Source organism: Candidatus Vicinibacter affinis, assembly GCA_016714365.1.
Lineage (GTDB): Bacteria > Bacteroidota > Bacteroidia > Chitinophagales > Saprospiraceae > Vicinibacter > Vicinibacter affinis.
Genome location: JADJNH010000005.1, coordinates 115,344 through 230,686, shown reverse-complemented (window position 1 = coordinate 230,686; position 115,343 = coordinate 115,344). Strand labels below are relative to the sequence as shown.

General features: G+C 35.4%; 90 protein-coding genes (2 of these 90 cut by a window edge). 42 read left to right on the top strand and 48 right to left on the bottom strand.

The genetic code is table 11. The features are described from left to right. The 3 genes in view from paaZ to IPJ53_01260 are tightly spaced (at most 35 nt apart) and all read left to right on the top strand, a layout consistent with a single transcriptional unit that may run on beyond the window. Positions 1–656, top strand: partial view of a phenylacetic acid degradation bifunctional protein PaaZ gene (gene paaZ / locus IPJ53_01270; protein MBK7797720.1) — the 3' portion only. The gene continues 1,390 nt to the left of window position 1, outside the view; 656 of the gene's 2,046 nt are visible here — the last part of the coding sequence; its start codon lies beyond the left edge, outside the window; it ends in the stop codon at positions 654–656. A gap of 21 nt (positions 657–677) precedes the next feature. After that, on the top strand, positions 678–1,685 hold the full coding sequence (gene nadA, locus IPJ53_01265) for a quinolinate synthase NadA (protein MBK7797719.1): 1,008 nt from the start codon (positions 678–680) through the stop codon (positions 1,683–1,685). 35 nt (positions 1,686–1,720) lie between these two features. Continuing rightward, entirely contained in the window at positions 1,721–2,218 is a 498-nt protein-coding gene (locus IPJ53_01260) for a histidine phosphatase family protein (GenBank protein ID MBK7797718.1), read from the top strand. 279 nt (positions 2,219–2,497) lie between these two features. Here IPJ53_01260 and fdhF read toward each other — a convergent pair whose 3' ends face one another. Continuing rightward, complete coding sequence (gene fdhF, locus IPJ53_01255) at positions 2,498–5,242, bottom strand: formate dehydrogenase subunit alpha (protein MBK7797717.1); 2,745 nt, start codon at positions 5,240–5,242, stop codon at positions 2,498–2,500. Between the two features lie 286 nt (positions 5,243–5,528). Continuing rightward, on the bottom strand, positions 5,529–7,181 hold the full coding sequence (locus tag IPJ53_01250) for an NAD(P)H-dependent oxidoreductase subunit E (protein ID MBK7797716.1): 1,653 nt from the start codon (positions 7,179–7,181) through the stop codon (positions 5,529–5,531). 399 nt (positions 7,182–7,580) lie between these two features. Between IPJ53_01250 and IPJ53_01245 the strand changes: the two genes are divergently transcribed. After that, positions 7,581–7,730 carry a hypothetical protein gene (locus IPJ53_01245; GenBank protein ID MBK7797715.1) on the top strand — a complete coding sequence of 50 codons (150 nt, stop codon included), beginning with the start codon at positions 7,581–7,583 and terminating at the stop codon, positions 7,728–7,730. A gap of 58 nt (positions 7,731–7,788) precedes the next feature. On the opposite strand, the gene IPJ53_01240 is transcribed toward IPJ53_01245, so the two are convergent. Continuing rightward, positions 7,789–9,345 (bottom strand): YifB family Mg chelatase-like AAA ATPase, encoded by a 1,557-nt coding sequence (locus IPJ53_01240; protein ID MBK7797714.1) that lies wholly within the window; start codon positions 9,343–9,345, stop codon positions 7,789–7,791. Positions 9,346–9,498: 153 nt separating this feature from the next. Between IPJ53_01240 and IPJ53_01235 the strand changes: the two genes are divergently transcribed. Continuing rightward, entirely contained in the window at positions 9,499–9,912 is a 414-nt protein-coding gene (locus IPJ53_01235) for a hypothetical protein (GenBank protein ID MBK7797713.1), read from the top strand. A 51-nt stretch (positions 9,913–9,963) separates the two neighbouring features. Here the strand turns inward: IPJ53_01235 and IPJ53_01230 are convergent, their stop codons facing one another. Next, entirely contained in the window at positions 9,964–10,539 is a 576-nt protein-coding gene (locus tag IPJ53_01230) for a nitroreductase (protein ID MBK7797712.1), read from the bottom strand. 49 nt (positions 10,540–10,588) lie between these two features. Here IPJ53_01230 and IPJ53_01225 point away from each other — a divergent pair, with 49 nt between their 5' ends. From IPJ53_01225 to IPJ53_01215, 3 genes are read left to right on the top strand one after another with little or no spacing between them, the layout of a single operon-like run. After that, positions 10,589–11,254, top strand: a complete 666-nt coding sequence (locus tag IPJ53_01225) for a metal-dependent transcriptional regulator (GenBank protein MBK7797711.1) — start codon at positions 10,589–10,591, stop codon at positions 11,252–11,254. Between the two features lies 1 nt (position 11,255). Further along, a complete protein-coding gene (locus IPJ53_01220) occupies positions 11,256–12,236 on the top strand; it encodes a zinc ABC transporter substrate-binding protein (protein ID MBK7797710.1) in 981 nt (326 codons plus the stop codon). Between the two features lie 2 nt (positions 12,237–12,238). Beyond that, entirely contained in the window at positions 12,239–13,000 is a 762-nt protein-coding gene (locus IPJ53_01215) for a metal ABC transporter ATP-binding protein (protein ID MBK7797709.1), read from the top strand. Here IPJ53_01215 and IPJ53_01210 read toward each other — a convergent pair. From IPJ53_01210 to IPJ53_01175, 8 genes are all read right to left on the bottom strand, one after another. Then, positions 12,997–14,637, bottom strand: coding sequence for an ATP-binding cassette domain-containing protein (locus tag IPJ53_01210; protein MBK7797708.1), 1,641 nt, complete (start codon positions 14,635–14,637; stop codon positions 12,997–12,999). The genes IPJ53_01215 and IPJ53_01210 overlap by 4 nt on opposite strands. Positions 14,638–14,779: 142 nt before the next feature. Continuing rightward, positions 14,780–15,526 carry a GLPGLI family protein gene (locus IPJ53_01205; GenBank protein MBK7797707.1) on the bottom strand — a complete coding sequence of 249 codons (747 nt, stop codon included), beginning with the start codon at positions 15,524–15,526 and terminating at the stop codon, positions 14,780–14,782. Between the two features lie 17 nt (positions 15,527–15,543). Beyond that, positions 15,544–18,375: an outer membrane beta-barrel protein gene (locus tag IPJ53_01200; GenBank protein ID MBK7797706.1), complete on the bottom strand. Its 2,832-nt coding sequence runs from the start codon at positions 18,373–18,375 to the stop codon at positions 15,544–15,546. 31 nt (positions 18,376–18,406) lie between these two features. Next, complete coding sequence (locus IPJ53_01195; protein ID MBK7797705.1) at positions 18,407–19,579, bottom strand: aminotransferase class I/II-fold pyridoxal phosphate-dependent enzyme; 1,173 nt, start codon at positions 19,577–19,579, stop codon at positions 18,407–18,409. Between the two features lie 66 nt (positions 19,580–19,645). After that, the gene (locus tag IPJ53_01190; GenBank protein ID MBK7797704.1) at positions 19,646–20,818 is read right to left on the bottom strand and encodes a glycosyltransferase; all 1,173 of its coding nucleotides are present in this window, start codon (positions 20,816–20,818) and stop codon (positions 19,646–19,648) included. Beyond that, the gene (locus IPJ53_01185; GenBank protein MBK7797703.1) at positions 20,799–21,950 is read right to left on the bottom strand and encodes a glycosyltransferase; all 1,152 of its coding nucleotides are present in this window, start codon (positions 21,948–21,950) and stop codon (positions 20,799–20,801) included. The genes IPJ53_01190 and IPJ53_01185 overlap by 20 nt, the downstream gene beginning before the upstream one ends. Beyond that, complete coding sequence (locus IPJ53_01180; GenBank protein MBK7797702.1) at positions 21,940–23,559, bottom strand: hypothetical protein; 1,620 nt, start codon at positions 23,557–23,559, stop codon at positions 21,940–21,942. Before IPJ53_01180 ends, IPJ53_01185 begins: the two co-directional genes overlap by 11 nt. Continuing rightward, positions 23,556–24,956 (bottom strand): oligosaccharide flippase family protein, encoded by a 1,401-nt coding sequence (locus IPJ53_01175; protein ID MBK7797701.1) that lies wholly within the window; start codon positions 24,954–24,956, stop codon positions 23,556–23,558. The genes IPJ53_01180 and IPJ53_01175 overlap by 4 nt, the downstream gene beginning before the upstream one ends. A 355-nt stretch (positions 24,957–25,311) precedes the next feature. Here IPJ53_01175 and IPJ53_01170 point away from each other — a divergent pair, with 355 nt between their 5' ends. Continuing rightward, positions 25,312–25,965 carry a hypothetical protein gene (locus IPJ53_01170; protein ID MBK7797700.1) on the top strand — a complete coding sequence of 218 codons (654 nt, stop codon included), beginning with the start codon at positions 25,312–25,314 and terminating at the stop codon, positions 25,963–25,965. An 8-nt stretch (positions 25,966–25,973) separates the two neighbouring features. After that, positions 25,974–27,050 (top strand): hypothetical protein, encoded by a 1,077-nt coding sequence (locus tag IPJ53_01165; protein MBK7797699.1) that lies wholly within the window; start codon positions 25,974–25,976, stop codon positions 27,048–27,050. Positions 27,051–27,121: 71 nt separating this feature from the next. Here the strand turns inward: IPJ53_01165 and IPJ53_01160 are convergent, their stop codons facing one another. After that, positions 27,122–32,119: a hypothetical protein gene (locus IPJ53_01160; GenBank protein ID MBK7797698.1), complete on the bottom strand. Its 4,998-nt coding sequence runs from the start codon at positions 32,117–32,119 to the stop codon at positions 27,122–27,124. Between the two features lie 233 nt (positions 32,120–32,352). Here IPJ53_01160 and IPJ53_01155 point away from each other — a divergent pair, with 233 nt between their 5' ends. From IPJ53_01155 to IPJ53_01135, 5 genes are all read left to right on the top strand, one after another. Further along, positions 32,353–33,306: a glycosyltransferase gene (locus IPJ53_01155; GenBank protein MBK7797697.1), complete on the top strand. Its 954-nt coding sequence runs from the start codon at positions 32,353–32,355 to the stop codon at positions 33,304–33,306. Next, the gene (gene rsmG / locus IPJ53_01150) at positions 33,306–33,929 is read left to right on the top strand and encodes a 16S rRNA (guanine(527)-N(7))-methyltransferase RsmG (protein MBK7797696.1); all 624 of its coding nucleotides are present in this window, start codon (positions 33,306–33,308) and stop codon (positions 33,927–33,929) included. The genes IPJ53_01155 and rsmG overlap by 1 nt, the downstream gene beginning before the upstream one ends. Next, positions 33,919–35,058, top strand: coding sequence for a T9SS type A sorting domain-containing protein (locus IPJ53_01145; protein ID MBK7797695.1), 1,140 nt, complete (start codon positions 33,919–33,921; stop codon positions 35,056–35,058). Before rsmG ends, IPJ53_01145 begins: the two co-directional genes overlap by 11 nt. A 133-nt stretch (positions 35,059–35,191) precedes the next feature. Continuing rightward, positions 35,192–37,339, top strand: a complete 2,148-nt coding sequence (metG, locus tag IPJ53_01140; GenBank protein ID MBK7797694.1) for a methionine--tRNA ligase — start codon at positions 35,192–35,194, stop codon at positions 37,337–37,339. Between the two features lie 99 nt (positions 37,340–37,438). Beyond that, on the top strand, positions 37,439–38,035 hold the full coding sequence (locus tag IPJ53_01135; protein ID MBK7797693.1) for a hypothetical protein: 597 nt from the start codon (positions 37,439–37,441) through the stop codon (positions 38,033–38,035). Here the strand turns inward: IPJ53_01135 and IPJ53_01130 are convergent. Genes IPJ53_01130 through IPJ53_01120 form a run of 3 tightly spaced genes read right to left on the bottom strand, consistent with a single transcriptional unit; the run spans position 38,022 to position 40,142 of the window. Continuing rightward, complete coding sequence (locus IPJ53_01130; protein ID MBK7797692.1) at positions 38,022–38,714, bottom strand: TIGR04283 family arsenosugar biosynthesis glycosyltransferase; 693 nt, start codon at positions 38,712–38,714, stop codon at positions 38,022–38,024. The two genes, IPJ53_01135 and IPJ53_01130, sit on opposite strands and share 14 nt — an antisense overlap. A gap of 29 nt (positions 38,715–38,743) precedes the next feature. Then, positions 38,744–39,805, bottom strand: a complete 1,062-nt coding sequence (gene arsS, locus IPJ53_01125; GenBank protein ID MBK7797691.1) for an arsenosugar biosynthesis radical SAM protein ArsS — start codon at positions 39,803–39,805, stop codon at positions 38,744–38,746. Positions 39,806–39,809: 4 nt separating this feature from the next. Beyond that, positions 39,810–40,142: a carboxymuconolactone decarboxylase family protein gene (locus IPJ53_01120; protein MBK7797690.1), complete on the bottom strand. Its 333-nt coding sequence runs from the start codon at positions 40,140–40,142 to the stop codon at positions 39,810–39,812. A 662-nt stretch (positions 40,143–40,804) separates the two neighbouring features. Here IPJ53_01120 and IPJ53_01115 point away from each other — a divergent pair. Further along, the gene (locus tag IPJ53_01115) at positions 40,805–41,536 is read left to right on the top strand and encodes a DUF547 domain-containing protein (GenBank protein ID MBK7797689.1); all 732 of its coding nucleotides are present in this window, start codon (positions 40,805–40,807) and stop codon (positions 41,534–41,536) included. A 152-nt stretch (positions 41,537–41,688) separates the two neighbouring features. On the opposite strand, the gene IPJ53_01110 is transcribed toward IPJ53_01115, so the two are convergent. Both IPJ53_01110 and hutH read right to left on the bottom strand, forming a co-directional pair. Continuing rightward, complete coding sequence (locus tag IPJ53_01110) at positions 41,689–42,813, bottom strand: acyloxyacyl hydrolase (GenBank protein ID MBK7797688.1); 1,125 nt, start codon at positions 42,811–42,813, stop codon at positions 41,689–41,691. Beyond that, positions 42,810–44,297 (bottom strand): histidine ammonia-lyase, encoded by a 1,488-nt coding sequence (hutH, locus tag IPJ53_01105; GenBank protein MBK7797687.1) that lies wholly within the window; start codon positions 44,295–44,297, stop codon positions 42,810–42,812. Before hutH ends, IPJ53_01110 begins: the two co-directional genes overlap by 4 nt. A 121-nt stretch (positions 44,298–44,418) precedes the next feature. Between hutH and recA the strand changes: the two genes are divergently transcribed. Beyond that, positions 44,419–45,462, top strand: a complete 1,044-nt coding sequence (gene recA / locus IPJ53_01100) for a recombinase RecA (protein MBK7797686.1) — start codon at positions 44,419–44,421, stop codon at positions 45,460–45,462. A 194-nt stretch (positions 45,463–45,656) separates the two neighbouring features. Here the strand turns inward: recA and IPJ53_01095 are convergent, their stop codons facing one another. The 6 genes from IPJ53_01095 to IPJ53_01070 form a co-directional block, all read right to left on the bottom strand. Then, complete coding sequence (locus IPJ53_01095) at positions 45,657–46,268, bottom strand: hypothetical protein (protein ID MBK7797685.1); 612 nt, start codon at positions 46,266–46,268, stop codon at positions 45,657–45,659. Between the two features lie 23 nt (positions 46,269–46,291). Further along, positions 46,292–47,698, bottom strand: a complete 1,407-nt coding sequence (gene gldE, locus IPJ53_01090) for a gliding motility-associated protein GldE (protein MBK7797684.1) — start codon at positions 47,696–47,698, stop codon at positions 46,292–46,294. Between the two features lie 29 nt (positions 47,699–47,727). Next, positions 47,728–48,171 (bottom strand): single-stranded DNA-binding protein, encoded by a 444-nt coding sequence (gene ssb, locus IPJ53_01085; protein ID MBK7797683.1) that lies wholly within the window; start codon positions 48,169–48,171, stop codon positions 47,728–47,730. Then, positions 48,161–49,252 (bottom strand): A/G-specific adenine glycosylase, encoded by a 1,092-nt coding sequence (gene mutY / locus IPJ53_01080; GenBank protein ID MBK7797682.1) that lies wholly within the window; start codon positions 49,250–49,252, stop codon positions 48,161–48,163. The genes ssb and mutY overlap by 11 nt, the downstream gene beginning before the upstream one ends. 29 nt (positions 49,253–49,281) lie before the next feature. Then, entirely contained in the window at positions 49,282–50,688 is a 1,407-nt protein-coding gene (locus IPJ53_01075) for a M28 family peptidase (GenBank protein ID MBK7797681.1), read from the bottom strand. A gap of 771 nt (positions 50,689–51,459) precedes the next feature. Further along, complete coding sequence (locus IPJ53_01070) at positions 51,460–52,464, bottom strand: IS30 family transposase (protein MBK7797680.1); 1,005 nt, start codon at positions 52,462–52,464, stop codon at positions 51,460–51,462. Between the two features lie 179 nt (positions 52,465–52,643). On the opposite strand from IPJ53_01070, the gene IPJ53_01065 reads away from it, so the two are divergent. Then, a complete protein-coding gene (locus tag IPJ53_01065) occupies positions 52,644–53,702 on the top strand; it encodes a DUF3078 domain-containing protein (protein MBK7797679.1) in 1,059 nt (352 codons plus the stop codon). A gap of 240 nt (positions 53,703–53,942) precedes the next feature. Here the strand turns inward: IPJ53_01065 and IPJ53_01060 are convergent, their stop codons facing one another. The 3 genes from IPJ53_01060 to IPJ53_01050 form a co-directional block, all read right to left on the bottom strand. Next, positions 53,943–54,704 carry an rRNA pseudouridine synthase gene (locus IPJ53_01060; GenBank protein ID MBK7797678.1) on the bottom strand — a complete coding sequence of 254 codons (762 nt, stop codon included), beginning with the start codon at positions 54,702–54,704 and terminating at the stop codon, positions 53,943–53,945. After that, positions 54,679–56,178, bottom strand: coding sequence for a replicative DNA helicase (dnaB, locus tag IPJ53_01055; protein MBK7797677.1), 1,500 nt, complete (start codon positions 56,176–56,178; stop codon positions 54,679–54,681). Before dnaB ends, IPJ53_01060 begins: the two co-directional genes overlap by 26 nt. A gap of 344 nt (positions 56,179–56,522) precedes the next feature. After that, a complete protein-coding gene (locus IPJ53_01050; GenBank protein MBK7797676.1) occupies positions 56,523–57,182 on the bottom strand; it encodes a hypothetical protein in 660 nt (219 codons plus the stop codon). Positions 57,183–57,468: 286 nt separating this feature from the next. On the opposite strand from IPJ53_01050, the gene IPJ53_01045 reads away from it, so the two are divergent. The 7 genes from IPJ53_01045 (at position 57,469) to porQ (ending at position 66,879) form a co-directional block, all read left to right on the top strand. Next, positions 57,469–58,377, top strand: a complete 909-nt coding sequence (locus IPJ53_01045; protein MBK7797675.1) for an ATP-binding cassette domain-containing protein — start codon at positions 57,469–57,471, stop codon at positions 58,375–58,377. Further along, complete coding sequence (locus tag IPJ53_01040) at positions 58,370–59,683, top strand: ABC transporter permease (protein ID MBK7797674.1); 1,314 nt, start codon at positions 58,370–58,372, stop codon at positions 59,681–59,683. Before IPJ53_01045 ends, IPJ53_01040 begins: the two co-directional genes overlap by 8 nt. Before the next feature lie 12 nt (positions 59,684–59,695). Then, on the top strand, positions 59,696–60,643 hold the full coding sequence (locus tag IPJ53_01035) for a hypothetical protein (GenBank protein ID MBK7797673.1): 948 nt from the start codon (positions 59,696–59,698) through the stop codon (positions 60,641–60,643). 35 nt (positions 60,644–60,678) lie between these two features. Further along, positions 60,679–62,505, top strand: coding sequence for an excinuclease ABC subunit C (locus IPJ53_01030; protein ID MBK7797672.1), 1,827 nt, complete (start codon positions 60,679–60,681; stop codon positions 62,503–62,505). Between the two features lie 391 nt (positions 62,506–62,896). Next, entirely contained in the window at positions 62,897–65,020 is a 2,124-nt protein-coding gene (locus tag IPJ53_01025) for a peptidylprolyl isomerase (protein MBK7797671.1), read from the top strand. A gap of 100 nt (positions 65,021–65,120) precedes the next feature. Beyond that, entirely contained in the window at positions 65,121–65,747 is a 627-nt protein-coding gene (locus tag IPJ53_01020) for a toxin-antitoxin system YwqK family antitoxin (GenBank protein MBK7797670.1), read from the top strand. Position 65,748: 1 nt separating this feature from the next. Beyond that, complete coding sequence (gene porQ, locus IPJ53_01015) at positions 65,749–66,879, top strand: type IX secretion system protein PorQ (GenBank protein MBK7797669.1); 1,131 nt, start codon at positions 65,749–65,751, stop codon at positions 66,877–66,879. 72 nt (positions 66,880–66,951) lie between these two features. Here porQ and IPJ53_01010 read toward each other — a convergent pair whose 3' ends face one another. Continuing rightward, positions 66,952–67,995: a hypothetical protein gene (locus IPJ53_01010; protein MBK7797668.1), complete on the bottom strand. Its 1,044-nt coding sequence runs from the start codon at positions 67,993–67,995 to the stop codon at positions 66,952–66,954. A gap of 61 nt (positions 67,996–68,056) precedes the next feature. Between IPJ53_01010 and IPJ53_01005 the strand changes: the two genes are divergently transcribed. The 4 genes from IPJ53_01005 to IPJ53_00990 all read left to right on the top strand — a co-directional run bounded on the left by IPJ53_01005 (position 68,057) and on the right by IPJ53_00990 (position 73,574). Continuing rightward, a complete protein-coding gene (locus IPJ53_01005) occupies positions 68,057–70,909 on the top strand; it encodes an FAD-binding protein (GenBank protein ID MBK7797667.1) in 2,853 nt (950 codons plus the stop codon). A gap of 20 nt (positions 70,910–70,929) precedes the next feature. Then, positions 70,930–72,207: a bifunctional folylpolyglutamate synthase/dihydrofolate synthase gene (locus IPJ53_01000; GenBank protein ID MBK7797666.1), complete on the top strand. Its 1,278-nt coding sequence runs from the start codon at positions 70,930–70,932 to the stop codon at positions 72,205–72,207. Between the two features lie 6 nt (positions 72,208–72,213). After that, on the top strand, positions 72,214–72,762 hold the full coding sequence (locus IPJ53_00995; GenBank protein MBK7797665.1) for a UbiX family flavin prenyltransferase: 549 nt from the start codon (positions 72,214–72,216) through the stop codon (positions 72,760–72,762). A 68-nt stretch (positions 72,763–72,830) separates the two neighbouring features. Beyond that, positions 72,831–73,574, top strand: coding sequence for an OmpA family protein (locus tag IPJ53_00990; protein ID MBK7797664.1), 744 nt, complete (start codon positions 72,831–72,833; stop codon positions 73,572–73,574). Positions 73,575–73,628: 54 nt separating this feature from the next. On the opposite strand, the gene IPJ53_00985 is transcribed toward IPJ53_00990, so the two are convergent. From IPJ53_00985 to IPJ53_00975, 3 genes are all read right to left on the bottom strand, one after another. After that, on the bottom strand, positions 73,629–74,588 hold the full coding sequence (locus IPJ53_00985; GenBank protein ID MBK7797663.1) for a glycosyltransferase family 2 protein: 960 nt from the start codon (positions 74,586–74,588) through the stop codon (positions 73,629–73,631). Positions 74,589–74,650: 62 nt separating this feature from the next. Continuing rightward, the gene (locus IPJ53_00980; GenBank protein ID MBK7797662.1) at positions 74,651–75,940 is read right to left on the bottom strand and encodes a methionine adenosyltransferase; all 1,290 of its coding nucleotides are present in this window, start codon (positions 75,938–75,940) and stop codon (positions 74,651–74,653) included. 133 nt (positions 75,941–76,073) lie between these two features. Next, a complete protein-coding gene (locus IPJ53_00975; protein ID MBK7797661.1) occupies positions 76,074–76,760 on the bottom strand; it encodes a hypothetical protein in 687 nt (228 codons plus the stop codon). Between the two features lie 81 nt (positions 76,761–76,841). Between IPJ53_00975 and IPJ53_00970 the strand changes: the two genes are divergently transcribed. Then, the gene (locus IPJ53_00970; protein MBK7797660.1) at positions 76,842–77,444 is read left to right on the top strand and encodes a DUF937 domain-containing protein; all 603 of its coding nucleotides are present in this window, start codon (positions 76,842–76,844) and stop codon (positions 77,442–77,444) included. Positions 77,445–77,635: 191 nt separating this feature from the next. Here IPJ53_00970 and IPJ53_00965 read toward each other — a convergent pair whose 3' ends face one another. Then, positions 77,636–78,298 carry an OmpA family protein gene (locus tag IPJ53_00965; GenBank protein ID MBK7797659.1) on the bottom strand — a complete coding sequence of 221 codons (663 nt, stop codon included), beginning with the start codon at positions 78,296–78,298 and terminating at the stop codon, positions 77,636–77,638. Between the two features lie 257 nt (positions 78,299–78,555). On the opposite strand from IPJ53_00965, the gene IPJ53_00960 reads away from it, so the two are divergent. Beyond that, positions 78,556–81,870, top strand: coding sequence for an AAA family ATPase (locus IPJ53_00960; protein ID MBK7797658.1), 3,315 nt, complete (start codon positions 78,556–78,558; stop codon positions 81,868–81,870). A gap of 24 nt (positions 81,871–81,894) precedes the next feature. Here the strand turns inward: IPJ53_00960 and queE are convergent, their stop codons facing one another. From queE to IPJ53_00930, 6 genes are all read right to left on the bottom strand, one after another. Further along, positions 81,895–82,533 carry a 7-carboxy-7-deazaguanine synthase gene (gene queE / locus IPJ53_00955; protein MBK7797657.1) on the bottom strand — a complete coding sequence of 213 codons (639 nt, stop codon included), beginning with the start codon at positions 82,531–82,533 and terminating at the stop codon, positions 81,895–81,897. A 74-nt stretch (positions 82,534–82,607) separates the two neighbouring features. Then, positions 82,608–83,858, bottom strand: coding sequence for an HAD-IIIA family hydrolase (locus IPJ53_00950; protein MBK7797656.1), 1,251 nt, complete (start codon positions 83,856–83,858; stop codon positions 82,608–82,610). 10 nt (positions 83,859–83,868) lie between these two features. Continuing rightward, the gene (locus IPJ53_00945) at positions 83,869–84,453 is read right to left on the bottom strand and encodes a D-sedoheptulose 7-phosphate isomerase (protein MBK7797655.1); all 585 of its coding nucleotides are present in this window, start codon (positions 84,451–84,453) and stop codon (positions 83,869–83,871) included. Beyond that, on the bottom strand, positions 84,449–85,474 hold the full coding sequence (locus tag IPJ53_00940) for a dehydrogenase (protein MBK7797654.1): 1,026 nt from the start codon (positions 85,472–85,474) through the stop codon (positions 84,449–84,451). The genes IPJ53_00945 and IPJ53_00940 overlap by 5 nt, the downstream gene beginning before the upstream one ends. Continuing rightward, positions 85,458–86,594 (bottom strand): glycosyltransferase, encoded by a 1,137-nt coding sequence (locus tag IPJ53_00935; protein MBK7797653.1) that lies wholly within the window; start codon positions 86,592–86,594, stop codon positions 85,458–85,460. The genes IPJ53_00940 and IPJ53_00935 overlap by 17 nt, the downstream gene beginning before the upstream one ends. A 1-nt stretch (position 86,595) precedes the next feature. Continuing rightward, a complete protein-coding gene (locus IPJ53_00930) occupies positions 86,596–87,537 on the bottom strand; it encodes a glycosyltransferase family 2 protein (GenBank protein ID MBK7797652.1) in 942 nt (313 codons plus the stop codon). A gap of 174 nt (positions 87,538–87,711) precedes the next feature. Here IPJ53_00930 and IPJ53_00925 point away from each other — a divergent pair, with 174 nt between their 5' ends. Next, the gene (locus IPJ53_00925) at positions 87,712–88,425 is read left to right on the top strand and encodes a DUF4197 domain-containing protein (protein MBK7797651.1); all 714 of its coding nucleotides are present in this window, start codon (positions 87,712–87,714) and stop codon (positions 88,423–88,425) included. Positions 88,426–88,482: 57 nt separating this feature from the next. Here the strand turns inward: IPJ53_00925 and IPJ53_00920 are convergent, their stop codons facing one another. Both IPJ53_00920 and IPJ53_00915 read right to left on the bottom strand, forming a co-directional pair. Then, positions 88,483–89,997: a right-handed parallel beta-helix repeat-containing protein gene (locus IPJ53_00920; protein MBK7797650.1), complete on the bottom strand. Its 1,515-nt coding sequence runs from the start codon at positions 89,995–89,997 to the stop codon at positions 88,483–88,485. Positions 89,998–90,132: 135 nt separating this feature from the next. Then, the gene (locus IPJ53_00915; GenBank protein MBK7797649.1) at positions 90,133–93,360 is read right to left on the bottom strand and encodes a hypothetical protein; all 3,228 of its coding nucleotides are present in this window, start codon (positions 93,358–93,360) and stop codon (positions 90,133–90,135) included. Positions 93,361–93,385: 25 nt separating this feature from the next. On the opposite strand from IPJ53_00915, the gene IPJ53_00910 reads away from it, so the two are divergent. The 4 genes from IPJ53_00910 (at position 93,386) to IPJ53_00895 (ending at position 99,671) form a co-directional block, all read left to right on the top strand. Next, positions 93,386–94,018 carry an MBL fold metallo-hydrolase gene (locus IPJ53_00910; GenBank protein MBK7797648.1) on the top strand — a complete coding sequence of 211 codons (633 nt, stop codon included), beginning with the start codon at positions 93,386–93,388 and terminating at the stop codon, positions 94,016–94,018. Positions 94,019–94,038: 20 nt separating this feature from the next. Continuing rightward, positions 94,039–95,064, top strand: coding sequence for a quinone-dependent dihydroorotate dehydrogenase (locus tag IPJ53_00905; protein ID MBK7797647.1), 1,026 nt, complete (start codon positions 94,039–94,041; stop codon positions 95,062–95,064). Positions 95,065–95,205: 141 nt separating this feature from the next. Continuing rightward, on the top strand, positions 95,206–96,690 hold the full coding sequence (locus IPJ53_00900; GenBank protein ID MBK7797646.1) for a S8 family serine peptidase: 1,485 nt from the start codon (positions 95,206–95,208) through the stop codon (positions 96,688–96,690). 74 nt (positions 96,691–96,764) lie between these two features. Beyond that, positions 96,765–99,671, top strand: a complete 2,907-nt coding sequence (locus IPJ53_00895; GenBank protein MBK7797645.1) for a CHAT domain-containing protein — start codon at positions 96,765–96,767, stop codon at positions 99,669–99,671. Between the two features lie 84 nt (positions 99,672–99,755). Here the strand turns inward: IPJ53_00895 and IPJ53_00890 are convergent, their stop codons facing one another. Next, on the bottom strand, positions 99,756–100,544 hold the full coding sequence (locus IPJ53_00890; GenBank protein ID MBK7797644.1) for a hypothetical protein: 789 nt from the start codon (positions 100,542–100,544) through the stop codon (positions 99,756–99,758). Positions 100,545–100,549: 5 nt separating this feature from the next. After that, positions 100,550–101,101 (bottom strand): sigma-70 family RNA polymerase sigma factor, encoded by a 552-nt coding sequence (locus IPJ53_00885; protein ID MBK7797643.1) that lies wholly within the window; start codon positions 101,099–101,101, stop codon positions 100,550–100,552. 460 nt (positions 101,102–101,561) lie between these two features. On the opposite strand from IPJ53_00885, the gene IPJ53_00880 reads away from it, so the two are divergent. Both IPJ53_00880 and IPJ53_00875 read left to right on the top strand, forming a co-directional pair. Further along, positions 101,562–101,897, top strand: a complete 336-nt coding sequence (locus IPJ53_00880; GenBank protein MBK7797642.1) for a hypothetical protein — start codon at positions 101,562–101,564, stop codon at positions 101,895–101,897. Positions 101,898–102,136: 239 nt separating this feature from the next. Then, a complete protein-coding gene (locus IPJ53_00875) occupies positions 102,137–102,823 on the top strand; it encodes a hypothetical protein (protein ID MBK7797641.1) in 687 nt (228 codons plus the stop codon). Between the two features lie 348 nt (positions 102,824–103,171). Here IPJ53_00875 and IPJ53_00870 read toward each other — a convergent pair whose 3' ends face one another. The 4 genes from IPJ53_00870 to IPJ53_00855 form a co-directional block, all read right to left on the bottom strand. Continuing rightward, positions 103,172–103,627 (bottom strand): cold shock domain-containing protein, encoded by a 456-nt coding sequence (locus IPJ53_00870; protein MBK7797640.1) that lies wholly within the window; start codon positions 103,625–103,627, stop codon positions 103,172–103,174. 475 nt (positions 103,628–104,102) lie between these two features. After that, complete coding sequence (locus tag IPJ53_00865) at positions 104,103–104,645, bottom strand: hypothetical protein (protein MBK7797639.1); 543 nt, start codon at positions 104,643–104,645, stop codon at positions 104,103–104,105. Positions 104,646–104,717: 72 nt separating this feature from the next. Then, entirely contained in the window at positions 104,718–105,047 is a 330-nt protein-coding gene (locus IPJ53_00860; GenBank protein ID MBK7797638.1) for a M23 family metallopeptidase, read from the bottom strand. A gap of 262 nt (positions 105,048–105,309) precedes the next feature. Then, on the bottom strand, positions 105,310–107,502 hold the full coding sequence (locus IPJ53_00855) for a glutamine synthetase III (protein MBK7797637.1): 2,193 nt from the start codon (positions 107,500–107,502) through the stop codon (positions 105,310–105,312). Positions 107,503–107,893: 391 nt separating this feature from the next. On the opposite strand from IPJ53_00855, the gene IPJ53_00850 reads away from it, so the two are divergent. The 4 genes from IPJ53_00850 to IPJ53_00835 all read left to right on the top strand — a co-directional run bounded on the left by IPJ53_00850 (position 107,894) and on the right by IPJ53_00835 (position 113,394). Further along, the gene (locus tag IPJ53_00850) at positions 107,894–110,149 is read left to right on the top strand and encodes a UvrD-helicase domain-containing protein (protein MBK7797636.1); all 2,256 of its coding nucleotides are present in this window, start codon (positions 107,894–107,896) and stop codon (positions 110,147–110,149) included. Between the two features lie 128 nt (positions 110,150–110,277). Further along, entirely contained in the window at positions 110,278–111,252 is a 975-nt protein-coding gene (gene arsM, locus IPJ53_00845) for an arsenosugar biosynthesis arsenite methyltransferase ArsM (protein MBK7797635.1), read from the top strand. Positions 111,253–111,295: 43 nt separating this feature from the next. Next, positions 111,296–112,171 carry a hypothetical protein gene (locus IPJ53_00840; GenBank protein MBK7797634.1) on the top strand — a complete coding sequence of 292 codons (876 nt, stop codon included), beginning with the start codon at positions 111,296–111,298 and terminating at the stop codon, positions 112,169–112,171. Positions 112,172–112,236: 65 nt separating this feature from the next. Next, positions 112,237–113,394 (top strand): HAMP domain-containing histidine kinase, encoded by a 1,158-nt coding sequence (locus tag IPJ53_00835; protein MBK7797633.1) that lies wholly within the window; start codon positions 112,237–112,239, stop codon positions 113,392–113,394. 541 nt (positions 113,395–113,935) lie between these two features. On the opposite strand, the gene IPJ53_00830 is transcribed toward IPJ53_00835, so the two are convergent. Then, positions 113,936–114,517, bottom strand: a complete 582-nt coding sequence (locus IPJ53_00830; GenBank protein ID MBK7797632.1) for a hypothetical protein — start codon at positions 114,515–114,517, stop codon at positions 113,936–113,938. Positions 114,518–114,866: 349 nt separating this feature from the next. Continuing rightward, a protein-coding gene (gene dinB, locus IPJ53_00825) for a DNA polymerase IV (GenBank protein ID MBK7797631.1) crosses the window boundary here: on the bottom strand, positions 114,867–115,343 show its final stretch. 669 nt of this gene lie beyond the right edge of the window; 477 of the gene's 1,146 nt are visible here — the last part of the coding sequence; its start codon lies beyond the right edge, outside the window; it ends in the stop codon at positions 114,867–114,869.

The following is a 115,343-nucleotide window of genomic DNA, read 5'->3' as shown; positions in this document are numbered from 1 at the left end:
CAGGTCATGGATCTCCTATGCCTTTGTTGGTTCATGGTGGACCGGGTCGTGCAGGAGGAGGAGAGGAGATGGGTGGACTACGTGGTATTAAGCATTATATGCAGAGAACAGCAATTCAGGGGTCTCCAAGTATGATTACCAAAATCAGCAAGACCTATCAGAATGGTGCTGATACCAATGAAAGTGAAATTCATCTGTTTAGAAAATATTTTGAAGAGCTTCAGGTTGGTGACCTTTGGATAACAGCAAAACATACGGTAACCGAAGCTGACATAACCAATTTTGCGAATTTAAGTGGAGATCACTTTTATGCTCATATGGATATTACCTCATTAGAGGGTACTATTTTTACAGGTAGGGTGGCTCATGGGTATTATATATTGTCAAAGGCTGCAGGGATGTTTGTGGATGCAAAGAAAGGACCTGTTTTACTCAATTACGGAATTGACGAATGTCGTTTTATAAAGCCGGTATATCCAGGAATGACCATTGGTGTAAAATTAATCGTAAAAGAAAAAATTGAACAAGAGAAAAAAAGCGAGGAAGATATTGCCAAGGGAATTGTAAAGTGGGTAGTTGATGTTTATGATGAAACAGGTGATTCAGTTGCCATAGCTTCTATTCTTACCATGGTGAAGAAAAAGGAGAATGTTTAACCTTGCAAAATTTAAGCAAACATGTTAAAATTAAATGTTGCCGAAAAGGATTTATATGTAAAGGGTTTTCTGGATTTAGATTTGGATCCAGAATTGGATTTATTTGAAGAAATCAGGAAGCTTAAGAAGGAGAAGAATGCTGTCATATTGGCACATTATTATCAAGACTCAGACATACAGGATATTGCAGATTTTGTTGGAGATAGTTTGCAATTGTCTCAAGAAGCTGCCAGAACAAAGGCAGATATGATTGTTTTTGCGGGCGTCCATTTTATGGCAGAAACGGCAAAAATTTTGTCACCGCAAAAAAAGGTTGTTATCCCGGATTTAAAAGCCGGATGCTCCTTATCAGATTCATGTCCAGCACCTGTTTTTGCAAAATTCAAGGAAAAATTTCCAGACCACATCGTTGTAAGTTATGTGAATTGTACTGCAGAACTAAAAACCCTGACAGACATCTGTTGTACATCTTCTAATGCAAAGCATATTATCAACAGCATTCCAAGGGATAAAGGAATCATTTTTGCACCGGATAAAAATCTTGGTGCCTATTTGGAGAAAGAGACTGGTCGAAAAATGATATTGTGGAATGGTGCGTGTATGGTTCATGAAATATTCTCACATGAGAAAATAGTAAAACTAAAACATCAGCATCCGGAAGCAAAGATTATAGCGCACCCGGAGTGTGAAGAAATTGTTTTAAAACTTGCTGATTATATTGGTTCAACCAGTGGGTTGTTGAAATTTGTACAACAAGATTCTTGTCAAACCTTCATTGTAGCAACTGAGGCAGGAATCCTTCATCAAATGCATAAGGTTTGCCCTGAGAAAGTTTTTATTCCTGCTCCGCCAAATAATCTTTGTGCATGTAACGAGTGTCCACATATGAAACGAAATACATTGGAAAAGCTCTATTTGTGTATGAAGTATGAACTTCCTGAAGTGACTTTATCTGAACAAGTTATCAGGGATGCAAGGTCATCAATAGACCGGATGCTAGAAATCAGTGCTCAGGTTGGATTAAAATAGAAAAGTATTATTCAATCTTAAATACTTTTTATAAAATGAAGATAATATCAGGTATCATTATCTTTCCGATATTTTTTTCTTGTGTTTCTAAAACAAATATTTATCTGGTAAGACACGCAGAAAAACTAAATAAAGAAGTCGAAAGTCCACTATCAGAAGATGGCAAATTGCGAGCACAGGAACTCACCTATATTATGCGATCAAAGAAAATTGATGACATATATTCCAGCGATTACATAAGGACCAAAGAAACCGTAAAACCATTGGGGAATATATTGCACAAGCAAATTGAATTATATAAAACTGATTCATCCAGTCTAATTTTGCTTTCCAATAAATTAATTTCCTCAAGAGGAAAAAACTTTCTGGTAGTTGGACATTCTAACACAATTCCTATCATGATAAAACAGCTAACCAACAAAACAGTAATTATAGAAGATGGTGAATATGACAAGTTATTTAAAATTACTATCAAATACAGAAAGAAACAAAAGGTCTTTTTGAAAATCAAAAAATTTGGAAATTCAAATTAAGGACAATGAGACATAGATTGGTAAATTGCCATCTATTAATTTTTGTTTAATAGATTGCTAAACCAATTTCATCATATTTTATATTGTAAGTTTTGCAATTAATTCGACCGATTTATAATCAACTCTTACAAGGCTGGTGCAACATTTTACTAAATAATATTAATACTAACATTCAAGGAATCCACGATACAACTTTCTGAAAGAGGACCTGATCATTTATTGGTTCAATAAATCAGACATTATTCAGGAAAACCTATATAGTATACTTTTGTAAATCGGTTATAATTTTTTTATTCTGCAAGAAACAACTTTATATTCCGGGCACATGGCTATTTCATCGCTCACATCAGATGTCACGACATTGAGCATAAGTTCTGGAAAGTGGAATGTTGTACTTAAAATACCAGGTTTGACTTCATCTGTGATGTGCGCCTTTATAGTTACATTTCCTCTGGCTGATTCCAAATAAACCATGTCTTCCTCCAGTATATTTAACCTTTTCGCATCATTGGGATTAACCATCAAAATGTCTTCTGTAATAATATTTGCATTTCCAGTTCTGCGAGTCATTGTTCCGGCGTTGTAATGTTCCAATACGCGGTTGGTAGTAAGTATAAATGGAAATTCATCAGCATGGTTTAATATTTCCGGACTTTCAACATAACCTTTGAAAACGAATTTTCCTTTACCTCGTTTGAATTCATCTTTGTGAAGAATTTTTGTATCCGAGCCATCCGGGAGTACAGGCCATTGTTTTCCATTGACTCCCAATTCATCCCACTTTACACCAGCAAAGAATGGAACGATCTGGCAAATTTCTTCTAGTAAATTTTTAGCTGAGTAATCTGGTTGTGAATAGCCCATCCGGTTCATGATGTCGACAACTATTTGGCCATCAACTTTTGCTTCACCAATTGGCTTTACCACTTGATTAACTCTTTGGATTCTTCGTTCCCCATTAGTGAAAGTTCCTTCTTTTTCTAAGAAAGATGCTCCTGGCAATACCACATGAGCATATTTAGCAGTTTCAGTCATAAAAAGTTCCTGAACAACTAATAGTTCCAAAGATTCAAGTGCTTTTATTACTTTGTGGGTATTCGGATCTGATTGCGCCATGTCTTCACCCATGACCCAAAGGGCTTTAAAATCCCCGGCAATTGCTGCATTGTACATTTCAGGAATTTTTAACCCAATTTCCTGAGGCATTTCGGCCCCATAAAATTTGGAATATTTCTCTCTTATTTCTGGTTGGGTGAGATCAAGATAGCCAGCTCCCTGATAAGGTTGCACGCCCATATCTGCCATACCCTGGACATTGTTCTGACCTCTCAGAGGGTTAACACCTACTCCTCTTCTTCCAATGTTTCCTGTTATCATGGCAAGATCAGCGATTAACATAACCGTGTAGGTTCCCTGATAATGTTCAGTTACTCCAAGACCATGGAAGGACATAGCATTACCTGCTGACGCGTAAGCGATGGCTGCTTCACGAGCTTGTTCTCTTGGCACCCCTGATACAGTCTCTAATTCATCCAAATTTAAGTTGAGGATGTTTTCTTTGAAATCTTCAAAGCCTTCAGTTCTGGTATCAATAAAATCTTTAGCAACTAAACCTTCCTTGATAATGTAATAAAGCATCATATTCAGTACCGCAACATTAGTCCCTGGCCTTAACTGAAGGTGATGAGTGGCCAATCTGGCAATCTCTGTTCTACGTGGATCTATGACGATGGTTGTTTTTCCTTTTAGGGCATGTTGTCTCAATTTGGAACCTGTAACAGGGTGTCCGTCTGTCGGATTGGCACCAATAACCATAATGGCATTGGTATATTTCAAATCTTCAATTGAGTTAGTGGCAGCGCCGGTTCCGAAAGTCCTTTGCATTCCAAGCGCCGTAGGAGAGTGGCACACTCTGGCGCAACCATCGATGTTGTTTGTTCCAATAACCGCTCTGATGAATTTCTGCATCAGATAGTTTTCTTCATTGGTACACCTGGCAGAAGAGATGCCCCCGATTGCATCTGGTCCATATTTACTTTTAACTTCATTTAATTTCTTGGCAATAAAATCGTAGGCTTCCTCCCAGCTAACTCTTTCCAGTATCCCATTTTTGCGAATCATTGGGAATTGGAGTCGTTCCGGATGTTTATAAAACTTAAAGGCATATCGACCCTTGAGGCAAGTGTGACCGCTGTTTACTTCGGCATTATATGGAGCTTGAATACTCAAGATTTCCCCATTTTTAACACTGACTTCCAGGTTACAACCCACTCCGCAATAAGTACAAATGGTCCTTATTTTATCCTGTCCTACAAGAGCCTTGGATTGAAAAACATCTGAAATAGCGGAAGTAGGGCAGGCTTGTGCACAGGCACCACAGCTCACACAATCTGAATCAAAGAAACTTTCATTTTTACCTTTTATAATCTGACTGTCAAAACCACGGCCCATAACGCTCAGGACAAGTTGACCCTGTACTTCGTCGCAAGCCCTGACGCATCTGTAACACATTATACATTTTGAAAGATCAGAAGTCATGTAGGGATGGCTTAAGTCTTTTTGGCGATCCAAGTGATTCTTGCCTTCGGGGTATCTTACTTTACGTATGCCTACTCTGGCAGCCGTGTCCTGCAGTTCACAATTTCCATTCACTTCACAAGTCAAGCAGTCCAAAGGGTGGTCTGTCAGAACCAATTCAATGATATTTTTTCGAAGCTTTTGTATGGATTCAGATTCAGTAATAATGATCATGTTTTCTTCAACCGGAGTATGGCAGGAGGCAACTGTTCTTAGTCCCCCATTTCCAGGACGTCCCACCTCCACACTACAAACCCTACAGGAACCAAAAGCTTCCAGATTAGGAGCATCGCAAAGGGTTGGTACATAATTCTTACCAAGGTGCCGTCGGATAAAAGAAAGCACAGTCTCTCCATCAGCTATAGAATATGGTTTGCCATTTATTTCAGCAGTTTTAGTCTTTATTTCAATGCTTTGAAATTCAGTTAATAAGCTTGCAATTTTCATAAGCTATCTTATTTGGAGTTAAAAATACATCAATCTCTGATTGTTCGACGAACAATTAAGTTAAATACTGCACAGGCTTCAAAAATTCTAAGTAAACAATTAATTCAGATAGAGTGCAAAACCAAGTTGGGATCTATAAAATGAATTTTCATATAGAGAATAATACAATACCATCATGCTGAATCTGACGAAAGATTTAATATCTGAAGTGGAAGTAAATTAATTTCTGATAAATACTGAAGGAATAATTTTGGAGGCTAATTGGATAAATGGAAAGTGTCCCAAATTATTTGAAATAAGGACTTAATTCATCTTTGAAGTATTTCATTGCATTCAAAAACGGAAGAGGTATTCCACCACCTAAAGCACAAAGTGACCCGCGTTTCATAGTATCTAACAGGTCATCCATTAATTTGAGATCAATTTTAAAGTTATGGTCATTTTGGGCTTTTTGCAACAATTCCTTACCTCTTGTTGATCCTAAACGACATGGAAAACATTTTCCACAACTTTCATGTGCAGTGAAAGAAAAAAGATGTTCCAAATACTCAATCATTGGATATTCTTCGGGAACGCTTACTACTGAAGCATGACCCATCATAAAACCATTCTGCGCAAAAGATTCAAAATCTAACGTAAGGTCAGGAATTTTGGATACTGGAACCAATCCTCCCAAAGGCCCTCCAATGTGCACTGCTTTTACGGCCCTTTTAAAACCTGATCCGAGTTGTTTAAAAACCAAGTCTAAAGGTGTTCCCATGTCAGCCTCAAAAATTCCAGGTGTAAAAAAAGCACTATCCAGAGATACAAGTTTTGTTCCTGTAGATTTAGGTGTACCAATAGCGGCATAAGCTTCTCCACCTTCACTGCAAATAAATAAGAGATTGGCAACAGTTTCTACATTATTTACAACGGTTGGTTTTCTAAATAGCCCTTCATGCACCGGAAAGGGTGGTCTTACTCTTACTTCAGGTCTTTGACCTTCAATCGAGGAAAGCAGGGCAGTTTCTTCTCCACAGATATATGCTCCTTGTGCTTTGATAATTTTAAAATCCAAATTAAAATTACTTCCTAAAATAGAGTTGCCAACGAATCCATGGTTTATAAAATCCTGTACTGCCTGATCCATGATTTTGACAGATTCCGGATATTCAGCCCGTATGTAAACTACGGCCTTATTAGCGCCGGTTATATAAGCTGAGATCCATAATCCGATCAAGACCAGATAAGGCTGATGTTCGAGTAAATATCGGTCAGAATAGGAGCCAGGATCTCCTTCATCCGCATTGCAAACGATAAATTTTTGGGTACCTGGAGCTTTTGCACATCCTTCTAATTTTATAGCCATTGGAAAGCCGGCACCTCCCCTTCCTCTGATACCGGAAATCTTTATTTTTTCAAGAAGGGCTTCAGGTTTTTGAGAAAGAAAACCTTTTAATCGATTTGAAATTTCATCTAATGAAAGTTGGGCCCCGGTTAAAATTTGATGACCAATATTCTTAACAAAATAATTGTCCGAGTAGGATTTTGCCTCATTTAATATGGAATCTAATTTATCTATTGATGGTCCCGAATAATTGTGACCTTGAAAATGAAATGCATTGTTTTCATGACATCGTCCAAGGCAACACATTTCTCCAATTTCATCTTTACTGAAGCTTTTTTCTAGAGTCGATTTTAAATTATGTTGGGTTCCGGCAGTAAGACATGCGGAGCCATTGCATACATAGATTTTCTTTCCTGCATTTTCTGTGCGTGTAAAATCATAAAAGCTGGTGGTGCCATAAATATTGGCAGTCCCCATGAGAAATTCTTCGGCAATAGAGCTTATTTCTTCTTTAGTAAGTTGACCATTTTCTTCCGCAACCCTGCCTATGTATTCGAACAGATTTTTGTCCAGTCCTTTTCTACGAGAAAGATGACTTAAGTTTTTTGACATACCGTAAATTGTCTTAATGACAAAGGGTGAAGTTAGCGATAATTTTACTTTTCCATTATCTTATCGAACTTAAGTATGGTTGGGTAAACCGTAAAATCATTTGTTTTGATTATTATAAAAGTTTCATTTTCAATAGTTTAATTTGAAAGATTTCTTTCATGAATCAAGGGCGGTGCTTTTTTAGAAATCATGAGCGCAAAATATGATTCAGAATAAAATTTAATTTTTCTATTATAATCCCACAAAAACATAAGTATTGCTACCCTATCTATGATAAATATTCTTTAATTATCAATGCTTACATAACATGGATGCAATTTTACCCTATTTGATTAACACCCAGGTTGTAGCATCCGGTGGGGGTGGCTTGGAAATATGCTTATAAAAATTGGACTTGGTATGGTTCGCAATTTAATTGCCGGAGTAGCCGGAGGAAATATTTTTCCTTTTATTTTGAATCAACTTATAAATTCAGGGGGAGCAGAAGGTGGATTTGATTGGATGGGTATTGTTGCTGCTCTCATTGGGGAACTGGAGTTTCTCTCCTAGAAGGTTTATTTATAAAGCTTAAATTTATGAAGACCACTTCAGAGGAGTGGTCTTCCTATTATCCTGCCCAACCTTCCTTGTCAAGACTTCGAAAATGGATGGCTTCTGCCAAATGTTCAATTTTGATATCCTCACTGTTTGCCAGATCAGCTATGGTACGAGAAACTTTTAATATTCTGTCATAAGCTCTTGCGGAAAGTTGCAATTTTTGCATGGCCGTTTTAAGTAGAGTAGAGCCAGCCGGACTTATGGGACATAATTCACTCACCATGCTTGAAGTGAGCTGTGCATTTGAGTGAATATCTTTAAAGTCTTTATATCGTTCGGCCTGTCTTTCTCTCGCATGAATTACTTTAAGTCGAATTTCTTCTGAATTTTCAGAAGGTTTTCCTCCATCCATCAATTCGTCAGAAGAAACCGGCGTTACCTCTACGTGCAAATCAATACGATCCAATAATGGGCCACTAATTCTAGCCAGATACTTTTTTACCATTCCGGGACCACAAACGCACTCCTTTTCAGGGTGGTTGTAAAATCCACAGGGACAAGGGTTCATGGAAGCAATCAACATAAAACTGGCTGGGTAATCCAAACTTATTTTGGCCCGGGAAATAGTCACTTTTCTTTCCTCCATTGGTTGTCTGAGGACTTCAAGCACAGTTCTTTTAAATTCTGGAAGTTCATCAAGAAAAAGAACGCCATTGTGGGCTAATGAAATTTCTCCTGGAGAAGGATGACTTCCACCACCTACCAGTGCGACATCACTAACAGTATGGTGGGGTGACCTAAACGGCCTGGTACTCACTAGTCCTGAGTGTCCGGGGAGGATGCCGGCGACAGAGTGTATTTTGGTAGTTTCCAGCGCCTCATGAAGTGACAGTGGGGGAAGAATGGTAGGTAATCTTTGAGCCAACATAGTTTTACCGGCACCTGGAGGTCCGATCAAAATCACATTGTGTCCACCCGCAGCTGCAATTTCCAAAGCCCTTTTAATGTTATTTTGACCTTTCACATCTGCAAAATCTCGGGCAAATTTTGTTTGCTGATAGGCAAATTCTTCACGCGTATCAAATTCTGTCGGCAGGATATCTTTTGTACCTGTTATAAACTCGACAGCCTCCACCAAACTGTTAACACCGATTATGTCTACCTGATTTACAATGGCCGCCTCGCGAGCATTTTCATAGGGAACAATTATTCCTTTGTATTTTTCTTTTCGTGCCTGAATGGCAATCGGCAGTGCACCCCTAATTGGCCTTAACCCGCCATCCAAGGACAATTCACCCAAAATCATGTAATCATTAAGTTTGGTACCATCAATTTGTTTAGTTGCGGCAAGTATGGCAAGGGCGATTGGCAAGTCATAGGAGGAGCCTTCTTTCCTTAGGTCAGCAGGAGCAAGATTTACTACTAATTTTAGTCTGGGAAATGAAAATCCTATATTTTTTATCGCTGCTTCAATGCGTTGATAACCTTCCTTAACAGCATTGTCTGGAAGTCCGACCATAAAGTAATTGATTTTGCCTGCCGCTACGGTACCACCCGCATTGACTTCAACGGTAATTGTTTTTGCATCTACCCCATGCACGGCAGCAGAATATGACTTAAAAAGCATTTTCAAAATTTGTATTAGTAAAATATTCCCAAACTAATGAGGGTGGGTGTCGTCACAAAAGTATTGAAAAATAGCAAAATGCTTGGCTTTAATTATGAAATGTTATAGATTTACTTATCAAACAAATTTTTTAAACTATTTAAACCAAATTTTATGAACACAAAAACAATTGTAGCCGGAATATTAGCCGGGGTGGCCTATTTCTTTTTAGGCTGGATTATGTATGCAACACTTTTGGAAAGCACTTTTGCCAGCATGCAAGGTTCAGCAACAGGCGTAATGAGAGCAGACTCTGACATGGTTTATTGGGCTTTGATATTGGGTAGTTTAGGCATGGGGTTTACACTTGCTTATGTCTTTGGAAACTGGGCTGGAATAAGTTCTGCCGCTGGTGGAATTAAAGCAGGTGCCACAATGGGTTTTTTAATTTCTTTAGGTTTTGACATGGTGGGTTATGCTACCTCTAACATTATGCAGTTGAATGGGGCAATTTTAGACATAGTGGTTTATACTATTAACAGTGCCATAGCTGGAGCAATAGCAGGTTGGTGGTTAGGGAGATCCTGATTGAAAATAATAATAACAAAAGCCCCTGTCTTCTAAAAAGATGGGGGTTTTTCATAACTCTCTAACGACTTTGTCTAAATCCCATCTTTCGGCCGGCAACACAATTTCTTTCTTCCAACCCATATAAAAGAGTCCGAGACACTCTTCATTTTTCTGTAACTTTAAAAAATCATTCATTTTGTAAATAGCCGAAGGTGTGCTCCAATAGGCCCCAATTCCCAAAGCACTTGCAGAAAGCCAGATATTCTGTGTGGCACATGAAAGGGCGGCAGTTTCCTCCCAGGCCGGTATGAGCTCTTCTGAACTTCTATGCAGGCACAAAGCAATAACGCATGCTGATTGAAGAGGCTTTTCAGAAGCTTTTATCATTTTTTGTTCTGAAAATGATTCTTCAGGAGTGATACTTTTATAATGTTCTGCCAAAAACTTAGAAAGATCCACTAGTTTTTCATCTTGAATAATGATAAACCTCCAGGGCTGTGTTTTTTTATGAGTTGGAGCCCAAATTCCATTCTCTAAAATGTTTAATAACAACGCTTTAGATATTTTTCCCGGCTTATAGAATTGAGGAAAAACAGCTCTTCTTTCGCGAATGATACGACTGAGAATAAGAAAGTCTGGGTTCATATTTTGATTGTATTAAAAATTAATTTAGATTTGTCTAAAATTTTGAAACATGTTAAGCTTTACGGAAGAAAATTATCTGAAGGCAATATACAAAATAGCCGAAAGAAATGGAGATCAAAACATTTCCACTAAGGCTATTGCGGAGGAATTAGGAACAACCTCGGCTTCGGTTACCGATATGATAAAGAGGCTGGCTGAAAAGCAATTGATCAGTTATGAAAAATATTATGGCGTCAATTTAAGTAAGGAGGGTCAAAAGCTTGCGCTGGACCTGGTACGAAAGCATCGTCTTTGGGAGGTATTTTTATTTGAAAAACTTGGTTTCAAATGGGATGAGATTCATGATGTTGCGGAGCAACTTGAGCATATTAAATCCAGTGCTTTGGTCCAAAAGCTTGATGAATTTCTTGACTATCCTAAATTTGATCCGCATGGAGATCCTATCCCAAATCAAAATGGCAGTTTTACATTCAGACACCAGACGCCATTAAGCAATATAAAGGTAAAGGGTACAAGGGTTCAAATATTAGGGGTGAAAACTTCAGAAGCTAATTTTCTAAAATACCTGGAAGAGATATTTATCTATCCTGGAAAGGAGTTAGCAATATTGGATTACACACATTTTGACAAATCCATGATCCTTCAGAATGAGGCCTTAAATACTATAACATTGAGCTATAATGTAAGTAAAGAAATACTTGTTAAAACTATATAAGATGAAAACTATTCAAAATATTACAGTATGCTTTTTGATTAGTACTTGTGTTTTTGGAAAGCCCAAAGTGATTGCCACTGCTTCTATGTGGGCTGATATGTGTGCTGTGATTGGTTCGGAAAGAATAGATCTTGACTTAATCGTACCCATTGGTTCGGACCCTCATTTATATGAACCCACCCCAGCTGATTTGGTTAAAGTGGGAAACGCGGATTTAATTTTAATAAATGGATTGACTTTTGAAGGTTGGTTAGGAAAATTGATTCAAAATTCCGGAACTAAAGCAAAGGTGGTTCTCATCACTGAAGGAATTCAAGCTATTGAAAGTAAGGATTTTCACAATGCTACTGATCCTCATGCCTGGATGGATGTAGAGAATGGAATAATTTATGCCTCAAACATTGCCAAAGCTTTATCCGAATTGGTTCCTTTATACGCAGACGAATTTGCGTATAATTTTGGAGTATACAAGAAAGAATTGGAGGAGCTTCACAGATTTGTACAAGAAAAAATTAATGCAATTCCTAAAGAAAGGAGAGTATTGATAACTTCTCATGATGCTTTTCACTATTTCGGAAAAAAGTATGGAATACAATTAGAACCACTGCAGGGAACTTCTACTGAAGCAGATGTTCAATCCGCCACATTAGTGCACATTCATAAGATTATAAAGGACCAAGGGGTTTCGGCTATTTTTGTAGAAAGCACTATCAATCCTAAAATGATGCAACAATTAAGAGCAGAAAACAAAATTGAGATAGGAGGAAAATTATATGCTGATTCACTTGGAGATCCATCAAGTCCAGCGTCTACTTATATAAAAATGTTGAAACACAATGCGACCGTAATCAGTGAGGCACTTTCTAAATCCGTCGAAGATTCGCAAACAAAGAAGAAGAGCACTGGCAGTTTGATCTTCCTCTGGATAACACTGTTTTATGTTTTCGCATTTGGATTGATTTATTTCATAAATAAAAATTGAAAATGGCAACAAATACAAGTTTAGATCAAATAAAATATCCTGTAGAGCTCAAAGGAGTTTCAGTGGCTTATGATCAAAAAAGGGTCTTGTCAAATATTTATTTACATATTGAGGCCCACCATATTTATGGACTCATTGGTCCAAACGGAGCCGGAAAATCAACTTTATTCAAATGCATTCTTAATCAAATTAAAGCCAATGCAGGCGAAATAAGACTATTTGGCCGACCCGTCGCAGAAAATATCACTCGTATTGCATATGTACCACAAAAAGATGAAGTGGATTGGCAATTTCCAGCAACAGTTATGGATATTGTTTTGATGGGAAGATATCCACACAAGGAATGGTATCAATGGATAAATAAAGAAGACAAGGCAAAAGCCGAGGCGGCACTGGCGCAATTGAATATGACCAATTATGCAAACAGACAAATTGGGGAGTTATCAGGAGGCCAACAACAAAGAGTATTTTTAGCAAGAGCATTGTGCCAAGAAGCAGATATTTTTCTGATGGATGAACCCTTTGTAGGGGTAGATGTAAGGACTGAGCAGAGAATGATTAAAATTCTTAAGGAACTGGCTGCTTGTGGAAAAACTATTTTAGTAGTACATCATGACCTGGATTCAGTCCAAAATTATTTTGACCGGGTCATCATGATAAATCAAAAACTAATAGCTTTTGGAGACACTTCAGAGGTATTTACTAAAGAAAATATTTCTGCTACTTATTCTAGCCAAACTCATTTGTTGGAAAAGAATTATTAATTAATCTGGTATGATTGCCATGCTTTACGACGCATTTCTTTGATCGTTTCGTCATGGTAGTAAACATCGAAATCAATAATTTTATCAATACAACCATCCGGTAATATTTCGATTACTCTATTGCAGACAGATTCCATAAAGGTGTGATCATGTGAACTGATCAACACGACTCCCTGAAATTCCATTACATTTTCATTAAAGGCTTGAATACTTTCTAAATCCAAATGATTAGTAGGTTCATCTAAAATTATAAGATTAGGTCCCTGGAGCATCATCATTGAAAGAAGACAACGAACTTTTTCACCGCCACTAAGCACCTTTACACTTTTATTAACTTCATCTCCACTGAACAGCATTCTACCCAAATAACCTCTTAAAAAAACTTCATCCACATCTTTGACACTGGCCGGAACAAAATTTCTTAGCCAATCCATCAAACTAAGTTGTTCTTGAAAATAACTGTTGTGTTCTATTGGCAGGTAGGCTTTTGTGATTGTTGAGCCAAATTCTATTTTTCCTTCTTCAGGTTTAGCTTTATCATTCAGAATATCAAATAAATAGTGAATTGCCATTTGGTCTTTACATAAAAAACCAATTTTATCTCCTTTATTGATTCTGAAATTAAGATTTTTAAACAAGGATCTGTCTTCTGTGCGAGCTGAAAGATTCTCAACATTCAGAATTTGATCTCCAACAGGTCTCTCTGGTTTAAAGATAATTCCAGGGTATTTTCTGGAGGATGGTGTGATGTCTTCAATTACCAGTTTTTCCAAAGCTTTTTTACGACTGGTTGCCTGTTTGCTCTTTGATGCATTGGCAGAAAAACGAGCGATAAAATCCAATAATTCTTTTTTGCGGTCTTCATTTTTCTTATTCTCATCTCTTAATTGCCTTGCCACCAATTGACTCGTTTCATACCAGAAGGTATAGTTTCCTGTGTAAATTTTTATTTTTTGACGATCTACATCTGCCACATGGGTACAAACAGCATCCAGAAAATGCCTATCATGACTCACTACTATTACTGTATTTTCATATTTACTCAAAAATTCCTCAAGCCATTCAACGGTTTCAATGTCGAGATCATTGGTAGGTTCATCCAATAGAAGTATATCAGGATTTCCAAATAAAGCCTGTGCTAATAAAATTTTTACTTTAAGTGTTCCCGGAATGTCAGACATCAACTGATAATGATAGTCTTCCATAACCCCAAGGGAGCTTAATAATGAGGCGGCTTCACTGTCTGCGGTATAACCGCCCATTTCCCCAAAATCCTCTTCGTATTTAGCTGCCAATAGACCATCTTCTTCAGAAAAATCACTTTTGGAATATAAAGCCTCTCTTTTATGAATTAAATCGTAAAGCGTATTGTGTCCTTTCATTACTGTATTTAATACAGTGTCATCATTATAGGCAGAATGATCTTGTCTTAAAATGCCTATACGTTCTCCCGGACTGAGTTCTACCCCACCTTTATTAGGAATAATGTCACCACTCAAAATTTTCAAAAAAGTACTTTTTCCTGTGCCATTTGCACCTATGATTCCATAGCAGTTACCTTTCGTAAAACTAATGTTCACTTCATCAAAAAGCATCCGGCCGCCAAAAGACAATGTAATATTTACCGCACTGATCATAGAATTCGTATAGATTTTAAAATAAGGTGCAAAGGTATATGATTGTCCACATGGGTGGATGCACATTTAATAAATAAAATTACTTTTTGAATATTCAGCTTCAGAAAAACTGAATTAATTTGACAAATAGTTCAAAGAAAATTCAATACCTAATAGACCAATATGGATTTCTCTGTGCCTCAATACTTTCTTTAATGTGTTTTTGTATCAATTCATTGAATTTCGCAGAAGTAATTTTTTTGCCTTTCATTCTGGGAATTTTAAGTGGGGTTGATTTTGGAGAAAAATTAACGGAGGTTGCTGAGATCACTACGTCTCCATCGTTTTTTATAAGTTCTAAAATTGTTCCCGGCAACCCTTCAAATTCTTCCGGTCCGGTACTAAGAGGCAAAGCATCAGTAAACCAGGCAATAATTTTATAATTTTTAATACTATCAGTAGTCTCAGCTTTCATGCATATATAACCTGCCACATCTTTAATCTCATTCAGAATTTTCCATTTTGGTCTCTGATATATTTCATCAATTAAATATGTCTTACCCAATTCCTCTATCAGCCTTACCTTACGTTTATTAGCAAAATCAGTATAAATCATGTAATCACCCTTACGCCAGGAGTATCCGTATTTAGATTCAGCTGCACTTTCTTCTTCATAAGTATAGAAACTCTGAGTAGAATCAAAAGCAAGTATGTACTTTGATTTGTAACCTTCATCCCGACCTCTGGTTAAAATAGAACGGTCTTTTTCTTCTTTACTTAAATATGGCAGACGCTGAACGATTTTCCCCCAATATTCTGTCCGTTCAAAATTGATTTCACCAACATTTTGTGCCTGGACATTTAACAAAAAAATCAAATTGATAAATAAACTCTTAAATATTTTTTTCATTTATTTTCTTTTTAAGACTAACCCATAAAATGTCCACGTCTGTTTTTTTCCAAGGCTGTTTTAATTCCACGCATATTATAAGTAAAACTCAACAGGAAGTATCTAGCTAAAGTAGAAGTAGTAGTTTGAGTTACAATATTTGACCAGGCAGACTGATTGATCCCTAAATTTTTATTAAACAAATCATAACCGGAAAGTCTGATTTCACCTTTATCACCCTTTAGAAAAACTTTATATAGTGAAACATTTAAAAGTGGAACTGATTCATTGAAACCACTTGAATTATTAATGAATTGACTGTAATTGAAACTTGTGTTTAAAAATAGTTTATAAGGGAATTTATAATTTAACTCCAAACCTGAAGTGTAATTCTGAAGCTTGGTAGATTCTAATGAGTTTAAGGAAGAATTTTGATCAGAAAACCTGGCACCACCGTTTAGAAAAAATGAAAATTGATCTATGGGAGTTAAATTTATCCGAAGGTTGAAACCATGCCCAAATGTAGTAATGTCATCTTGTAACGAATTAATCAAAGTAAACCCTTTGTTATAATTAAAATTATATCCGGTATTAATTGTGAATTTATTTTTTCTTATTGGGAAACCAAAATCTAAATTGGCCCAGATACTCTGTGTGCCGCTAATATTGGTTGGTGTGATACTTGTAATCCTTTTTGAATCAATATCCCGTGCATAAACAAATGCATTTTCAGTAAAAGTATAATTCATTCCAGCCCATAGGTTGGTAAAATTTAGTGGATTAAATTGTCTGAAACCTCCACCAAATCGATGTGTAAGTTCCGGCAGTAATCCAGGATTCCCAAGTCTGATAAATAATGGATTTGAATTGTCTATCACCGGTAATAAATCATTCACGGAAGGTTCTCTAAGATTTACTGAATATTCAAAGTTGACATTCCTATTTTTTTTGAGATCCATCTGTAAGCTAAAATTGGGAATAAAATTTTGATACACAACTTTAGTTTCTACATTATTTGACGAATCAAATCCTGTCTTAAAACGTCCTTGTAATAAAAGATCCTGAAAAGCTAAACCTATAGATAAGTTGGCACCTTTATAAGAGTATCGGAGCGAGGTTCCAATTCGGTGATATTCAATATTGTTTTCAAAGTTTCTACTCAGAAATTGATTTTTTAAAGAGCTGTCTTGAATTTGATCGAATACATCTCTTTGATAATCAGTGTTCCTGTTACTGTAATTGTAAAAGCTTTGTATAAAAAATCTTTTACCCAGTGGTTCAACATATTGTACGCTGCTTTTGATTTGAGATTTATCATTGTTGGTTTGTAAGATTTGGTTCAAAACTGCAACGGAATCAATAAATAAGCCTAATTTGTAAAAATTATTAAGGGATTCCTGTTCAGATTTTCGATCACTCACATTAAATATATATGCTGCACTTACTCCCAAGGACCTCCCTTTTCTTTTAAATTTTTTTCTAAAAATGACTGAACTTTGAGAATTAATTATATTATTGTCGTACTGAGAAAACATTGACAGATCTGACAACAAGGTTTCGGATGGAGAAAGTGTGGTAAAGAAACCATCAAGTTCATTTTGGACGCCACCAATATTAATACTGCTTTTAAATACAAGACTATGCAATGAGTCAAATTCTTGTTCAATTCGAACATCCATTTTATGGCTTTGTTTTGTATTCGTTCTGAATGCAGTATCTAAAGTGTTGTATGGATTATCCAGGTAAAGAAAGTTTTGGGACCTTTTGGCCTCAGAGAACAATTCATCAAAATTATAAAAATAGGTGCCGCTAAACTTGGTCTTTTTGTGATCGTAGTTATAGTTTAATCCTCCGTTATATTTTTTAGGAAAGCCATTGGAGCTGCTACCAAAAAAATTTGTTTCAATATTGTCTTCATCGTCTTCAGAAAAGTAATACCTAACTGAGCCACCACCACTAAATCCAAAATCACCATCATCATTCCAATTAAAAGAATTGCTTCCTTTAAAATCCTGGTAGTCATTCCAAGAAAGTCCATTTCTACCTGTATTGGTCACGGAGGCCAGAATTGAAAATTGTTCCTTTTGATTAAACTTATTGTAATTTCCTTTTAATTCTGCGCGATCTTCAGTTCCAATACCACCAGTAATTTTTCCGAAACCACCTTTTTTAAATTCATCTTTTAGGGTAATATTCATACTTTTATCTTGGGAGTTACCTTTGATTCCAGTTAATTTTTCCTCTTCGGTAACTTCGTTGAATACCTGTACTTTTGAAATACCTTCTGCAGGGAGATTTTTTGTTGCTGCTTTTGGATCACCACCAAAAAATTGTTTACCCTCCACTGTCATTCGAGTTACGTCTCTACCCTCTGATTTAATGGATCCATCCTGGTTTAATTCAATACCAGGAAGTTTGCGCAATAAATCTTCAAGGGTTGAACCGGCTGGAACTTTAAAAGTTGAAGCATCATATTCGATGGTGTCTCCTCGAATGCTCATTGGTGCTCTTGCAGCCTTAATAACTACCTCAAACAATTCTTTAGAAATTGGTTTAAGCATTATTTTACCTAAATTAACACTAGAGCCGGAAGCGTCCACTTGTATTTGTAAAGGCAAGTATCCAATATAATTAATTTTAAGTAAATATTTTTTAGGAGAAATATTTTTAAAACTAAAACTACCATTTTCCTCTGCCCTGGTGTAATCTATTAAACTGCTGTCCTCAGGCTCCAACAAATATATAGATGCAAAGGATAAGGGAACATTTGAACTGTCAATTACCATACCACTTAAGTCAAATTTATTGGTTTGGGAACAGATTGTAAAGGAATTTAGAATCAGAATTATATAAATTAATAGAAGTCGCATGGAGACATTTTTACAAAAGGAAATAACTGATTTATTTGTTTCTTATTGTAGCATGACCTGACTTTAACCTTTTTGCAGCCTCTAAAAGGGTTTCTTCTTTTTTGGCAAAACAAAAACGGATCAGTCTTGGATCATAATGGTCATGGTAAAAGGCTGAAATAGGGATAGCGGCTACTTTATATTCTCTGGCTAGCAATTGAGCCATTTCTTCATCAGGACAATTGAGCACTCGGGAATAATCTGCCAATGCAAAATAACTTCCTGCGGTAGGATAGATTCTGAATTGACTTCCATTTAGCAGCGATGTAAAGTAGTCTCGTTTATTTTGATAAAATGTGGCAAGTTCAGTAAAAAATTTAGGCTCATTTTTCATAAATCTAGCTATGGCCATTTGGGATGGTGTATTAACAGAGAATACTGTAAACTGGTGAAGTTTTCTAATTTCATTGGTGAGGTATTCGCGGGCAACTGTATAACCGATTTTCCAGCCTGTGTTGTGTAAAGTTTTACCCATTGAATAGACAACAATACTGCGCTCCATAAGAGAATCAAACATTAATGCACTGGTATGCTTAATTCCATCATAAACTAATAAGTCATACACTTCGTCCCATAATAGTAGCGTATTTAGTGGTTGAGTGAGCTTGTCAATTTTTATAAGGTCGTCTAAATTAAGTATGCTACCACAAGGATTGTGTGGGTTATTAAACAAAATAATTTTAAATTGATGTTCATTTAGTAAGTTTTCAAAATTCTCCCATGGAATATTGAAGTCCGGTTCTTGCAATCTTAGGTAAATTGGAATTCCACCATTGGCAATTATTGCAGGAGCATATGAATCATATGCTGGTTCAAATATTAAAACTTTATCACCAGTTCCAATAAATGCGCTTATAACAGTAAAGAGAGCTTGCGTGGCTCCAGCAGTTACAGTAATTTCTTTATCCACCGAGGCAATAAATGAATAATCATTCAGAAGTCTTTGCGCAATTTGCTCCCTTAATGCTACTAAACCGGGCATAGGGGCATATTGGTTAAGACCTTCTTTAGCTGAGGAATAAAGAAATTCAATTAATTCTTCGGGAGGATTAAAGTCAGGGAATCCTTGAGCAAGATTAATGGCATTATACTCCATTGCTAATGCAGTCATGCGGGCAAACACAGATACTCCTGATTGAGGAAGCTTAGATTCGTGATTCAGCATTTTTGTAAAAATTCAATATGAATGTAAAAATAGTGAAGAAATGTTTATTGAAAATTGTAGTATTAATTAATTGTCTTGAAGGGAGTTAATAAGTGAATTCCATTTTTCTTCAGGATTGTAATCAATATTTGGAATAGGGGACAGAGAGGCATGTTTATATTTTAAGATGAAGTTGATTAATTTTTCAGACTTATCTAATTCTAAATGATAAATCAATATTTTGGGATAATCTGAGAGAAATTCTATGGATGGATCCGGTGGTCCATATGTGAAGTGAATGATAGGTAATCCTGTCAAACGATACTCATATAATTTGCTAGGGAGTCCCTGGTAATTGTGATTAGCAAAGTTAATCAGAATGTTCGTTTTTTGATAAATTTCTATTAATTTATGTTCCTGAAGAGTAGACATAAAGTCAACCTCCGCTTTATTTTTGAATGCAGCATACAAACTTTTATCTTGCTTTCCTGCCAATATTATCCTGAAATTATTATTTTTTAAACTGTAAGAATTTATTGTATCTAATATTAACTGAAGTTCCAATCGACCTTCTCTTACTTTTTCGTAAGTATTGCCAATAAAACTCATGATGGTATTTTTACTAATTGTTGGATCCAAACCTCTAAAATCCAGTATGCTTCCATTGTAAATTATTCTTGTTTTTGACGGATCTAAGTCAAAGTTAGATTTGTAGAATTTAAAAATTTCATTAGAATTTAGTATAACATAATCAGATTTATTTAGCACAAGTCTTTCAAACCAATTTAATAGTGGAGAAATCCATTTAGGTAATTTTTGATTGGGGTTGTGTTGATAAAGATCTCCTATATCGCAAATCCATTTTCTTTTTGGCCAAAATATTTTACTCATTATTCCTGCAATGTGAGTTGAAAATGGGTTTGAAAAAGTAATTAACACATTTTCTCTATTTGAGTAGAAAATTAAATATTTTATTGTAACCCAAATATTATGCATTATATAAATATCAGGAAAGATAATTTTTTTGATGAATTTGGAAAAGAAAGAAGGTTTATTAAATATTTCTATTTTAAGTTTATATATTTCATTGTCTGTTCTTGAGTTTGTAACATCTTTATTAACAGAAATATTTTTTGTAAATTTCGAGCAAAGTACTTTTACTTTCCATTTGAGTGATAGAATTTTCCGAACATTCTCAATTCTAAGTGTTCTAGGGTTTCTTGTAGGAAGACAATGTGGGCTAAGCAAGTAAACTTTCATTCAAAATTAATTTATACGCATCGGTGATTTGTTGTCCTGTCAAGTTTGAATTTAGTTTAGCTTTTGTGGATTCAATGCTGTGATGGCAATAAGCATTGTATTCAGATTGACTGATAAAAGCGATTTGATCAAGAACCCTTGAAGCGTCTTCAATATTATTTTCTTGGGCTATCCATGCATTATAACCATTTATAGCTGTTTCTGGTATGTCACAGTGTGAGGTTGTAAAGACCGGTTTTCCAAGTGTAAGCGCATCTTTAATATTTACTGGGCAACCTCCCTCTGTGTCTTTGAGTTTTGTTCTTTTACTTAGATTAACTACAATGTGACTCTTTTTAATTTTATGAATATAGTCGGATATACTTAACTTATTTCCAAGTGAAACATTATTCAAGTTATGAGTTTGGATTATTTTTTGAAGATTAGTATAATATTTTCCATCTCCAATTTCACCATGAAAATGTATTTTAAATTTGTTTCTATATTTTGAAAGTGCGAGGGCGTGCAATAAAATGTCTTGCCCTTTTTTTTCGGTATATGTGGCTACCTGAGTGAGTTGAATGGGGTAGCCAAATGGTTGAATTTCTATATTTTTTGATCTGGAAAAGATCATTTGTATTATGATAATATTTTTTGATTGAATCCTATATTTTTCCAAAAGATTTTTACTATAGGTTCCCTCGACTGCAAAATGGGCACCATATTTTGATAATCTATAATATTCTTCTTTTATGTTGGGGTGTTTATTTGGTAAGTACTCATAATCAAAACCATATAAAGATATTAAACATTTTCTACCATATTTCCCAATCAATTTGGAAAAATTTAGAGCTACATGACCAAAATGAAAATGCAATATTTGTATCCCTTCGCTATTTATAAACAATTGGATTTTTTTATAATTATTTATTTCCGAAATAGCTGCTTTAATTTTGGAAATTAAATTAACAGGATAGTTGCATTTTATCCCAACATTTTCAATTTTGATAAATTTTAATGTAATATTGGGACTGTAATATCGACAGCAGATATAATGAATACAGTTTTCCGAACTTGAATTTAGTAACTCCTGAATCCAATTCATGGTTTCAGGGAGGTAATAATCAATGAAGTGTAGTACTTTAATTTTCATACTTTCTCGTTTTCTCCAGATTTTGGATCCAGACAAGAATTGATAGTAGTCTAAATTTTGATTGTAGGTTATGTGGTTTATATTGCTTAAGAAAATCAACACTTCCAGATTTATATTCTTGGATTAGAGAATCTATTTCATTTTCGAGCAGATTGTAATTATAGAAACTTCTGGTTTTATGAAAGATATTTAAGATTTTTTCCAAAATATCGTTAAGTCTGAATTTTAATATAAATAAATTTGCATTGACCCAACTTAAAGGGATACCCGTTTTTTGCCATGGAATATTACTTAGACTTGTTGGCATACTGGAATTAAGTGCATTAAGGTATAATTTCTGATCTTTTAGGTACGATTTATTGCAGGAATATAGAAATGTTATCCACTCCATGTTATAAAATGGGGTGGCTACTTTAAAATATCTACTTAAAATATATAAATGTATCGTTGCAAGATTAGTCATTTTTTGATCAATAAGATAAGGATGTGGTGATTTGAAATTGTAGAAAGAATCTTGAACTTCGGTATCAGTATTTTGGAATCTGAAATAGGTTTTGGCTTCCTTTGATGTTATTCTTTGTTTTTTGTAATGGGGTGAAAATCCACCAAAGAATCCGGATACTAAAATATTGTAGTTCTTTGATAATTTTCTTAAAATATTTCCTTCATGGAAATGTTCCAGACTCAAGAGCCCTTCACCGATCAAAAAGGATTCCTTTCTGTCTGCAAACCAATTTTTGTAGGTTAATTCATATTGTACATTCTTTAGGTTAAGGACTTTGGAACATATTTGTGCTATTTTTAAATCAGCACTGTTTTTAATTCCAAATGTGAATGTTTCGATAGCTGGAACATCTCGGAGGAACCATGTTATCCACCTGCTATCTCTTCCACCACTTAAGGCAATTCCTGTTTTTTGATTTTTTAAGTCGAGAGACTTTATGCCTTTTTCGAAAAGTGTAATAAGGCTATTTGATTTCATTTTAGAATGTAAATGGGGTAAAGACACATTTTGCCATGACCAATATCTGAACTCAGAAGTCTTATTGTTTATTAAGCAATGTTTTAACACAGTTGCGGCTTTAACTCGCCTTGTGGATTTGAACCAGGTTTGATGAGATATAAAATGACCGTTTTCGTAATAATTTCTAATTGAATTTTCATCCCAAACCAATTCTGATTTAAAGATTTCATTTAGATATATAAGACGATTGGTATATACGAAACCAGTTTCGTTTTCAATTATGAATATTGGAATGAATCCTAAAGGATCTGTAATGATATATATATTTTCAGATATTTCATCATGGATGATTAATCCTGCAATCCCGGAAACGGAATTGAAAAAAGTAATGAGTTTGTGAGATTCAAAATCAAAGTTTATATGATAGAGTTTATCCCATTCTTCATTAAAGTTTAATTTCCTAACAGGATTTCCTAACAGAATTATTTTTCTATGATTAATAGTTGCTGGATTATGGTAAATGCCTTCTCTCGATTCACAATATATGAAATTTTCCTGTTCATAAGAGTAGACTTTATCATGTGAGTATATGTTAGTTAAAACATTTTTACCATCCTTCTGCCAACCGCCAACAAAATCAATCATTCAGATATTTTAAAATTTATTAGCTGTGTAAATTTATTTCTATTTGTAAGAAACAAAACGATGAAAAATGAAGCCACCACCATAATACTATTAATAATAAAATCTGAAAACACTAAAGAATTTATATAGATGATTAAATTTATTATAAGAAGGAAGGAAAAAATTTGGTACAATGTGTCTAAAAGACTCACTTTTGTCCATTCTATTTTTCTCAAAAGATAAGTAATTCCTATTAGAGTAAATATCAATGCATAGAATATACTGAATTTAAAAAAAGTTATTATGTCTATGGAGGAGTAAAAAAATATAGCACATAAAAGATAATTGAGCCCTAGCAAAGTAACATTCCAATAAAGAACCCATCTGGAAGCTCCGATTGATAACAAATATGTGGTTAAAATATTGTTGATAGCCTTTATCAAAGCAATTATTAGAAAGTAACGAACAAAGACAAGAATATCTTTCCCTTTAGATTGATAGGCAAGATTTAATATATATTCTGCGTGAACCCAAATGAAGAAATATATCGGAATAATAAAATATAAGTAACTTACAAGACTACTTAAAATTATTTCATCGACTTGGACAAGATGTTTTTTAGCTTTTGAAAGACTTGGGAAAATGGCTTTGCTAAATACAGGATTTATTTTGGAAAATATGAGAAAACTGAATTCAGAGGCAAGATTATATGGTCCTAATATGGGGAGACCAAATAATAAAAATATTAAAAGTGTGTCATATTGGCCTTGGATAAAACTCAATATTTGAGAAGCCATATTTTGAAGTGACGGTGTAATATGGTTCGTTTTATATTTTGTTTCAGCTATGACCATTTCCATTTTTGTAAATTTCAGATGGACTAAATGACATAACAAATAATATATGAATTGTCTAATTAGAATCCCTATTGAAAAAATATACAATGGATTATATTTGAATATAGTGATGAGAATAAAAACTAACTCTATTGAATAGGAGAAGATTTGAATAATAGAAATTTCTTTTTGTTTTTCAAATAAGATAAGCAGATTATTGTATTTGGATCCGACGGAAATGGTTAAAAGTATTAAGCAAGCAATTACCGCCAGATGCCAGGCATTTAGTTCTTGAGAATATAAGAAGATCGATCCTAAGATCAGAATACTTAGAATGGTGAGTTTAAATTGAGTAGTTGTTAATTTTTGGATTAGTTTGGGACTTGATTCATGTTGTTGAACTATTGAAAAGAACATACCCGGCTCAAACGCAGCAAGTGCAAACCTGAAAGTCACTTGAAGAATGGCAAAGCTTCCTAAATCTTTAAACCCCAAAATACGACCCAAAAGAACCAGTGTTATTATTTGGATGATTGCAATAACCATCGTTGCAAGTAATTGCCAGCGAAAGGTGCTATTCATTTTTTGATTGAACACTTTAAAGTCCTATGTTTCAAGGCAAATTTAGGCTTATTAATTAAAAAAGTCGCTAATATTTAATGTATTTTTGCCAGATATTCAAGTTGTTATGGTTGAATACTGCGGGAGAAATGAAATATTTGTAACGAAATCCTGGATGGAGGCACTGAATCTTAATTCAAGTTATTTGATTTATGAGAATTCTTATAAAGGAAGCACCATCAAAGCAAGCTTTTGGGTCAAACAAATTTTGAATTTTAAAATTATCAAGTGCCCACCTTTTACGCCCTATAATGTTCAAATATTACACGATTGGAATACGAGTAGCTCATTGGGCAGGTATAATAATGAAGTCCATTTGTTATTGGAATTAAAGCAACAATTAATTGGTTTTGCTCAAGTTCAGTTAAAACTTTATCCAGATATTTTACATGCGCCAATCGCTTTTGGTAGTGATTATTCCTTTCAATATACATTAAGTTGTCGTATTCTAAAAGAACAGAATGAAGATTCTTTATGGAAAATGATACCTAGTTCTACCCGCAATCATATTCTTAATGCTCAGGAGGAACTGACGGTAGAGATTAAATCTGAGTTTTGTTCTGAGACTTTAAATTTTTTAGTTTCTGATAATTTTTATTCTTTGGAGGGCCTAACAACAATTAAATTGAAGGCAATTGAGCAACTTTTGGGAGGCATGCAGCACATTAAAATTATTTCCTGTAAAAATAGATATGGCAAATTGGTATCTACTTCAATTTTTATTAAATCAGAAAGTACTTGGTACTATTGGATAAATGTAAATAGTAAAACAGAGCGATCGAGAGGAGCTCCTTCTGTTTTGTTATGGGAAGGGATAAGGATTGCTCTAAATGATTCTTGCGAATTTGTATTTGATGGATCAATGCAACCACGGCTAATGAAAACATTTAAAAAATTCTCAGCCGAATCATTTACTTACTGTTATGCGAAGGCTAACCAATCTTTTGTTTTTAGAACCCTAAATATTTAATTATCATCATGAGTTTGGAGCCAGGTTTGATTCTTGAGGCAGAACAATTAGCTTTGGGATGGCTGAAACAAGCTCATATCAAAGCCAATTATAATGGCTTCTGCCACAGTAAGAAATTATGGTTACCTGAAAGTATATCATGGGAAAAGCCATATCCTGAAACGACTGGTTATCTCATTGAAAATTTTCTAAGATTTAATAACGGAGGTTCAGTTGAAAATAGTTCCATTGGATTAAGGGCTGCAGATTGGCTTTGCGAGATACAAGCCAGTGAAGGTTATTTTTTTTCTGGAGTTAAATTTATAACACCTAGTGCTTTTAATACATCTCAGGTTCTTTTCGGATTAATGGAAGCACATAATATTGAAGGAGTTCATAGCTACAAAAAAGCCCTTGATTTAGCGATACGCTGGTTGCTTGGGCAGATTGGATTGGATGGAAAATGGGAGTCTGGACTTTACCGGAGTGGATATTTTGCCAGCTATTACAGCAGAGCTATTTGGCCTCTCTTATGCATCGAATATTTTCCTGAACAAAGAGAAAAAGCCACCGAGTCATTAGATTTGTTATGGGAAAATACAAATAATTATTATAGTTTTAAAGATTGGGGATTTAATCCATCAAAACCTGGATTAAGTCATACAATAGCCTACACCATTGAGGGATTTATTGAATCAGGAGTTGTTCTAAACAGACAAGAAATGATAAACTATTGCTTAAATTCTCTTGAAGTATTATGCAAAGTAATTAAAAAAGATGGTCGCCTCGCTGCAAAGTATAATACAAGATGGCAAGCCTGTTCGTTTTCGAAATGTGTCACAGGTCAAGCACAAATAATTAGTTTGCTTGCAAAGGCATTTCAAATATCTCCAAATTCTATTTATAAGAGTACTGCATTGACATTGATGGAGGAAATGATAAATTGGCAAATTAAGCTTATCAATAAATCACACAATGGTGCCTTTCCTGCCTCAATGCCAATTTATGGTGCATACTTTCCATTTAGATATGTTAATTGGACTAATAAATTTTTTCTTGATGCCTGTTATCAAATAAAGAAAGTTATGCCAAATTGGTTTTCCTGATTTTTGCAATCTATTAAAAAATTCGTGAAAGTTAGTACCATTTGTTTTCCATTTCGTCTACTAATCAAAAATTATCTTATGATGACCATTTTACCGAAATTATTTTTAAAGAATTCATCAGTATCTGTGTTTAATTTTTTGATTTCTTTGCCTGACTGATCTTTAAAAACCACTTTGTATAAGTATACGCCATTAGCTAATTTGGTACCAAAGTCATCAGTTCCGTCATATTCATAATCAGTAATATGTGTTCCTATATTTAATGGACCGATTTCGTTTTGGTCAATTTCTTTAACTACTTTTCCTGAAATAGTTAGAATTTGTATTTTGTAATAGGCTGGTATTTCACTACCTGTTAGCGTGTAGACGAATCTTGTTTTTGTTGTAAATGGATTAGGATAATTAAATACATTCGAAACGCTACTTTCCCTTACAATAGTAAAATTTGTCAAAATGTCTGCATCTGAAACCTGATTTCCGTTTGCATCTTTTGCACGAAGTATTAAATCATAATTCCCATTTTGATTAAAATCTCCGTCAATAATAACTTTTGCTTCATTTTTATTTTGACCTATTGTAGCAGGGAAAAACTGTACGTTTATTTGAGAAAAATAAATTTGCTTAATTTTTCTGTCAGGATACTTTATTTTTATATTGAATAAGGATGTATCTTCAAGCGGAAAGCTTAAGTTTTCATCTTTTAAACTGATTTCAATTTTTGTAGTAGGGGAGACTATATCACCATTGTTTATGGGCTTACCATCAAAAGCAACTGTTACTTTTGGCTTTCTTAAATCTTTTCTAACATAGTAATCTACTATTCCAATGTTATTAAAGAAATTTACTTCAGGTTGATCATTTTCCGGATTTAATTCAATATATAGTTTATAAGCTCCGGATTGCTTGGAAGTTGAAAGACTGAGAGGAATTTTTATAGACCCCATTGATTTTACAGGTGCAAATCTTTTTGTTTGTATGATTGGAATATTGTTAGAACTGACAGCAGTAAATTTTACAAGTAAACTATCCATGTCAAAGTCGCTTACATTTTGTGCTAATACTTCTATATTTAAAATGGATCCCTGATTCAAAGTATCTGAATTTCTTTTGAACCAAAGATTTGGATTGATTGCAATATCAGGGTAACCTGAAAAATAGACTCGCCAGTAAACATTATTCGGTGATGTACGGCTTATGCTATCTTTAGAAAGCCATTCAAGTTTTAGGTATGGATATTTAGAAGCATCGATTCCCCTCAAGTCGTAACTTTGATCGGTAAATGGTCCATATAATTTTGTTTCTGTTCCTATGTTGTCAACACCATATATATTGATTGATTGAATATCTTCATTTCCATCAAATTTGTTAAATTGCCAAGTGAAGGAATCGTAATATTTAGCAGGTCCAATTAAAGTTGAGTTTACTGAACCTTCTGTGTATTTGATGTATACAAAATGTCCTAAATCATTTTCAGAGGTAAGATTGCCAAAACTTTCTTTGGCAATATAATCCGCTCTATTTTTTCTAAAGATAAAAATATATGGAACTGATCCGACGAGCTTTAGATTTTCAATGTTTTTAGCTCCAAAAGATTTAAGGACCGTATAAAGATTTTTCTGTCCATCAGAATCCCATTTTTCGGGATGGAAGCTGCCATTATTTTGAACCAAGCTAGAAATGACTACTACAGCATTGTTTGGTAATTCATTTTCTAAAAAAGTAATAAGTTTTTCCCTTTGTTCTTTTGTTTCAGTTTGGTATAGGAAAAATTTTTGTCCGGCAAAATCTGGATCAAATTCGCTTTGAAAATCTCCACCTGTCTTATTGATTAGTATGGATCCATTTAAAGGATGGAAAACAGAGACAAGGATCCCAGAAATGTTATTTCTGAAGTTAAAATGGTTATAATCCACTTCTACTTGAGAACGATAGAATATTTTAGGTCTTAAGAAGGTTGTAGGAGTGGTTGCAGCATTAAATACTCTGAAGTCTTCAATTCCTTCTTTAAAAGTGTATGTTCTCTCTGGTTCTTCAATTTCCATTTGATTGAAGTTGTTTGCAGCGTGTTGAAAGAAATGTGACTGATTCCATCCGGTTTTCTCACCAGGAAGATATATAAAAGAGCTGCTTCGCCATGCAAGAATTCCAGACTTCAGACTATCTGGACGAACACGCCAATAATATACAACATTTGGTAGAAGATCGCTTTCAAGTGGCCAACTTATTACCCCGCCTTTTTGATAGATGGCATTAGATTTTTTAAGTGGGGAATTGTAATACTCGGTAGTATCAATTTCTAAATAGTAATTGGAGGGATTGGCAAATGCGTTACCGGTGCTGGCCAATAATGTAGGACGCTGATTTTTAATGATGCTGAATTCCTGAGGATAAACAGGTCTTGCATCATCCCCAATGACATAATATTTAAATCCTTTTTCTCCATTTAAATAAATTAATTCATTATTTTTTTCCGCATCCGGATTCGGAAGTTCAGCAATTTTCTCATTTGCATCGACTTTTAAGTAAAGCTTATTAAACCCTACTGATTGATCAGCCTGAACTGGAATGGTGAACTCAAAATTTGACCTATACGTTGGACTGGGCACCAATCCATTAAAGACATTAGTAATTTTACCATCAGGACCTTCATTTTGTAAAAGTAGATTTATACTGTCTCTGTAGTTTACTCCAAGATTCACAATGTCTACACTAAACTTAAAATTCTTGGTATTAGCATAAACCAAACCGGGGTTAATTTTTGCAGTTGATGCATCAGGTGTAAAATCCTGGCCCGGATTGTTGTTAAAGGCTATGGAAGGATCCCCATTAAAACTAGTAGATAATGCCTGGTGAATAATAGATTCATTTTTAGTTAATACCATGTTCGTGTTAACTTCTTTAATTGCTTCACCAATAGATTTTCCATAATACTTTCCGCCAACTTGTCTATAAAACTCAGAACCATAAACAGATAATACATAAGGGAGTCCGGAGGTAGAGTTGGCAAGGTAGATGATTGATCCTCTGTCTGCAGCAAGGTTATGAGTTTCACTTATACTTCTGATGTTGTCAAACATTTGACCTGCATAGCAACCCATTGCTACGAAAAGATGATATTTGCCTTTATTTTCATATGAACTTATATTTTCTAAGTTGAAGTCCAGCCTAAATGCAACTGAGTGTCCCATAAAAGAAATTATTGAAACACCGTTATCCACGAGGGACTTTAGTTTTTCAGAATTTGACACCTCTATAGCAGAAGAACTTTGTTTATAAAAAGTTTCAACCTGGGCTCCATATTGATTATTTTCTATTACATCCTCCATTGAAGCAAGCTGTGATGATATGATCCCAAATAAGGTAGGATCGCCACCTGACAAGTGAATTACTTTTTTAAGCCATTCACGGTTAGATATGTTATGACTCGTGGAAGATAAATAGCTTTCGTGTTCTTTAACTTTATTGAGATAGTCAGAAATTTCATTTCCATTAATTGCGGGAATTCTACCCAGTGCATAAAATGGAATTCTGGCTGAGTCAGATACCATCATATAATCAGCAGCTGGAGCGCTGTGTGTAGGTACAAAATTGTATTCTCTGGATTTGTTTTTTCTATAAACATGATATTCAAGTCCTTTTCCTATCAGTAATACAAATTTGGTATTCGGCCAAATTTGACGACTAAACTGGAAAAAATTACGCATTGAAATAGCATGTGAATATATACCGTAGCCAAAACTATTGTAAATATCCTCAACAGAAACTGCTTTGACTTTATGTTTTCCACCAGCAGCACTACTTCTATAATCAACATATGCTTGAATTTGATTGTTACCCAAATTTCCATTAATAAGTCTTTCTGAACTTACAATGATAAAATCGTAATCCCCATTTTCAAAATTTTCAAAATTTACAGGATTTATTTCTGCAATGGTATTAATCTGATCTTTGTTTAAGATAATGATTTCTCTATCTAATTGTGAGGGTGGTAAATTAATTTTGTAGATTCCGTTGGGTTCTTTATTACTTAAAAGGTAAGATTTGTTTGTTAAGTCATATACTATGATTTCGTTGCCTCCATTAAAATCTTCAATTTCTAAATACCGTTTTGTTAATGAGCCCGCTATAAATAACTTGGTGATTTTGGATTGGTCAAATTTAAATTCTGCAGGAAAGGAATATTCGATTTTTGAAACACTAAGTCTGTCATCTCTATTTCCATCAGCAAGAATTTTAAAGTTCATTTGTTCCTTTAAATCCTCAGCATTTAGAGAAATGCCCCCCTCCTTAACTTTAAATCCTGAAAAAGCTATAAAATCCTTAAATTCATTATCTAGATAGAATGAAGCCTTATGTGCCGAGGCGTCTTCTCCATAACCGAACAAAGTAGCTTCAATTTTTACTTCAAGAAAATCTTTAAAGGAATTCTTGAAATTGAGGGCGAAAGTCCGTTCTGTAAAATAGTCAGTACCGTATCCCTGACCCTCGTCAAAATCAGGCATTTTTTGGGTGTGTTGGTATCCAAAGCTTCTTTTTGTAGTTACTTCATTAAAGTATTCAATTACTTTTTTAGTATAATATAAATCTTTGGGTAACAAGTTAACCAAATCATTATTCTCCTCTGTAATTCTATTTTGGGTAGTTCCCTGAGTCCAGGTTAAAAAATAAGAAAGACTATCGGTAAACATACTGTACTCAGGATTAAAGAGTTCACTTTTGTTGTTAAATAGCGTTTCATCCAGTTCAGCTCTGTTTCGGAATCCCATAAATTCAATGTAGTCATTTGGCCCCAAAACACCTTGTGTGGAAGTCCTTAGAGCTATTTCCTGACCCAGCTTAAAAATCTGATATTGATCTCCCCTGATGGATTGGACAGGTATTCCTGAATTCAGAAGGGTTTGGTAGTTAATTCTACAAAATCCATCAGCAGCGAGGCTAAATTTAAAGTATTTCTGACCCTTGGTAAGCCATTCATTTCCAAATAATTTCTTACCATTAAATGTCATTTGACAATAGATGGTTTGAATAGCAAATAAAGAAATAAAGATAAATGTCGGAATACAGCGCATTTTTATCATATTTAACCTTTGATAAGCGAGATAATCAGTCACAAACATATAATATATATTAATAATATAATAATCATTTTTAATTTTTAATTTAATTTTCAGTGAGTTTTGCTTTAATAATTTATCTCTTTTATGCTTTTCTATTCATTCAGCTTCTTTTTTGGATATTGCAGCTATCAAAAATAACTTATTATATCCCACCCCCCCCTTCCGGAACAAACAGTTTTCCTCCGGTGACAGTTCTCATTTGTATAAAAAATGAATATGATAACCTTAAATCCAATTTACCCTCAATAATTGATCAAAAATATGAGAAATTCGAAGTACTCATTGTGGATGATCATTCTTCAGATAGGGGGGTGGAGTATCTTAAAAGCCGATACATTAATGAACCCAGGCTTACAATTCTGGAATTAAATACCGGTGTTTACGGTAAGAAAAATGCAATTCTTGAGGCCACAAAATTTGCAAAACATAATATTCTGCTATTGACAGATGCTGATTGTACACCTCAATCAGAATTTTGGATATCAGAAATGGTGAACGGACTAGGAAATGAACAGGATATTGTATTGGCTTACACCCCCTACCTCAAAGAACCATCTTTGTTGAACAGGTTAATTCGATTTGAAACATGCTTGAACGGGGCACAAATCTTGAGTGCAGCTCATTTGGGCTTTCCGTATGCAGGAGTAGGTAGAAATATATTATACAGACGTTCCTTGGTAAGTGCTGAAGCTTTAAAAATGTCCTATTTATCGGGAGACGATGATCTATTGGTGAATGGCATGGCTACCAAAAAAAATACGAGTATATGTCTTAATCCAAATTCATTTGTTTATTCTACTCCAAAACAGTCATGGAAGGAATATTTTATGCAAAGGTGGAGACATTATTCAACATCTACCGGCTATTCAATAGGGTCTCAGGTCTATTTATTCATCAATTTTATGAGTTTAATTGGATTTTATGGTGTCTTTATTATGTTATTATTTCTTCAAATGCCATTATATGCATGGATTGCCTATACTATTCGACTTATCATTATTTGGCCAATTTTTTTTACTTTGAGTAGAAAATTTAAGGAAACAGGATTGTCTCTTTTGTTTCCAATTTTGGAATTGGTTTATGTGCTTTTTATATGTTTGCAACTACCTTTACTTTTCGTACGTAAGAAAACCTGGTAATGGAAATACTTTTAAAATACTTTCAGAATTTAACCAATGAACAAAAGCAAATGTTCAAGGATTTACTTCCATTGTATCAGGAATGGAATTCAAAGGTTAATATTATATCGCGTAAAGATATTGACGAATTCTACTTACATCATGTATTACACAGTCTCACCTTGGTTTCAAGAATCAGTTTTAAGCCTGACACCAGAGTTTTAGATTTAGGTTGTGGAGGCGGATTTCCAGGGATTCCATTAGCCATTTTTTATCCTGAAGTACAGTTTACTTTAATTGATGGCACCGCAAAAAAAATTAAAGTAGTCAGTGATGTTATTGACCGTTTACAAATTAAAAACGCTACAGCAAAGCAAGTAAGAGCTGAAGAACATAAGGGAAAATACCATTTTATTGTAACAAGGGCAGTTTCTAGACTTCCTGAATTGTTAAGCTGGACGGGTCACTTATTTGAGAAAAATCAGATTAACGCTATTCCAAATGGATTGATTGCTTATAAAGGTGGCGATTTACGGGAAGAACTCAAATCAGTTCCTCGAGGTTTTTATTACGAGAAGTGGGACATTTATGCAGATTTTCCTGAGCCATATTTTAAAGAAAAATGCATGGTTTATGTGCAATAATAACGGCAAGTCATTGTTCAATATTTTCACTTTAATATTACTTTTTGATCCCCTGGTTGCGGTTTCTCAAGTTCTCAATTTAAAAGAGATCTGTACCTTACCTGCAGAGCTGCAAGAGAGTTCAGGATTATTTAGCCTGAATTCAGGAAATACTTTTTGGACACATAATGATGGAGGAAATGATCCGGTGTTGTATGAAATTGATACTTTGTGTAACATTTTGAGAAAAGTGTTGGTGAGGAATGTAACCAATGTCGATTGGGAGGAGATAACAGGAGATTTTGAAGGCAATTTATTTTTAGGGGACTTTGGCAATAACAACAATGAGCGAAGAGATCTCAAAATTTACATCCTCAATCACCTTCAAGAAAACAAGAATGATACTGTTGAGGCATCAGTGATTTCATTTAGATATGCCAATCAAACTGAATTTCCACCTGATGCAGCGTATCGTAATTTTGATATGGAGGCTTTCATATGGTTTGAAGGTAATCTTCATTTATTCAGTAAAAACAGGACCAATCCATTTTCAGGTTATTGTTATCACCATAGAATCCCAGACAAACCGGGAGATTATACCACATCTTTAATAGATAGTTTTCAAGCAGGGAAGGGTATTATGCAGCAATATTGGGTCACTGGAGCAGCTGTTAGTCCAAATCAAAAAAGTTTGATTTTACTATCGTATGACAAATTTTGGTTATTTAATCCTTTATTAGGCGCAAATTTTTTTTCTACAAAGTCAAAAACCATAAATTTTACGGGGTTGACACAAAAGGAAGCTATATTTTTTGTTTCAGAACAAGAAATTTGGTTGACTGATGAATACTATTCATTATTGAGAAATGGGGGAAAATTGTACCAAGGGTTTATAAACCCATTGTTACAAATATTTAAGGCAGGAGATATTGGAAGTTTTATTTCCCCCAATCCATCCAGGGATTTTCTCAAAATTGATTTCGAAGGTAAACTTAGAATTAGTATTTGGGATCCCATGACAAATAGCATGGTATTTCCTACAATTGGTGAAGACCAAATGATAAATGTATCTTTCTTAAGACCTGGAATTTATTTTATAGCAGCAGAGACTCCCAAAAGAAGGTTTATACAAAAATTTGTAAAGTTGTAATCCAAGTACAAAATAAAATGATTTAAAGACTTGTATATATTGTAAAAAATTATATTAATAAAATCTAAATATTAGAATGTACTCTTGAGGCTATAGTATTATCTTCGCATTATTTTTGAAAAATGGCCCGAAAATGCTAGTCTACAAAAGGCACCTCATCACAGCGGCACTGCCATATGCTAACGGACCACTTCATATTGGTCATTTATCCGGAGCTTATCTATCAGCGGATGTTTTTGTACGATTTATGAGGTTAATGGATAAAGATGTTCTTTTTATCTGTGGATCAGACGAACATGGTGCAGCAATTACGATGAGGGCCCTTAAAGAACAAAAGTCTCCTCAAGAAATTATTGATAAGTACCATCATCTTTTTATAAAAACTTTTGAAGGCATTGGTATTTCATTTGACTATTACGCACGTACTTCGGATTCTTTGCATCATGAGACTTCTCAGGATTTTTTCCGTACTTTATATAAAAGCGGTCAATTTGAAGAAAGAGAGACTGAACAATATTTTGATACCGTACATAATCAGTTCTTAGCAGACAGGTATATTACTGGGACCTGTCCAAAATGCGGTAACGATTCCGCTTATGGGGACCAATGTGAAAATTGTGGCACATCTCTCAGTCCTACTGAGTTAATTTCGCCAAGATCTGTATTGAGTGGTGAAAATCCAATCCTTAAAAAAACAAAACACTGGTATCTACCCCTTGAAAAGCATGAATCTTGGCTGAAAGATTATATTGAAAAAGGGTTGATTGATGGATCTGAACACCACGACCCGGACACTTGGAAAAAGCATGTCGTTGGACAATGCAAGTCTTGGTTGGACAATGGTTTACAAGCAAGAGCGATGACCAGAGATTTAGATTGGGGAGTGGATGTGCCGCAGGAAATTCCGGACAGTGCCGGTAAAAAGTTATATGTTTGGATGGATGCTCCTATAGGGTACATTTCAGCTACAAAAAAGTGGGCCAAGGAAGTTAATAAAGATTGGAAAATTTACTGGCAGGATGCAGAAACTGAATTAATCCATTTTATTGGAAAGGACAACATCGTTTTTCATTGTATAATATTCCCGGCATTACTCAAAGTCCATGGCGGGTTTGTACTTCCTACAAATGTCCCGGCAAATCAATTTATGAATCTTGAAGGTAAGAAAATTTCTACCTCTAGAAACTGGGCAATTTGGGTGCATGAGTATCTTGAAGAAATGCCCGGTCATCAGGATGCTCTCAGGTATTATCTAATTAAAAATATGCCTGAGCAAAAAGACAGTGAGTTTACCTGGAAAGGCTTTCAGGAGGCATATAATAATGAATTGGTGAACAATCTTTCCAATTTTGTTCATAGGGTGCTTGTTTTGACCCAAAAATATTACAATGGCATTGTCCCTGATTTTGACCCAGACTGTTTTGTAAATGGAGTGATAAGTGATGAGTTGGGTGGCTACCATGATTCTGAATGTCTTTATCTATTCGACCAAATTCAGGAGCTTAATCAATTTCTCAGGCAATATGATTTCAGAGGTGCATTAAAAACGCTAATGGAAATTTCAACTGCCGGCAATCAGTTGCTTCAAAACAATGAACCATGGAAAATTTTCAAATCAGAACCTGAGGTGGTAGAAGTGGTTATGAACCTAACCTTGCAGTATGTTTGTGCCATTAGCATTGTGATGCAACCGTTCTTACCTTTTGCATCTGACAAGTTAAGAAAATTATTAAACCTCCCGGAGGTTAAAGGTAATGGTGAATTATTAAATCTTCTTGATGAGTTAGCTGAAGGGCAATTGATTTTACCTATTGGCCACCAGTTGGAAAAGCCAGATTATTTGTTTTCAAAAATTGACGACGAAACGATAGAAAAACAAATAGCAAAGTTGCAAAATACGGCTTTTGTTGAAATAAAAGATGATTCGGCGACAGTCAATTATTTGCCGCAAAAGCAGGAAATAACTTACGATGAGTTCATGAAAATGGACATCAGAACAGCAAGAATATTAGAAGCTGAAAGGGTTCCCAAAGCAGACAAATTACTCAAGCTTAGCCTGGATCTTGGTTATGAAAAAAGGATTGTAGTGAGCGGTATTGCAGAGTATTTTAAACCAGAGGAAATTATCGGCAAGGAAGTTTTACTACTTGCAAATCTAGCTCCCAGGACCATTAGGGGCGTTGAATCAAAAGGAATGATACTGATGGCAGACTCTGAAAATGGTAAGCTTTCTTTTGTATCACCACAAGATGCCTGGCCGGTTGGTTTTTCTGTTAAATAGCTGTATTGTTTAATTTTGAAAATTCCATTCTATTTAAAAGTTCTTAGTTTTTTTCAGGATGTTCTTATCAAAGAAAAGGGATCTGTCCTAAATCCTGAAATGAAGGTATATCTTTCATCAGGGAGACTAAAATTGGTAACAGGACATGCAATTTATTCTTATGAGGATAAATATTTAAATTTTGTAGAAGCTTTTAACTTTGTTAACATTGCTCACAGAGTAACAGATCGTGTTTTGGTTTTGGGTCTTGGGTTGGGAAGCATTCCATATATTTTAGAGAATCAATTTAAACTACGGCTTAATTTTACCTGTGTGGAATTGGATTCAGTTGTGATTGAACTTTATAAAGAATTCACACAAGAAAAAATTAAAAGTCAAATCAATATTTTTCAAGATGATGGATACGATTATCTTTTAAAATCAAACGATAAATTTGATTTAATTTGTATGGATATTTTTAGTGATGCAAAAATTCCAGCTCAATTTTCAACAATTGATTTTCTAAAATTGTTGGACAAAAATTTATCAGCAAATGGAATTCTTATTTATAATCGACTTGCAGAAAGCCTACAGAATGTAGATTTAAATGTACAATTTGATTTAATATTTTCTAAAATATTTCCAAACAGAAAGTTACTTAAGCTTAGTACCAATTCGATGTTCATAGCTGAAAAAGTAATTATCAATAAGGATTAAGCATTGATAGATATGTCTTTTTAATAACCTTGGGATCAGAACCTGATAGATATAAGGAAAACGCCTTTCGATTGGCAAGGAGGACTTTTAAATAGCTATTCGTATTGTATTTTCTAGTGGATACTGTTGTGTATTTGTCAAAAATATGTAATTTTTCTTTTTTGATTGCTCTTCTAATAAAATCATATTCCTCCATAATAACAAATGATTCATCAAAACCTTTAAGGGAATCAAAAAGCTTTTTACATACGAATAATGTTTGGTCTCCTCCCCTACACCAAAGCCAATTAAATCTCGTAAAGTATGAGTTTACTTTTAAAATAATCGGTCCGCCATCAAATTTCTGACGATACATACCAATTTTCTTACCTGCAGCAAAAGCAGTAATTATGTCTTGGGAAAATCTTTCGGGTGGTAAAACATCTGCATGTACAAAGTATAAAATTTTACCCTTAGCATTTTTACCTCCCATATTCATTTGGACCGCTCTACAAGAAACCGGAGTATTTAAAATCTCAACTTCATATTTATGTGCAATCTGTATAGTATGATCTGAGCTCCCACCGTCGATGACAATTATTTCCGTATTTAGTGGATCTGTTTGTTTTCTTAGAAACTGCAAAAGATTTCCAAGATACTTTTCTTCATTAAGAGTTGGTATAATGATACTTAGGAGCATTTAACCGGTTGACTGAACTTTTTATATAGCTATATGGTAGCACCTCCACAACTTGAACCTGATCCTGCCGTACACCCAAAACAATGTTGATTAATTACAATATCTCTTTGGGAAAGTTCATTCACATTAAATTCTTTCAGGTGTTTGTTTTTACTTGATACCTTTAATTCCAGCATTTGGTTAAAATCACAATCGTACAAGTATCCATTCCATCCAACACTGATTGTATTTCTACACATTACATTTGAGGCAGCCAAAGGATTGTATGCAGAAATTAATTTTTCCATGTAATTATCATAATTTCCACTTTCAAGGAGATATTCTAAAAATCTACTGATTGGAAGATTTGTGATAGTGTAAAGTTCATTGAAACAAATGTTATAAAGTGATTTTAATTTCTTTTTGTATTCTGTTTCAAGAGTTGATTGTTCAGGTGGTAGAAATGCACCACTTGGATTGTATACTAAATTTAGTATTAATCCTGAGTCTTGAATTCCATAACCCACAGCATTTAGCAGATGTAAAGCATCTATGGATTTTTGAAAGACTCCATCCCCTCTTTGTGCATCTGTTCTGATTGCATTGAAATATGGGAGAGAAGAAACAACTTCAATATTGTTTGATTTAAAAAACGATGGTAAGTCATTGTACTTTTTATTCGAAACTATTATAGTCAGATTTGAACGAACTATAATTTTTTGAACATTTAATTTATTTATTTCCTCTACAAACCATTTAAAGTTGGGATTCATTTCAGGAGCTCCACCCGTCAAGTCTATTGTAAGTGCATTTGAATTTTTAATTGCTTCCAAACACAAATGCATTGTTTCTTTAGTCATAATCTCTTTACGGTCAGGTCCGGCATCCACATGACAATGTTTACATACCTGATTACACATTTTGCCAACATTTATCTGGAATATTTCCAATTGTTTAGGCTTTAGTGGAAAAAGACCACTTTCTTTCAACTTATTCGAAAATAATTTATGACTAAATTCAGTATCCGGAATATGAGAAATAACTTCTAGCTGGTGGAAAACATCGGCCAATTGACTTTTGCGTCCTTGTAAGGATTTAGTTTGACTCTGCATAATACTACATGGATATTTCCTTTACCTTATTCATCATTTGCACACCATGTACAAGTGAAGCCCCTCCACGGATGGCAGCTGCAACATGTACGGCTTCCATAATTTGAGCTTCATCACAACCTTTTTCTAAGGTATCTACACTATAGGCATCAATACAATAAGGACATTGTATTGCGTGTGCAACCGCAAGAGCAATCAGACTCTTTTCTCTACTTGTAAGTGCACCTTCTTTAAAAACTTCCCCATAATAGTCAAAAAACATTTTTGCAAGCTTGGGTTCAAATTCACTTATTTGACCAAATTTTTTAAGATCCTCCGGATTATAATAAGTTTTCATTTAAAATGATTTTTAAGATTTATGTTTAAGTATGGCAAAGATATTATCTTAGTTGAATTCTAGGATTATTTTAACAATATATAGTATGGATTTCGAAATTATTTTAGTCAAAAGCGTTTTGAATAGAAGGTAACGACTAAAGTATATTTTTCATATATCCCTTCCTTAGTAATATATTCACTTTTGTATACCTTATATTTTCAATTCAGATTGGGAGGTAAATTTAGTCTAGGTGTTAATTTTAAAATATTGCCACAGAAATTCATGCTTCTAATATGTCTTAAGAATAGTATATGAATCTTATATTTCAATATTTTAAACTGTAAATCAGAACGTAAAATGCATGAAATTATTAAACATTTCAAAAGGGAATGAATTAATAAATTTGATTTATGTGATGAGATTTATGTCTGGATCTTTCGGATTAATAAGCTTACTTATTACATAGCTTTATTCAAAAGAACAAGGCAAATTAAATTTGATATAATTGAAGATCTTTTGAACAAATCTTGTAATATTTGTTTTATGTTGGAGTAAATTTATTGGAGGAATGTGGATGATGTTAAGACATTTTATCTCTTATTAACTGTCCATTTTATGTTTAAAGGTAAAATGTACTGGTATGTTATTATTTAAGTTTATTATGTAGTTATATTTTGATTATGAATAGAATGAATAAGTATTTTTTAATTATCTTTTTGACTTTAGTTCAAACTTACTCCTTTAGTCAAGCTGACCATCAAATCTGGACAGAGCTACTGAGAAAACATGTATCCAATAACGGTCATGTGGATTATAAGGGATTCATAAAAGATAGTTTTGAACTTAATAAGTATCTTAATTATTTGTCGGAAAATGGACCAATACAGACATGGTCCTCAAAACGCACTTTGGCCTATTGGATTAATGCTTATAATGCATACACGATTAAGTTGGTAATTCAAAATTACCCTGTTAAAAGTATTAAAGAAATTGGTGGTAAATTTCCATTTGTAAATTCAAGTTGGGATATAAAATTTATTACTATTAATCATGAAAAACTTGACTTGAATAACATAGAGCATACAAAGCTGAGGAAACATTTTAGTGATCCCCGCATACATATGGCTTTAGTATGTGCCTCAAGGTCCTGCCCAATATTGCTGAACGAAGCTTTTTCGGAAGATCAATTAGATGCGCAATTAGATTTGCAATGCAGAAAATTTCTTTCTGACTCCTTCCGGAATGATGTAGGAATAGACAAATTAAAGATTTCTATGATTTTCAAATGGTACAGATCTGATTTTAAGGAAGTTGGAGGAGTTAGAGCTTTCCTTAAGAAATATTCGCCTGTTGCATTTTCTGACAAAGCAAAAATTTCATATCTCGAATATGATTGGAATTTAAATGAATAGCGAGACCTAATAAGGTAAGAATATGATGAGTGAAATTATTAAGTATTTAAAGGGCTTTTACCAGTATAGGACTTCCTGTTGACATTTGTTATTTTCGTGAAATTACATCCTCTTGATTCAACGGTATTAGGAATAAGAATTTTTTTAAAGGATCAATGATAAGTTTTTTGCCAACGGATACCTGCAAGAAGAGCAATGTATTCTGCAACTCCATAATGCGTTTTTAGAGCAACCCCAGTTGTTAAAAAAAATGGAGACGCCTTAGGTAGTTTTATTTGGTATTGGAATATAAGTTTATTGAATACAGGATAACCTCCAAGCAAAGTACTATTTAATATTTGATAACCCATTCTAAATTCAATGGAGGCCGGACCTACCAGCCATTCATGAGATCCATAAATTTGTAGTCGTAAACCTTCTACCCAAGCAGAACTGATACTCGGTTTAATTTCTGTATGTGAAGCAAAATAGGATGACAACTTATGGTGTTCATATTCTGCTCCAAATCGAATAGATTTAAACGGCTTATATTCATAACCTACATCTACTCCTAGCATTTGAATGGGGTATTTTGGGCCACCCGGGATTTTAGCCTCTTTAATTGCTCCACCACTAATTACGGAGAAGGACCATCTTGTATGGGGTAAGGTGTCCAACAAATCATTGCTTTTTCTAATTTGGGGAAGATTGTTAAAACCAGCTCCAATACTAAAATAGTTTAATCCAAGATTGGGATATTTATAAGCTCCGTTTGAGATGTGGTGGATTGCCAGTACTGTATAGAAGCCATTAATTTTATTGTGGAGAAAATTCCATCTAATTTGCAGTGTTGTCAAATTATTCCAATATGATCCTATGGCATTTTGAAATGGATTTAGCTTAATATCATAAGGTTTGCTGACATAAGCTAATCCACAGCCAATTAAAAAACTAAAACTGGACTTTTGCTTTTGGCCAAACGGAAAATCAAAGAATGGATAAAAGCTTATTGCTTCACCTAATAATTCTTTTGGTTGACCCAGGTGCAAGTATTTAAATTGCAGACCATATCTTGGAAAGTGGTATATCTTTTCCCAATTTTTTCTTCCTGTTGTTTGAAAATAAATACTGCCATCAATAAAAAGCCCAATACCCTTTGGTACGAATGCGAATCTACTATTGTGTGCAACTAATTTTGAAGTTTGGAAACCAATCTGATATCCGATTGGATTTTTTTGTTGGCCAAAACAAAATATTATACCTACTAAGGAAAAAAGTATAACCTGAGTTAATTTCATTTAATTTTATTGCTTAAGAAATCTAACGTAGGCTTATAATCATCTGAGGGAATATGATCATCTTTTTTATATGGAATTATTGTTCGATATTCTTCCACAATTTGTTTAAGTTCAGGTCCAAGTTCCCATTTATTTCTAAAATTCCACGCGCGAGTGGCTGTCATCCATTCCATCGTAAGAATTTGTCTGATATGCGAAATAATTTTGAGACACTTAATTCCAGCATTTGCAGCCATGCTTACATGATCCTCTTGTCCTTTACTTGTGACAATTGAATCTACAGATGAAGGAGTTGCATATTGCTTATTGATACTTACGAGTGCTGCGGCAGAATATTGCACGATCATAAATCCAGAATTAAGACCTGGATTTTCGGTTAGAAATTCAGGTAATTCTCGATTGCCATCAATGAGTTTGTAAAGCCTTCTTTCTGAAATACTGCCAATCTCTGCCATTGCAATAGATAGAAAATCTGCACACAAGGCAAGAGGCTGAGCGTGGAAATTTCCACCAGATTTTATAGTACTATCTGAAAGCAAAACCGGATTGTCAGTTACAGCATTAATTTCTTTTTGAATAATGTCAATTACAAAATTTATGGTATCTAAAGTTGCACCATGTACTTGAGGAATACACCTAAAACTATAAGGATCTTGTACAGCATTTTTAGCCCTTTTATCTAAAAAGGTACCCGAGAGAATATTTAGCAAGTTTTTTGCAATTTGAATTTGCCCTGTTTGTTTTCTTAATTCATGAATTTCGGGATTGAGAAAATCCAAACTTACGTCATATGCTTCCATTGAAAGGGAAGCTACATAATTCGCTTGTTTGATGAGTTCAATGCTTTGATTACATGCATCGATCATTAGTGCAAGTGAATATTGAGTACCATTCAGTAATGCCAAGCCTTCTTTTGCTTTTAAACCTGGAGTTTCTAGAAATCCATTTTTTACAAAATCTGTCGTTGAAATGATAGAATTATTTTTCCACACCGACCCTTCTCCAAGAATTGGAAGACTTAAATGGGCTAATGGGGCAAGATCACCGGAAGCACCGAGAGATCCCATTTCCGGTATTGCGGGAATGATGTCTTCATTATAAAGTTTGATCAGGAATTGTAAGGTTTCCGACCTAATACATGAATTTCCTTTTGAGAGTGAAATAATTTTCAACAAAAGGACCAGCCTAGAGCTTTCTTTGGAGATATAATTTCCTGTACCACATGCGTGAGATCTAACCAAATTATATTGAAGCTGATCAAGTTCAAATTCAGGTATTACAGTATTGCACAAGGACCCAAAACCTGTATTTATTCCGTATATTGAATGCCCCCCAGTGCTTAATAATTTTTCTAATACAGCGCGACTTTCACTGACATTTTGCCAGAGAACATCAGCTAGGTTAATGGGTTTTTTACTTTTCCAAATACTTATAATGTCTTCCAGGCTTAGATCCCTGTTCTCAATAACAATATTTGCATTCATGGCACAAAAATACAGATACGGAAACTTTTAATTGAGAATAATCGAAACGGACTTAAATTAATCTTTTTTAATGGATAATGCTTTTTCATATTACTTTTGCACTTATTAAAATAACTAATATATGTCAAAAGAACGCGAAGAAAAATTAAAAGCCCTACAATTAACAGTAGACAGATTAGAGAAAACATATGGAAAAGGATCCATCATGAAGTTGGGAGATAAGCCAGTTTTAGATGAGGTTGACAGTATTTCTACAGGTTCAATTAGCTTAGACATGTGTCTGGGAGTTGGTGGATTTCCAAGGGGAAGGGTAATAGAGATCTATGGTCCTGAAAGTTCAGGGAAAACAACACTTGCGATTCATGCCATTGCAGAATGTCAAAAAAAGGGAGGAATCGCTGCTTTTATTGATGCTGAGCATGCCTTTGACAGAAGTTATGCAGAAGCGCTGGGGGTTAATACGGAAGATTTATTAATTTCTCAACCTGATAATGGTGAGCAGGCATTAGAAATTGCTGAGAATCTGATCAGATCCGGGGCAATAGACATTATAGTAATCGATTCTGTTGCTGCACTGGTACCCAGAAGTGAAATTGAAGGAGAAATGGGGGATTCAAAAATGGGATTACAAGCTCGATTAATGTCCCAAGCCTTGAGAAAACTTACGGGTACTATTGGAAAAACTGGTTGTTGTTGCATATTTATCAATCAGTTGAGAGAGAAAATCGGGGTTATGTTTGGTAATCCTGAAACCACTACAGGAGGTAATGCTTTAAAATTTTATGCTTCCATGCGATTGGATATCAGAAGAAGTGGTAATGCCATTAAAGATAAGGAAGGCACAGTCACCGGAAATCGGGTAAAGGTTAAAGTGGTAAAGAATAAACTAGCTCCACCTTTCAGAGTCGCGGAATTTGATATTGAATACGGAGTAGGCATCAGTAAGGCAGGAGAAATAGTAGATTTGGGAGCAGATCTGAATGTGTTGACAAAAAGTGGTAGCTGGTATGCTTATGAGAATACGAAAGTTGCCCAGGGCAGAGATGCAGCAAAGCAATTTATGCTTGACAATCCGGAACTTGCTAAGGAAATAGAAGAAAAGATTCGCCAAAAATTAGCCAGCGGAAAAATGGTTAAAGTGGAAGTGGGGTCTGCTGAAGAGTAGCAAATAAAAAAAATGACAAAAAATTAATAATTTATCTAAAAGCGTATTATTTTTGTCAGAGAGAGCAATTGATGTTAATTGTTTTCTGATTCTTAAGAACTCTTGAATTTATTAGATGCCTTATGGTTTTTAATCTGATGGTATCTATTTCTTATCCTATTTATATATCTGATAGCGGGATTGTTATGATCTCGCTATTTTTTTGTTTTATCTGTCCACTCAAGAGTGTTGATTAAATGGGATAGATCGATACGTACAAAATTTAATATTGGGGCAAGTGAATCCGGTTTTGTCCGACTGTTAAAGTACAAAGAACCTCTCAAAAAATGTTGACTTGAATCAGTAAGGTAAAATTGAAAAGGAGATGCGCTGGGCCCTTCAATTGCATAGAGCATTCCAAAGACCTTATTAGGTTTAGATATTGGAAATTCATCAATAAAATCAGCCTTGACATGATGTTCCCTGACTAATTTGTAAGCATCTTTTATATGTTTTTCAAGGTCTTTCGAATTTTTTAATCCAAAATAAGAAAAATATAAACTACCATTCAATTCAGGAAAGACTAAGTTAAACCAACAATCATTTTCAATTTTTTCATTAAAAAAAGTGCTGTCCCTTACCAAATTACTATATAATGGAGCCTCAAATGAAAAGGGGCAAGTGCCGTTGGTTACTCTGGCATATGATTTTACTGGGAAATCAATTTTTGGATACATTCGCGGTTTTGGATTATAAACTGAATTCTTACAGGTAACAAAAACGAAAAGTAATAATCCTAGATAGTAAGCAGGGTTCAAATCCATCATGAAGGGCTTATTGAAATCAAATCTCAAAGTATGGTAATTTGTATTTTTTCAATTCTTTTCTTAGTTACTGAGAGCACCTTAAATTTATATTGAAGAATGGTTAGCTCTTGGTCCTTTTTTGGCATTTCGCTCGTTTGCTCTAAAACCAAACCAGCGATTGAATCAGCTGAACCTCTGATTTCGTCCAACTGAAAAATGTCCAACCCGATCACTCTGCACATATCATTTATGAGCGTTTTTCCATCAAAAATAAAGTTATTGGCATCAATCCTTGTAAAGTTCAATTCATGTTGGTCATCAAATTCGTCTTTGATTTCTCCAACAATTTCTTCCATGATATCCTCTAAGGTTACAATACCTGATGTTCCGCCATATTCATCTACAACTATGGCCATATGTAGTTTTTTAATTTGAAAATCATTTAACAATTCATGGATTTTTCTAGATTCAGGAACATACAGCAAATTTGTTCGAACCAGTGTTTGCCATTCAAAATCACTTGATTTATGTAAATGTCCGATTAAATCCTTAGCATATAATATCCCGGTCATTTTATCAATGTCATCGACGTAAACAGGATATCTGGAATATCCATTTTCTTTGACAATTTTTACAACCTGGTCAAAGGATTCAGATAAATCTATCCCATATACATCTGTCCTTGAAGTCATTACCTGTTTAGTGGATACATCATTAAATTTAATGATGCCCTTCAGCATATAAGCTTGGTTGCCACTTTCCAATTCTTCACTTACAGCCAAGTCAATAGCTGCATCTAGATCTTCCTTGGATCCAGAAGTAGTTCCCATTCTTCTTTCTAGAATTTTTCTTTCAACTTTGCTGCTCATGGCAACCAATAAAAATGTAAATGGTGTCATAACGATCCCGAGGAATCTTAAAGGGATGGCAACCAATTTTGAAAACTTATAATTATTGAGCTGACCATAAATTTTAGGAGTAATTTCACCAAAAAGGAGAATGATAAAGGTGGCACCAATTACAGCTACCAGGAAATTGAAAAAGCCAGCAAGTTTGTCTGGGCTAATAACTGTTAAACCCAAAAGTTCTGAAAGCCAAAAGGAAAACCTCTCATAACTCGAATTAGGAATAAATTTGTCAAGTATAGATTCCAATAAAAGAGCAATACCAATATTGCAGATGGTATTACAGACCAATAAAAGAGCAAGTAATTTTTTAGTATGTGTTCTCAAATAAAGAAGAACCTTGGAGGATTCGTCTTCATCTTCTTCTAAAAGTTCAATATCCGTAGGAGATAGAGACATTATAGCTACCTCTGAGCCACTGAAGAGGCCGGATAAAGCTATAAGTATCAGTAAAATAAGTAAATTGGTCAAGTCATGAAGACTAACCGCTCCCAAAAGAAAAAATCCTAAAGAAGGCAAATTGGTTAAAGGAACTGTAGCTTCCAATAATTGTATTTAAGTTAAGAAATTATAGATCAAAATGGCAAATCGTCCTCTGAGACATTTGGATTAAAGTCTTCATTACCATGCGTTTCTTCTTTTTTAGGATCATTATTAACATTGCCAGTCGTCGAAGTGCCATGTGTCCCCGAATGTTCTCGTTTTTCAAGAATTCTAAGTAAATCTACTGTTACCTCAGCTGAATAATGGTCTTTACCATCGCGGTCCTGCCATTTTCGATGAGTAAGCTTTCCCTCTACATAAACCAACATTCCTTTTCGCAATACTTTTGCACGTTCTGCAAGGCCACGCCACATTACCAGATCGTGCCACTCTGTACTTTTTTGCCAATTCCCATTGCGGTCTTTATAATTTTCATTGGTTGCCAAAGTAAAATTGGCCCTTGGAACGCCGCTTTCAGTTGTTCTGATTTCCGGGTCTTTTCCTAGGTTTCCAATAAGGGTAACTTTATTGAGCATGCTTAACTGATTTAATATTTTGGTCTAAAAATAACCTAATTATCTTGGGTACTGCAAAATTCTTTAACTTTTTGTGATCTACCAATTTAAAGTCTTTAATATTTTTTTGATCTAGTTTAATGGAAAGTTGAATGATGTGGAAAGAAATGTGAAGTTGCTGATGTGTCAGGCGGTGGTCCAGACTGATGGGTCGCGAACATTCAAAATCTTCTGACTTAAATTTAAGGGACTCTTTAAGGAAATTAGAAATATTGGACTTTTTAAGATTTTTTGCTTTTATGAATTCAAAAAGTGGGAATTCATATAATGAATGCCAAATGTCTTTTGACTTCCGTTGTCTGATAATTGTATGCCCGCATTTATCCAAAAAAACCAAATAGTGAAAATATCTAATTTTAAGAGGCCTTGCCACTTTTTTTAGTGGTAATTCGGATACATTGTTTTCGTTAAATGCGCGACAAGAAATGTTTAGAGGACAATTAATACAAAGTGGCTTTTGAGGTGTGCAAACCAAGGCCCCAAAGTTCATCACAGCTTGATTATAAATACCTGGTTGGTTAACATCAAGCAGCTTGTCTGCAAGGTTTTGGAAATACTTTTTCCCGATGGGTTCATAAGGATTAATTTCAATCCCAAAAACTCTTGCCAGAATCCTGATAACATTACCATCCAATACAGCTTTTGGAATGCCGAAAGCGAATGAAGAAATAGCTGCTGCAGTATAGTCTCCGACACCCTTAAGGGCACGAATCTCCTCATAAGATGTGGGAAAATTTCCATTTTTTTCCAAATAAAGAAATTCGGCAGATTTATGAAGATTTCGTGCTCGGCTATAATATCCCAAACCTTCCCAAATTTTTAAAAGATTTTCAAGAGGTGTTTTCGCTAATGATGTCAGGTCGGGAAAATCATTAATTAATCTGTAATAATAAGGAGCAGCTTGTTCTACTCTTGTCTGTTGAAGAATTATTTCTGACAACCAGATTTTGTAGGGATCGTTTTCGCCAGTCCATGGCATCGACCTTGGATTTGCAGTTGACCATTCCAAAAGGGTCCTTCTAAACTTTGTAGGAGTGATCATGGAAGAAATAAAATATTACAAACTGCCATCTAAGGAATTCTATCCAATAGATATACCAAGCTTGTTAGAGCCGCAGATCCTAATGCAAGTTCTCTGGGATGAACACCTTGAATTCTATCGTTTTCAGTGTGATGAAAATCAAAATACCTTTGAGAATCAGGTGTGAGTCCGAAGAGGATGCCCTTTTGTTCTTTTAATGGCCCAATGTCTGCCCCCGAACCGCCTTTAGCAAATTCAATACCGTAGGGTGAAAGGAGGTCATTCCAATTGCTAAAGTAACCTGTATAATTTTTCAGAATACTCGTGTCCCCATCATAACTAAAACCCAAGGGTGTAAACCCACCGGCATCACTTTCAATGGCTGCAAAATGAAATTCATTATTGACCCGGGATACTTTTGCATAGGTAGTGCCACCTGCGAGCCCGTTTTCTTCATTCATAAATAATACACATCTCAGTGTTCTTCTGGGTTTGTAATTTAAGTTTTTAAGAAGATGAAAGACTTCCATGGAATGTACGCAACCAGCGCCGTCATCATGGGCTCCTCCGCCAACATCCCACGAATCCAAATGTCCTCCTACTAAGATGATTTCGTTAGGTTTTTCAGATCCTTTAATTTCGCCTATTACGGAATAGGAAGTTTTTGGTCCACGGTCTTCACAGGATGTTTTTATATATAATTGAACCTGCGTCTGTTGTGTTAATTTTGACAAAAACTCAGCGTCATTAGTGCTAATGGCAACAGCTGGAATTGGCTTTACTCCTGCTTCCCATATCGTCACCCCTGTGTGTGGAAAATCGTCTAAACGCCCGGTCATTGATCTAATGATACAAGCCTTGGCACCAAGCTTAGCCACTGTATTTGGTCCGAAAACACGTTGATCAACGGCTCCTCCATAAGCACCAAAAGTGCGAAATTGGGTTGGATCAAAAGGTCTTGAAAAATAAACTATTTTGCCTTTGAGCTTTGTTCCCATGTTTTTAGCTTCATCAAGACTCTTAAGTTCGATAAGATCCCCGGACAGTCCTAGTTCAGGACTCGCCCCAGATCCACCCAATGCCAATGCTTTAAGCGTTTTGGTGCCTATGAGGCTGTTATTGATAATCTTCACTTCTTCAGGGGCACCCCGAAACCAATAATTAACTGTGCATTGCTGATTCCAAACTGTATCTGTACCTAAAGTGTCAAGCACCTGGTGTGTAAACTCAATGGCTGCAAGACTTTGGGGTGAACCTGCAATTCTACCCCCGATTTTCTCTGATAGGTGGCCTAACCATTTATAGGATAGTTGGTTAGTCAAAGCAAGATCATAAATCTTTTTAATGGTAAAGACATGTTCTTCATTGGTCTGAGCCCAGGTTGGATTGGAAAATCCCAGAATTATAATCAAAAGAATTCCTGTTTTCAAAGAGCTTATTTTTTGCAGAACATTCATAATAGATTGGGTAAGATTTAAAATAATTTTCCAGAGGAGCCTTCATGATGCTTTTCGTTTGCAAAGCTAATTATATTTTTCGTTGTATGTTCCGGAGGTTATCATTCCTAATCATAAAAACACCTTCAATTTTTATATTTTGAACCTTTAAATGAGGCAATAACAAAATACCAGTGTTGTTTGCTTGAAATTATCAGCAGATTACAAAATGTCATAGAGTTTACTAATTTAATATTGTTGGTCTATTTTATTCTTTGTGAAAGTAATTTTATTTATTTTCTTAAAATGAAACCAATTCGAATCGATTTTAGTTGTTCCGCCAATATATTTTGAATTTTTAGAAACTAATATAAAAATTTGGAAAAATTGATATGTGCAAAAGGAATCACCAGCGCTGAATTTAATCAATAGCAAAACCACAAATTTAAATCCGAAAAAGTAATATTTAACTCGCTTAAGATGTTGCAGAAATTTATTTGAATTAATTTCCAAAATTATTAATGTCTATAGAGTTGCAAATAAATTGAGGCGATGTAGGTTATCAGTTTTCCACTGAACAAAATATTTTATGCACTCTTATTTTTTGACATTAGTTAATCAACATATTATTCACGAATTCATTTTTCCAATTTATATAATTAGTATGTAGGTAATTATTTGGTCATTTTATAAACCCGAGATCAATTGATAATTGCTGATACAAAACTATTGTTCAGGAATTTAAAATTGGTTTCAAATTTTTGGCTATAAACAGAACTTGACTTTGTAAGTTCAATTAATAAGTGCAATTTTTTCAAGTAGCACTTGATTAGCAGTTAAATAATTAAATTTTCTTATAGGTCTGTTGTTTAACATTTTTTCAACATAACGGACCTGTTTATCGGTTACAAATATAAGATTAGTTTTCTTTGGAAAGTATCTTCTGATTACTCCTATTCTATTTTCGACTGTTCCCTTGTCTTGACTTGTATAGGGCCTAGTAAAATACGTAGACACATTAAACAACTTTGCAATTTCATGATGACGACTAAAAGCCAGGTCATTATCAAAAGTTAAGGTCCGTGGCTTGTACTTGTTTTTCTTTATGCATGATATAATACCTTTCATAACATTTATACTATCCTTACCAGATAACTTTTTTATTCGGGTATGTAAACTAGCCCTATCTGTTAGCACTAATAATGCGGCTTTATGATTTTTGCCCATCATAAGGTCTACTTCTAAGTCACCCAATCGCTTGCGTTTGGATACAATAGATGGCCGTTTTTCTATTGGCGTTCGATTTAGAATAACTCCTCTGTTGTCTTTCCTGTTACCTCGTTTGCGTCGTCTCTTGCAGTGTCTAAGATACTTGTATAGGTCTTTATATTGTCTGTTTTCCTTGGTATTTGAGTGCTTACATTCCCATATCCACCGATAAATTCGTTCATGGCTTACCGCAGTTATGTTGTTCAATTTTGCAGCATTACTTATTAGTTCTGGACTCCACTTATCTATTTTGAGCTGATTAGCCACTATTGATTTTATCTTATCCGTAAATATTATTCGTTTCGGTTTGTTTTGATGTCGCAATATTGTCTTTCTCTGTGCATTGTTAGCTTTGTAAGTGCCTGCAGTTTGACCTCTTTGGGCAATATTTCTCTTTAATTCTCGACACACCGTAGATGGATGGACATCAATTTTTTCGGCAATCAATTTTTGCTTCATTCCGGCTTCAAATAAAGCCTCAATCTGGTATCTTTGCTCTAAGCTGAGCTGGTTGTAATTTTTTGACATAGACAATCCAAAGATTGCACTACTTGGTCAAAAGGAAAAAAGCCCTTAAAGGCTTTTTTTCCTTTTTTTTTGAAAAATTGCACTTATTTGTTGATCTCAGCCTTACCTTTGTAATCAGTTTTCAAAATTTGTCTTAAGATATTTTAAAATAGATTCACGGTTCAAAAAAATCAACATTTATGAAAAACGGACTTTTAATGCTTTTAATGATGACAATGAGTGTAGGACTTAAGGCACAAACAGAAGCCCAAAAAAATCAGGCAGCTCAGGAAGCAGAACGCAAAGCTAAAATGGAGGCATCCATGAAACTTGAAGATAAAGAAGGATGGGTTCGAAAAGCTGGGATAGGTCTTGATTTAGGTCAATTGATTAATGTGAATCCATATATTGGAGGAGGATCCAACAGAATCGGAATTGGAGGAGCAATTGCTTACTCTGCAGTCTACAAAAGAAACTTGCTTAAATGGAAGAATGATATTAATTTTAATTTAAGTACCCAAAGGATTGGAGCCGGAGTGATTGCAATTGGTTCTGATCAGCAAATTCCATTTGAAAAGGCATTGGATATATTTACAGTGGGCTCCAATCTAGCTTATCAGGTTAAAGAGGGTTCCCCTTGGGCTTATTCTGTTGACTTCTTATTGATTTCGCAACTTCTTCCTTCCCATGTGGACAGTGCCACAAAGAAAACTTATTTGAGCCCAACAAACGAAGGCATATACAATACAACTTTGGTTTCAAAATTCTTTAACCCAGCGAATATTACCTTAGCACCGGGTATTAAATATCAGAAGTCCAAAAATTGGTATGCATTTTTATCCCCTGCGGCCTTGAAATTAATTTATGTAGCTGATCAAAACATTGCTAATCTGGGAGTTCATGGCACTAAAAAGAAAGACAATAGTAATGAATATGAAAGAAGTCAGTTAGGTTTAGGGGCCATGGCGAGGGTTGGATATTCTAACACTTTTTTTAAAAGGTTAAATTATACCAGTGAATTGATTCTCTATTCAAATTATTTGGATAAACCACAGAATATTGATGTGAATTGGTTTAACACAATAGGCATTGAGATATTTAAAGGATTTAATCTTCAATTTAAAGCAGATGCTTTTTATGATCATGACAAGCTGAATTCTATCACTGATGCAAATGCAATAGGTGGATTGAGTGGTGCTACCGGCAGAAGGGTTAACTTTATTCAACAACTATTGTTGACTTATAATCGAAACTTTTAGTTTAACAACTATTTAAACAGACTTTCAATAAATTCTGATTTTAAACCGCACTTAAGAATGATTCAAAACTTAAAGTTTGACTGGAAGATCTAACCAATAATCAACAGATTTGTATTGCTGCATTTTAAACTTTATAAATTAAAGTTCTGAGGTGGTAGATTAATTTAAATGATTCTGTAAAGATCTGATTTTGTGTTAGAAATAGCTTCGATTTAAGTAGTGGGAATTTTTCTTTGATGACTACTTAACAAAATGCTTTAGCATAATAACTTCCTGAGTTGTCAAGTGTCGAAATCTTCCTCTTGCAAGATTTTTCTTTGTGAGACCTGCATAGTATACTCGATCGAGTTTTGTAACTTCATATTGAAGATGCTCAAAGATTCGTCTGACTATTCGGTTCTTTCCACTGTGAATTTCAATTCCTATTTCATCTTTCTTTCCATCAACGAAATCAATCCCATCCACTTCGGCTTTACCATCTTCCAGCATTAAACCTTGTGTTATTTGTTCAAAGTGTTTTTTTGTAAGCGGTTTATCTAAAACCACATGATAGATTTTCTTCGCTTTATGAGAAGGGTGTGATAGTTTTTGGGATAGTTCTCCATCATTGGTTAATAAGAGGAGACCTGTAGTATTTCGGTCTAACCTACCTACAGGATAAACCCGCTCTTCAATTTTCCCTTCCAATAAATCTATAACTGTTTTACGGGTTCTTTCATCCTTTAGGGTTGTGATAGTATCCTTTGGTTTATTCATTAGGATATATACTTTCTTTTCTTCAGGTTTAATGTTTTTGCCATCATAACTTATTTTGTCTGATGGCTTGACCTCATAAGCGGGATTTGATTCTACCTTGCCATTGACGAGTACTTTCCCTGATTTCACAAGGTCTGCTGCCTGACGACGGGAACAAATGCCGCAGTGTGCGACATATTTGTTCAACCTCATAGGCTCGTCAGGTGATTTTTTTATTGGTTTAGAACGGGATGGTATCTTCATCATTTATTTTGGAAGGAATGATTCTTACATTTGGCCCAGAGCCTAAGCCAAACATACCTTGCTCTTCATCATAAGGTACAAACTTAGCAAATTGTTCTTTAAAAACCATTTTAACTGTGTCTGTAGCTCCATTTCTATGTTTGGCAATAATCAGCTCGGTGAGCCCACGAACTGACTCCATCGGATCTTCCAATTCATAATAATCCGGACGATATATAAACATAACCATGTCAGCATCCTGTTCAATCGCACCAGATTCTCTAAGGTGAGAAAGTTGTGGCCGCTTGTTTCCAGTGCCTGTCTCAACTTGTCTGTTTAGCTGCGATAATGCAATTACCGGAATATTAAGTTCTTTTGCAAGACCTTTCAGAGCCCTCGAAATTGATGAAATTTCTTGTTCCCGGCTACTTCTTTTATCGGACCCTCCAATAGTCATCAATTGCAAATAATCTATAATAACCATGGTGATTCCATGATTCTGATGCAGCCTCCGACATTTTGCACGAAGTTCAAAGACATTTAAGGATGGAGTATCATCAATAAAGATGGGAGCTTCACTTAGTTTTTCAATCGCAAAATTGAGCTGTGTCCATTCATATTCTTCAAGCTTTGCGTTCCTCATCTTGCTACCCTCAATCTCTGCTTCCATGGAGATTAGTCGATTTACTAACTCGAGATTATTCATCTCAAGAGAAAACAAGGCAACAGGTTTTTTATAATCCATGGCTGCATTTCTTGCCAGTGCCAATGTAAAGGAAGTTTTTCCCATTCCCGGCCTGGCAGCAACAATAATCAAGTTGGATTTTTGCCAACCTGAGGTAAGTTTGTCAAGATTTGGAAAACCTGAAGGAATTCCCGTAATCCCTTCCGCAGAATGAGAAAGTTCCTCCAATCGTTTCATTGCTTCTCTTGCCAGGGAAGCTACCGTTTTATATCCTTTTCGAAGATTTTTATCGGTGATTTCATACAAGCTTTGTTCTGCCAAATCTAACATATCCAAAACATCTTTGGTATCATCAAACGCATCCTTGATAATCAGACTGCAGACACGGATCAGTTCTCTTTGGACATACTTTTGTGCAATAATTCTTGAATAATATTCTGTATTAGCTGAAGAACTTACTTTGTTAGACAACTCAAGTATGTAAGGAAGACCCCCAATGGATTCCAATTCTTCCATTTTCCTGAGTTCTTCAGTAACTGTTAGAATATCGACAGGTTGGGAATGTTCAAACAATTTTAACATTGCCTTGTAGATGGTCTGGTGCACTGGACTGTAGAAAGACTCCGGGCGAAGAATTTCCATAGCGGTCGAAATGGCATCCTTATCCATCATTACCGCACCCAATACAACCTCTTCAAGTCCTATAGCCTGTGGTTGCAATCGCTCATACGCCAGACTTGAAAAATCTGCCGGGCGCTTTCCACCCGGAGTGGCACTAAAACTTTTATTAGGATTGGTAAGTGAATTGCTCATGTTTTAAAATCAGTGGCAAAAATAAGCTGTATCACATCAATAAAACATTACATATAATAAAAGGGTAATGTTAAAAAGACCTTATTTTCTGTGGAAAACTTGTTGGTAAAAGCTGGTCAAAAATATAGGTTTTTTGCTACAAATTCTAATTAATTCTAATATGAATTATATCTTTTGATTGCAGCCTTCATAATCAAGCAATTATTAAGCTTTTTCATAATATCACTTTTGTCTTTGATGATTGATAAGGAAAACAGAAGTATAAAAAAAAAGCATCCGCCAAGGATGCTTTTCACATTTTTAATGTTAAAATATTTTTTGTATATTTATTTAATTAATATATATCATCTTGACTTTCCTATATTATCTAGTTTTTTCTGTACCTCATTTACGATTTTGCTTTGGGTTTCAATTTCTGCTTTTGTTCTGACCTGATCCTTCTCGTTATTGATGATATTTTCTTCTGCCTTCTTAATTCTTAACTTGGCCTCATCAATATCTTTGTGATAGGAAATATGATCTTTTTTTAACTTTTCAAGTTGTTTATTGGTTTTTTTAAGCAACTCAGATTCTTTTTCAAATTCCTGACGAACCAATTCACGTTGCACTTCAAATCCGAACTCAGACATAAAGGTACTGGCCTGCTCAAATTCTTTTGGGTAACTACTAGAACTTAAAAAACCCGTTTTTAAATCAAAAAATGCAGTTATTTCAGAATCCACTATTAAGGCATAAATGTCTATTGGGTTGGTATTAAAAACAGTTTTAATCACAGCATCATTGATATAAAGTTCATCTGCCTTTTTATTTTTCGAAAGTTTACCATAGTCTTTAGTGTAACGTTTCCAAACCTTTTCGATCAATTTGGCGGGAGCCTCGGGGATGTGAACTTTAATTCCATTTTGTACCCCTAGACTCATTTGTCGGTTTACTTCACTCACCTGAGCTTGAATTATTCCAACAGAAACCCACCATACAGTGGTTATAAATAAAATTTTTTTCATATGCGTTTCATTGAGTGATTCAAAAATTACAGTTCTTATCTTCAAGATAGAGCTAAAACTGATGAAGTTCATTAATTGGGACAAATTTTGAAGGGAAAAGGTTCAAAATTTAGGCTATTTAGTTGAACAATAGGGAAATACAGGCCTTTGGCTTCCGGCTAAAATCTTTTGATATGTAAAAATACCTGAATTTTATTCTAATTATGGCACATTTATGAAGCTTTTCTCTTAAAATATCCATTGAATATGATTCTCTCTTTACATTAGCTGCTTTAAATCCAAATAAATGAATTCACTATTACATCTGGACAAGGTAAATAAGGAATATGTTAATGTTAAAGCTGTTAATCAAGTCAGTTTTGATGTACCTGAATCCTGTATTTTTGGATTGCTTGGACCAAACGGTGCGGGGAAAACTTCCTTGATTAGGATTATTACGGGGATAACCAGGGCTGATTCGGGTAAAGTGGTTTTAATGGGTAAAAATATATCTGACCTACAAAACCCCTCAATTGGATACATGCCTGAAGAAAGAGGACTTTATAAGAAAATGAAAGTCGGAGAACAACTTATCTATCTCTGCCGGTTGAAAGGATTTTCTAAAATTGAAGCTGAGCGTTCGGTAGTTCATTGGATGAAAAAACTGGATATACAGTCATGGTGGGGTAAAAAAGTTGAAGAATTATCCAAAGGAATGTCCCAAAAGGTACAATTCATTGCAACGGTTGTGCATAGACCTAAATTAATAATTCTGGATGAGCCATTTTCAGGATTGGATCCAATTAATTCAAATCTTATAAAAGAAGAAATTATTCAGCTTAAAAATGAAGGAGCGAGCATACTTTTTTCAACGCACAGAATGGAACAGGTCGAAGAACTTTGCGAAGAAATAGTCCTTATCAATAAAGGAAAGGTAGTCCTAAGTGGTCCGGTCCTTGAAATCAGAAAAAACTATAAAGAACATATCTTTGAAATTAAATTTGAAAGTGAAATTCCTTCTGAAATAATTACAAAATTTGAAACAATCAACCACGAACAACATCGTATGGTTATAAGATTGCGCCCAGATGAGACCCCTAATCAAGTACTTCAATATATAATTGCAAAAAATCTCCAAATAATCTCATTCAGTGAGATTCTTCCAACTTTTAATGATATTTTTATACGTACCGTAAATGAATCCAACCATGAGTAAACTCGGATTGATCATAGGCAAGGAGTACAGCACCAGGGTAAAAAATAAAAAATTTATTTTAACGACCCTCCTCACCCCGTTAGGTTTTTTATTGTTTTTTATTGTTGTTATGTTTATTTTTAGCAATGAAAGCGATAAGCAATATAGAGTAGTGATCTCCGATCAAAGCCAGGCTAATATGAAGGTTCCGGAAAATACAAAGAGATTTGTTTTTACTTCATCCAATGAACCTTTAGACACTTTAAAGAAGAAGTGCAAACAAGATGAGCTCGATGCAATTCTGGTTCTACCAAAATTTGCCGGAATAGAAGTAAAAAATTATACAGCGTATTATTATTCCGATAAGACTTTGGATATTGAGATGGAAGCGCGATTAAGCAAATACCTGAATGCAAGTATTCGTTCACATAAAATGAAGATTTTAAATTTGAATCAAAGTGAATTGGAAAAACTTGAAACAGAAATAGCCATTGATCCGGAACCTATTTCAGATGATGTGCAGGATAAATCAAGTTATACTTCCAAGATAGCTACTATTTTGGGTGGTATAATGGGATATATTATTTTCTTTATTATTTTTCTTTATGGTGCTTCCGTCATGCGGGCAGTTACTGAAGAAAAGATTAACCGCATAGTAGAAGTCATTATCTCGTCTGCTAAGGCTTCAGACCTGATGCTGGGTAAAATAATTGGTGTAGGATTGGTTGGACTTACACAAATTTTGATTTGGCTTATACTGATCCCCTTGATTTATTTAGTTGTTTTGTCTTTTTCAGGGCTTAAACCCCAAGATATGCAGGATATGAGTACCAACATGGGTAATCAATCCATTGAACAAATGGAGAATATTCAGTTTGTAATTCAGGAACTTGGAAATTTAAACTGGTTGAAGATTTTTGTTATGTTTTTGCTTTATTTTGTGGGTGGATATTTAGTTTATGCAGCAATGTTTGCAGCAATTGGAGCTGCAGTTGGTGATGATGTTCAGGACTCCCAGTCACTTACAATGTTTGTAAGTATTCCAATTATATTAGCCATATATATCATGTTTCAAGCCATTCGTGAACCTGATAGTAATTTGGCTTTATTTGCCAGTATCTTTCCTTTATTTTCGCCCATAGTAATGCCTGCGATGATTCCTTTTGACCCACCTTTTTGGAGGATAGCAATTTCATTAGTTGTACTTTATGGTTTTGCTTATCTGGTTGTTTTAACGGCGGGGAAAATTTTCAGAACCGGTATACTTATGTACGGAAAGAAAGCCAGTGTCAAGGAAATTATCAAATGGGTTTTTGTAAAGCAATAATGGTATTTTCAAATGACGATAAGCGGCTTTACTTTTATGCGGAATACCGCAAAACTCTATTATCCCCTGGTGGAGTCGATAAACTCTATTTTACCTTTGGTCGATGAATTTGTGATTGCGTTAGGGAAGGGAGATGGTGATGATCTTACCCTTGAGTTAATTGAATCCATAGAAAGCAAGAAAATTAAAATAATCCATACTGAGTGGGATTCATCAAAATTTCCCAATGGTACGGAATACGCACATCAGACTGATATTGCCAGGGAAAATTGCGTGGGAGATTGGCTGTTCTATCTTCAATCTGATGAAGTACTTCATGAAAAGTTTCTAAGCACCATTAAATCTTATTGTGAAAAGTATTTGAATGATATCATGGTTGACGGATTTTTGTTTGGTTACAAACATTTTTTTGGTGACTATTTTCATTTTATCAATGATCATGGTTGGTATCAGCAGGAAATCCGAATTATCCGAAATCAACCGGACTTAAGGTCCTGGGGAGATGCACAATCTTTTAGGAAAGTAAAACCAAATGATTTTATTCATTATCGTCAAAAAAATAAGACGAGAAAATTAAATGTAGTTAGAATTCCTGCAGAGATATATCATTATGGATGGGTAAGACCACCTTTTCTGATGCAAACTAAGTCAAGGGCAATGGATAAAATGTATCATGATCCCAATAAAGTGGAAGATGACTACAATAAAAAATCAACAAACTTTGATTACGGTAATCTTTCAAGACTAAATGTATTTGAAGAAACACATCCGGAAGTAATGGGCAATTTTATACGTAAGTTTAATTGGGGACATGAATTAAATTATACTCCAGACTATAAACCACAAAGGGTTTTGATGAAGCATGAAAAACTCAAATATAGACTGCTCACTTTTGTCGAGAAACATTTTTTAGGAGGGCGGCACTTATTTGGCTATAAAAATTGGAAGGTAATTTCTTAATTTTTTAAATTATTCTTTGCTTAATCAAAGATTAAATGACTTTTGAACAATATAAAAAGATAGCTTCCAATTTACCAAGTGAACCAGGTGTTTACAGATTTTTAGATGGTCGGGGAATCATTCTATATGTTGGCAAAGCAAAAAATTTAAAGAACAGAATCAGTTCATATTTTGGAGATAAAAAACAAATAACCGGTAAGACTAAAGCCCTTGTCAAAACAGCACACCAGATTGAGTATACTTTGGTAGATACAGAGCATGATGCATTACTTTTAGAAGCTACTTTAATTAAAAAAAATCAACCAAGGTATAATGTCATGCTTAAAGATGGCAAGAGTTATATCTATATATGTATTAAGAATGAACCATTTCCACGAGTTTTTTTTACAAGGAGAGTTATACGTGATGGTTCAATATATTTTGGTCCATATACTTCTAAGCATAGAACAGAGACCATACTTGATTTAGTAAAAAAACTATTTCCATTGCGGACGTGCGCACTTAATTTATCAGACGCACAAATTTTAAAAAATAAGTATAAAGTCTGCCTGGAGTATCATATAAAAAATTGTAACGGACCCTGCATTGGGTTGGAAAATTCATTGCAATACAATGAAAGGTTGACACAAATTAAAAATATACTTAAAGGACATTTCAAGCCTGTGAAGGATTATATTTTTCAAGTGATGTCATCCTATTCAGAGAATTTGGATTTTGAAAAGGCGCAACAATGGAAGGAAAAGTTGTTGGTCATGGAAGATTATCAAAGTAAAAGTACGGTAGTAAGTACTTCCATAGCAGACGTAGATGTATTTTCGATAGCAAGGGATGAAGAATATGCCTATATTAATTTCATGAAGGTTATTAATGGATCAATTAATCAAACCATAACGATAGAGGCAGACATTAACCTTGAAGAAGATAACTCTATCATGTTGTCTCTTGCAGTGGAGAAGATTCGTATTCAATATAATAGTATTGCTCCGGAAATAATTGTTCCAATTTTAATTAACCCACAGGAAGGGAATCCTATCATCACCATACCTCAAAGAGGGGACAAAAAGAAATTACTTGATTTGTCTGAAAAAAATTCTCAGTATTTTCTGCTTCAAAAGTGGAAGGAGAAGATTAACAGAACAGCAAAACAAACGCCTGCAGAGAGGATACTTTCTACCTTAAAGAAAGACCTCAATATGGAAGAAATGCCATTTCACATAGAGTGTTTTGACAATTCAAATATTCAAGGTACAAATCCAGTTTCTGCTTGTGTGGTTTTCAGAAATGCAAAGCCCTTCAAAAAGGATTATAGACATTTTAATGTAAAAACTGTTGTGGGACCTGATGATTTCTCTACGATGGAAGAAGTAGTGTTTCGCAGGTATAAAAGATTATTGGAAGAGAATTCAGGCTTGCCACAGTTGGTTATAATTGATGGAGGTAAAGGGCAACTTTCCTCCGCCATGAAATCAATTGATGCTTTAGGTTTGAGAGGAAAGTTGGTTGTAATAGGAATAGCAAAAAAATTAGAAGAAATTTATTTTCCGGATGACCCGGTGCCACTTCACATCAATAAAAAATCTGAAAGTCTAAAACTTATTCAGCAACTTAGGAACGAGGCACATAGATTTGGAATTAGTTTTCACAGAAGTCAACGATCAAGGTCAATGATTCGAAGTGAATTATGGGAAATCCCTGGAATAGGGGAAAAGACCGCTCAAAAGTTATTAGGCCATTTTGGTTCTGTGAAACAAATCCAGTCTGCAGAGATGGCTGAGCTGGTGAAATTGGTTGGACCGGCCATTACTCAAAGATTGCAAAAGCATTTTAATATGAGTACTGAAGAGCAGGAGGGTTTCAGTTGATCAGTCTTTATTACTCATTCGAAAAATCTAAAATATTAATAGGGAGAAGATTCTAGTTCGGCTAAAATTAAAATTTAATTCAAAATATCTTTCACTGTCTAAACTTTGATATCAACCCATATGAAAAGTTCATTGTTTGATAACTACTTGCAATAGTACTTTCGATCCTTCATCCTCTTGAAGCAAATGGATTCAAGCAGCTTATGTGAAAGACATTTCAATCATATGTGCGTTTAAGTTAAAAACTTGTATAAAATGATTGATTTTTGTGTTGATCCCTTTGGGAATCAGGTAGAAAGCTATTACCTTTGCATGGCTTTTTGGAAACCCTTTCAAAAAGTCTTTTTTATTATTATAATATTTTGATTTTCAGACAAATAAGCAATTCAGAATGGGATTAATTACGAGTATTAGGAAACGACTTTGGGTGGTAACAGTGCTGATGGCACTGGCGCTTGTAGGTTTTATTGTAATGGATATGAGCTCTGGCCGGTCTTCATGGTTTTTTAATAACCCTGACAGTATCGGGGAAGTAGCAGGCCAAAAAATCAGCTGGAAGGAATTTCAAAAAACTGAAAATGTCTTATATCGAAATGCAGATGTTGATTTTTTTGGTCGGAAAGAGTATATTTGGCATCAATCTTTAGAAAGGGCAATTTTCGAGAAAGAATCCAAATACAATGGGATTGGCGTAAGTGAATCGGAACTTCGTGAGTTAGAATTCGGTAACAACCTTTCTCCAATAATCGAAAGAAATTTCAGAGATCCAAATACTGGGCAAGTACTGAGAGAACAATTGAATCAATTCCAAAAGGGTATCGAAAATCAGGATCTTCCGCCTGAAGCAAAGGAGTTTTGGGCAGTACAGGAAAAAGAAATTATCAAGGACAGGATGGGTAAAAAGTTGGAAAACATTGTCCGCAATGCCCTGTACATGCCGAATTTCATGGTTGAGCGACATTTTGAGGAGAGTAATGCTAAGGTGAGCTTTGTGTTTAGTCGATTACCCTATGATTTGATTAAAAATGAAGAGTTAGACATCAAGGATGAAGATATTGATCAGTATATCGCAAAGAAGGCGTCAATCTTCAAAAATGATGAAGAAACCAGAGACATCAAATATGCCGTTATTTCTGTAACACCATCGTCTTCAGATTCTGCTGCAATCAGGAAAATACTTGAAGACAAAAAGGAATCTTTCCGCATTGCGTCCAAAGATTCAACATTCATTGTTACTAATCTGGGAAAATGGGATGAAGCATATTCAACCACCTCAGAGATTCCGGTGAGTATCAAGGACAGTATATTGAATATGAATGTTGGAGATGTTTTTGGTCCATACGTCGAGGGTGGTGAATACAGATTAAGTAAAATTCTAGGCAAAAAAACACTTCCAGATTCAGTCAAATCACGTCATATACTTCGTCGAGTGAGTACCAGAGAGGAATATGCAGCAGCTTCTTCCTTGATCGACAGTCTGAAGACATTAATAGAAAGTGGCAAGGGCCGTTTTGATTCATTGGCAATGCAATTTAGTCAGGATCCTGGTTCCGGAATCAAAGGAGGAGATCTTGGTTATGCCGCTTTAGGCTTGATGGTCAAGCCTTTCAATGATGTTATTTTTTATAAAGGAGAGACCGGAAAACTTTATGTTGTCCCAACTCAATTTGGACTCCACTTAATACAAATAACGGATCAAAAATTCATCAGTAAACAGCCAGGTATTCGCTTAGGTACAATAGTGGAGGCCATTCAACCAGGAGATGAAGTATTGGATGGTAAATTAAGTGAAGCCCAAAGATTGGTTGAGGAGCACAATTCTTTAAGTTCCTTAGAAAAAGCCATCGATGACGGTAATACATACGTGCTTGAGATGGCCGGCAATGTGAAAGCAAATGACTACAAGCTTGGCAAACTAGGTGAGAATACCAGCAACACCTGCAGAGATATTATCCGATGGGCCTTTGAAAAGAAAACAAAACTTGGAGATGTCTCGCCGGAAGTTTACTCACTTCAGGATCCTGTCAAAAAATATACAAATCGCTTCATTGTAGCCGCTCTTTCAGGAATAAATCCGAAAGGTTTACCAAAGGCAGCAGCAGTGAGGGATCTTGTAATAGAAGATGTAAGAAAAGATAAAAAATTCGAAATTTTAAAGGCTAAAATTGGTACGGTAACGGATATAAACGGGAAGTATGGAGAATACGAAGTTAAGGTAGATTCTGCCAGTGAAACTACCGTTAATGGTCAGCAAATTCCAGATTATGGTTATGAGCCAGATTTAGTGCCTCAGATTGTAAAGCAAGGGAAGGGAAATATAGGAGGACCATATCGCGGTGAAAGTGGGGTATATGTAGCCAAATTACTGGATGTGACAACCCCTGGAAAAGCGGCCAACCTTGAAAATTTCCGCAGATTTTATAAGCATACGGCTTCAAGTACCTGTATGAGTTATTTGGTTCAGTCATTAAAAAAGAATTATAAAGTAAAGGACATGAGATCCAAATTTTATTAATGGACTCTTATTTATAGGATATACAGAAAAGCCTCTTTAATATTAAAGAGGCTTTTTTATTGGACCTAAACGATTTTATTAAAATTGACGTTATCAATTCATGAATTTCTTTTCATATAGATTTTACTTGCCTCTAATTTTTCTAATTGGAATATCCTGCCAAAAATCAAAGGTTATTGAAATAAAAAATGATCAGGGAGTAATCATTGAAAGAATAACGACCGAACTGAGAGACACTGGTAAGCTGAAGGATGGTTTTTACGAAAAATTTGATGATCAGGGCAAACCTCTGGAAAGTGCGCATTACAAGGAAGGTAAATTGAATGGTGAAAGAAAATTATACGAAAAGGGCTTTATATACAGCCTGGAAAATTATAAAATGGATTTATTTGAAGGGCCATATAAAGTCTTCTATCCAAATGGCCAGCTTCAGCTCGAGTGTCAATACATCCATAATGAAATGAGCGGAACCCTAAAAGCTTATTTCCCAGAGGGACAACTGAAGGAGATTGTACAAATGTCGGGCAGTCAAGAAAATGGACCTTTTGAGGAGTATTATCAAAATGGAAAAATAAAAGCCAATGGTTTTTATAAGAATGGACCATATGAAGAAGGTTTGTTGAATTTATTTGACAGCACGGGAACATTAATAAAAAAGATGAATTGCAAAGAAGGGATTTGTACCACAACCTGGACTTTAGAAATGGACAGTACTAAAACTAAATAATATGCTTGATTCTACAACATCCCAATACGTCAATCCAGTGATAAAATTACTAGATGAAAAAAGAAGAATTGTTTTTGAATATACCTTGGCAGTCACTTTTTTCACTTTTTTTATTGCCACTGAAGTAATGGCACAGACTGGAGGTTATGCCTCTTATGTTTTTTTAAATCTATCCCCTTCTTCAAGAAACACAGCACTTGGCTCTCATGCAATGGCTTATTCAAGCTCTGATGCAGGGACAGCCTTCTTAAATCCTGCATTGATTAATGAAAAAATGAGTACGGCACTTAATTTCTCACATCAATTCTTTTTTAGTGATATGGGGTCCGGACACTTTTCATATACTCTAAAGCCAGGCAAATGGGGCTTGCAATGGCAGACTGGAATTCAGTATTTAAATTCCTCCTCAATCCCTTTTACAGATATTTATGGTCAGGTGAATGGAGCCTTTAAAATTAGGGAGTCAGCTTTTTATATTGGTTCTGCCAAACAACTCAATGAGCGAATACGGGCAGGAGCTAATATACATTATGTGTTCAGTAATCTTGGACTTTCGAGTTCAAGTGCATTGGGCGTGAGTTTGGGATTACAATATTCTAATCCAGTAAATCGAACCTCAATAGCTATTGCAATTCGCAATGTAGGGTTCAGTATTGATTCCTATGAAAAGGTTAAAGAAAATTTACCTCTGACTTTAGAATTGGGAATTTCTAAGCGATTGAATCATTTACCTTTTGTATATCATATTACTGCACATCATCTGGAAAGATGGAATGTAAGATACGATGACCCTGCCATAAGCCAATCTGGTAATTTATTTGATGAACAAAAGGAGAAAAGTGACTTTAGTAAATTTAGCGACAACCTTTTGAGACATTTTGCTTTTGGCGGTGAAATGCTCTTGGGTAAGAAAGAAACATTTAGCCTAAGAATAGGGTACAATCATTTACGTCGAAAAGAACTCAATGCAAAAGATTATGCCTCTTTTTCGGGATTGTCATTTGGCATGGGAATTAAAATATCTAAATTTAAAATCGACTATTCCTATGCTTTATACCATATCGCGGGAGGTACCAATCAACTTACACTACAGACACAATTGAGCAGTTTTATGAAGGAGCGAAATTTATAAACTCATTGGGTACCAAAGAATATTTAATAAATTTTGAGAGAATAGAATTTTATTTTTTTCAGTAATTCGGATTTAAATTTCCTGGTTCTGAGTGTTGGATAAATGTTCTTCAATTATGAGTTCTAATGTTTTCAATGTACGGTTAACTTTTTCCTGCAGTCTATTAATAAACATTTTACGGTCTCTAACATTCCCTTTTGAAATGGGGGCGGAGGTATCTATTATTCTGTTAAACCATTTGGAAGTGTAGTCACAAAGTGATGGGTTGTAACTTTTCATAAAATTCGGATTGTCATAGGTATTATAAACACATCGCATCGTTTTACTTTCCACATAGGCAAGAATATTGGTGTGGGCAATTTCATTGTTATATAATTCAAAACTTCCTACTGCCCTATCCGATTTTTTCATAGAGGATTTGTTCGAATTCTCACATAATTCCTCGATATTTTTAATTAGCAATAATAATTCTTCACAAAGCCTTATGGATTCCAAGGGATTTTTCATCAAGCCTGATTCAAGAAAATACCGAATTTGGTTAAGCGTATTGTCAAGAATTCCTACGTTCCAAATTTCTACACTGTGGAGGGACATGTAAAGGTTAACAATGTTTTTAATCTGACTCTTAAATTGATCATCATTTTCAAATTGAATATAATCAAATGGAATCATCTGGTATTTATCTTCTCTCCATACGGTATTATAGAAAACATGGAATTTGAATGCAGCAAGTTTTGGAGAAATGCAATAATAGAACATTGGAAGTTCCTTTGTTGCATAATATATAGTAGGATCTAGTCGATAAAGATTTTGTAAATCTGTCTCTAATGATTTCAAAAAATCATATACATTTTTTACATTGCCCCTTATTGCTGGAAAGTCAAAGTAAATGCGATTTTCATTTAAATTCAAAAGCTCATCAAGACTTATCTTATAGTGTTTGCAAAGAATTCCTGCCTCCTGAAGTCCTATGGCAGACTCACCTTTAATTTTTTTATAAACACTTGATTTTTGAATATGTAACAACTCGCTGACATCATCTACTAGATTTTTCTTTTCTGTATAATAGTTTGACTCTATAGATTTAAAAAGAGTTATACTTAATTGATCAGGCATTATATCATAATTTATTAGGCACTAAAATAGTTATTTTTGCACAATTGAATTAGGCACAAAGATGAAAGATACCTTTACTGGCTTACGGAACGCACTTTCCGGAGATTTTTATGATGATCCTCTGTATACGGCAATATATGCAACCGATGCAAGTAATTATCAAATAATGCCTAAGGCTGTAATTTGCCCAAGAACGGAGCAGGATGTTGTGTTGGTTATGCAATATGCATATGAGCACCGAATACCATTGTTGGCAAGGGGCGGAGGAACCAGTCTGGTAGGACAGACAGTCGGGGATGGGTTCATTTTGGATTTTACTAAATACATGAATTCAATTCTGGAGTTAAACACTGAAGCAAAATGGGCCTGGGTTCAACCGGGGCTGGTACGTGATGAACTAAATAAGAAACTATTGGTCCATAAGCTTCATTTTGCACCTGATCCTGCCACCAGCAGTAGGGCAGCAATCGGAGGAATGATCGCAAATAACTCCTCAGGGACAAGGAGTATTATGTATGGTAAAACACTGGATCATGTGCTTGAATTAAAAGTTTTGCTGGACGATGGAAGTATTATCCATTGCACCGATGTAAGTGGAAAAGAATTGGAGCAAAAACTTGAACTAAAAACTCGAGAAGGAGACCTGTATCGCATGCTTTTCCGCATTATCAATGAACAACAAAGCGAGATTATTCAAAGGTTTCCAAAAGTCATGCGGAGGGTAGGTGGATATAATCTGGATGAGTTTCTGGGAGAAACATGGAATTTAAGCAAGCTAATTGTGGGTAGTGAAAGCACAATTGCCATCATTTTAAGTGCAAAAATTAACTTGGTTCCTAACCCTAAATTTCAATCGGTATGTGTAGTTCATTTTCATTCTTTTTATGATTCAATTGCATATGTTGGAGAAATGGTAAAATTTGGTCCAGCTGCAGTTGAATTGCTTGATGGGATGTTGATTGAACGCAGTAGAGAAAATCTGGAAACAAAAAATTATTGCGATTTTATTGAAGGTGACCCTCAAGGAGCACTAATCGTTGAATTTTATGGTGATAGTAAGGAAGATGCTGAGTTCAACGCCAATAAAATGATTGCTCACCTCAAAAATTTGAATATTGGTTATGCCCACCCTTTGTTCACTGATAAACAAAAAATTGAAAACATTTTTACAGTCAGAAAAAAAGGATTGGGTTTATTAATGGGTGTAAAAGGGAACAGAAAGCCTATTGCTTTTATCGAGGATGCAGCTGTTCCATTAGAGAGTCTGGCTGATTATATCATGGAAGTTTTTGAAGTATGTCGTGAACATGAAACTCCGGTAGTAGCTTATGCACATGCCAGTGTAGGATTATTACATGTTAAGCCGTTACTTGATCTTAGAGACCAGGAGGACATTGAGCGAATGAAAAAAATTTCTCTAGCAACTCTTGAGTTGGTTAAAAAATACAAAGGATCCTGGAGTGGTGAGCATGGTGATGGATTGGCACGCAGTCCATACAATGAGGCTTTTTTTGGTCCAAAACTTTACCAAGCTTTTAGAGAAATAAAATGGGGGTTTGATCCAAGAAATATACTTAATCCTGGAAAAATCGTTGATGCACCTGCTGTCGATACCAATCTGAGGTATGGACCATCTTATAAAGATGATGCAATTAAAACTATGTTTCATTATCGTGGCGAGGGTGGTTTTCACGAGGCTGTCCATTTGTGTAATGGTGTTGGAGAATGCAGAAAGACAATTGGAGGAACAATGTGCCCAAGTTTTCGGGCAAGTCTAGATGAAAAAGACAGCACAAGGGCCAGAGCAAATGCACTAAGACTTGCAATTAGTGGACAATTAGATAATTTAGGTCTTAACAGTCCCCACTTACATGAGGTGATGGATCTTTGCCTATCTTGTAAGGCGTGTAAATCTGAGTGCCCCAGTAATGTAGACATGTCAAAGTTGAAGTCTGAAGTTTTGCATCATCAACACCAAGAAAAAGGATTGAGTTTTGATGACAGACTCATTCTTTACCAGCACAACTTATCCAGATTGGCCAGTGGATCTCGTGCATTCATAGCGAATTCAATTTTAAAAAGTAAATGGTTCAGAAAATTATTGGAGCATTTTTCAGGTCTTGATGCAAGAAGGGTTTTACCTCTCTATTCTTCAAACCCTTTCAATTTTGAAACAAAGAAGAAAATCTCAAATAGTGCTCGCCAAGTAGTTTTATTTGCTGATACTTATATGAAATTTCATGATCCGGGAATTGGGAATTCTGCAAAAAGTCTATTAGAGTATTTGGGATTTGAGGTTCATGTATTTCAAAAAGGGTGTTGCCAAAGACCAGCTATTTCACATGGTTTATTGGAACATGCTAAAAATGAAGGTGTCAAAACATTTACATTCCTTGAACCCTTTTTGAAAGCAGGTATACCGATTTTGGTTTGCGAGCCAAGTTGTGCTACCTCATTAAAAGATGATCTTGCCGACCTTATGGAAGATGAAAAGTGGCTCGAATACAGTCATTTGATTTTTCTCTTAGAGGATTTTTTAGCAGGTGAGATGGCTAAGGGTAATTTGGAAAAGGAAATAAAATTTAAAAGTGGTTCTTATCTATTGCATGCACATTGTCACCAGAAGTCTATTTTTACCAGTGCATCGGTACATCAATTATTTAATCAGCAGTCCAATGTTGTTTTGGCAGAAATTAATTCAGGTTGTTGTGGAATGGCGGGCTCTTTTGGATATGAAAAAGAGCATTATGCGGTTTCAGAAAAGATCGGAAATCTATCATTGTTGCCTGAGATTAGGAAGGCATCTGAAGATCAAGTTATTATTGCTGAAGGATTTAGTTGCAGACATCAGATAGAACATTTTACGGGCAGGAAACCTATTCATTGGGTGGAGGTTGTTGATACAAATCATTAATTTTTACAAGCCTTTGTAATATGAACTACACAGAAGCTCTGAATTATATGTACAATCAGCTACCAATGTTTCATCGAATTGGTAAGGAGGCGTTTAAAAAAGATCTTACCAACATTCGGGAGCTTTGTAATTATTTGGAGCATCCAGAAGAAAAGTTGAGATGTATACACATTGCCGGTACCAATGGGAAAGGTTCTGTTTCACATATGCTTGCAGCGGTACTAACTGCGCATGGATTTAAGACAGGCCTATATGTTTCACCACATTACAGAGATTTCAGGGAGCGGATAAAAATAAATGGTAGTTATATTTCAAAAAAATATGTTAGTAATTTTATATCCAGCAATATAGATTTTTTAGAACATCTTAAACCATCATTTTTTGAAATGACAGTGGCACTCGCCTTTAAATATTTTAAAGATCAGGAAGTAGATTATGCAATTATTGAAACAGGACTGGGAGGAAGATTAGATTCAACGAATATTATTAATCCACTATTAAGTGTTATAACCAACATTTCATGGGATCATTCCGATATGTTAGGTGATAGTTTGGAAAAGATAGCCAGGGAAAAGGCTGGAATAATTAAGAAGCTAGTTCCGGTAATAATAGGTAGAAAGCAAAAAGAGACTTTGGATGTTTTTAAAGAATACGCTCAATCATGTAAGAGCAATATTTTTTTTGCTGAAGATGTGGTAGAAATGAAACAAGTAAATGAAAACAAAGAAGGCAATAATTTGATTCAAATAGAGGGAGGGTTTAAATTTACTCCCGATCTTAAGGGCCCATATCAATTGGAAAATTATCGAACATCTTTTGCTGCAATTAACATTCTTCAAAAATTAAAAATCATTCCTATTGATTTGGTTAAGGTGAAGGATGCTTATGAGAACGTTAAGCTGTATTCAGAAATTATTGGAAGGTGGGAATTAAGAAAAGGTGATGTAGATGAATTATTTGATTCCGCGCATAATGAAGATGGAATTAGACAGTTGGTAACTTGGCTTTCAAAAGAGAAATATAATAAGGTACATATTGTTTGTGGGTTTGTGAAGGACAAAGACCTTCAAAAAGTGTTGATTCAACTTCCAATTTCAGCTCAATACTATTTTACACAAGCTAAAATACCGAGGGCATTAGATTCTCAAATTCTATGCGAGGAGGCTGCGAATTATAAATTAATCGGCAGGGCTTTTAGAACCTTACGAGGGGCTCTAAAAGCAGCAAGAAACAATGCAACTAAAGGAGACTTAATTATTGTAACAGGAAGTATTTTTATAATAGCAGAAATTATCTAATTACATATGAAAATTGTGATCGCAGTTTCAGGTTCCAGTGGATCAAGGTATGCCAAGATATTAATTGAAAAACTTCAAAAAATGCAAGAGCTTGAACTTGCTTTGGTATACAGTCAGCAAGCTTTGGTTAATTGGAAATTGGAAAATCCAGAAGTAGATTTAAACTCCTACCCAATAAATTATTACGGACCAAATGATTTTAATGCGCCGTTTGCTTCGGGGTCTGCACGTTGGGACGGTATGATCGTATGCCCTTGTTCTGCAGGTTTCTTAGCAAAGGTTGCGACAGGCATTGCAGAAGATCTCATGAGCAGGGCTGCCCAGGTAATGCTCAAGGAAAGAAAAAAGCTGATTTTGGTTTTCAGAGAGACACCGTTAAGTCTCATACACATTGAAAACATGAAAAAAGTTACACTGGCAGGTGCGATTGTTTGTCCTGCCGTACCATCATTTTATTCAAAGCCAAAAGATTTGGATGAGGTATTAAGTACAGTTACAGACAGGGCTATCGATTTAGTTGGTCTTGATAGTAAATCTTATCAATGGGGAATATAGTTTGGTATGCAAATTGTGCTATCTTTGTTGATCAATTTTAATTTAATTAAATTTTAATTTATAATCTAATGAAAACCAATTTATTAATTTTATTTCTCAGTTTAAGTTTGGGAATGATTTCCTGCGTTTCTTCCAAGAAGCACAAAGCCCTACAAGCAGATTATGAGAATTTGCAAAAAATGTTGGATACACAAAAATCTAAAGTAACAGACTGTGAAAACTCCAAGATGGATCTTGAGAAACAGTTGGCTAAAGTAAGAACTGACTTAAGCAGTGCCAATAGTGAGATTAACAAATTTCAAGGCCAGGTTGCTGAGCTTGAGAAAATGAATAAGGCCAAGGAAACCGAAATTCAAAGAATTAAAGATGAGCTTAGAAGTGCTTTTTCATCTGTAAATGCTGCCGATCTTACCATTACACAGGTAGGTGACAAGTTATATGTTTCATTACCGAACAAGATCCTATATCGTAAAGGATCTCAATCATTAAACAAAAATGGACAGGCGATTTTGAAAAACTTAGCAGAAGTGTTCAAGAAAAATGATCACATGAGTATTATTGTTGAAGGGCATGCTGACAAGTCTCTAGTTAAGACCGATGCTCCTTATAAAGATAATCTGGATCTTTCTACTTTAAGGGCTACCAATGTTGTCAGGTATTTAATTGCTCAAAAAGTTAAGCAGGATCAATTGACTGCTGCCGGACGTTCTAACTTTGAACCAACCGGTCAAGGCAATAACGTTGACAGAAGAATTGAGTTTATCATTTCTCCGGATGTTACAAAGCTTTATGAGCTTTCAAAGAAGAAATAATAAGTAAGAAATATTCTATTATACCCCTTGTCTGAAAAGTCAAGGGGTTTTTTTTTATTTTTCTGACTGGAATGATTGACGCACTCTTCTACTTATAAGGTATTCTGGTCTGTTCTTAACCTCTTCAAAAATACTACCAAGATATTGTCCAAGAATACCAATACTGAGGAGTTGGATGCCTCCAAAAAATATAACACTTATGAGTATTGAAGACCAACCTGTTACAGCTTCATGATATACAAATTTTGAGATGAGGACATAAATGGCCAATAGGAGCCCAACAAGTACACTAATAAAACCAATATTCATTGCAATCATTAATGGCTTTTTAGAAAAATACAAGAGCCCTTTTGTAGCCAGTTGTAACATTTTCCCAAGTGTATAGTGCGTGTTGCCAGCACTTCTAGCCTCTCTCTCATATGCAAAGGGTATTTGTTTAAATCCAACCCAGCTCATTAAGCCTCTGATGTATTTGTTTTTCTCCTTGAGTTCTTTGAATGCATCAATAACAACTCTGTCAATTAATCTGAAGTCACCTGAATCCAAAGGCAATTCAACATCAGACAGAAAATTAAGAATACGATAGTAACAACTTGCGGAAGTTTTTTTAAACCAGCCTTCCTTCTTTCTCGTCACTCTTTGGCCATATACAATATTTGCAGATTCCCGAGTGGCAAGCTTTAGCATTTCAGGAATTATTTCAGGAGGATCTTGTAAATCAGCATCCATAATTACGGCAAACTGCCCTTTGCATTCATGCAAACCTGCAGTTAACGCTTGTTGATGACCGAAGTTTCTTGAAAAATGTAAAACGAGAACTCTTTCATCCTTATTTGCAAAATCATCCAAAATAAAGGGAGTTTGATCTGTACTTCCGTCATTAATGAAAATGATTTCGAAACTAAAATTTAAATGGTTCAATGACCTTACCAATCTTTGATAGGTTTCGACCAAAACACTGTCTTCATTATAACAGGGTATAATAATAGATAAGTATGGATGATTATCTGACATTAGCCTTCTATGTGATACGAAGGTAATTCATTGAAACTTAACTAAGTTATTTAGAGATGGCTTTACTTAATTTTAAAAGCAGCTTTTAAAGTTCTGACCATATCTAACTTTTCCCAGGTAAAGAGTTCTACTTTTACTTTTTTCAATTTACCTTCCGGAGAGGTAAAGGTTTTTTCAACAACTCTGTTTTCTCTTCCCATGTGACCATATGAAGCTGTTTCTGAGTAAATTGGATTGCGCAATTTTAATCTCTGCTCAATGGCGAAAGGTCTAAGGTCAAAAAGCTTTTCAATTTTTTTTGCAATTGCTCCATCACTTAATTTTACCTTGGAGGTTCCATAGGTATTTATGTAAAGACCACATGGCTTGGCAACACCAATTGCATAGGACACCTGGACCAAAACCTCATTGCATATACCAGCCGCAACCATGTTTTTAGCAATATGACGAGTAGCATATGCAGCTGAACGGTCTACTTTAGAAGGATCTTTTCCGGAGAAAGCACCTCCTCCATGAGCTCCTTTGCCGCCATAAGTATCTACAATAATTTTTCTGCCAGTAAGTCCTGTATCTCCGTGAGGACCTCCAATAACAAACTTACCAGTTGGGTTAATATGATAAATGATTTGATCATTAAATAACTTTTGTATACCAGCTGGCAGTCTGCGTTTTACTCTAGGGATTAATATTGTTTTGATATCCTCTGCAATTCTGCTAAGCATATTCTTTTCTGCTTTCTCAACAGCATTAATTCCTTTCCCAGGAGTAATGAACTCATCATGTTGTGTTGAAATGACGATAGTGTCTATTCTTTGAGGTCTGTTGTCATCACTGTATTCAATGGTCACCTGACTTTTTGCATCTGGTCGTAAATAGGTCATCAACTTCCCATCATGCCTGATTTTAGCAAGTTCTTCTAACAACAGATGAGCCAAACTCAGGGGAAGTGGCATATAATTTTCAGTTTCATTATTGGCATAACCAAACATCATTCCTTGATCCCCTGCCCCCTGGTCAATTTTTTTCTTCCGTTCTACTCCTCTGTTGATGTCTGCAGACTGCTCGTGAATGGCCGAAAGTATCCCGCAGCTATTGGCTTCAAACATATATTCACTTTTGGTATAACCAATTTTACTAATTACATCGCGCACAATTTTTTGTACATCAAGGTAAGTATTGGTTTTTACCTCTCCAGCTACAACCACCTGTCCGGTTGTCACCAAGGTTTCACAAGCTACTTTTGACTCTTTGTCAAAAGCAAGAAAATGGTCAATTAGTGCATCTGATATCTGATCAGCCACTTTGTCAGGATGTCCTTCAGATACTGATTCAGAAGTAAATAGATATGGCATTATATATTTTTTTTTAAATGAGCTGCAAAGATATTATTCTCTGTAAAAAGAAGCTAAATTTATCCAAAGTCAATGCAATTTAACATCATATTCAAAATGACGTCGGGTCAATTAAAGAGAAAAATGGTACTTATCAATCTATGTATTCAATAATCTGGAGAAACCTCAAATAAAAACTTAACTCGATAACTGTATTTCTTACCGATTGCTCGACTCCTGGCGAGGTTGTATTGGTGCGAGGATCATAATAACGCACACCTTGTGGAACGAAAATTTGTCTCGAAATATCAGGTGCAATGTGAACCTCCAAACCACTCCGAACGAATTTGCTCATAAAAAATTCGGTACCTATCCTTAACGACACCCCATAATTCCACCGCTGTACAAAATCCTTGTATTCCTGATAAAACTCAAATTTAGTCTTTATGGTATATTCACCTCTCAGGCCGAGACCGTAAAAGGCATTCAATTTTCCTTTCCGGAAAAACTTTTTCATTCCCAATTCCAGTACAGCATTGTGAAAATGCATTCCAAATGTGGAGCCGGGGAAAATATTACCATTTACGTCAATAAATTGATTAATCCTTAAAGCAGAACCTTTCAGATGATAGCCTAATTGACCATACAGAACATTCCCCGATTCAGATTCTGAATCAGCAAATGCATCTACATGATAGACAAACAAAGGCGCACGATCACTTCCAGACCAGCGTTGAAGTCCTAAGCCTGGTCCAGCTTTTACACCATAACCATTGGCCTGACTATACAAGTTCATCAATATTAAAAACGATCCTAAAAATAGATTGACTTTTTTCACCATACAAAGTTAATCGTTTAGTGTTTATGGAATTTTTTTTTCCAAATACTTGTTTATGTGTTTTTAATTTAAACAAACTCATAAATGAACTTAAATGATTTACTAAGTCAGCATCTCCCTGACGAATTGTTGGCACAAATGGCAGGAAAAGTTGGAATTCAAGATCCTAACATAGGGGTAGCAGCATCCAAAAGTATTATCAATACCTTAATGCAGGGTCTGATGAACAACAGTTCCAGTGAATCCGGAGCAGAGGGTCTTTTAGGAGCTATAGATAGGGATCACAATGGAAGTATTTTGGATGATGTATTGGGCTTTTTAGGTAATTCAGGCCAAAGTGGATCGGATCAAATGACGAATTCTGCCGGAATCTTGGGCCATATATTGGGTTTTAAGCAGCAAAATGTCACCAATGGTGTCAGTAAGGTTTTCGGAATGGATACTTCAACTGTGATCAGCCTTATGTCAATGCTTGCGCCTGTGGTCATGGGATTAATTGGTAAGGCAAGGGCAAACAATCAAGTTGACCAAACCAACATCCAACAAGTTTTGGGGACAACGGTCCATCAACAAACCGAGCAAAATTCGGGACTCGGGATTTTTGGTAAATTGTTGGATACAGACGGGGATGGCAACATCTCTGACGATCTTCTTCAAATGGGAATGAAATTCCTTTTGAAAAGATAATGATTCAATCAATCAGACGTTTGGATTATATCTGAACATTTAGAATATATTTCCGTTTTTTCGTTTTGAAATGGAATCCTCAAGACCCCTTGAACCACCAAGGGGTCTTTTTAATAATTGATTTAAAATAAAAAACCGGAGGATACATTTATCCTCCGGTTTTTACAGTAGTAGGTAAAATATATAAATCTTTAGAACAATTGAAGGATGGTTACTTCAATACGGTCATTAATTTGTCTTCCCTCATAGGTCTTGTTATCTCCAACAGGGTACTTAGAGCCAAAACCTCTTACTTCAATTCTTTCCGGTTGAACTCCTACAGAAACCAACTGACTCTTAATATACTCTACCCTGGCTTGGGTAATTTTTTCATCTTGCTTCTGGTTTCCGTTGTTATCCAGGTAAGATTCCATCTTAATTCTTAATTTAGGAAAAAGCAACATAATTCTTCCCAAATCATCTATTTCGAGTCTAGATTTTTCTTTCAGTTTGGCAGACCGACCCTCCCACCTCAGATCAATAAACTTAAATTGTTCACCATAATCGTAAATGCCGTTTTTGATAAACGTTGTCATTTGTTCCCCAATATTACCTTCTACCATGGGTGGTTCAGCCAATTTTTGAAGTGCAGACTTTGTCTCTTCACTCAATGGAGTAGTGTACATAAATGAACTGTCAGCCAAATTTGACGGAATTGTCTTGCCGGCGGATTTTGAAGCTCCATCGTTTTGCCGGCATTGGAAAATGACCATCAATGTGAAAGCTAAGATTACCTGAATGGCACCTGCTCTAGTAATGATCAATGTAGTTAATTTATTCATGGTCTTAAAGATGATGGATAAACGATTATGCATGATATTATGTTTTGTAAAGTAAGCTAAATTAACAAAATATTAAAATATTAGTCATGATATTTTAATATTACCGAATAATATTCTGGCTGAAGTTAAAAAAATTCAATTCATCAGCAAATATAATAAAATTATGTAATATATAATTAATTGTATTAATATAGGATATATCCCAATTATCCGAAGTGGTGTTTTTTCAAATCCCGGTAAATTTTATTTAAAAATTTGACTTATCTTCGATTTCTATTAGAAGACAACCTATGAGAGAGCCGCTATTTTTGAATTGGCCGGAGAAGAGTATTTTGTTAAATTACCTCGAAAGTACTCAAGCCTCAGTAGAATTAACACATCAGATTGAGGAGTTGGTGATAGAATTATGTGACTCTGGAGACCAATTATTTAATTCGTTCAACAGTCGTATTGCATACCTGTACCAAAAAAGAAAAATTGACAAAAGTCTTTATCATTTGCTTTTTTCTTATCGAGAGAAGTTTAACGATGTTGATTTTCACACTTATGATTCGTTGAATCGAATGGGTGTTAAAGCCTTGCTTGAATTAATTTGTAAATTGAAAGGTTCATCAATACCACAAAACCTTGAGGTATTTACGGATTATGAATTAAAGGAGGATTTGCGAATTTTAAATGGAGGACAAGGATCTTATAGAGTAAGCCTTCACCAATTGGATTCAGAAAAACTTTATATAAGTCTTGAGGCGCTGGGTTTTCAAATGTTGGAATTGCCTGTTAATACAATAGATCCACAATATCTGGAGCAGATCAGGAAAGCTCGAGATATTGCGGGATTTCCAATACCGGCTTATGTAAACCAATTCGAGAATGTTCATGGATTTTGGACTTTTAACCATATCGTGGTATTTCCGGATTACCTTGTGGATGTAACTTCTATTGCAGAATGTTATTCAGAAAATAATTCCTCACCACTCAAGCATTTTTTTAACCTTTTTCAAGCCAGATTGGCTACAAAATATATTTTAATCGGAACCACCGTAAATGAATTTTTAGATGAACTTATTTTAAATCCATCTTTGAATTATGAACAATTGTACACCGCTGTATTTAATAAATATCCTTTGCCCTTATCACTCTTGGAAGATTCAGATTTTAAGGACTATGAGAAAGCAACCAAAGATCATTTTGATAACCTCCAAAAAATTGTTCATTCGCGGTTTGACGGAACATATGGTAAGTCTGACGTGGTCCATTTAGAGCCAAGTTTTTATTCAGACATTTATGGTATTCAAGGACGTTTGGATGTCTTGTTGGAAACACCAGGAGGGGTAAGAAAGATAATTGAATTAAAGAGTGGCAAACCTTTCAGGGCAGATTCCAATGGAATCAACACCAACCACAAGGGGCAAGCATTTCTATATGATCTATTAATTCAATCGGTCTACAAAGAAAATCGGAATAATCAATGTTATATCTTATATTCTTCACAAACAAACAATAGTTTACGGCAGTCTATCCCGGATGTTAAATCCAAAAAGGATTTGTTATTGCTGCGAAATTCGATTGTTCTGCTTCATTACCATTTGGCTTTTTCAAATCCTTGCGACAACAGCTTTCTTGACAGGGTAAAAATGAAAATGATCTCATCACTTGATAGTTTTGTTAGAAGGGATGCAGAAAATTGGATAAAGGCATTTGGTGAATTAGATGAACTGGAAAAAAAATATTTTAAACACTATACGTATTTTATTGCTCGAGAGCAATTAATAGCCAAGACAGGCTATAGTGGGCTTACTCAAACAGCAGGACTGGCTTCATTATGGTTATTTAGCAGAGAAGAAAAGGAACTTCAGTTTAGCATACTCGCAGATCTAGTAATAAAAGAGGTCCTCCTCACCGATAATGATGCTCCGGTGATTTCATTGGAAAATAAGTTTGGAAAAAATTTAATGACCAGTTTTAGGTCAGGAGACACTTTGGTTTTTTACCCAGAATTTATTGACCGACAAGGAATATTGTCTCATCAGGTGTATAAGTGCACATTGGTTGGACTGAGTCATTCAGAATGTATAATCCGTTTAAGAGGAAGACAATTTGATGCAACGTCATTGCCTCCAAATACGGCTTGGAATCTTGAGCCTGATTCGTTGGATAGATCCTATTTACATCAATACGAAAACCTGTATGAGTTTGCACGAGCACCTAAAATATATAGAGATAAGATATTAGGGCGCATTCCTCCAATCACAAAAACCCATCAGAATTTCGAATTTACTAATTTAAATTCAAATATTTCAGAGCTTGTCAAAAAAATACTATCTGCTCAAGATTACTTTTTGTTGTGGGGACCTCCCGGATCTGGTAAGACAAGTATTTTAATAAAAAGCCTGGTCGAAGCATTGATTAATCAAACAGCTGAAAGAATTTTACTCCTGGCATATACAAACAGAGCGGTCGATGAGATTTGTGAGGCAATCGAATCGATTGGATTGGAAACAAGATTTGATTTTGTCAGAATAGGCTCAAGATATGCCATTCAAGATAAGTTTCAGAAAAATTTACTTGATTTCCGATTAAGGGATATTCCAAAAAGAGAAAACATCAAAGAATATGTAGAATCAAAAAGAATTTATACGGCAACCATTGCTTCAATTCAGGGCAAAAAGGAATTGTTTCAGTTGACTAATTTTGATACGGTAATTATTGATGAAGCTTCACAGATTTTGGAGCCAAATTTGGTTGGCTTATTATCAAAATTCAGAAGATTTATTTTAATAGGTGATCATTTGCAACTTCCTGCTGTAAGTGCACAACCAGAAGCTTCAACTTTTGTCAAAGATCTTGACTTGAAAGAAATGGGAATTAAAAAGTTGAGTGATTCATTTTTTGAACGGATGTTTTATCAATGTAAAAAAAATGAATGGACCCATGCTTATGACATGCTAGCAAAACAAGGAAGAATGCATCAGCATATTATGAAATTGCCGTCCAGATTATTTTATAATCAGAAACTTGAATTAATGTTTGATGACCCTAACTCACGACAAACATTGGAATTAAAAAATAAATTTTATAATGTAAAATCTAAATTGGAGGAAGTACTCACTTCAGAGAGGACCATTTATATTCCTTCCAAAAACAATGAAGATACTCAATTTGCAAAGACTCATGATTATGAGGCAGAAAAAATAAGTTATCTTATAAGAGTACTTTATCAGGTTTATACTAAAAATAATATTCCATGGGATGAGCAAACTTGCGGGATCATTACACCATTCAGGGCTCAGATTTCAAATATCAAAAAGTATCTGGCATTTGAAGGATTACAAGATCTCCCTATAAAGGTTGATACTGTAGAGCGCTATCAGGGTAGTGCAAGAGATATTATTATTTATTCTTGTTGTGTACACAGCATAAGACAGCTTATGCAATTGAGTAATGAGTCTGAAGAAGGACTTGACAAAAGACTAAATGTAACACTAACCAGAGCCAGGGAGCAAATAATTGTCTTTGGAGATCTAAGTGTACTTTCTGGATCAGTAATTTATTCGACACTGATCAAAGAATATTACAATCTGGAATTAGAAGCACCTCTAAATTAAAATAATTACCTAAATTTTAAATTATTACCTGATCCCGATTTGTTTATGGGTTTGAAGACTTAAACGCCATTTTGGATTTTCCAAACAGTATCTTATTGCTTTCTGAATATTGTCTATGGCATTAATTCCATCCATAGGTTGAATAAAGAAATGTTGAAAATCCAAATATTGAAAATCTTCAGGCAGAAGGTTTTGCTGCGGGAAGACAAATTTTAATTCATCGCCTGTTTTGACCAGGATTTTAGTATTGGGTTTTGGACTTAAACAAACCCAATCTACTCCATTCGGGACATTATAGGTGCCATTGGTTTCTATTGCAATTTCAAAATTGAATTTTTTTATTTCCCTAATAAGCTCTTCATCCAATTGCAACAAAGGTTCTCCTCCGGTGCAGACAACATAAGGTTTAGCGACACCTTGGTCAGGCCACAAATCACTTATTTTTTTAGCCAATCCCTGCGCCGATTTGTATTTACCTCCATAGGTACCATCTACACCTACAAAATCAGTATCACAAAAATTGCAAATGGCCTTTTCTCTGTCTTCTTCTCTTCCACTCCAAAGATTGCAACCAGAAAATCTTAGAAAAACTGCTGCTCTACCGGCTTGCGCACCTTCTCCTTGAAGTGTATAAAATATTTCTTTTACAGCATATGTTTTCATGGTGCATTTTACATGATTAAAATATATTTGTAATTATTTAAGTAATCGCTTTTCTAATGAATTTAAATGGACCATCATAGAAGAGGTAATACATTAATTCTAAATTCCTTAAAATTCATTGCGTGATAACTTAATGAAGAATCTTGTAAAGAAAGTTCATTCAATATTTTGTTTCCAAATCCAACAAAAGTCACCCCACGCCTCTCTGACATCTTAAAGTCTGAGATGCTGTCTCCTATTAAAACGGATTGTGAAAATAAAAGTTCTGGAAATTGTTGTTTTGCCTGATCTAACATTCCTGGTTTTGGTTTACGACATTGACAGGAGTCTGAGACAAGGTGCGGGCAATGATAAATGGCACTTATAGAAACATCATATTCTTCAAAAGTCATTATCATTTTTTGATGGATCTTATTTAAGTCAGATTCAGACATCAGCCCTTTTCCAATTCCTTGTTGATTGGTGACAATAAAGATATGTTTAAATTCTTTTGCTATGATTGGTAGCTCTTTTAAAATATCTCCAAGAAAATTGAATTCCAGTTCATTTCTTACATAATCATTTTCTTTAAGTACATTGATTACACCATCTCTATCGAGAAATAAAAATTTATCTTTTTTGATTGTACTTAACTGTTCCGGCAGGAATGTTTGTGCCTTTTCATAATCACTTGGAATTCCAATGTCCAGAAAAGGAACATCCTGAACCATTCCAAAAATATTTTCAGTTGTTGTATATTTTTGAAGTATTTCTGTTTCAAATGAGAATATTTCTGGTAATTCAAATTCTAATATCCATTTTCTATCAATTAGATATATTCCTCCATTGATAAGCCCATATGGGGAATACTTTTTTTCAAGAAATTGAACAATTTTATGCTGATCATCCATCATGACGGTTCCATACCGGTCAGGCTCAACTATTGGTTTCAGCGCAATGCAAATACCGGATTTATTTTTCTGATAAAATTTGTAAAAGCTGTCAAATGAAATAGGGTAAAAGGTGTCCGCATTCAAAATGAAAACTTGATCCGAAGTACATTTTCCTAACGAGTAAATAATGGCACCACCGGTTCCTAAAGGTTTACTTTCTACACAAAATTCGCAATTAAGATGTGGAAATTTTGTTTTAATATACGATTCAACCATATCACTTTTGTAACCTAAGGAAAAAATGAATTTATCCATTTTTTCAGTTACCAAATGTTGAATTAGGTAATCAATAAAGGGTTTTCCGCCTACAGGTGCCAAACATTTGGGCATACCTGGAATCAAATGTTGAAGCCGCGTTCCAAATCCTCCAGCCAGTACAATGCATTCTCTCAATCAAAATGAATTAAAGATTAAAATACATATCTTCCACTATCTGACAAATGATATGTCCTATAAGAATATGACATTCCTGAATGCGTGGCGTGTCATCAGAGGGAGCTGCAATATTGATCTCACAAATGTCTTTCATGATACCACCTTTATTTCCAGTGAGTCCGATAGTTGCCATACCGATTTTTGTTGCTTCCTCAAGAGCAAGGATAATATTTTTGGAATTTCCAGAGGTACTGATTCCAATCAATACATCATTTGGTTTGCCTATTCCATTTATAAGACGAGAATACACAACATCGTAACTATAGTCATTAGCTACTGCAGTCAGGTAGGAAGTGTTGGTATGCAGAGCTTCAGCTGGAAGGGCTTTTCGGTCTTGATAGAATCTACCTGAAAATTCTGCTGCCAAGTGTTGTGCGTCCGCCGCACTACCTCCATTTCCACAAAAATAAATTCGGCCTCCATTTTGAAGTGCGTGAAGTATTTTATGAGATGCAGCCATTATTTTGGTTAATGTCTTTTCATCTTCCAGCAAATTTTGCTTGACACTAATGGAATTGGAAATGATATTCTTAATTCTATTCATTCTTTTAATTGCTTTTCCAGCTTCTTACACCTTGTGAAGTAAATTGATATTTCATGAAGTAACCTCCAAAATCAGCAAGTCTTTCCATTACGCGGTATTTAGTGTTGAGTGGGCAGTAGAAAAACATAAAGCCCCCTCCACCTGCACCGGAAATCTTTCCACCACTGGCTCCAGCCTCTTTTGCTGCATGATAAATGGCATCTAGATTTGAGTTAGAGATGTTATCTGCCATTTTCTTCTTTTGTTCAAATCCATAGTCAAGAATTTCTCCAATCATATGCAGTTTACCTTTTAACAATGCATCTTTCATCATCTTACTTTGTTCTTTCAGATGATGCATAGCTTCAATTGAGGATGTTTTCTTTTCTGTAACATTTTGTTGTTGTGCGGCAATAATTTCTGAAGAACTACGGCTGGTTGCTGTGAAGTACAAAACAATGTTGTGTTCCAGTTCATCCAGATAATCTTGGCGAATTCTTAATGGATTTACTATTACCTGATCTTCTTTATTAAATTCCATAAAATTAACCCCACCAAAAGTGGCTGCATATTGATCTTGTTTTCCTCCAGCTAATCCAAGGTCTATACGCTCTATTTCATAAGCCAAGTGAGCAAGGTCGTAATCACCAAAAGGCAAATTAAGCATTTCAGCAAAGGCCTTAATCATCGAAACCATCAAAGTAGATGACGTTCCAAGACCGCTCCCTGGAGGAACATCCATAGAAGTTGTAAGTCTAAGACCTCTGGCGTCTAATGACCCATTTTGGAGTAGCTTGTTGTACAAACCACATTGTAGGTTAAGTCCTGTATTTACAGGAATGGGGACTCCGGCCGGAAACTTAAGCGATTTATTTTGGTCAATGGACTTGAACTCTATAATTGGCTCTTCCAAAAGTTCAAGACTTGAATGTGCAAATAATGAAACTGTTGCATTTAGGATTGCACCACCGAAGAGATCGCTGTAAGGACTGACATCAGTCCCTCCACCGGCTAAACCAAGTCTAAAAGGGGCTTTACTTCTCCAAATCATTTTGCAAACTTAAAATACTTGAGACTAAAGCAGACCAACTCAGTTTCTTTTTTTCTTCGAGCAAACCTTCCAGAAAATATCCATCGGAAAATTCAAAGAAGTGTTTAATAGCCAAAGCAATATCATTTGGATTGGGTTCACAAACAAGCCCCACTTTTTCATGGGGTACCAAACGGGGTAAAGCTCCAACATTTGTGACAATCATGGGTTTTTCAAAGTGGTATGCTAATGGGGTGACTCCGCTTTGTGTTGCATTCTTATAAGGTTGGACCACAACATCACATGCAGATAAGTAATATTTAACTTCACTGTCTGGAATAAAGTGGGTGTGCAGGATAATCTTGTTTTCCAAATTCAATTCAGTTATTAATTTTAGATAGGGCTGTGCATCTTCGTAAAATTCACCTGCCACGACCAATTTAATATCAGAATTAGATAACATTGGTTCAGCAAAGGCCCTTATTAATAAATCCAAGCCTTTATATTTTCGAATAAACCCAAAGAACAATACAATTTTGGCCGATTTTGAAATTTTAAGAAAATCCCTGGCAATGGAAACATCTATTTTATCTCCAAAATTATCATAAAGAGGATGGTCTACGATCTTGGATTTAGCTTCAGGCCTGAAGCGGAGTAAATCGGTATTTACTTTTTCACTCATGGTAATAAAAGCATGAGGTTTTTCTAGAAAATATCGTGAGAACCATACATCACCTGGTCTTTTTTCATGCGGGATTACATTGTCAACTATACAGATTATTTTAGAAAAGTTATTTGTCTTCAATATTTTAAGTATGGTTCCAAGGCAAGGTCCCATAAAAGGCAGCCAGTATCTGACGATAACCAAATTTGGTTTTTTCTTACTTAGAATTTTACCAATTTTAAACCAGTTAAGTGGATTAACCGAATTGATGCAAACATTTATTTTCAAATCATTGGGTGCGGGTTCATCCGAATATTGGGTAGTTCCGGGAAATAAAAAACCAGGGTATTGCAAAGAGAAAGTAAAAATTTCAGCTTCCCAACCAGCTTGCATAAATGCCCTTGTAAGCCTTTCATCAAAGGAGGCCAAACCGCCTCTTAATGGGTGTGCAGGCCCTATGATGACAACGGAAGACATGTTAGCCTAAAGTTTTGGTGATCAGATAATGGTTCCGTTCGCTGGAATTCCTGGATATTAATTCGGCAATGAAGCCTGTCAGAAATAGTTGGGAACCTATTACCATCATGACCAGACTCATGTAGAATGCGGGACGACCGGCCATGCCATAGACATTGTATGCGTATTTGGTGAATATCAAATAACAGACAAAGCACAAGCCCATAAAAAAGAAGCTCAAGCCCAAGGATCCAAAGAAATGCATGGGCCTTTTTCCAAATCTACCAATAAAAAGTATGGTTGCCAGATCTAAAAATCCATTTAGGAATCGACTCATTCCAAATTTGGAATGACCGTATTTACGAGGTTGGTGAATAACTACTTTTTCTCCTACTTTTCTGAAACCTGCCCATTTAGCTATTACGGGTATATATCGGTGCATTTCTCCAAAGACTTCGATACTTTTAATGACCTCTTTGCGGTATGCTTTAAGTCCACAGTTCATGTCATGTAACTTGACACCACTCATCCAACCCGTAACCCAATTATAAACTTTGGAAGGAATATTTTTGGTAATGGCGTTGTCATATCTTTTCTTTTTCCAGCCCGATACAAGATCAAAACCCTCTTCCTTTATCATGCGGAATAATTCAGGAATTTCTTCTGGAGAGTCTTGCAAATCGGCATCTAATGTTATTACAACCTCTCCTACGCAAGCATGAAATGCAGTATTTAAAGCAGCTGACTTTCCATAATTTCTGCGGAATTTTATAGCTTTTACGATCTCCGGCTGGGCAACATGAAGAGCTTCCATCACCGACCAGGTTTTGTCTGTGCTGCCATCATCAACAAACCAAATTTCAAACTTTAACCCAATGGGGTCAAGAACCGCACGGATCCAACGCAACAGCTCAGGAAGAGACTCTTCCTCATTGTAGGCTGGAATAACGATGGAAATGTCCATAGACTTTGATTTCAGGTCACAAAGATAAACAGTATCCTAATATATTAAAAAATATTTATATATAAAATCGTGTTAGATAAAGATCAAAAGCATTATTTGACAATCTTCACATTATTTTAACGGCTATTCTAAAACCCTTGGTCTATTTTTGGAGTCTAATTAGTAAAATAACAAATGAAAAATTTAATATTGGTTTTTGGCATATTTCTAGTTTTCGGGTTTTCATCCTGTGATGCACAATTTGGGAAGCTGCTTAAACAGGTAGGACTGGAAGAGTTAAATACAGATGAGATAGCCGCTGGTTTGAAAGAAGCATTGAGCAAAGGAACCTCTAAGGGTAGTGACCAGCTTTCAGTAAAAGATGGTTTTTATAAAAGTATTTACAAGATCTTATTACCTCCTGAAGCCAAAGCCGTTACAGATAAATTAAGGGTTATTCCTGGATTTGATAAAGTGGAAGAAAATATGTTGGAGAAAATTAATAGGGCAGCTGAAGATGCTGCGGTTAAGGCAAAGCCAATTTTCCTTTCCGCTATAAAGCAAATGACTATAAAAGATGCCTGGAACATCCTTAAAGGGGAAGACAATGCCGCAACTCAATACCTCATGCGCACCACACAAACTGCATTATACGCTGAGTTTAAACCGGTAATCACTGAGTCTCTCAATAAATTTGGTGCCTTAGATTATTGGTCCTCTGCAGTTAATAAATACAATCAGATTCCTTTAGTGAAAAAAGCAAATCCAGATGTGGCAGATCATGTAACGAACAAAGCCCTTGAAGGATTATTCAAAAAAATCGCAGAAGAGGAAAATGACATACGCCATAATTTTGCTTCGCGTACCACTGATTTACTGAAAAAAGTTTTTGCAAAACAGGATAAATAAACCCCTGCGTTATTTTGGGTCTTAATCGATGATTACAATGTAATTATTGACAGGATATTATTGGATAAAAACAATCTTTGGTTTAACTCTTTTTTCTCCATAATTTGAAGTCGGGATCAAAGTGTACCATCCAGTTGGAAAATGAGGAATCAATGCCACAGAAAGATTCGATGCAACACATTTTCCTGAAAAGTCAAATAAGGAAAATTCAAGACCATCAAGAAAATCTAAATCAGTTCTCATTAATTCACTAAGAATGGTGGAATATTTATTTTTCTTTTCGAATTTTGTATGGGTGCCAATTTTTTTCTCGTAACAACCAATGTCAAAATCCTGCCATTGTGGTCTTGCATTACCAATTAAATCATCTTTGACATCATTGTATACTGAAGAGCTCCCGGAATTAATGGCTAATGACATTTCCTGAAGTTCAAAATTCTGCTGATTTATATTTTTAAAAACGGTATTTAAATCAGAGGGCACCAAGATGGAATGTGTGTCATTTCCAAGAGATTGCCAAAATTTAAGATTTTTACTACAACCATCACTTTCTTCACAGAATTTATCACTTACCAGATTGTAATCACTTAGTATCTTTTCCTGTAAGTAAATTCCTTTATCCAGAGCAATTGCTCCTTTCCAGGGGTGTAGATTAACAAGTATGTTATTAGTTATGAGTATGTTTTTTGCATCGTCTACAATATGAATACACCATCGTCCATCTACCGGAACCAAAATAGTGTTGTTGAATATTTTAACATCTGAACAGCCTTTTGAGGCATCCCCATGAAAAAGAGTGATGCCGGAACCTTCATGATTGTTGTAAATTAAATTGTTTGCAATCAAAGCTCTATCCAATCCCTGAAAATTCAAACCCGCAGCCTTTCTATTTTCAAATACAATATTATGTGTACAAATGATATCTTCACTATACCCCGGAGTTCCACTGCTTACATCAGGATTGATTTGAATGCCACTTGCTTTATTGTAACTGGATGAATTGTACCGAATGAGAACTCTGTCACTGTTGTTGGATACATAAATTCCGTGTTCTCCGTGAGATCTCGTACAAATGTTGTGTTCTATCGTAATATCATCTGTGTATCCTGTAAAAATTCCCCTGAAGCAACTATCACATTCATTGTTCAGAATCTTTATGTTATTCGCCAGGACCGCACGGATTCCTTCTTTAAGCATTCCATGGATCTTAAATCCAATTATATGAACAAAGTCGTTGTTCTCAATATTGATTCCATTATTTCGATAAAATCCTGAGGTAATCCATACCTTTTTTCCCAAGGCAAAGTAAACAATAGGATTTCCTTGAGACCCACTATTTTTATCTCTGTGGTCGAAACCACTGTAATAACCATCCAGTACCAAAACACTGTCACCCGCTCTCACAATGTTCGTTGCAGTTTGAATTGTTTTGAATGCAGTATTTGGTGTCAGACCATTATTTGAATCTGCACCCAAAGGAGAGATGTAATAGTTTCTCGAACTGCTTGTTTGTAAAAAAATTAGAAAAGAGCTTACTGTTAAAAGCAATTGGTAAATATTTCTCAAGCTCATCTTGGATAATTTTTATTTGGGAAATTATTGAAAGGTAGATTGCAAATTTGTATAAAATGTTAAAACTAATTTGTAAATAGTTTGATAATTATATTTAATCAGTAATTGCCAATTTAGCAATTGTATAAAATATTTTTAAAAATCCAAACCCAGTGAAAGATGCGGTAACGGTTTGCTAAAACCAAATCGATCTACCGGCCAGGCATAATCAAATCGAAGAAAATATCCAAATAATGAAGAACGAAGCCCAATTCCCATTCCTGATATAATGGGATCTCTTTTATATATGACATCCACAATTACTGCCGGATTCTGCGCTCTTATTTTAAATTCTTCTGCTTCCTTTATATTTGGGATCAGGCCGTTCCAACTGAATCCGATATCTGTGAAGCCTATTAATTGAAGATTTCTCAGAAAGCTGTTTTTCCAGTTTTGATTGAGAATATATTGAAAAAAAGGTATTCTAATTTCGGTACTGAGAACGGCAGCAGACGAACCCTTTCTTGCTCCAAGCGGATGTCCTCTCACTTCGGTGACTTGTTGAGAAAAAGCAAAATCCTGATCTGTAATGGAAACAGATTCTGTACTGTATTTTGGAATCAACCAATTTTCAGTACCTCCAAGATGGTTTAGTAATCTTTGCTTTCCAAAGGAAGCATTTAGATAAAGTCGATTAGCAAACACAGAATGTCTTAGTACAGGTAGGTGATATCGTGCATCCATACCGGCAATTAGCAACATACCCGCAAGAGGCTTTAAATTAAGACCACCATCCAGGCTAGTATTTATTCTTTTGACTCCTTCAAAAAATAGCTTGATTTGATAGCCTTGCTTTAAATTTAAGGATAAGTCTAAAGCATCGTCGAAAACATATTCCAATCTTGTACCGATACTTTGAATATTTCTACCCAGACTATCAAGACTTTTAATGTCTGAAGAAAGCAAAAATTGGTGATCATTTCTAAAAGTATTGTTTAATCTTAAACTCTGATATGGATCCAGTGCATATTTTAACTGGTAGTTGAGAAGAAAAGTATTAGTAGCCAGTCTCCATGAATTTAAATTTCCATTCGGAATGTTCTCACGATCTGATTTGCGATAAATGCCAAAAATATGGTCCCATCTTTTTTTATTATTCTCTAATAATGCATAAGCTTCAGAGCCAATAAAATCAGTAGGAATTCTTATTCCACCTTCAAGATGATAGTTTTCAAAAACTTCTTTCACCCTGATTTTAAACAGCAATCCAATATTAGGAGGGTTAAAGTCTGGGTTAAAACCAGAATAGGTATTTAGGCCACCAAAGAGTAGGTCATTGTTCAGATCCGCTGAGATTTCTTCAATTCCGAATCTTTTTCGATAAGCAATTGATAAATTTGGATTAAATTTTATAATCTCTGAAATTTTTGTTTCATTCAGATTTTGTATGTTTAAACCATTGTCTTCATAATTAATTTTTTTCCTGTCAAATTCATTAAACAAAACCTCCTTTACACCTTGTGGGTCACCAAATTTTGAAACAAAATAGGAAAAGGTTGAGTTATGTTTTGCTTCATGAATTGATTCTGTAAATTCAATTTCATTTCCTTTAATTTTAGGGGATGTTATTTCTGAAATGAGTGCTGCTGATTTTAATTTTTGATCCAATGTACTTAAAGTATAAACATATTTGTTTTTGTATTTTTTATAAATCATCAACAGATTATTGTTGTCTTTTTTTACAGCAATTTTAAATAATTGATCATCGCTTAAGTCATAATTGTTTAAATTCTTTTGGAAATAATAGACATTTTTAGATTGTAGTTTAGATTGGATGACAAATTCATTTTCATTTAAATGAGTAAACTGTTGTATTGAACCAAAATTGAGACTTTGCGCTTCTAAATGTAATATTGTTGGTTCTTTTGGATTCAAACTAAAAAGATGAAATTTATCTAAAGGCAAAAGGCTATCCAATTCATTTACCTTAGAGTTGGTATCGGGTCTGTTGGATTGAAAAATGAGTTTTGTTTGGTCTTTATTTTTTATCAATTGTATATGAAGGTCGTCATAAATATCATCTGTCAGTTTTCTGTACGATCTGGAAGGAAGATTGTATAAAAAGATATCTGAGAAACTATTGTTAGTACCAGAGAATATGAGATTGTTGCGATCTAAAAATGCAGCGTCATAGATTTCATGAATGTCTTCAGGAAGGACAGTATTTGTTTTTTCTCCGGTTCTTGTTTGTATTAAAATCAGATGAAGTCTATTTCTCTTTTCATTGATAATGAGCTGGATACCATTATCTTCGTCTTCCAAATATATTGGATAAATCTTGTCCGGAAGATTTATTTTGTTCCGGTGACCCGATTTGTAGATGGTTTTTAATTTATTGTTTTCTTCATTGAGCAATCTGATTCTTTTGCGGTTATTCTGGTTAGTTGCAAGATAGTAGGAATGATGTAATTGACTGTAACCGGAATATATTATGTGTTCCTCTTTTTTAAGTTTTAATTTAAAGTGTTGTTCTTTTTTCTGATTTAAAGTTTGAAGTTCTCTGGAATAGTATTTTTTCCATTGGTCAAATAGATTTTTTAAGTCTTGTTGAAAGACCAGCTTAGTTGCTTGATTTAAGTCTTTTTGAATACGAGTCATGTACAACCAATTGGAAATTGATTTTTCACCAAATTGAATATTGATAAAATTCCAAAATGACTTACCCGCAAGACTTGGGTTGCGATTGTAAAAACGCTGAAAGGAAGATTGGTGATGCCAAGCCTGGTCCATTTCGAAAATATCATCTTCATGCCAACCCTCCCCAAGATATCCGATTAAACCTGATTCAAACCATCCTGGAAGTTTCAATGAAATTACTTTTTGAACAACCTCTTGCAGACTGGTTCCGGAAAACATGGAATTGAAATATAATTGGATAATTCCTTTACGCAATAAGCTCAGACATTGTTCGTGATTGCCATTAAAATAGAGGAGTATTTTCTGGTCATTTATTTTAGGTTCAAGATCCCAAGTTTGCGGAGTAAAAGAATTTTGGAGGTCAAGGTTCGTTTGATGAAGATCAGATAAATCAGAAAAAATAACCAATTCTATTTTGTCTTTGGGATGATACTCAAAAAGACTTCGGATTTTTTGGTTCTCATTTTCCGCAAGGTTGATGTAGAACTGAGCTAAATTTCTACTTTTGCCATACCAATAATAGACTATATTGTTGGTTTCATAAATCCACCAATCCTGTAAATCATCGTTGTATTGAACTTTATTTTTGCCAAAGACCTCCCTTGCATGCTGAGCTTTCAGGCTTTGCATCACTAAGAAGAGGCTAAGAATGGTAAAAAATACTAAACGATTCAGACAGAATTCCATTAATTTGCTAAAAGTATAACGAAATATGGAATTACACTGTTTTACGGTCAATCCTTTTTATCAGAATACCTACTTGTTTTGGGAAGATCCGGAGCGGGCGGTTATTGTAGACCCAGGGTTTTATACTTCCACTGAGAGAGTGGAATTTCAAAACTTTCTAAGTTCGCATGGACTGAAGTTAAGCGAAGTTATCCTCACGCACGCACACATAGATCATATATTCGGATTGGAGTTTATGTTTAAGGAATTTGGACTGAAGCCCCGAATGAATAGAAACGAAATGATGACTTACAGTATGGCTGTTCAAGTCTCCCAAATGTATGGCCTTGAGGTATTTAAATATCCTGAAGTAGGCGATTGGATTGACGAAGGCAGCAAACAAAATTTTGGAGGGGTTGAGTTTGATGTCTATTTTACACCAGGTCACAGTCCCGGTAGTTTAAGTTTTCATTCATCAAAAGACCAACTTTTATTAAGCGGCGATGTACTTTTTGAAGGTAGTATTGGAAGGACCGATTTACCCGGAGGGGATCATGGCACCTTAATTCGATCCATTAAGGAAAAATTGCTACCATTGCCTCATCAAACCAAGGTTTATTCAGGTCATGGGGGCATCACTACGATTGGCCAGGAAAAATTAACCAACCCATTTTTATAAATTTAACACCAGAGGATATGATTTGGAAGATATTAAAGCGCCTCTTTTTTCTATTTGATCCAGAGAAAGCACATTATTTATCAATGGATCTTTTAGCACTGGGGATGAAAATTCCGGGAATTTCATATCTTTTGAAAAAGTCATTTGAATTTGAACACCCCCAACTGAAGAGGCAAGTTGATGGGCTGGTTTACATGAATCCGGTTGGTCTGGCTGCCGGATTTGACAAGGATGGCCGATGGTTAAATTTACTTCAGGATCTTGGTTTCGGTTCGATTGAAGTGGGTACAGTAACACCTTTGCCGCAGGAGGGAAATCCCAAGCCAAGGTTGTTCAGGTTGGTGAAGGATGAGTCTATAATTAATAGAATGGGATTCAACAATGAAGGGGTTGAAAAGCTTGTTGAAAGATTAAAAAAATTCAAGGAGACTAAAAATGTTATCATTGGAGGAAATATCGGCAAGAACAAAGCAACTCCTAATGAAAAGGCAGTGGAGGATTACCTTATCTGTTTCCGGACCTTATTTGATCATGTGGATTATTTTGTAGTAAATGTATCTTCCCCTAATACTGCAAATCTTCGCAGCTTACAGGAGCGGGAACCGCTTTTACATTTACTGAGCACTGTCCAAAAGGAAAATCTTAGCCATTCAAAACCTAAACCCATCTATCTTAAAATTGCGCCCGACCTCAGTCAAGAGGCTGTAGAAGAAATTATTCAAGTAGTAAAAGAAACAGGAATTAATGGTCTTGTTTTGTGCAATACGACCATAAGGAGACCGGAATATTTAAAAGAAACAGAGCTCTTAAAGGAGACCGGTGGTCTGAGTGGTAAAGCGGTAAGGCCATTTACAGACGAAGTTCTCCAGTGGGTGAAGGCAGAAAAATCCTTTACCATTATTGCTGTCGGAGGAATTCTCGATCCCGAAGATGGGATTAACAAGGTCAAACAAGGGGCAGATTTGATTCAAATTTATTCAGGTATGATTTATAAGGGCCCTTGGATGGTTAGAAAAATTAAAGAAGGTCTGCTTAAGGGACAATAATCCACAGATAATTTGTTTTTTCGTTTATTTAAGCACTCATTTCACTGAAAATGAGTCAAAATGAAGAATTATTTAAATTCTCCTTAATTTTTTATTTAGATTTACACATACTAAACGAAAACTAACCTTTAAATTTTTGTTATGAAATTATTATGCGGATCCGTTACAAAATCGGCTATTAGAAATGAAAGTCTAATTTTTATAGTAATTCTAATTTTCATCTTCCAAGGGGGTTGTACAAGGAGTAAGCTTTGTCAATTGTATGAAGAATCTAATAATAAAGGACATTGTACCCAAATTATCACCGAAAAATACCCATCAGAACCTTTAGAACCAAATTATCATTTTATCTCTTACAAGTGTAATCAAATAATACTTGATAAAACTCATCCCAATGCATCCAATCTCAGAAAATATTTAATAGATAATTGCTTTGAAAAAAAGGATTCATGTGCTTGTGGAACAAGCCCTTTTGAGTTATGGGAGTTTCAAACCGTAGACCCTATAGATGTAGGCACAGTAGTTAAAAGTGCTCCAAGAGGAGAAATCATCGGGGACAGGTCAGAAAATGGTCTGCTTTTAAACATTGTTTTTGATGTTTCAAATCCAAAGCCTACAACTCCGGCAGAAAAAAAAGATACATTTAGAACAATAAGTAATTGTCCTAATCCTTCCGATACAGGCATTAAAATAGCTATAATTGACACTGGTGTAGATCCCACTCCAGACCCTACCCGTAATTTATTGTTGAGGAAAAACTGGCTGCCATACAACGACTCTAGTTGTTTCAGTAATCAAAACAGATTAGGTCTTCGAATATTTACACAGTATAATCAATCCCGGATGCCTATTATTAATGAACCCGAGGATAAAGTTGGGCATGGAACTTCAGTAAATGGCGTAGCTGTGGGTGCATCAAATCACAACTTTGGAATAATGGCACCTCTCAGATTTGTTAATGTCGGGATTTTTGAAAACGGTTCTAACCAGGGAGATTTATTTCATGCTTTTTGTGGAATAAATTATGCATTAGAACAACATCCTGATATCATAAATATAAGTTGGGGTTTTAAATTTAATAGAGATGGCGATTTGAAATCAATGGATTCTTCAATATCATATGCATTCAACAATTTTTTCAGAAATGCGAGTAGGCAAAATATTATGATTGTTGCTGGAATTGGAAATGATGCTAGCTTAATTAGTAACAATGTAAGATTTTATCCTGCGTGTTTGGCAGCCGAACACAACAATGTAATTTCGGTAGGGGCTATTGATAGTAATTCCACGGATATAGCTTTATTTTCGAATTATTGCGACGCTTCAGATAAATCTGTAACATTGTTTACACATGGTGAAAATATTGTTGCAGCATTTCCTGAAAATTTACAACGAGAATATGTAACCGGAGCAGCCTATCAAAGTGGCACTTCATTCGCTGTTCCTCTGATTAGTCGTTTGATAGCAGTTATAAAATTCAATCATCCACAAATTCCAAATAGTAATATAAAAATGTATTTAGAAAGCAGTGCAATTATGGGAAGTAGTCAAGTTCGGAGAAATGTTAGCTATAAAAAGCTGGATATAAATTCAATTTTAAACCTTAATATTTGCAATATTCCTTAATTATCAAATTACAATACATTTTTAAAAGTAATCCTTATTTATTTAACAATCTGCTTGTCAACCATGTTGCTTGAATGAGATTATTTTTTTTTATATTTATTTTGTTCTTCATAAATTGTGAAGTTAAAAATGGATCTCACCATAATGATGATGTTCAATATCCGAAAGAATGTGATCTCAATGAACTATTTTACACCAAGGATTCATTGAATAAATATGGAGTCTTGAATGATTCAATTTGGATAGCTTTGGCAAACAAATTTCTTAATCAAGACTGCCATTATAAATGCGATTCAGTTTTAATTGAATTTGCTAATAATTTTCATAAGCTTGGCGCAAAGTTTTTTTTAACACAAACCCAACAATCAAGGATATTTCACCAGGCAGCACTTAAATTGCGAAAGGATTTTTTCAAAGACTCTGTTCATTTAGATGTATTGAGATCATTAATTAATATTGGGAGTACTTATGTTTTAGAGGAAAATTATTTGGAAGCATTAAAGTATTTTGATTCAGCAGACGTTATAGATAAGCAATTCGAAGTCTTTCCTTACATATATACCAAGATTAGGAAAGGATTTGCTTATATGAACATGCATGAATTTGATAATTCTTTGCATTGCCTGAACGAAGCGCTAAATAGAGTAGTTGACATAACAAGTGATACAATTCTTAATAATTCAGATGCCTGGGCCAAGAGTAGCAGATATATATATGACCTCATGGCTACAAGATGTGATTTGTATATTGCAATGAAGCAATTTTCAAAAGCAATACAATCTGCAGAATATGGAATAAATTTGGTGCGTAAGTTTGGTCCGTCTTCAGACAGTTTAAATCAATTGGGTTATCTATACAATAGTATAGGGAATGCTTTCCAGGATTCTGTAAAAATGGTAAAATTTCCAGATCACCATGAGAGATTGGATATTTATGCAGAATCATTTTATTCAAAGGCAAGAGAATATTTTGATAGTTCGGGTAATGATCAAGCTTTAATGACTTGTATCGGAAATTTGGCTGCATTGTATGAAAGAATGGGGAAATACAAGCACTCGCAGTTAATAAATGAAGAAGGTATCGAACTTTATAAATCCTTAAATGATCCATTATTAAAAAATCAACTAAAGATATTTTATATTAATCATGGCACGGCATTGGCCCGACAAAACTTATTTCAGGAAGCAATGAATTCCTATTCTTCAGCTTTACACATTATTAGTAACTCAAGGCCATTGAATAAAGATTTACCCAGAATAAATGAATTTTACAAAGACTGTGAATCTAGTTTAGTATTATTGGCAAGCATTGGGAGAGTTCAACTTCAATTAGCTAAAGGTGATACAAAATTTGTAGTTCAAGCAAATGCAAGTTATGATAGCTTAGCACACCTTATTAATTTTATTAGAGCAAATTTAATTAATGATTACTCAAAGATAAGGCTTGCTGAAAAATCCAGACAATGGTTACCAGATGCTTTTCAAGACATAAAAGAACTTTATACACTTACAGGCGATCAATTGTATATTGACAGGGCATTCCAATTGGTAGAACAAGCCAAAGCATTTTCTCTGATTGAAGCGTCCAGATTGAATAATGCAAAAGATCAATTACCTATTGCTTTACAGAGCAAAAAAGAAGAATTGTTGATCTTGCAGCAAAAGGCCTTATACAATGATTCTATTGTTGGATTGGTGGAAAGGAAACAAAGAGAATTTATCAGTGAATTAAAACTGAAAGCACCCTCCTATTTCGCCATAAAGTATAAGGGTGTGGATATTTCAATTCAGGATATTCAGCAAAATTTGTTGGAAAAGGATCAGGCTTTGTTGGAGTATTTTATACAGGATTCACTGGTCAACATTTTTTTAATCAGTAAAAGTCATTTTATTTTTGATACCGTGCAAATCTTAAAGAGTGAATTAGAAAGGCACATAAGTTCATTTAGAAAAAGTATAAATCCTGTAAATGAGGAAGGAATAACTGATCCGAAGTTGGTTAGAGAATTTTGTTTGACTTCCAACCAACTTTATGAGATTTTAATTGGACATATTAAAATAAAATATGGATTGCCTGAGCGGCTGATTATTATACCTGATGGGATTTTAAATAATCTTTCATTTGATGCCTTACTGTCTAAGATTTCAAATGATGGAAGTAATTTGCCATTACAAGCGAAAGAAGGCAATTTTCTCATACAACATCATGCTTTAAGTTATTGCTTTTCAGCTAGTATGTTACAGGAGATGAGCAGGCAACGAGGGAAAATAAAGTTAAAGCCTATGCTTGCAATTTTAGCTCCTCAATTTCATTCTGAGTCAAAAGTTTTACCCTACTTAAGCTACCAGGATGATGAAGTGACCGGAATTCAGGCAGCTTATGACCGAACTTTTAAGGATAAAACTAGTTCAAAGGAAAGTTTTATTTTGGCTACTGAAAAGTATGCTTATTTACATATTTCAACTCATGGATTTGTAGCAGACGACCCAGACCAAAGTTTTATTTCCTTTTCTCAATTTTCACCAAAGCCGGATTCCAGTCAATTTATGTTTTTAAAAGAATTGTACAATTATCCTATGAACCAGGAACTCATTACACTAACCGCATGTGAAACTGCCTTGGGTCAACTTCGGGAGGGTGAGGGGAATATCAGCCTGGCAAGGGGTTTTGCCTACAGTGGAGTAAAATCTTTTATAACGACGCTGTGGAAGATCAATACTCATGGAGCCTATACCATTATTCCAGGTTTCTACCATCACTTTTTTAATCAAACACAACCAAAAGATGTCGCACTTGCCACCAGCAAAAGGGAGTTTCTTGCTGCAGGCAAGAGTGTATATCCGGAAAACTGGGCTGGATTAATACTTATTGGTAGTTCGGAAAGAGCAATCCAATCATCTGAATCCAATTATTGGATGACGGGATTAATTGTTTTGGTTTTATTTGCCGGATTGATTTATTATTTTAAAAGATTGAAGTGACTTAAAATTGAAGAGAACTTTGCTAATAAGTACCAAAATGAATTTAGTAAAATTTAGCAGGATTTAGCTAAATTTTATTAAACTTTAATTCAATAATTTCCGCAAAGATTGAGCATTTTCATAAATGTCATCATTTGGTTGAAGTTCACTAATTAATTGATTCAAGTCATTTAGGATTTCCCTAGAATTCATTTTCAATCCTGCTCTGCTGATCAATACATTGAGTCTGATCTCTTGATCATGGCCTTGTAATTGTGGAATCTGATTTATGTAATCGATATTCTTCAAACACTCCTCAAATAACAAATTTGCTTTATCATACTGTTCGTTTTTTAAGTAGGCATGAGCAAGGTAGTATTTAGGTAAGCAGAAAGCGCGACATGCATTTGACAAGCCTTCTAGGCTGTCTGTAAGAGGTTTTGGTTTGAAGTAGAAATAAGAAGCTTTCTCGTAAAGTTGCATATCTGAGGAAGAAGCCCTTTCCATACTTATCGGCTCCAGCATGATTTCGTTTAGATTTTTACCGGTATTGTGAGCATCTGATGTGTAAACAGAAATTAAATAGCTCATCACCAACAAAAAGGATGCCGCTGCTGCAAGTTTTGGCCAGTTGTCTGAAGCAAACCTATTCAATCTATAAATCTTGGATGGGTTTGACATTTTTACCGGAGTCATATTCCGATAAACTTCTGAAACCATTTCCCGGGTGTCGGGATCCACTGCGTCTTGAACCTGGAGTTTTTTTAGTAGGAATGCAACAAATTTACTTTTAAGTTTTTTGTCGATTTGTAACTCAGCTTTAAAGGCTGCTTCTTCTTCAGGACTCAGACGATGGTCTAAATATTCTTGAAATTTAATTGATGTATTTTCCATTTTATTTAAAATAAGTGATCAGGATCATTTTCGACTAATTCAGTTAATTTATTCAGACAACCAGAAAGGTGAACAGGAATCGAACCAATCGTGTATTCCTTTCCACATTTATCTTTCAGAATATTAACCAGTTCCTTTTTGTCTCTTACCAATTGTTCTTCAATATGATAATGGTACAACAGGCGATTGCATTTACATTCCAGTTGGTTTATATATTTTTTTACTTTTTCAATGATATATGGATCTCCGGTAAGCTCATCCAATCGTGAAAGTTCATCCTGAACAGCCTTTGATTTATTGGTTGATCTTACCATCTCTTCACAAATGTTTCTGGTTAATTTGTAATAATAACCGTCACAATTATCTCTTGGCCCCCTGCCGGCCTCTTTCTCCTTAAAAATTCGCAAAACCACTTCCACGTAAAAATCTTCCCAGCTGTTATAGTCTAGTGAAACGAATCGTTGATATTTCCAATAGAAATACCTGGCATGTTTTTGAATAATTTCTTCTTCAAAAAGTCCTTGGGCGGCTTTTTTCCTACCCAACTCTCCTTCCATAAGATGGAGCTTAAACGATTCACAAGATTTACACATAGATTCTATTAATTATACAGTGTAAAAATAAATAATAAATTAAGGCAAATTAGGCATTTTTTTTTTGGCCGGACATTATAAGCTAAAATTACATCCCATCCTGGGCGTCTCTTATACTGGAATTACAATTTCTAAAGAATTTAGTGTCTTACAACAACCATTAAATAAGTTTCAAGTGGGATATAAATTTTAGGTTATAATGAAGAATAGGTAAATGGCAAACTAGTCTTACTTATATGCAAAATATTATAAATATAATGTAAAAAAAATAAATTTTATACCAGGCCTTAATTATTAAGGCTTTTATACACCATAATAGTGTAGACAAACTTGAAGATATATTTTGAACTTCAATTTCGATCAAGAAACTTCTTCGACTTTGTTTTAACTGTTTATTATTTTTTTAACAATTAAATTATTTTTTATGAAACGGCAATTTATTTTCTCAGTCAATTTAGCTTTTGTACTTTTTATGGGAGAAGGCTTTTCAAAGGATTTTTTAAACTTTCCTGCTGAGGCTGCTTCTATCAGGGAGGTTAGGAGAACTTCTGTGGAAATTGAAAATCCAAAAGTAAACACAAAGATCAATTTTGAAATTGGCACAAAATCAGATTTAAAAGTTAGCAAATCTAAGGTAGATGAACTTGATGAAAAGGTGATTTTTGAAATTTGTACCAAGCAATGTGGTGATCCCGGTATAGTGATAAACCAACCTTGTTTCAGAAGGTGTTGGTTATACTACCACCGAATTAGAAAATAGAGATATTAACTGACATACCTCCTTACCTACTGCTGCGAAAGTGATGAATGCATCACTTTCGCAGTTTTCTTTTACAGTACATATTTAGTTTTTAAAAAAAATAAAAATAATTCATGACTGACCTTAAATATTTGAAATTATTTACACCATTTATATGAAGCTGTTTGCAAGGGATGTTAAAGAACAAACCTGCCGGCAAAAAACTAAAAATTATTTTTAACAATTAAATTATTCAAATCATGAAAAAGGCATTTTTAATTTCACTTTTAACTCTTCTTTTAATCCTCAAGGGAAATTTTATTTCAGCGCAGGGAATTAAAGGATTTACTGCAAGTTCTGAAATCTTGTTCAACTCTTCGGACGCAACGCATGGTCCGGATGTAAGTCTCATCAATAACTATAAGATCACCAGGTTCCCCTATATTGTACAGCATACTATTTCAAGTTGCTTAGTGGATGGTGAGGAAACAACTGTTGAATTTGAATCACCATTGGTTAGAAACCAATTGGAGTCTGAGGTGTCAGAAACCACCTTAGAATTATTGAGCTGTAGAGATATCGAATCATTTAATAAAGGAGTACAGTTGTTTGAAAAATGGAACTTTGTTGAATCACAGAAATTGTTCTATAATTATACAAAGGCGCATCCGGAGGATAAAGTTGCAAGATATTATCTGGCCCTCTCACAATTGTACAGTGGTCGATACGGTGTAGCTGCTAGTAATTTTTCATTGTTAAATAAAAACCTTGCGTTTGCTGTTGGGTTTATTAACCCTGAATTCAAGGATGATGTCAAATTTTATTTTGGAATCTCCTCACTTATGATACCGGAGGGTAGGAAAATATCAGCCAGTCTGTTCCGTCAATTGAATTACGAAGGTGGAAAATATCAAAGTATTTGCAAGGGGATGATTGAACTACTTTAAACAAGATATTTATGAGTATCTATTAAGGCAAATATATGTTTAATTGAATTGTAAGTTTTATGACAGCTCGTCGAATTAATAAAAAAGGGAGCACATTCAAACGAATGACTCCCTTTTTTAAATATATATTATTGAACTTGAAATCTTGTTTTAAATGCAAACCCAGATTGAAATTAAAGTATATGAAGCTAACTTTCAATCTAATATTTTGTAGAATGGGAGCTTTGGATAAAGCACAAAACCATTATAACATGCTCGACTTTATGAAATCAGGTCTCCATGAAGTACCATTAATTTTTAAAAAGGCGCTTGAAAATCAGAATAAAATTTCCACCGCTTCACCAAAAATTAATTCACAACGGTAACCTTTACAGCGTTCAGTCCTTTATGACCTCTTTCTGTCTCGAATTTTACTTTGTCTCTTTCTTTTACCCGGTCAACGAGTCCATTGATATGGACAAAGACACTTTCCTGACTTTCCAGATCTTTTATAAATCCATAACCTTTTGAGTCATTAAAGAAGGTGACAATACCAGTTCTAACTACTTCCACTGCTTCTCCTGGTTCCGTTCTGGAAACGCTGATCTGCATATCTTCTTTTTTGAAGACATGTTTTTTGTTTGGATCTGGAGGGGTGGTTGATATGTTTCCATTTTCGTCAACATACGCAAACATTTCTTCAAGGGTTTTACCTTTAACGGCATTTGCTTTACGCTCTTCCTTTTTTTGATCTTTGTCTTGTTTTTTCTTAATTCTTTTTTTCTCTTTTTCTTTCTTACTAAAAGTTTCTTGTGATTTACCCATATTTAATTAACAGCTTTATTGATGACGTTTGAAAATTTCCGGCGCATTATTTTATCATGAATTTAAGAAAGTGAGAGCAAAATGCTTTCATTATTAAATGAAAAAACAATGATACAATTACTCGATTAAACTATTATTTATTTATAAATAACACTAACCTATATAAGGAAGAATCATTTCTTAAAGTTCCTTACACATCCCAATTCGTCCTGCTTAGATATATGTCACAATGGGTTACAGACTTTTGGCAACGAATGGTAACGAAAATAGTCACGATGTATTGGTGAGGACCACAAATATACGGCTTTTTAGCTGAATTGTGATGAAAAATACCATCACCGCATTATATTATTTGGAAGCCAATTAAAGTAAGCTCTATGTTTTTAGCATGGAATTACTGGTAAATTCAATCTATGACCAACATTTTGGTGGTATTATCTGATAAACTGACTTTATTCAACTTTAGAAAATAAAGTCATGCCGGTAGATTGTCGCGGGTAATCTCTAAGGTATTACCTGCAGGTATGGTGCCGAATTTTACCACTTGACCTATACCATTAGAGATGGTATAACTGACATTTTCAGCAACATTTGGCAAAATAATTTTAGTAGATATTTTGAAGGGATTTGGCTGTAAGTTTATTCTACCTAACTTATTAAGAGGTGTTTTAACATCAGAAGGGACTTTTACTTCAAACATTTGAGAGCAAGTCCTTCCATTGTAGGTTGCAGAAAAGGTGTATCGACCTGGAATCGTTGGCAATTTTTTTGAATACCCCCAATATCTGAATTTGGAATCATTATTAGAATTCCGGGTCCAGCTTGTGAAGGTGGTTTGATCCGGATTGATGATGCTCATTTCCACTACTTTCCCATTGGTTTCATTTCTGAGGAAAATGTAAAACTTTGCAAATCCCACAGGCAGGCCGGATCCCTGAAAAGGTAAATTGAAAACTTCAGTTTGGTTAGGTGTTTCCGTTGTTGGACAAGCTGGAATTACTACATCTGTAGTGTGCACGGAGGCCTGTATGAGTTCAGGATCTTTGTAAATTTTCAGAGTGTTCCACCAGGATTGAGCATTTTTTACATTTCAGTTGCCTGCAAAGGGGTCCACTAAAGTACTTACAGTGCTGCCTGCCCATATTTCAAAGTGTAAATGCGGCCCCGAAGAATTTCCAGAACTTCCCACAATTCCAATTTTTTCACTTGCAGCGATGTTTTCCCCAATGGCTTTGGTGGTTGTTTTTCCGGACTTCATGTGGAAGTAGATCGCCCTGGAACCATCGGCATGTTGAATTACTGCATAATTGGCTTTCGCACTGCTTGAAACACCTGCACATTTTTTATCAAATTCGCCATCGTATTTATCAATTATGATGCCGGGAGCAGATGCAATTACCTCCACTTGATCTTGGTCCATTTTTTAGAAGGGGAAAGGCCCTATAGCAATGTCAATTCCTCGGTGTGAATCGTAACACAGGTTGCCACAGTTGTAATCTTTATAGGAGCCCGATACATTGTCATGATCCACATGCGCACTGATGTAAAAAAAACTGCATTCCTTAAGTCCTGTCGCGAATTTATTTTGACTCTCACTACGAACTCTAATGACAATTCTTGATTAAAATAAAAATCCCGTGCTCGAATGAACGAACACGGGATTCATCAAAAATATTTTTTAATTATCGGTTGAAAAGAATCTCCCTATACTTTGGAAGTGGCCAGTATTTATCCTCGACATAGAGTTCCAAATCATCGGCATGAGATCTTATTTCGAGGAATAGCGGTTTTACTTTATCACAAAGATAAAGTGCTGTTTCACGGGTTGATTTTTGCTGATGAGCTTTATGTCTTTCTTCTACCATTTTTTGAATGTTCTGATACATACCTTCTATGTGTGTAGATAAGATTTCTACGATTTGCTGTTGTGTTTTCATGGCAGATTTTGGAATACCTGATTCAGCAGCATTTTTTAAATTGGCCATCACTTCAGTCTGATATCTCATACACGCCGGCAGAATTTGGTTAAGTGCGAGTTCTTCAATGAGACTTGATTCGATTTCTACTTTCTTGTTGTACTTCTCCAGATAAATTTCATGCCTGGCTTCAAGTTCACGATCGTTCATGATGTTTAAGGAGGTGAAAAGAAGGTGAGATTTTTTGGTAGTGATGGCATCCAGCGCAAGAGGGGTAGTTTTGATATTTGGCAATCCTCTTTTTTCAGCCTCTGCTGCCCATGCTTCACTGTAGTTATCACCTTCAAAAAGGATATTCTTGCAAGACTTGATGCATTCACGAAGCTCTTTCAAGATAGCAGAGTCTTTCTTCTCTCCATCTGCAATGTGTTTATCCACTTTGGTTTTGAAATCATTCAGCTGATTCGCTACGATCGTATTAAGAACCATCATCGGGTCTGCACAATTGGCAGAAGAACCTACCGCACGGAACTCAAATTTATTTCCTGTAAAGGCAAAAGGAGAAGTTCTGTTACGGTCGGTATTGTCCATCATAACATCCGGAATCATTTTGTGGATGTCTAGTTTCAGATCGTTTTCTTCCTCTTCTTTAAGATCATTTTCAACTCTGGTTTCGATGGCTTCCAATGCTCTGGTGAGATAATCACCTATAAAAACGGAAATAATGGCTGGTGGGGCCTCATTGGCTCCCAATCGATAATCATTGCTTTCAGCAGCAATGCTTGCGCGGAGCAAATCAGCATGATCGTGTACCGCTTTAATGGTATTGGTGAAGAATGTCAGGAATTGCAGGTTATTACGAGGTGTTTTTCCAGGGCCCAATAAATTCGTCCCTGTATCTGTGCTCATGGACCAGTTGTTGTGTTTTCCACTTCCGTTGATTCCGGCAAATGGTTTTTCGTGAAGCAGCACAATGAGGTGATGTCTTCTGGCGACACGATCCATCAAATCCATTAGTAGAGAATTATGATCGACGGCAATGTTAGCCACTTCAAACATAGGTGCCAATTCAAATTGACTTGGAGCCACTTCATTGTGACGGGTCCTTACGGGAATTCCCAGTTTGTGACACTCCATCTCCAGATCTACCATATACGAATACACCCTTTCCGGGATGGCCCCAAAATAGTGGTCTTCCAATTGTTGTCCCTTGGCAGGTCCTCTTCCAAACACAGTTCTTCCACTGGCCATCAAATCTGGTCGTGCGTAATACATGGCTTTATCGATCAGGAAATATTCCTGTTCCCAACCCAGAGTAGGGGTTACCTTATTTACAAACCGGTCAAAATACCTCGCCACTCCGGTAGCAGCCTTATCCAAAGCCTCAATGGAGCGAATCAATGGAGCTTTATGGTCGAGGGCTTCTCCTGTGTACGAAATGAAAACAGTAGGAATACATAGTGTCTTTGAACCTGCAATGTCCATAATAAATGCAGGAGACATAGGATCCCAGGCGGTATAGCCACGGGCCTCAAAAGTGGCACGTAATCCCCCACTCGGAAATGAAGAGGCGTCAGGTTCTTGTTGGACCAATGCATCTCCATCGAACTTCTCAACAGCACTGCCATTTCCGGCAAGCGTGAAGAATGAATCGTGTTTTTCAGCGGTTGTACCTGTCAAAGGCTGAAACCAATGAGTATAGTGGGTAGTACCTTTTTCCATGGCCCAGGCCTTGAGTGCAGCGGCAATCTGGTCTGCAAGTTGGCGGGAGATTTTTTGTCCCTGGGAAATGGTTTGATTATAGGCTTTGTATGCATCATTGGACAGATAGGCTTTCAGCTTATCTTCTGTAAAAACATTTTCCGCATAGTAGGATGAGATTTTTTTGTTCTCCCTTGCGAGGGGATTTTTTGGTCTGGATAAAAACAGACTCAAAGCTGTACTGCGATTGGTTGACATAAAATTTATTTAGAAGTAATAATTGTGTTGCAAAAATATTATAAATTTTAGACTATTTAGTGTGTTTGGATCAATTATTTACAAAATATTTAATTTATTTTATAAAAAATTAATTGATTGGATCTAAAAATGAGAAAATATTTCATATTTATAAAATGTTGATGTTTCCTTTTATTGAAATCTGAGCTAATGGATTAGAAGGAGTTAAAAAAGGTATATATGTTCAAATGGAGGGATCATTTGGGCATCAAGACAAATCCTGTATTGATAAAATTGAAGGACAATTAAATGATGGATAACTGAATGAATATTTGATTTTTACAAATTTCTTCCTCGAGCATTTTACGCTTTGTAGGTTCAGGGCTTATCTTGCATCCTTATTTGAAGACCCATGGCCAATTACTTAGATGAACTCAATCCGATACAACGTGCAGCTGTAGAACAGATCGGCGGGCCGGTAATGGTTATAGCTGGTCCGGGTTCAGGAAAGACAAGAGTACTCACCTATAGGTTGGCTCATATGATAGAGTCCGGTGTCAAACCATGGAACATTCTTTCTCTGACTTTTACCAACAAGGCTGCAAAAGAAATGACTGAGCGTATCAGCCTGGTAGCTTCCGGGGAAGCAAGAAAGGTGTGGAGTGGCACTTTCCACTCAATTTTTGCCAGAATCCTTCGTGTGGAAGCGACCAAGATTGGGTATCCTACTGATTTTTCAATCTATGATACAGACGATAGCAAAAGTCTAATAACAGAAATTATTAAAGAGCTAAACCTGAATCCAAAGGATTACAACGCCAATTCCTTAAGATCCAGAATTTCGAATGCAAAGTCAAATCTCATTACCCCACTGATGTATGAGAAAGATGCTGATTTGCTTGAACAGGATCGGATAAACAAGATGCCCTATACTTCTGCAGTGTATAAAAGATATGTACAGAAATGTCTTCAAGCGGGCGCTATGGATTTTGATGATCTCTTACTTCAACTGTTCCGACTGTTTCAGGAAAATCCGGACAATGTGCTGGAAAAATACCGTAAGCAATTTACACATGTAATGGTAGATGAGTTCCAGGATACCAATTACCTTCAGTACGCGATCCTAAAAAAAATTGTGCTCTATCCGGGGAGTCAACGGAATGTCTGCATTGTTGGGGATGATGCCCAAAGCATTTACTCATTTCGTGGAGCGACCATCAAAAACATTTTGGATTTCGAAGCAGATTTTCCGGATGTGAAAATCTTTAAACTCGAACAAAACTACCGAAGTTCCGAGCATATTGTACAAGCGGCAAATGATGTGATTACTTACAATGTCCGGCAGATTAAAAAAGAAATATGGACTGATAAAAAAGAAGGCCATAAGATCAAGTTGATCAAATCAAGTTCGGATAATGAAGAAGGAAGAAGAATAGCAGATTATATTGTCGAACTGAAAAACAGTTATCATCTTAAGAATAAGGAAATCGGAATCCTTTACAGGACCAATGCGCAATCCAGAATTTTTGAAGAGCAAATGCGTCGGTTAAATATTCCATATAAAGTATTTGGTGGAATGTCCTTTTACCAACGTAAGGAGATCAAGGATTTGCTTGCATATCTGCGTCTGACCGTAAATCCAAAAGACAATGAGGCCTTTAAAAGAATTGTCAATTATCCCAAAAGAGGAATTGGTGATGGTACTGTAGATAAGCTGTTGGAATTTTCAAAGGAACACAATTTGTCCTTGTTCGAAAGTTTGGCTACGTTCAGTGCAGCTGGCAAGATAGGTCAACAGTTACAGATGTTCCGCATGCAAATCATCGAGATGCAGGACATGTCCCGTAAAAGCAATGCCTATGATGCAGCCATTTACAGTTACAAGATCTCAGGATTGTCTTCAGAGCTCAAACAAGATGTAACGAATGAAGGAATTTCCAGATTGGAAAACGTAATGGCCTTGCTTGATGGAATCAAGGATTTTACAGAAAATGATGAAGTACTGGGTGACACTACCCCGGATCGGAGTCTGTCTTCTTATTTGCAATCCATTGCGCTCATCACACAACTTGACGAAGAAAAGGAAGGAAGTGATTATGTCACTTTGATGTCTGTGCATTCAGCCAAAGGATTGGAATTTGAAGCGGTAGTGGTGGGTGGCCTGGAAGAGAATCTTTTTCCATCTTATATGTCCATGTCATCACCCGAACAACTCGATGAAGAGCGCAGATTATTTTATGTAGCCATTACCAGGGCAAAGCATTTTCTAACCTTGAGTTATGCAACTTCAAGATATTTTTTCGGTAATCTTAGAATGAACGAGCCAAGCCGATTTATTGAAGAAATAGACGAAGCCAGATTCGAAAAAGACAACACTGCAAGAGCAACTGTTTTTACTTTGACCGATGAACCGGCTTCCCCTAAAGTAAGGTTTGTAGAGAAGAAACCTGTAAGTATCAGTCATCCCGGACTTGCAAATTTTAAACCCAGCAATCCGAATGGAATTCAGGCAGGCATGACGGTGCTGCATCAGAAATTTGGAGAAGGAAAAGTGCTGAACATCGAAGGAGGATCAGACAATAGAATTGCAACCATTTTTTTTAGAGAAGTAGACAACCCACAGCGGAAGATCATGTTAAAGTTTGCGAAATTGGAAATCTTAAGCTAATGAGCTAATGAGCTAATTAGTTAATGAGCTAATGGGTTAATGAGCTAATGAGTTAATGAGTTAATGGGGAAATTAGACTTCCATATTTCCAACAACTAATTTTAAAAAAAAAAAACCAATATAAGTTTATGTCGCAATATTTAGAGGCCACGATCGATGTATACAAAGATGCAGCATTAAATCCCAATGTGGGATTGTGTTGCACAACCACTCCAGTGTGGCAGTTACCAGAATTGAATATTCCATCCAAAATGCTTGCCATGAATTATGGCTGCGGCAGTACGGTAGAGCCCAGGGATCTAAGCAATCATCCCAAAGTACTTTATGTAGGAATTGGAGGAGGAATGGAGCTGTTGCAATTTGCCTATTTTAGTCGAAGTGAAGCAAGTGTAATTGGAGTTGATGTGGTCGATGAAATGATTGATGCATGTCATGAAAATTTAAGGGAAGCCGAGAAGATGAACTCATGGTTCAACGCTGATTATATAGACATTAGAAAAGGAAGCGCGCTGGATTTACCAATGGCAGATGAAACAGTGGATGTTGCGGCTCAAAATTGTCTGTTCAATATTTTTAAAACGGAGGATTTAAAAAAAGCACTGACAGAAATGTACAGAGTGCTAAAGCCACATGGCAGGTTGGTTTTGTCTGACCCCATCTCTGAAGACCCCATGCCGGAAAGCTTAAAAAATGATGATCACTTAAGAGCCTTGTGTTTAAGTGGTGCAATACCTTTACAGGAATATATCAATCTTATTACAAGCGTAGGTTTTGGTACCATAGAAATAAGAGCCAGGAGACCATACCGTATATTGGCTTCAAATCAATATCCAGGACTGACTAAAAACATTTATATAGAAAGCGTGGAAGTGTGTGCGATAAAAGACCCGATGCCAGAGGACGGAGCTTGTGTTTTTACCGGTAAAGCGGCTATCTATTTTGGAAAAGAAGAAACCTTTGATGATCATAAAGGACATTTACTGATGCAGAACCAGCCGCTGGCCGTCTGTGATAAAACAGCCAATAATTTAGCCAGGCTCAATCATCCTGAAATTTTCATTTCCGAATCTACGTTTCACTACGATGGTGGAGGTTGCTGCTGACAATTTTTAAGAGTCAGTAAGGCTAAACCTCAATTTTTAGGAAATGATAAAAGAAATTCATTTTTCCACAGTTATCTATTTGATAACATTACTGGATTTGAAGGGTCAGAATGCTGATAAGGAACAGCAACATTTATTATCGGATGAATTACACGAAATTTCAGGTCTGATTACTTTAGACAGGGGACAGCACTATTACGCCATCAATGATGGGGGGAATGAAGCAGCAATCTATCAGCTGGATTCTGTCGGCAGAGTGGAAAGAAAAGTATCAGTGGTCAATGCAATAAACAGGGACTGGGAAGAATTGACAACAGATGGAAAAGAGTATCTGTACATTGCGGATACCGGTAACAACAAGCAAAAAAGACACAGGGTAGTAATCTACATAATCCGGTTGACGGATTTAACTGACCAAAATGCAGTGCAAGCAGATTCTATAGAAATTATATATCAAAAATATCCTGACAAAAAACCAAAGGGCAAGGACAGAAAATTCGATGTCGAGGCCATGTGTTGGATGAAAGATAAAATCTACTTTTTTACCAAAAATTGGATGCAGGACATTTCTCAAAAGACTGATTTATATTCACTCTATCCGAAACCCGGAATGCATAATTTAAGTCCCGAAAAAAGTATAGCATACTCCGGCAGATTTTTTATGGAAAGCCAGCTAACAGGAAGCTGTTTTGATCAAGAGTCAAATTACATTTATTGGCTCACTGAGACCCAGATCATCCAAACAGATGCACCCTCCTTTAAGCGAAAAAAAATGGTCACCTACGATCTTCCGGAATTGGGGCAATGGGAGTCCATTTGTCCATTGGGGAACTCGAGATTTGCGGTTGCACGAGAGCGTAACAAAATATTTAACCAGGAAGCGGCCCTCATGATCGTCACTTTAAAAACCAAGGATTGATTTATACCTTGCTAAGGGACAAATGCGTTTACTTTGCATTTGGCTGAAACCCGGGAAGGGGAATCATGATGGACGTATACAGTAAGACAGGTCGGTGGAAATTATACCTTGCCATATTAGGGGTGTTAATTGCTTTATTGCCAGTATTTTATTCCAATTACCTTGCCCAGAACCTGGCCGAACGTGAGAAAACACATGTGGAATTGCTGGTACGCACATTAAAAGAAATTTCCCTTAACCAGAATTACGATCAAGACATGACCTACCAGGTAGAAGTTCTTGAAAAGCTCAACAATGTAAGTGTGGTTACGGTCAACCATAATGGAGATGTACAACTTCATAATTATCCGGAGAACGCGGACACTTCGGCAATTTTGAAAAGAGTGCGTGCTTCCGGAATTCAACCCCTTACGACACCGGACTATGAAGCAATTTATTGGGAATATCCAAAAATTTTGACGCTGATCCGCTATTTTCCCTTGCTTCAATTATTCCTTTTGTTGATCTATGCGGCAATTGGATATGCGGTGTTCAACCTTACCCGTAAGGAAGAGCAGAATAGAGTGTGGGTAGGGATGGCCAAGGAAACTGCTCACCAGCTCGGCACCCCAATTTCCGGCATAATGGGATGGATAGAAAATCTTAAGTCATCAGATACCGATCCGGAGCAAGCAGCAGAAATCGTAAGCCACATGGAGCAGGATGTGTTGAAGCTTCAACAAGTCTCTGACCGCTTTTCAAAAATTGGATCCAAACCAGAGCTACATCCTTGTTCGCTCTTGAAGGAATTGCTGGAGGCCAAGCGTTACATGCAGGTACGTGCATCCAGACACATTGTTTTTGACTTTCCCGATGAAGGAGAGCAGGACTATTTTGTGGACATCAATCCTAATTTATTTTCATGGGTTTTGGAGAATTTACTTCGTAATGCTTTGGATGCCATGGAAGGGGAAGGCAGGATCATGGCCAGGATTTCCAAACATCACCATATGATTCATCTGGAGATTACGGATACAGGCAAGGGAATTCCTGCAGGAAAATTTGATACCATTTTTCGACCCGGCTACTCTACCAAACTAAGGGGTTGGGGTCTGGGATTATCATTGGCAAAACGCATTATTGAGAACTATCACAACGGAAGGATCTATGTAAAAGACTCTGTGGTCGATCAGGGAACATCGTTTATGATTGAGTTGCGGGAAAGTGAGGATGGAATTAGATAATTAGAGATGACTGAACGATCTCTTCTGCAAGCAGAGTATCGTGCGACAGCACGATAAGAGAAGGAACCGCGAAAGCGGCTAACGGAAGAATTAGAGAATTAGAGAATTTGAAAATTAGCCAATTAGTATGACTGAACGATCTCTGCTTCAGCAGAGTATGGTGCGACAGCGCGATAAGAGAAGGAACCGCGAAAGCGGCTAACGGAAGAATTAGAGAATTAGAGAATTTGAAAATTAGCCAATTAGTATGACTGAACGATCTCTGCTTCAGCAGAGTATGGTGCGACAGCGCGATAAGAGAAGGAACCGCGAAAGCGGCTAATGGAAGAATTAGAGAATTAGAGAATTTGAAAATTAGCCAATTAGTATGACTGAACGATCTCTGCTTTGGCAGAGTATGGTGCGACAGCACGATAAGAGAAGGAACCGCGAAAGCGGCTAATGGGAGAATTAAAAGTTGCCATATCTGTTTGCATAGGCATACGCTCTACGAGTAAATTTTGTTAGAGTTTTGCTGACAATAAGACCATAAAACTTACCATCAGGAGTAGACAAAATGGATTGGAGAATTTTCCAATCTTTCGTACCTTTTGCATTGGATTCTGGTGTCTCGATTCTTGAATACAAAGAGCACAATTGCTTCCCACAGAAAAACCCATCCACCAATGTTGAGTCCTTCTACCAATGTTTCGTAAAGGATATTTTTTGATGACCAGTTGTTCAGGTAAAAGCCGAACAACAAGAGGGCAAAGGCGCTGAGTATATAGGTAATACTCCTCTGGTATACCTGGTTTATTTCTCTTTTGTAAGACCGGATCATGAATTGAAAATAGGTTTTAATTCCGGTGATTACGCGTTGCTCTTTTTCGGAGTCCCGGATGTCGGTCGGCGCATTGAATTGCAGGATCAATGGATACTTGAGTGGGATGTCCACGGAACTTTCCTCCATATAGGTCATGAGGTCAGAGTCCAGGTCTCTTTTGACAAATGGGGCCGGATCCAGATTGTTGAAGATGTCGTGATAACTGTTGATGGAAATTTTGATCAGGAAAGAGTTGGTCGCGGGATCCCGCTCGTAAATTCTTTCCAGAAGGGAGATTTTGTTTTTTATAGAGACCGGCATTTTTAGAATTATTGAGATCAGGTAATTTTTGTCCTATTTGTAGCGCTGAACCTCCTGGGCATATCTACTTTTATTGCCCAAGATACATTTAATGATATTTTTTACCTATGTTTTACTTAAAGATTCTGAGCCTTCTTTTTTGATACACGATCTTTGAATTTCTTTATGTAGGAATAGATTTATTACAGTGTGCCTTCATCGATTTTCGCCCTGCTGAAAACTTGTATAGGTTAGATTCAGATCTACATGATAGTAAATTTTAAGATGGGCTCATCATGATCAGTGCATTTGGCTAATGGCAAATACCGGATTACAGTGCAGTCTTCGATCGTTTGTTGCAGGCATTTCTTCACTTGGTCATCACAGCCCGTTTTATGGCGCTGTAGCCCCAGCGGTGGCGTATGTGGTCCAGTTCTCGCATGAGGGAGATTTGGGTGGCCGTATCTTCAAACAGATCAAACTGGGGATTGCCGTAGACCAGTCCGCTGAACTTTACGCCGATGAGGCGGATGAGCTGACGTCGTTCGTAGACCTTTTGGAAGAGTTCCTGTACGACAGGCCAGAGATTTTTGTCGAGAGCGGTGTAGCTGATCTTACACTGGCGGCTGAAAGTATTGAAGTCAGCATAACGAATTTTGACGGTGACGACGGAACAGAGTTTGCCGGAGTCCCGGAGTTCGAAGGCTAGTTTTTCGGTCATGTCGAGCAGTAGTGTGCGGATTCGTTTCATGTCAAGGGTATCTTGTTCGAAGGTACGTTCTTTGGAGATTGACTTGGCTTCGTGATAAGGGACCACGGGACGATGGTCTATTGCGTTGGCATGTTC

Excerpts from the sequence above, each read along its gene's own strand:
- IPJ53_01225 (MBK7797711.1), top strand. The coding sequence starts at position 10,589 with ATGTTAAGCTTTACGGAAGAAAATTATCTGAAGGCAATATACAAAATA.
- IPJ53_01190 (MBK7797704.1), bottom strand. The coding sequence starts at position 20,818 with ATGAAAGTTTACTTGCTTAGCCCACATTGTCTTCCTACAAGAAACCCT.
- IPJ53_00915 (MBK7797649.1), bottom strand. The coding sequence starts at position 93,360 with ATGGAATTCTGTCTGAATCGTTTAGTATTTTTTACCATTCTTAGCCTC.
- IPJ53_01180 (MBK7797702.1), bottom strand. The coding sequence starts at position 23,559 with ATGATTGATTTTGTTGGCGGTTGGCAGAAGGATGGTAAAAATGTTTTA.
- IPJ53_01130 (MBK7797692.1), bottom strand. The coding sequence starts at position 38,714 with ATGCTCCTAAGTATCATTATACCAACTCTTAATGAAGAAAAGTATCTT.
- IPJ53_00920 (MBK7797650.1), bottom strand. The coding sequence starts at position 89,997 with ATGAGCTTGAGAAATATTTACCAATTGCTTTTAACAGTAAGCTCTTTT.
- arsS (MBK7797691.1), bottom strand. The coding sequence starts at position 39,805 with ATGCAGAGTCAAACTAAATCCTTACAAGGACGCAAAAGTCAATTGGCC.
- IPJ53_00885 (MBK7797643.1), bottom strand. The coding sequence starts at position 101,101 with ATGGAAGGAGAGTTGGGTAGGAAAAAAGCCGCCCAAGGACTTTTTGAA.
- porQ (MBK7797669.1), top strand. The coding sequence starts at position 65,749 with ATGCTTGATTCTACAACATCCCAATACGTCAATCCAGTGATAAAATTA.
- IPJ53_00870 (MBK7797640.1), bottom strand. The coding sequence starts at position 103,627 with ATGGGTAAATCACAAGAAACTTTTAGTAAGAAAGAAAAAGAGAAAAAA.
- IPJ53_01000 (MBK7797666.1), top strand. The coding sequence starts at position 70,930 with ATGAACTACACAGAAGCTCTGAATTATATGTACAATCAGCTACCAATG.
- IPJ53_01050 (MBK7797676.1), bottom strand. The coding sequence starts at position 57,182 with ATGAAAAAAATTTTATTTATAACCACTGTATGGTGGGTTTCTGTTGGA.
- IPJ53_00830 (MBK7797632.1), bottom strand. The coding sequence starts at position 114,517 with ATGCCGGTCTCTATAAAAAACAAAATCTCCCTTCTGGAAAGAATTTAC.
- IPJ53_01020 (MBK7797670.1), top strand. The coding sequence starts at position 65,121 with ATGAATTTCTTTTCATATAGATTTTACTTGCCTCTAATTTTTCTAATT.
- IPJ53_00990 (MBK7797664.1), top strand. The coding sequence starts at position 72,831 with ATGAAAACCAATTTATTAATTTTATTTCTCAGTTTAAGTTTGGGAATG.
- IPJ53_01260 (MBK7797718.1), top strand. The coding sequence starts at position 1,721 with ATGAAGATAATATCAGGTATCATTATCTTTCCGATATTTTTTTCTTGT.
- IPJ53_01030 (MBK7797672.1), top strand. The coding sequence starts at position 60,679 with ATGACTTTTGAACAATATAAAAAGATAGCTTCCAATTTACCAAGTGAA.
- IPJ53_00880 (MBK7797642.1), top strand. The coding sequence starts at position 101,562 with ATGAAACGGCAATTTATTTTCTCAGTCAATTTAGCTTTTGTACTTTTT.
- IPJ53_00965 (MBK7797659.1), bottom strand. The coding sequence starts at position 78,298 with ATGCATAATCGTTTATCCATCATCTTTAAGACCATGAATAAATTAACT.
- IPJ53_00835 (MBK7797633.1), top strand. The coding sequence starts at position 112,237 with ATGATGGACGTATACAGTAAGACAGGTCGGTGGAAATTATACCTTGCC.
- IPJ53_00910 (MBK7797648.1), top strand. The coding sequence starts at position 93,386 with ATGGAATTACACTGTTTTACGGTCAATCCTTTTTATCAGAATACCTAC.
- hutH (MBK7797687.1), bottom strand. The coding sequence starts at position 44,297 with ATGAATGCAAATATTGTTATTGAGAACAGGGATCTAAGCCTGGAAGAC.
- IPJ53_00925 (MBK7797651.1), top strand. The coding sequence starts at position 87,712 with ATGAAAAATTTAATATTGGTTTTTGGCATATTTCTAGTTTTCGGGTTT.
- IPJ53_00900 (MBK7797646.1), top strand. The coding sequence starts at position 95,206 with ATGAAATTATTATGCGGATCCGTTACAAAATCGGCTATTAGAAATGAA.
- IPJ53_00890 (MBK7797644.1), bottom strand. The coding sequence starts at position 100,544 with ATGGAAAATACATCAATTAAATTTCAAGAATATTTAGACCATCGTCTG.
- ssb (MBK7797683.1), bottom strand. The coding sequence starts at position 48,171 with ATGCTCAATAAAGTTACCCTTATTGGAAACCTAGGAAAAGACCCGGAA.
- IPJ53_01215 (MBK7797709.1), top strand. The coding sequence starts at position 12,239 with ATGGCAACAAATACAAGTTTAGATCAAATAAAATATCCTGTAGAGCTC.
- IPJ53_01060 (MBK7797678.1), bottom strand. The coding sequence starts at position 54,704 with ATGATGAAGATACCATCCCGTTCTAAACCAATAAAAAAATCACCTGAC.
- IPJ53_01230 (MBK7797712.1), bottom strand. The coding sequence starts at position 10,539 with ATGAACCCAGACTTTCTTATTCTCAGTCGTATCATTCGCGAAAGAAGA.
- IPJ53_01120 (MBK7797690.1), bottom strand. The coding sequence starts at position 40,142 with ATGAAAACTTATTATAATCCGGAGGATCTTAAAAAATTTGGTCAAATA.
- IPJ53_01035 (MBK7797673.1), top strand. The coding sequence starts at position 59,696 with ATGACGATAAGCGGCTTTACTTTTATGCGGAATACCGCAAAACTCTAT.
- IPJ53_01065 (MBK7797679.1), top strand. The coding sequence starts at position 52,644 with ATGAAAAACGGACTTTTAATGCTTTTAATGATGACAATGAGTGTAGGA.
- IPJ53_00875 (MBK7797641.1), top strand. The coding sequence starts at position 102,137 with ATGAAAAAGGCATTTTTAATTTCACTTTTAACTCTTCTTTTAATCCTC.
- IPJ53_01245 (MBK7797715.1), top strand. The coding sequence starts at position 7,581 with ATGGTTCGCAATTTAATTGCCGGAGTAGCCGGAGGAAATATTTTTCCT.
- fdhF (MBK7797717.1), bottom strand. The coding sequence starts at position 5,242 with ATGAAAATTGCAAGCTTATTAACTGAATTTCAAAGCATTGAAATAAAG.
- IPJ53_01025 (MBK7797671.1), top strand. The coding sequence starts at position 62,897 with ATGGGATTAATTACGAGTATTAGGAAACGACTTTGGGTGGTAACAGTG.
- IPJ53_01165 (MBK7797699.1), top strand. The coding sequence starts at position 25,974 with ATGAGTTTGGAGCCAGGTTTGATTCTTGAGGCAGAACAATTAGCTTTG.
- IPJ53_00935 (MBK7797653.1), bottom strand. The coding sequence starts at position 86,594 with ATGTCTTCCGTTGTCATCATAGGGCCTGCACACCCATTAAGAGGCGGT.
- IPJ53_00860 (MBK7797638.1), bottom strand. The coding sequence starts at position 105,047 with ATGGACCAAGATCAAGTGGAGGTAATTGCATCTGCTCCCGGCATCATA.
- dnaB (MBK7797677.1), bottom strand. The coding sequence starts at position 56,178 with ATGAGCAATTCACTTACCAATCCTAATAAAAGTTTTAGTGCCACTCCG.
- IPJ53_01040 (MBK7797674.1), top strand. The coding sequence starts at position 58,370 with ATGAGTAAACTCGGATTGATCATAGGCAAGGAGTACAGCACCAGGGTA.
- IPJ53_00940 (MBK7797654.1), bottom strand. The coding sequence starts at position 85,474 with ATGATTTGGAGAAGTAAAGCCCCTTTTAGACTTGGTTTAGCCGGTGGA.
- IPJ53_01070 (MBK7797680.1), bottom strand. The coding sequence starts at position 52,464 with ATGTCAAAAAATTACAACCAGCTCAGCTTAGAGCAAAGATACCAGATT.
- IPJ53_01145 (MBK7797695.1), top strand. The coding sequence starts at position 33,919 with ATGTGCAATAATAACGGCAAGTCATTGTTCAATATTTTCACTTTAATA.
- arsM (MBK7797635.1), top strand. The coding sequence starts at position 110,278 with ATGTCGCAATATTTAGAGGCCACGATCGATGTATACAAAGATGCAGCA.
- IPJ53_01160 (MBK7797698.1), bottom strand. The coding sequence starts at position 32,119 with ATGCGCTGTATTCCGACATTTATCTTTATTTCTTTATTTGCTATTCAA.
- IPJ53_00975 (MBK7797661.1), bottom strand. The coding sequence starts at position 76,760 with ATGGTGAAAAAAGTCAATCTATTTTTAGGATCGTTTTTAATATTGATG.
- nadA (MBK7797719.1), top strand. The coding sequence starts at position 678 with ATGTTAAAATTAAATGTTGCCGAAAAGGATTTATATGTAAAGGGTTTT.
- IPJ53_01195 (MBK7797705.1), bottom strand. The coding sequence starts at position 19,579 with ATGCTGAATCACGAATCTAAGCTTCCTCAATCAGGAGTATCTGTGTTT.
- IPJ53_01250 (MBK7797716.1), bottom strand. The coding sequence starts at position 7,181 with ATGTCAAAAAACTTAAGTCATCTTTCTCGTAGAAAAGGACTGGACAAA.
- IPJ53_01210 (MBK7797708.1), bottom strand. The coding sequence starts at position 14,637 with ATGATCAGTGCGGTAAATATTACATTGTCTTTTGGCGGCCGGATGCTT.
- IPJ53_01110 (MBK7797688.1), bottom strand. The coding sequence starts at position 42,813 with ATGAAATTAACTCAGGTTATACTTTTTTCCTTAGTAGGTATAATATTT.
- IPJ53_00930 (MBK7797652.1), bottom strand. The coding sequence starts at position 87,537 with ATGGACATTTCCATCGTTATTCCAGCCTACAATGAGGAAGAGTCTCTT.
- IPJ53_01005 (MBK7797667.1), top strand. The coding sequence starts at position 68,057 with ATGAAAGATACCTTTACTGGCTTACGGAACGCACTTTCCGGAGATTTT.
- IPJ53_00985 (MBK7797663.1), bottom strand. The coding sequence starts at position 74,588 with ATGTCAGATAATCATCCATACTTATCTATTATTATACCCTGTTATAAT.
- IPJ53_01240 (MBK7797714.1), bottom strand. The coding sequence starts at position 9,345 with ATGCTTTTTAAGTCATATTCTGCTGCCGTGCATGGGGTAGATGCAAAA.
- IPJ53_01115 (MBK7797689.1), top strand. The coding sequence starts at position 40,805 with ATGAATAGAATGAATAAGTATTTTTTAATTATCTTTTTGACTTTAGTT.
- IPJ53_00895 (MBK7797645.1), top strand. The coding sequence starts at position 96,765 with ATGAGATTATTTTTTTTTATATTTATTTTGTTCTTCATAAATTGTGAA.
- IPJ53_01075 (MBK7797681.1), bottom strand. The coding sequence starts at position 50,688 with ATGAATGTTCTGCAAAAAATAAGCTCTTTGAAAACAGGAATTCTTTTG.
- IPJ53_00970 (MBK7797660.1), top strand. The coding sequence starts at position 76,842 with ATGAACTTAAATGATTTACTAAGTCAGCATCTCCCTGACGAATTGTTG.
- rsmG (MBK7797696.1), top strand. The coding sequence starts at position 33,306 with ATGGAAATACTTTTAAAATACTTTCAGAATTTAACCAATGAACAAAAG.
- IPJ53_00960 (MBK7797658.1), top strand. The coding sequence starts at position 78,556 with ATGAGAGAGCCGCTATTTTTGAATTGGCCGGAGAAGAGTATTTTGTTA.
- IPJ53_00850 (MBK7797636.1), top strand. The coding sequence starts at position 107,894 with ATGGCCAATTACTTAGATGAACTCAATCCGATACAACGTGCAGCTGTA.
- queE (MBK7797657.1), bottom strand. The coding sequence starts at position 82,533 with ATGAAAACATATGCTGTAAAAGAAATATTTTATACACTTCAAGGAGAA.
- IPJ53_00855 (MBK7797637.1), bottom strand. The coding sequence starts at position 107,502 with ATGTCAACCAATCGCAGTACAGCTTTGAGTCTGTTTTTATCCAGACCA.
- IPJ53_00980 (MBK7797662.1), bottom strand. The coding sequence starts at position 75,940 with ATGCCATATCTATTTACTTCTGAATCAGTATCTGAAGGACATCCTGAC.
- IPJ53_01045 (MBK7797675.1), top strand. The coding sequence starts at position 57,469 with ATGAATTCACTATTACATCTGGACAAGGTAAATAAGGAATATGTTAAT.
- recA (MBK7797686.1), top strand. The coding sequence starts at position 44,419 with ATGTCAAAAGAACGCGAAGAAAAATTAAAAGCCCTACAATTAACAGTA.
- IPJ53_01010 (MBK7797668.1), bottom strand. The coding sequence starts at position 67,995 with ATGCCTGATCAATTAAGTATAACTCTTTTTAAATCTATAGAGTCAAAC.
- IPJ53_01095 (MBK7797685.1), bottom strand. The coding sequence starts at position 46,268 with ATGATGGATTTGAACCCTGCTTACTATCTAGGATTATTACTTTTCGTT.
- IPJ53_01185 (MBK7797703.1), bottom strand. The coding sequence starts at position 21,950 with ATGAAAATTAAAGTACTACACTTCATTGATTATTACCTCCCTGAAACC.
- IPJ53_01220 (MBK7797710.1), top strand. The coding sequence starts at position 11,256 with ATGAAAACTATTCAAAATATTACAGTATGCTTTTTGATTAGTACTTGT.
- mutY (MBK7797682.1), bottom strand. The coding sequence starts at position 49,252 with ATGATCACTCCTACAAAGTTTAGAAGGACCCTTTTGGAATGGTCAACT.
- IPJ53_00840 (MBK7797634.1), top strand. The coding sequence starts at position 111,296 with ATGATAAAAGAAATTCATTTTTCCACAGTTATCTATTTGATAACATTA.
- IPJ53_01235 (MBK7797713.1), top strand. The coding sequence starts at position 9,499 with ATGAACACAAAAACAATTGTAGCCGGAATATTAGCCGGGGTGGCCTAT.
- IPJ53_01135 (MBK7797693.1), top strand. The coding sequence starts at position 37,439 with ATGAAGGTATATCTTTCATCAGGGAGACTAAAATTGGTAACAGGACAT.
- IPJ53_01205 (MBK7797707.1), bottom strand. The coding sequence starts at position 15,526 with ATGAAAAAAATATTTAAGAGTTTATTTATCAATTTGATTTTTTTGTTA.
- IPJ53_00995 (MBK7797665.1), top strand. The coding sequence starts at position 72,214 with ATGAAAATTGTGATCGCAGTTTCAGGTTCCAGTGGATCAAGGTATGCC.
- IPJ53_01175 (MBK7797701.1), bottom strand. The coding sequence starts at position 24,956 with ATGAATAGCACCTTTCGCTGGCAATTACTTGCAACGATGGTTATTGCA.
- metG (MBK7797694.1), top strand. The coding sequence starts at position 35,192 with ATGCTAGTCTACAAAAGGCACCTCATCACAGCGGCACTGCCATATGCT.
- IPJ53_01200 (MBK7797706.1), bottom strand. The coding sequence starts at position 18,375 with ATGCGACTTCTATTAATTTATATAATTCTGATTCTAAATTCCTTTACA.